Below are 112911 nucleotides of genomic sequence, written 5' to 3' on the forward strand. Positions count from 1 at the left end.
ACAGGGGTCGGTTAGGCCCCCTGTCTGCTCGGGAGCCGCTAGCGGCAGAGCTTCAGAATGAAGAGCTCGGCTTCGAGCACGGCCGATGCGAGCTGGTCGCAGAGCGAGGCTTCGGCCGGATTGTGTTCGATCGCGCCGGCAACGTTTGCAACGTCGACGGCACCAACAGCAAGGGCTGCGCCCTTTAGCCGGTGGGCTGCCTGGGCACGGGGCGTGCCCTCGCCTTCGGCGATTTCCTTCAAGACCTGGCGCGCCTGGCGCGCAAAGAGTTGCAGCACTTCGATTTCGAGCGCCTTGTCACCCATCGTCTGGACGGCGAGGTGAGCAAAGTCGATCGGCTTTTTGCCTGACGCAGAAGAGTTTCCCGGACTATCCGGGGCTTCAAAGGCAATCCTGAGGGCCGCCATGAGCCAATTTCCCTATTGTTTGTTTGATGTTGGCCTGTTTCCGGCATCGCTTCATCGGGAGCGGTGCCGCCGCCCGCACTGTTCAGACTTCCATCTTCGGCGGGCTCCGGCACCTATTGGCTCAAATCCGGGCGCAATATAGGCAGTATTTTGGGAAAATGGTTAACGTCCGTTAAACTCTCTGATTTCCTTATCTTTTCCGGCTTTTAGACCTGCATTGCATTAAGATTTCATTAGGATTTTAATCAACCCCAAGCGCTCTTAATTGTAAGAACCCAGCTAATGTGTCACTACGATACGCTTAGGAACGGACCCGCGTACGAAAATGGCAACCGTTCCGGTGGATAAGCTCGACGCGTGGTCCCATTCGGCCACAAATGCGACTATCCGTCGAGGCAATGCAGTGGGTGATCAGTAGGGTATTGCGTAGATCCGATGCGCGTATCTTGCCGTCACCGCCCATGAGGAAGAGACCCTGCCCGCTAACGGGCCAGAGGCGCTTTCCGTTCTGGGCAAAAGGTAATGAGGCGTATCCCTATGGCGACGAAAAAGAGCAATGAGTCGATCGACGAAAAGGCGTTCCAGGCTCTGGAAGCTGCCCTGAAGATTGATTTCGACGAGCTTGCATCGAGCCCGAATGACAAGACTTCCTTGGATGATCCGGAGGAAAATGTGTCTCAGCCCACCAATCAGGCGGCGACGCCCGATCAGAATAAGAAAGCACGGCCCCAGCCGGAACAGTCCCGCGGGGCGCGTGCTGCAGAAGCGGCCAAGACGCTCGCTCCGGAACCTGCGCCCAAGTCCCCGTCCCTTTCCGCCGCCAACGACGATGGTCGCCGTTCGCCGGCTGCGATGCTGCGTGCGCTCGACGTGCGCTCCAATCGCGCCGCGATCCGCGTTGCTGCGCTGGTGTCCGTCATCTGGGCGGTTGCCGGCCTCGGTGTCGCCAACCTTCTTTACGGGCCGCAGATCTGGCAGATCCGTTCGCTGAGCGACCTTGCCGCCACCCCTGGCGCCGTCGGCGTCGCGATCGGCATCGTGCTGCCGATCATGCTCTTCTTCTCCTTTGCCATCATGATCGCCCGCGCGCAGGAACTGCGCAACGCAGCGCGCTCGATGGCGGAAGTCGCCCTGCGCCTTGCCGAGCCGGAAACGGCTGCTGCCGATCGCGTCATGACGGTCGGCCAGGCCGTCCGTCGCGAAGTCTCGGCGATGAACGAAGGCATCGAACGCACGATTGCCCGCGCCACCGAACTCGAAACGCTGGTTCATTCCGAGGTCAACGCGCTCGAACGCAGCTACAGCGAAAACGAACTGCGCGTGCGCACCCTGGTGCAGGAACTCGGGCTTGAGCGCGAAGCCATCATCGGCCATTCGGAGCGTATCCGTTCGGCCATCTCCGGTGCGCATGGCAAGCTGAAGGACGACCTGGAACAGGCGAGCGAAGACATCGCTTCGCGCATTGCAATTTCGGGCGAAGCCTTTGCCTCGCTGATCGACACCCGCGCGGCTGCCCTCAGCGAGAAATCGGACGGCGCCTTGCAGTCGATCGGCAGCATGCTGACGACCCGCACCGATGCGCTGCTTTCGGGCCTGACCGCTGCCGGCCTCGGTCTCAGCACTGAATTTGACACCCGGCTTGACCAGCTCAGCGACACGCTGACGAAGCGCGGCGAAGACCTGCTCAGCCAGTTCGAAACGCGCGCCTCCTCGCTTGACGCCAGCACCGAGAAGCTGAATGCGGCGCTCAACGAACGCGCCCGCCAGCTCAACGAAACACTGATCGCCCGCACCCGCGACCTCAACGAAAGCCTGAGTGTTGGCCAGCACGCCATCACCGGTGGCCTCGACCACGTGCTCGCCTCGCTCAACGCCACGCTCGACGAAAAGGGCGCGAGCTTCCGCCAGAGCCTGCGCTCCAGCGCCGACGACGCGATCATGGACCTCGACCTTCGCGGCGGTTTCTTTGAAGAGAAGCTGCAGACGACCGTCGGCCAGCTCGCAACCGCCTTCGACGAGCGGTTCCACGAGTTTGCCTCCGCCTTCGACAAGCGTGCGAGCCTGCTCGACACCAAGCTCATGGAAAGCCTGCACCGCATCAACGAGACCGTCTCCGGCGGTTCGGAAGCGATCGGCGGCGCACTCGACAGCAGCATCGAGAAGATCGGCTCGGCCCTTTCCGACCAGTCGCTGACGCTTGCGACCACGCTCGGCGCGACCCAGGACTTCATCGAAGAGACGATTGCGAGCCGTACCACGGAACTCGGCAACATGATCGGCGATGCGCACACCCGCATCGACCGCGTGCTCTCCGAAAAGACCAGCGGCCTTATGGGTGCCCTCACCCAGGCACAGGACCGCATCGAAAACGGCTTCGGCCAGCGTGCGGACGCACTTTCGAGCGCACTGACGACGAGCGAACAGCGCCTGACCGAAGGTCTCGACAGCCGTACCGCTGCCTTCGTCGACGGCCTGCAGGCCGCGCACGCCCGCATCGAGCAGACCCTGCACGGCTCGACCGACGAGATCACCAGCGCGATCGCTGCCAGCCAGCACCGCCTCGACAACACCCTGTCGGAACGGACGCTCGCGCTGTCGACGATCCTCTCCATGGGCGCGGACTCGATCGACACCGCCGTCAGCGGCACGGCCGACCGGCTGGAGCGCGTTCTTTCCGAACGCGGCGAAGCGATCTCCGACGCGCTCACCAACCAGACGACGGCGCTTGACGGCGTACTCGCCGAGCGCGCCGCAGCCATCACCTCGACGATGTCGTCGCGTGCCAACGAGATGGCCAATACGCTGAGCCGTCACGCCGAAGACGTGGCCGACAGCCTGACCTTCCGGGCAACCGCCGTCGCCGAAACCATGACCGACCGTGTCGGTGATATCGAGCAGAAGCTCTCCGAGAGCGTCAACACGATCGCAGAAAACCTCGGCGGCCGCGTCAGCCTGATCTCCGATACGCTCACCCAGACGAGTGCCCGCATCGCCGAGGATCTGAGCGGCCGTGTCAGCAAGATCTCCGATACGCTGACCGAGACCAGCGCGCACATCGCCGATGCGCTGACGGCGCGCACCACCGAAGCGACCGCGTCGCTTGCCGGCAAGGCAGCGGAAATCGAGGAGACGCTGAGCGGCCGCGCCGAGCACCTGCGCGATACGCTCTCGTCCACGCACGAACAGATCCGCGTCACGCTCGACGACCGCATCAACGCCATCAACCTTGCCGTCGGCCAGGGCCGCGAGCAGCTCGAAGGCATGCTTGCCGACCAGTCGACCGCGATCGCCACGACGCTCGCCACCAGCGCCGGCATGCTGGAAATGTCGCTCGAAGAGCGCCAGTCGGCACTCGCCGGCGCCATCGACCGCAGCGGCGAAGTGCTCGACAGCCGTATGCGCTCGACCACGGGCCATATTGCCGAGCGCCTGGCCGAAACCGCCAACCAGATCAGCCTGGCGGCCGACAGCCTCACCAACCGCGTTGACCTGTCGATCAACGGCCTCAACGATCGCCTTGACGATACCGGCATGCGCATCGAAACCAGCCTCGGCGCACTCGAAGAGCGCATGCGCGAGAGCGCCGGCAACATCAGCTCGATCGTCGATGAAACCGGCATGCATCTCGAGACCCGCGTTGGCGTCCTCGAAGACCGTATTCGTGGCACCGTCGGCAACGTCGGCGCCGTGGTCGACGACACCGGCGCACGGATCGAAAGCAATCTCGGTGCCCTCGAAAACCGCATTCGCGGCAGCGTCACCAATGTCGGCTCCGTCGTTGATGATGCGGCGGCCCGTGTCGAAGGTGGCCTCAGTGCGCTCGAAGACCGTATCCGTGGCAGCGTCAGCGGCGTCAACGCGATCGTCGGCGAGACCGGTGCACTGATCGAAAACAGCCTCGGCGTCCTTCAGGACCGCATCCGCGGCAGCGTCAACGACGTCAACACTCTGGTCGACGATACCGGCCTGCGCCTGGAAGTCAGCCTCAGCTCGCTGGAAGATCGGGTCCGCGACAGCGTCGGCAGCGTCAACCAGATCGTCGACGGCGCCGGACAGCGCATCGCCGACAGCCTTGGTGACCGCGCTGGCGACATCGACCGCATGAGCGAAGTTGCGGCAACCCGGATCACCGGCGCCATCGAGTCCGGTGCGGAACGCATCGCCGAACGCCTCGGCACCATGGATCGTGCCCTCAACATCGGCCTTGATAACGTCAACCGCACGATCGAGGGCAAGGCGGCCGTTCTGGTCACCAGCCTGCGCGGCGCCGTTCACGAGGCGACGCAGGATATCGACGCTGAAGCCAATCGCCTGGAAGGCAAGACGTCCGACATTGTCGCCAATCTGCGCAGCGCAGTCGGCGGCGTGGCTGAGGACTTCGATGCCGAAGCCGTGCGCCTGGAAGACAAGGCAGCCGGTCTCGCAAACACGCTCCGCAGCGCCGTTGGCGATGTCGCGCAGGAACTCGACGCAGAAACGCTGCGCATGGAAGACAAGGCTGCCGGCCTCGTCAACACGCTTCGCAGCGCCGTTGGCGACGTCGCCCAGGAACTCGACGCAGAGGCACTGCGCATGGAAGACAAGGCCGCCGGCCTTGTGAACAGCCTGCGCGGCGCCATCAGCGGTGCAGCTCAGGAAATCGACGCGGAAGCTGTCCGCTCGGCCGGGCTGCTGTCGAAGGCAGGCGACGATTTCGCCTCCGCACTTGCCGCTCGCCAGGCAGACTTCGCCAACACGATCGACCAGACGGCAGCCGCCACCGCCGCGCGCCACGCCGAGCTTGCCAACTCGATCGAGCAGAAGGCGGCAGCGACCGCTGCACGTCATGCCGAGCTTGCCCGCTCGATCGCCGACGCGGCCGACACCGCAAGCGCACGGCTGGCCGCAACGCACAGCCAGATCGCCAACCACGCCGACAACATCCACCAGGGCCTCAGCAATACGGAGAAGGCGCTGGAAGCCCGTGGCGAAGCAATCCGCACCACGCTCGACGAGCGCACCCGCGAACTCAACTCGATGCTCGCCGGCCGCTCGATGGAGCTGTCGCGCCTGATCGACGAGCAGGCACGCCCTGTCATCGACCAGTATGCCGCCACCGGCCGCGAGGCAGCCGAGCGCATCGCTGCCGTGACACAGGAAAGCGCCGACCGCCTGCGTGCGGAAAACGCCGCCCTCGTCAACGCCATCGCCGAGCGCACGGGCGAGACGCTGAACGCGATCTCCTACCGCGCCGAAGAGACGGCAAAGGCGATGAAGATGGTCGAAAACCGTCTGCAGTCGACCGCCCTTGGCCTGATCGACCAGCTCGCCAACAACAATGCGGCCATTGCCACGGTCATCGACCAGGCGAGCAGCAACCTCGGCGAAATGGACCAGCGTCTGGAATCGACGATCGCCCGCGTGTCGGAATCGACCCGTCAGGCCTCCGACATGCTGTCGACCTCCACCCGCCTCATCGAAGGCAAGGTCGACAAGCTCTCCGATATCTCCGCCTCGACCTTGTCGCAGATCGGCGGCATTGTCGGCCGGTTCGAAGACCACTCGCGCGTTCTCGGCCAGGCCTCCGACCTGCTCGGCGCGGCCCAGTCGAACCTCGTCAGCACGCTCGAGGAACGCCAGGATGCGCTTCGCACCCTGTCGGTCGGCCTCGTCCAGCGCTCGGAAGAGATCGAACGCACGATGCGTGCGCTCGAAGGCTTCGTCGACGGCGCCTTCCAGCGGGCCGAAGAACGCTCGGGCCACGTTGCCGGAAACCTGCGCAGCGGCATCCAGCAGTCCTTCGCCGATGTCGGTCGCCTGCTGACGAGCGCCGAACAGCGCGCGGCGGAAGCTGCTGAATCGATGCGCAACACGCTCGCCCAGGCCGGTGACGAAGCCGGCGCCTCGGTCGAGCAGGTCTTCAGCCGTGCCGAAGAGCGTTCGCGCCAGATCGCCAACACGCTTCGCTCGGGCGTCGAGACCTCGTTTGCCGACGTCAACAAGACGCTCTCCTCCGTCGAAGGCCGTGCGCTCGGCGCATCGGAAGCCCTTCGCCAGGCGATCGCCAAGGTCGGTGAAGATGCCGGTGCCTCGATCGAGGGTGCCTTTGCCAATGCCGAGGAGCGCTCCAAGGAAGTCGCCTCGCGTCTGCGCGGCAGCGTTGCGGCCTCGGTGTCCGACATCGAGCGCATGCTTGCCGAAAGCGGCAAGAAGTCCGATGGCGTCGCAGACCAGCTGCGTGACGCCGTTCGCGTCGCAATCGACGAGGCGATCGGCCGCTTCAGCGGCGCGACTGACGAAATCCGTCGCTCGGCTGGCGAGATCCGCAAGGAACTCGACATGACCCGCGAAGAGCTGAAGCGCGGCGCCTTCGACCTGCCGGAAGAAGCCAAGGAAAATGCGGCCGTCATGCGTCGTGCCGTCGGCGAGCAGATCAAGGCGCTGCAGGAATTGTCCGACATCATCGGCAAGTCCTCGACGCAGCTCGAAGTGGCCCAGCCGCTGCGCCAGCAGCCGGCCGCCGCTCCGGTCGCCCGTCCGGTGCAGCAGCAGGCAGCCCCGCAGCCGCAACCGGTCGCACAGCCGCAGCCCCAGCCAGTGGCACAGCAGCCGGTGGCACAGCAGCCGGTAGCGCAGCAACCCGTCATCGAGCAGCCGCGCCGTCAGGAACCGGCGCCGGCGCTGCGCGGCAGCCTCGGTATCGAGCAGCCCGCCGTTCGCCAGCCGGCGCCGACGCAGGCTGTGAGCAACGAGGTCGCCGAAGGTGGTGGCTGGATGCGTGACCTGCTCCGTGCGGCGTCCCGTGAAGAGGCACCCTCGCCCGCGCCGCAGCGTCCGGCCGAGGCTCAGCCGACGGCACGGGCCGGCGACAGCCGCAACCCGCGCCACGTGGTTGAATCGCTGAACTCGCTTTCGGTCGATATCGCCCGCGCCATCGATCATGATGCGTCGGTCGATCTGTGGCGCCGCTACCAGCGTGGCGAGCGCGACGTCTTTACGCGTCGCCTCTACACGCTGAAGGGCCAGCAGACCTTCGACGAGATCAAGCGCAAGTACGACCGCGAGCCGGAATTCCGCACGGCTGTCGACCGCTACATCGCAGATTTCGAAAAGCTGCTCGCCGATGTCGCCCGCAACGACCCGGACAAGCGCATCACCCAGACCTACCTGACGTCGGATACCGGCAAGGTCTATACGATGCTCGCCCACGCCGCCGGTCGCTTCAGCTAAGCGAGCCCGGATAGAAACAATCAAAACGGCCCCGTCTTGCGACGGGGCCGTTTTCGTTTGCAGGGATATCAGAGAAGAAAAGCGACGGATCACTTCCGCTAAGATACTGGCGATCCCTTATGATGCAGAGCGCTCCTTAAGGCGCTCCCGGCACGCGTACGACCGGACTCTGCCCCTTGTCGCAAGTTCGAGCCACTACCCGCTAATCACGGCTGCGCGAACGGGATTTGGGTTCGTAGGCGGGTGTCGTGAACAACGGGCTGTCGACATGCTTTAGCCGCGCCTGGCGACGCGTGCTGACTGGACCGGCTCAACGCAGTGGCGAACAGCCGCCGACATCGGCGGGCTTGACCCGGCCCGCCTGCAGATCCTTCAGGTAAGGCTTGTTCGGGTCCGGTCCGCCGAGCGCGCCGTCGTAGGTCGCACGGTCGATCTTGAGCATGCGGCCGCTTGCGGTGAAGCTCACCATCTCCTTCTTGTTGACATAGGCAGAAGCGACGTTCAGCCGGCAAAAGAACGTCTTCTCTCCGTTGCCGACCACCCAGCCCCAGGCGCCGGACTTGCCCCTGGAGAGCTTGCCGGTGGCGTAGCCTTGCTTGGTGAGCGTCGCGTAACTCTCGGCCTGTGCAATACCGGGAACAAAGGCAAGGGCTACCGCCGCGACCGCCGCCAGGCGCTTGAAAGAAATAGACATCGAGATTCAACCCCCTTGAAGAAACAATAACGCAGCCTTCTAGGCGGGCGCCAACGGTCGATGCAACCATAACATGCGGTCGTCCTTAACGTGCATCCGGACGGCCAGACACTCAGCCAGCCAGACAGGTGGCAGTCGCAGGAATGGATGTTGACATCATCGCGCTCTGCATCTGAAGTTCGTCCGATGGATAGGGAACTGCCTTGCACGACACAGCCGATTGAAATCTGCGATTGGTCCTCCGATTGGGCGGAGCGGTTTGCCACCAAGGCGAAGACGATCCGCCAGGTTTTGGGCGATCATGCCTTGCGTATCGCGCCATATCGGCTCCACCGCAATCCGTGGTCTGGCTGCCAAGCCGATCATCGATGTTCAGATTTCCGTTGCCGATCTGGAGTCCCTCGACGTGCTGGCGGAAAAAATGGCGGTGATCGGCTACCTGTGGCGGCCGCAGAATACCGATCTGACGAAACGCTACTTTCGTGAGCGCCCTGGCGACGAACGCACACACATCCACGTGCGCCGAGCGGGAAGCTGGCAGGAACAATGTTCGCTGCTGTTTCGCGACTACATGCGTGCCCATGCCGAGGAACACGGCCCATACGTCGAGCTGAAGCGGGCATTGGCAAGCCGACATCGCCACGACCGGGCAGCCTATACCGAGGGCAAGTCGGAACACTTGTGGCAGGTCATTCGACGCGCGGATCGGTGGGCTGCGGCAAGCGGCTGGAGACCAGGTCCTTCCGATGCGTAGGAGCTGCGGATCGACAGGCCGGTCTTCCGCTGCCCCGGCACAGCCTTAATCCGAGATCGGTGCGGTGGCCAATGATCGGCCGAATACGGTAGCGGCTGTCTGCATCGCAAGCCTGTCCTGCGAGCGACTGGTCTTTAGCCGCCTGCCCTTCGCCAAAGGAATGCGTGAAGCATCGCGAACTTGCTGCAGGTCCGGCCAAATTCCTCGCCCAAGGTCAACGGTGTCGGGATGCACGGTGGCAAACGAAAAAGGCCCCGGACGAACCGGGGCCTTTTTCGTTGGGTCTTGGTCGTACCGGCCTGAGCCGGAGCCGATCAATGTTCCTTGTTGGCGTAGACCGACTTCTTGGTGAGGTACACCAGGCCGGTGAAGATCAGCAGGAACACCATGACCATGAAGCCGGTGCGCTTGCGCTCTTCGAGGTGCGGCTCGGCGGCCCACATCAGGAACGCCGAAACGTCCTTAGCGTACTGGTCGACCGTCTGCGGCGTGCCATCGTCATAGGTGACCTGGTCGGCGGAGATCGGCTGAGCCATCGCCAGCGCGGCAGCGTTGGCGAAGTACGGGTTGTAGTGCGTGCCTTCAGCCACTTCGACGCCCTGCGGCGGATCCTGGTAGCCGGTCAGCAGCGCGTGGATGTAGTCCGGGCCGCCTTCCTGGTAGGGCCAGAACATGTCGAAGATGAACTGCGGGAAGCCGCGCTCGATGCCGCGAGCCTTGGCGATCAGCGAGAAGTCCGGCGGAGCTGCACCGTTGTTCGATGCGGCAGCCGCTTCCTTGTTCGCGTAAGGCGACGGGAAGTGGTCGGAGGCGACAGCCTTGCGGGTGAACATCTCGCCGTCGGCGTTCGGGCCGTCCTGAACTTCGTAGTTCGCCGCAAAGGCCTTTACCTGGCCTTCCGAATAGCCCAGGCCTTCCAGCGTGCGGAAGGACACCAGGTTCATCGAGTGGCAGGCAGAACAGACTTCGGCGTAGACCTTCAGGCCGCGCTGAAGCTGACCCTTGTCGTAGTGACCGAAGGGACCGGCAAAGCTCCAGTCCTGCTGTTCCGGCTTGTGGATCGGATAGTGGGGCGTACCGCCGCCATGCTCCTCGCCGCCCTTCGCCTCTTCGGCAACAGCCGTACCGAGACCGAGACCAGCGACGACAGCGAGTGACAGAATGCCTGTAACAAGCTTTTTCATTGTTGTGGGTTCCTTATCAATCGCTGTTCTGATCAGGCGCGCGCGGCAGCCGGCTGCGCCTTGGCATTCTGCTTTTCCAGCACCGCTTCGGTGATGGAGTTCGGAATGCGCTTCGGCGTCTCGATCAGACCGAGGACCGGCAAGATGACGAGGAAGAAGCCGAAGTAGTACAGCGTGCCGATCTGCGACATCACGACGTACAGGCCTTCCGCCGGACGCGAGCCGAGCCAGCCGAGCAGGATGGCGTTGGCCACGAAGACCCAGAAGAACAGCTTGTACCACGGACGGTAGACGGCCGAGCGGACCTTGGACGTGTCGAGCCAGGGCAGGAAGAACAGGATGATGATCGAGCCGAACATCACCAGAACGCCGCCGAGCTTGGAGTCGATCGGGCCGACATTGAAGGTGATGGCGCGCAGCATCGCGTAGAACGGCAGGTAGTACCATTCCGGAACGATGTGAGCGGGCGTCTTCAGCGCGTCAGCCGGAATGTAGTTGTCCGGGTGGCCGAGGAAGTTCGGCTGGTAGAAGACGAACCAGGCATAGATGATCAGGAAGACGGAAACGCCGAGTGCATCCTTCAGCGTCGCATAGGGCGTGAAGGGCACGGTATCGGTCTTGGACTTGACTTCAACGCCGGTCGGGTTGGTCTGACCTGTTACGTGCAGGGCCCAGATGTGCAGGACGACGACGCCGGCGATCATGAAGGGCAGCAGGTAGTGCAGCGAGAAGAAGCGGTTCAGCGTCGGCTGATCAACGGCGAAGCCGCCGAGCAGGAACTGCTGGATCCACTCACCCACCAGCGGGAAGGCGGTGAAGAAGCCGGTGATAACGGTCGCGCCCCAGAAGGACATCTGACCCCAGGGCAGAACGTAGCCCATGAAGCCGGTCGCCATCATCAGGAGGTAGATGACCACGCCGAGGATCCAGAGGATTTCGCGCGGAGCCTTGTACGAGCCGTAGTAGAGACCACGGGCGATGTGCAGGTAGACGGCGATGAAGAAGAAGGATGCGCCGTTGGCGTGCATGTAGCGCAGCAGCCAGCCGTGATTGACGTCGCGCATGATCTTCTCGACCGAGTTGAAGGCGACGGTCGTTTCAGCGGCGTAGTGCATGGCCAGCACGATACCGGTCAGGATCTGGACGATCAGCATGACCGAGAGCATGGCACCGAAGGTGTAGGCGTAGTTCAGGTTCCGGGGAACCGGGTAGCTGATGAAGCTATCGTGAACGAGACGCGGCAACGGCAGACGGGAATCAACCCATTTCTCAATGCCAGTCGTCGGCGTGTAGGTTGAATGTTCAGCACTCATTATCAGTAGTCCCCTCAACCGATCTTGATAACTGTGTCGGATACGAACGAGAAGGTCGGCACGTGAAGGTTCTCCGGCGCCGGACCCTTACGGATGCGGCCGGCCGTATCGTAGTGCGAACCGTGGCAGGGACAGAACCAGCCACCGAAATCACCGGCCTGGCCAAGCGGCACGCAACCGAGATGGGTGCAGGAACCGATCATGACGATCCAGTTTTCCTTGCCTTCGCCGGCGGAACGATCGAGGTCGCTCGCGGAAGCGTCGGCCGGAAGGTTGGCGTTGCGCGCAACCTGGTCCTTAAGCTCGTCCAGCTTGACGGCCTTTGCCTCCTCGACTTCCTTCTCCGTACGGTTGCGGATGAAGATCGGCTTGCCGCGCCATTTCGCCGTCAGCGACATACCGGGCTGAAGGCTCGATACGTCAACCTCGATCGAGGCGAGCGCGAGCGTCGATGCGTCCGGACGCATCTGGTCGATGAACGGCCAGGCGACGGCACCAGCGCCGACGACGCCTGCCATACCGGTAGCCAGATAAAGGAAGTCGCGGCGAGTGGGCTCGCCCAAGGCCTCGCTTGAAGTGTCGTGTTCGCTCACGGCTAAACCATCCTCTCACGCAATATTGCGGAAACCGCATCCGCCCCCGGCGAAATTCCTGCCCCTTGCGGTTTGATCCAGGTCAAGGAACCACGCCCTATTCATAGTGCTGTCGCCCCATCGCCTTGCAGTTGCAAATGCGACATCGGCACAGAATCCGAAAAGAATCGGCGCGCGCACAGCACGCAGAATCCCCGTCAATCCGGCGCGTTCTATGCTTGATCGCAAATTATGTCCAGCCTTGACAAGGGCATGTGGGCAGATTGTCGCGGGGAAAAGCGCGGCCAATTGGCACAAGGACTTGACGGCCATCAGTTGGGCGGAATTTGCGCCCGCCGGATGGGCTTGAAGGCGTCCGTAAAGCGCCCTACTCCGCCGCCTCTTCCCGGGCGAGAAATCCGCCGGACTGGCGTGACCAGAGCCCGGCGTAAAGCCCGCCGCGGGCGACAAGTTCGGCGTGCGTTCCCTGTTCGACGATCCGCCCCTTGTCCATCACCACCAGCCGGTCGAGCGCGGCGATCGTCGACAGCCGATGCGCGATCGCGAGCACCGTCTTGCCCTGCATCAGGCGGTCGAGATTGGACTGGATCGCCGCTTCGACTTCGGAATCGAGCGCCGAGGTCGCCTCGTCGAGCACGAGGATCGGCGCATCCTTCAGCATCACCCGGGCGATCGCGATGCGCTGCCGCTGTCCGCCCGAAAGCTTGACGCCGCGCTCGCCCACATGGGCGTCGAGCCCCTTGTGGCCGCGCTGGTCCTGAAGGTCGGCGATAAAGTCGTAGGCTTCGGCTTTCCGCGCCGCAGCGATCAGTTGCTCCTCGTTCGCGTCGGGACGGCCAAAGAGGATGTTGTCGCGGATCGAGCGGTGCAGAAGTGAAGTATCCTGGCTGACCATGCCGACCTGGGCGCGCAGCGACTCTTGCCTGACGGATGCGATATCCTGGCCGTCGATCAGGATGCGCCCGCTCTCAAGATCGTAGAAGCGCAACAGGAGATTGACGAGCGTCGACTTGCCGGCGCCCGAGCGACCGACGATGCCCACCTTCTCGCCTGGACGGACGACCAGCGAGAAATCGTCGATGACGCGGTCGCCCTTGCCGTAGTGGAAGCGGACGTGCTCGAAGCGGATTTCCGGCTTGCTCACGGCCAGTTCCGTCGCATCGGGCCGATCGACGAGACCGATCGGCTGAGAGACCAGTTCGGCCGAGTTCTGGATCGTGCCGATGTTGCGCATGATCGAGTTGAACTGCGTCATCATGCGGCCAAGCAGCATGTTGAGCCGGAGCACCAGTGCCAGCGTGAAGGCGACCGCGCCGGAACTGATCGAGCCTGCGAGCCAGAGATGGATGGCGTAGACCGCGATCGCCGTGATCATCAAGCCGGAAAGCAGTGCCAGCGAGGCGCGCACGGCCGTCAAGAGCCGCGTGAACGGGATGACCGCGCGCTGGAACCGGTCGAAGCCGCCGCGGATATAGCGGTCGTTCTCCTCGTCGCGCCCGAAGAGCTTCAATGTCTGGATGTTGGAATAGGCATCGACCATGCGACCGTTCAGCATCGACGCCATTTCGGCGGTATCGCGGGCGTGCTTGCGGATGCGTGGAACGAAAAAGCGCGCCAGCACCAGGAAGACGACGATCCAGAAGCCGACCATCGCGGCCAGACGCCAGTCGAGCTGCGCCACCAGCGCCATGGTGGACGCCGTGTAGATGACGATGAACCAGACGACCTGCAGCAGCGAGACGAGCAGGTCGCTCGTTGCCTGCGCGCCGGCCCAGACCTTGGTGACGATGCGGCCGGAAAAGTCGTTCTGAAAGAAGGTCAGCGACTGCCTGGCGACGTGCACGTAGGATTGCCAACGCACCAGGTTCAAAAAGCCTGTCGTGATCGCCTGTTCTTCGACGAGCGCCGCCAACGACACCGCGATGAAACGGAAGACCATGACTGTCAGGAGCATGAACAGAAGCTCCGGGCCATTGGCGGCGATCAACCCGCTCCAGCCAGCTTCCGGCTTCACGGTGTCGAGCAGATCGACGAGCCGCCCGACGAAGTAGAAAAGACCCGCCTCCAGCATGGCGACGAGGCCGCCCAAGACGGCCATAGCGATGAACGGTCCCTTGGCCTGTCTGGCGTAGAACCAGGCAAACCCCCAGAGCGATTTCGGCGGCTGCAGGCGCTCGCGCGGTGCGAAGGGCTTGATCCAGTTCTCGAAGAGGCTGACGATGGCGCTGAGCATGGTTCCGATATAGGCGGTTCGGCGGGAACAGCAATCGGTTTCGACACAATTGCAGATTACAAATGCGTAACGTCTAACAAAGAGGCCCGCCGCTCTTTCGAACGGCGGGCCTCAGGTTGCTTACTCTGCGGCCTCTTCCTTCTCGACGTCGTCGGCGATGAAGCCGCCCGACTGGCGAGACCAGAGGTCGGCGTAGAGACCGCCATGGGCAACGAGCTCGGCATGCGAGCCGGTCTCGACGATGCGGCCGGCCTCGAGGATCACCAACCGGTCCATCTCCGTCAGCGTCGACAGGCGGTGGGCGATCGCGATCACCGTCTTGCCGGCCATCAGCGCGAACAGGTTCTCCTGGATCGCCTGTTCGACTTCGGAATCGAGCGCCGAGGTCGCCTCGTCGAGGATCAGGATCGGCGCGTCCTTCAAGAACACGCGCGCGATCGCGATACGCTGGCGCTGGCCGCCGGAGAGCTTGACGCCGCGTTCGCCGACCTGGGCGTCCAGGCCCTTGCGGCCCTGGTTGTCCTCGAGCCCCTGGACGAAGTCCCAGGCGTTCGCCTTCTTGGCCGCCGCAATGATCGCCTCGTCGTCCGCTTCCGGATGGCCATAGGCGATGTTGTCGCGAATGGAGCGGTGCAAGAGCGAGGTGTCTTGCGTCACGACGCCGATCTGCGAGCGCAGGCTGTCCTGCGTGACGGTGGAGATATCCTTGCCGTCGATCCGGATCGCACCGTCCTCCAGGTCGTAGAAGCGCAACAGCAGGTTCATCAGCGTCGTCTTGCCCGCACCCGAGCGACCGACGAGGCCGATCTTCTCACCCGGCTTGATGTCGAGCGACAGGTGATCGATGACGCCCTTGGCCTTGCCGTAGTGGAAGCGGATGTTGTCGAAGGCAATCGCCCCCTTGTTCGCTGTCAGCGCCTTGGCGTCCGGCTCGTCGACGATGTCGTGCGCCTTGGTCATCATGCCGATGCCGTCATAGACCGTGCCGATATTCTCGAACAGCGCCGAGACTTCCCACATGATCCACTGCGACATGCCGTTGATGCGCATCGCAAGGCCGACGGCGATCGCGATCGCGCCGACGGAGATCGCACTTGTCAGCCACAGATGGATGCCAAGCGCTGCGATCGCAAAGAGCGCGATACTATTGTTGGCATAGACCAGCACGTGGAACAGCGTCACCTTGCGCATCTGGCGATGCACGGTGTCGAGGAAGCCGTCCATGCCGTCGCGCGCATAGCCTTCCTCGCGGCCGGCATGCGAGAACAGCTTGACCGTACCGATATTGGTGTAGCTGTCGACGATCCGGCCGGTCATCATCGAGCGCGCGTCCGCCTGCTCCTTGGAGATCTTCTGCAGCCGCGGCACAAAATAGCTGACGATGCAGATGTAGATCGCCAGCCAGATGCCGAGCGGGATCACCAGCCGCCAGTCGGCGGTGGCGACGACGGCAAGCATCGTGACGAAGTAGCTGACGACATAGACGAAGACGTCGAGGATCTTCATCACGGTTTCGCGCACGGCTAGCGACGTCTGCATGACTTTCGTTGCCACGCGTCCGGCGAACTCGTTGGCAAAGAAGGTCATGCTCTGACGCAGCAGGTAGCGGTGCATCTGCCAGCGGGCGATCATCGGATAGTTGCCGAGCAGCACCTGATGCATGATCAGCGAATCGATCGCCACGAGGCCCGGCAGGCCGATGAGGACGAGCGCACCCATCCAGAACAGCCGTCCGCCTTCGGCGGCGAGGAAGCTCTCGCGGTCGGCGCTCGACAGCCAGTCCACCATGTTGCCGAGGAACTGGAACAGCGCCACTTCGCCAATGGCGATCAGCGCCGTACAGACGGACATGATGATGAGCCACGGCGCAGCCGGCTTGGAGTAGTGCCAGCAGAAGCCGAACAGAGTCTTCGGCGGAACCGTCGGCTCCTCCGGCGGATAGGGATTGAGGCGGGATTCAAACCAGCCAAACATAACATTGCTCCTTCAGAGTATTTTGAAGGAAAGCGGGATTTCGCCCCGCATTCTTATGATGAAAAAGTCAGTCCGGAAATGCAGCCCGCAAAGGCCTTCGTCTTCCGGAGTCCCGGAAGCGCGTCGATCTCGGTTAAAAGATAGGTCGCGGAACCGGTCAGGCCAAACGGTGGCCCACTACTCCAGGAAGGCGTGTCAACATCAATACATTCATGTTTGCCTCCGTCGGTTCGCGTTGAAGAGGTCCGATCTCTACCCTTATTCGCGCTCGCATGCCAGATTGTCGCAGGCACTTTCTTGCCCAATTTTTCATCGCTCCGACCGCTGTTGCCGTTTCGGCACAGATTAGCGCAGGCAATATGAGCGACGTCAAAAGCAAGCAGCGCCGGACGCTTCGCAGCGGAGAACAAGGATGATCGCTTCATCGGACACGCCTCCTGACCTTCAAGGTGTCGGCTTTCTCCTGCGGCGCCCCCGCGAGGGTGACGCTGACGCGCGCCTGAGGCTCGGCCGCCATCCGGATATCTACCGGATGTTCGGTGCGGGCAGGTCGTTTCCCGGCCTCTTCGGCCACGGTGAAGCGGCCGCCTGGGTAACGCGCATCGCCGAACATCCGGCCGCCTGGATCATCGATCAGGACGGCCTCGTCGGCGAAGTGCGGCTCGACAACATCAACCGCGCCGATCGCCGCGCGAACTTCGCCATCGGCATTTTCGATCCGGATCGCCTTGGCAAGGGTCTTGGCACGGCGGTCATCAAGCGGGTATTGGCCTATGCCTTCGACGAACTTGCCCTTCATCGGGTCTCGCTGAGGGTCCTCGCCTTCAACGAGCGGGCGATTACGGCCTATCTCAAGTCCGGTTTCTCGATCGAGGGCCGCGAACGCGAATCGGCGTTGATCGACGGTGAGTGGCACGACGACATCATGATGGGCATCCTGGCTGCGGATTTCGATACGCGGCGCAACGCCCCCGGAAACGAGTAACCTGACGTGAGCAATCTGCGCATCGCCCTCTACCAGCCCGATATTCCCGGCAATACCGGCACGATCCTGCGCATGGCCGCCTGTCTCGGGCTTTCGGTCGATGTGATCGAGCCGGCCGGCTTCGACCTCTCCGACCGAAACCTGAAGCGCGCCGGCATGGACTACATCGCGTCGGTGGCGCTCACTCGTCACGTCAACTGGGAGCGCTTCGAAGAGTGGCGCTCGGCGAGCGGACGTCGGCTGGTGCTCGCCTCCACCAAGGCTGCCCTGCCCTATACGCGCTATGCTTTCCGCCCAGACGACATCCTGCTTTTCGGGCGGGAAAGCGCCGGCGTGCCCGATCACGTGCACGAGCGCGCCGATGGCCGCATCCTCATTCCGATGGCCGACGGCCAGCGCTCGCTGAACATCGCGATCTCCGCCGCGATGATTGCGGGCGAAGCGATCCGGCAGGTTTCGCCGATTTGATACCGCCTCCATAGCCGTCTCCTTGGCGGCAGGCCGAGCTCTTTGAGAGCCCGGCCGAGAGCCCTCGTTTCCAACGTTACGCCGCGACTTCGTTGTAAGGTTTGCTCTTGCGCGCCTGCTTCAGCACCCGCGCCCACCAGGTCAGGCGATCCATCATCAAAAACAGCGGCGCGCGGAGCTCCTCCGGTTTATAGAGGTTGCCGGCAGCATCGAACTTCGACCACGCCTTCGGGAAGGCCACGCCGTCGCGCAGTGTCACCGTGTGCAACTCTCCAAACACCTGGCGCAATTGCTCGACCGCGCGAATGCCGCCCGAGGCGCCGCCGTAAGAGACGAAGGCGACCGGCTTTGCGTGCCAGGGCTCGTAGACAGAGTCGATCAGTTCCTTCAGCGCCGCCGGGTAGCCGTGGTTGTATTCGGGCGTAACGACGATGAAGGCATCCGCCTCGGCGATCTTGCGCTCCAGCCATTCGCCGGGATTGACCGCCGCGCCAAGGCCGCGCGACGTTCTGAGCCGCGCCGGGTCGATGATCGTCAGCGAGAAGGTGTCGGAAGCCGATAGTTCCCGGATCAGCCAATTGGCGACCGTGTCGCAGAAGCGACCCTGCCGCGCGCTGCCATAGATCACGGCGAGGGTCATTTTCTCAGTCATGGGGATCAAGCTCCTGTTGTCTCAGTCATGGAGCCAATGCTATAAAACCTCAAGATTAGTTGAGGTCAATAGCCGTTATGACGATTGTGAAACAAAGCGAATTGCGCCGCGAACTGACCGTGGGCGAAGTGGCGGAGCGCAGCGGCGTCGCCGTCTCCACCCTGCATTTCTACGAGGCCAAGGGCCTGATCCGCAGCAATCGCACCCGCGGCAACCAGCGCCGCTATCCGCGCGGCGTGCTCAGGCGCGTCGCCGTCATCAAGGTGGCGCAGCGCACCGGCATTCCATTGTCGGAGATCCAGGACGCTTTGTCGGTTTTGCCGGACGATCGTCCGCTGACGGTCGAGGATTGGGGCAGATTGTCCGAAAACTGGCGCGAACAGCTGAACGAACGCATCGCCAGCCTGATGGCGTTGCGCGACCATCTGACGAGCTGCATCGGCTGCGGCTGCCTGTCGCTGCGCGAATGTCCTCTGCGCAATCCGCACGACGTGCTGTCGATGGAAGGCGCCGGCCCAAGGCTCATGGATGAAGACAGCCACCCTTGAGCGGCCGCCACGACCAAAGGTGCCTACACATGGTCATTGTGCGGAAAAGAAGATGAAGTCAGAACTAAGAGGTCGAGTTGCGATAGTCCTTCCTCTTCTCGCTCTCATCCTGTTCTCATGGTTCTATTATCTTGACGATCGCGCATGCGCCGCAGGGGATCAGCAATGCGTCGTCAATACATTCCTGGCGCTTGCCCTGGGGACCTTGATACTCGGGCTTGTAGCCATCATTAATCTATTGATTCTTCTCGGAAAAACTCTGATTTATATTCAGGATCGAAATCGAGGTTGAGCGCTGTGCTACCTTGGCTCGCAGGGAATCTGGCGCGTTTGTTGACGTGACCGGTGATCTCTGAAAAAGCGGCAGGGGCGATGGATCAATCCGCGGTCGGCAGGCGGCGCATCGTAAACTCGATCTCGTCGCCCTCGAGCTGGCGCCAGCTTTCCACCTCGGTCCAGTAGGCGGCCTTCGGCCAGGTGTCGAACCATTCCCGCGCTTTTGCACGGGCAGCACTGCGATCGAGCCGAAAGGTTTCCCGCACGAAAAGGCCGTCGCCTCGTGTCGGATTTTCCCGGCGATGCCGGGCGATCTGCCGCCGCAATCCATCGAGCGGCGGGCCTGCAGGTATTCTTGCCATGGGCTATACCTCTGGATTGTAAGATAGTGAGGCAAGCCTGCCTTTGCCAGAGCTTTGTGTAGGCGGGTTTCGCCGGGGCCAAGGACACGCCGCGACCGAGTGGCCGAAGCGCTGGACCGCCGTTGCCATCAGCGCCAAAGTGTGAACTGTGGCGACTTCAATCGAATCGGCGGCATCTCATCGGGAAATCCCGCCAACAGGACGTAATTTCATGGAACGACCGCAGCTACCCCAGGGGCTCCCCGCAGACATCGAAGATAAGAAGGCGGAGGCGCGTGCATGGTTCGAAGGGCTGCGCGACACCATCTGCGCCGCCTTCGAGGCGGTGGAGGATGAGCTGACCGGGCCGCTATCTGACCGCGCCCCCGGCCGCTTCGTTGCCAAGGACTGGAGCCGTGAGGATGGCAAGGGCGGCGGTGGCCGCATGTCGATGATGGAAGGCCGCGTCTTCGAAAAGGTCGGCGTGCACACCTCGACCGTCTACGGCGAGTTCTCGCCCGAATTCCGCAGCCAGATCCCGGGTGCAGCCGAAGATCCCCGTTTCTGGGCTTCGGGCATTTCGCTGATCGCCCATCCGGTCAATCCCAACGTGCCGGCCGTTCACATGAACACCCGCATGGTGGTGACGACCAGCAACTGGTTCGGCGGCGGCGCCGACCTCACTCCGGTGCTCGATCGCCGTCGCGTCATGACGGATCCCGACACGCAGCTCTTCCACCGCGCGATGGAGATCACTTGCGGGCGCCATGCGGTCGCCGACCATGCCAAGTTCAAGAAGTGGTGTGACGACTACTTCTTCCTGCCCCATCGCAATGAGGCGCGCGGAACCGGTGGCATCTTCTACGACTGGCTGCATTCCTCGGAAGAGCAAGGCGGCTGGGACGCCGATTTCGCCTTCACCCGTGATGTCGGCAAGGCGTTCGCCATCGTCTATCCGAAGATCGTGCGCACCAATTTCAATGCGCCCTGGACCGAAAACGACCGCGACGAACAGCTGGTGCGCCGCGGCCGCTATGTCGAGTTCAACCTGCTCTACGATCGCGGCACCATCTTCGGCCTGAAGACCGGCGGCAATGTCGAGTCGATCCTGTCGTCCCTGCCCCCGGTGGTCCGCTGGCCGTAATCTCGCCGGCAGTCCACAAAATGAGAGAAGCGCTCCACCGCGCAGACGCGCTTCTCTCCGGACCATTCACAGCGTGTCCGAACCTATGAGTGGCTCACTGACCACGGTCGTTCCGAACGAAGATCTTTGGACCTTCCCTGACGTCACTTGCAGATCCGCACCTTCTTCCAGAAGACCTTACCGTCGGCGCCATAAGCCCGTTCGGTTTTGACGACGCAGCTCGGTTTGCAGCCGTAGCTATAGTTCGCGGCCTTCGCCGGCATGGCCAAGGCAAGTGCCATCGTCGTCGCCAGAGCCATGGCGAAGCAAGAACTGCGCATTTTGTATATCCCCGTGTAATCCGACCGCGACGGAGCCGCCCGTCGCCTGAAACGAGCCATCGCACGGATCAGTCCCACCCGCTGTTTCGAATGAAACAGGCGAACAAAGCCCGCTATCAGGCGTTTCACCTTCGTCGAGCGAGGTGAAAACAATGATCTTCAAGAAACGGACATTTTACGGAGATGAACCGGAGCGGCAGGTGGCCGATCACCCGGCCGAACTGGAGCGCCGCGTCGCCCATCTCCTGGCGGTCACGCCCGGCCTCGATGCAGCCGATGTCACTGTTACCGCCAAAGGCAACACCATTGTGCTTGCCGGTTTCGTGGCGACCGAAGGCGAAGTTTTCCGCGCCGAAGAGGCGGCAAAACAGGTGCAAGGCGTCGCGGAAGTGATCAACCGGATCGAGACGGTCACCGCAAGATAGAAGCGTCCTCGGCTCCTCAGATGGAGCCGAGCGTCCAGCTGACGATTTCTGCCGAAACATTGGCGAAGGCCTGATCCATGGCCTTGATGAAGGCCGTGTTGCCCGTGCCCCTGACCGCGGCCGTGGCGCGAAACGCCTTTTGCGCCAGCACCGTGCCGTTGCGATCGTTGAGGATCTTGGCGAAGATTTCGACATTGGCCGTGTCGGCGCCCTCGGTCGAAATCTCGAAGGCGCGGATTTCGGTGATGACCTGGTAGTCGATCGCCAGGCCCTGGCCGGGCTTGCCGACGCCGCCGATCTTGCCTGTGTCCTCGAAGGCCTGCACGAGCTTCGCCTGTACCAGCTTCGGCAGGCGGTCGCTCCACTGAGCCTTGGCGAGATATTGCAGTTCCGCGCCGGAGAGGCGGATGACGACCTGATCGCTGTCGAGTGCCTTCAGAGCCGTCGGCTCCGGCACGAGGATCTGCTTGCCGGTCGATGCGCGACCTTCGACGGCTGGCCTCGCCGAAAGACTGTAGGTGTCGTTGGCCGCTTTGGTACCGCAGCCAGCAAGTCCTGCTGCCAGCATGATCATCAGGGCGGAGCGCCACGCTCCCGCTACTCGCACGCCCACCAGCCCTGGAAAACTCATACTGCCGTTACCTTTGTCCCACACAACTTCGGCGCATTCCGGATCGAAACACACCACCCGGCCCCACGCCGGCTGTGCCCACCGACTCAGCGTCGGGTGCGGCCATCATATTGCTTTACCGTCTCGCCGCCAAAGAGAAGGCGTTGCGGATCCTTGTCGAACGTCGAGATCGTGTTCTCGAGGCTCTGCACCGTGCGGCGCGTATCTGTGACGAGCGCCTCGACGTCGCGCAGCCCCGAATTCGAGAAGCGCTTGAGGTTCTCCGCAATCGGGCCGATCTGGGCGTTCAGATTGTCCGCCATCTTGCGGAACGAGGCGAGCGTCGCGCGGGCGTCAGCCGAAAGCGACGGCGCGTCCGCATCGCCGAGGAAACCGTCGACCTTGACGAGAATGCTGTCGACCCGGTTGGCCGAAGCGTTCAACTTGCTTGCCAGCTGCGTGACGTCGGTGATCGTGCGGTCGATGTCCTGCTGGCGCGCCGTGATCTTGTCGGCGAACTGCGAGATGTTGGCCACCGTCTTGCGGGCGTCCGCCGTCGCCGCTGTGATGTCGTTGACGACGAGCTCCACCTTCTGCTTGTCGACCGAGGCGACCAGCGTATCGACCCGCTCCAGCGTTTTCTGGGCGTTCTTGCCGAATTGCTCGTAGGTTTCGACCGTGCGCCGGAAGGCAGCGATGGTTTCGGAAACGCCGCCCGAGGCAGCCTTCAGGTCGGTGCTGATCTGCTCGACGTTCGAGACGATCTGATCGATCTTCTTCGGATCCACCGATTTCACCAGAGTTTCGGCAGATTCCAGAGTCGAATCGAGCTTCTTGGACGCAGCACTCACCGAACCGGAGAGTTCCGTCACGCTCTTCAGGAAGTCATCGATCGCGCCGGAATTGTTCGCGAGCGCATTCGAAAACGTCTCGGCATTGCCGATCGTCTTGGTCAGCGGACCGCGCACGTCGGTGACGAAGCCCTGGATGTCGGTGATGGCGCTGTTGGCGCGGTCCATAATCTGGTCGGCCGTCGCGAGCAGGCTGGTGACGCTCGACTGGTCCGCAAGGATACGCGCCTGCGTACCCTTCTCGATCGCGGTCTTCAGGATGTTTTCGTCGCCCTTGTGGCCACCGCTGAGTTCGATATAGGCCGCACCGGTCAGGCCTTGCACTTCCAGCGTCGCCTTGGTTGACTTGAGCACCGGCGCGTCGACCGAAACCTCGGTCAGCGCGATCGAATAACGCGGATCGTTGGCATCGATCGCGAGGTTGCGAACCGTGCCGACGGGAATGCCGTTGAAGCGCACCGGAGAGCCGACCGAAAGGCCGTTGGCCGACCCCGGAATGTTGACCACCAGCTCGATCATCTCGCCGCTACGGCCATACTGCGACATCCAGTAGACGAAGCCGAATGCGGCTGCGACCACGAACACCGTGAAGAAACCGACAATGGCGTAGTTCGCTTTCGTTTCCATTCGTACCGACTACCTTCGTGGCCGCTTCACCGGCTCTACCTCCGATCTCGACGCCTGGGCATCAAAATCGGCTTCTCAAGATTCATTGATCGTTCCGCACGATCGATCGTGCCCGCTTGCCACGGAAATAGGACTGCACCCACGGATCGTCGCAGGCCAGCATGTCTTCCACCGTGCCTTCGACCAGGACCTTCTTCTTGCCGAGAACCGCGATGCGGTCGCAGACCGAAAAGAGGCTGTCGAGGTCGTGAGTCACCATATACACGGTCAATCCCAGCGTGTCGCGCAGCTTGGCGATCAACTCGTCGAACTCCGCCGCCCCGATCGGATCGAGCCCCGAGGTCGGCTCGTCGAGGAAGACCAGGTCCGGATCGAGCGCCAGCGCGCGCGCAAGTGCGGCGCGCTTGATCATGCCGCCCGAAAGCTCCGACGGGTACTTTTCCGCCGCCTCCGGCGCAAGGCCGACCAGCTCGATCTTCACCCGCGCCAGCTCGTCCATGAGGCTCTGCGGCAGGTCGAGATATTCGCGCATGGGCACCTGGATGTTCTCGCGCACCGTCAGCGCCGAAAACAGCGCTCCGTGCTGGAAGAGAACGCCAAGACGCATGTCGAGCGCGATGCGTTCGCCCTCGGTGATGTTGTCGTAGTCCGCGCCGAGGATTTCGATCTTGCCGGACCGCTTCGCAAGCAACCTCAGAACCGTGCGCATCAGCACCGACTTTCCGGTGCCGGACGCTCCGACGAAGCCGAGGATTTCGCCGCGGTAGATCTCGAGGTTCAGCTTGTCGAGCACGATGTTGGAGCCGAAACCGACCGTCAGGTCGCGAACGGAAAGCACGGCCTCGCGCCCGTTCGCCTCGGTCGGCTGGTACCCCTCGTGACTCTTTTCGATTGGGTTCACGCTGTTCTCCGCATCAGAAATCAATGGCCGCGTAGAACATGGCGAAGAGCCCGTCGATCAGGATCACGACGAAGATCGACTTGACCACTGAAGACGTCACGTGGCGGCCGAGCGACTCCGCGCTGCCGCCAACCTTCAAGCCCTCGACGGCTGCCACGACCCCGATGATGAGCGCCATGAACGGCGCCTTGATCATGCCGGCGGCGATCGACGAAAAATCGATGGCTTCCTGCAATCGGGCGAGGAAGGTTGGGATCGTGATGCCGGAATAGCCCCAGGCAACGAGCGCCGCGCCGACGAGCGCCGCGAAGTTTGCGATGATCGTCAAGAGCGGCAGCGCGACGGTCAGCGCCACGAGGCGCGGAAATACGAGTACGCCGACCGGGCTCAGCCCCATCACCTTCAGCGCATCCACCTCTTCACGCATCTTCATCGAGCCGATTTCGGCGGTGATCGCGCTGCCGGAGCGGCCAGCGATCATGATCGCGGTCAGCAGCACCCCGATTTCACGGAGCTGCAGGATGCCGACGAGATCGACGACGAAGACCTCGGCGCCGAAATAGCGCAGCTGGAACGCGCCCTGCTGGGCAATGATGGCGCCGATCAGGAAGGACATCAGTGTGATGATCGGCACGGCCTTCACGCCCATGCGGTCGATCTGGTGAACGATCGCCGCCGGCGAGACGCCGCTGTGCCGTCCAAGCTTAAGCTGGGCGCCGCGCACCGCGGACCCCAGGATGTACATCGCAGCGACGATATCTTCCCACGTCGCCGCCATGACCTCGCCGACCGGGGCGAAGATGCGCTGAAACAGCGGCAACCGTTCGCCGTTCTTTTCCGGCGAGCGCAGTTCAGCCGGCAGGGCGTCGATCAGCTCGACATAGCGCTGTCCGCCTTCGGCGAAATGAACGTTGTCGCGCGACGGGCCGACGACACGGGTCATGAAGCGGCGGATGATCCAGGCGCCTGCGGTATCCATCGCCGTCACGCCGGACAGATCGAACTGCGCGGCCCCGTCGCCCTTGCGCGCAAGGCCGTCGAGCTTTGCCGCCATCGCTTCGGCCGTCTCGTGCCGCCAGGTGCCGGTGAAGACATAGCTTCGCCCGCCGCCACTCTCGGACAGCGCGACATCGGCGGTCATCTTGCGGGCGGCTTGCGACACGTGTCTTCTGTTATCCCGATTTGCCTCTGCAAAACTCGTCCAATCTCGATAGATTTGAGGACAAGATTGTGCAGCAGACCTAAAGTGTTACCACGACTGTTGCGCGTCCGACCGGAGGCAACGACTGTGTAAAGATTCGTAAATCCTTCCACCGTCATAACGGCTCGTACCTTTGCTGTCACCCGAACGTTGCGGCGCTATGACGCCGGGCCAACAGATTACCTGCCGGAGACGCTTTCATGTCACTTTCCCTCGATGCCACCGTGGAACATTTCCCGATTGCGGGCACGTTTACGATCTCGCGCGGCTCCAAGACGACGGCAAGCGTCGTCACTTGCCGCATCGCAGACGATGTCCATACGGGCTCCGGCGAATGCGTTCCCTACGGCCGCTACGGCGAGACGATCGACGCGGTGCTCGCCGAAATCGCCGCCATCCGCCACCACATCGAGGCTGGGCTCAGCCGCGTCGACCTGCAGCGCGCGATGAAGCCGGGGGCTGCCCGCAACGCCGTCGATTGCGCGCTGTGGGATCTGGAAGCAAAGCAGAAAAACAAGTCGGCCCATGTTCTTGCCGGCATTTCTTCACCGGAAGCATTGACCACGGCCTATACGCTTTCGCTTGCCGAGCCCGACGCGATGCGCGAGCAGGCCGCCAAATATGCCCACCGCGCGCTCCTCAAGGTCAAGGTCGGCACGTCGAATGATGCTGCCCGCATCCGTGCGGTGCGCGCCGGCGCACCGGAAAGCCGCATCATCCTCGACGCCAACGAGGGCTGGACGCCCGAAACGCTTGCCTATCACTTTGCGATCTGCGCCGAGGAACGGATCGACCTGATCGAGCAGCCGCTTCCCGCCGGCTGCGACGAGGCGTTGGCAGCGATCGCCCGTCCCGTTCCGATCTGCGCTGATGAAAGCGTGCACGCGACCGGCGACCTCGCCGCTCTCGTCGGGCGTTACGACGCCGTCAACATCAAGCTCGACAAGACCGGCGGCCTGACCGAGGCACTGCGCATGCGCGATGAGGCGGTCTCGCTCGGGCTCAAGGTCATGGTCGGCTGCATGGTCGGCAGTTCGCTCGCGATGGCGCCGGCGATCCTGGTGGCTCAAGGCGCGGATTTCGTCGATCTCGACGGGCCGCTGCTGCTGGCGCAGGATCGCGAGCCCGGCCTGCGCTACGAGGCGTCGCTTGTCTTCCCGCCGGAGCCGCGCCTCTGGGGTTGAAGATACCAGGCAGTGACGGCAAAGCAGCAGCCGGCAAAGGCGACGACCGACATTGAATAGAAGCCGTTCACCCCGTACCAGGCGTAGAAATAGCCGGACAGGAACGTGAAGATCGCGGTGAAGATGCCGGTATAGAAGAAGTAGAGCCCCTGCGCCGACGCTTCCTGTGATTCCACCACCCGCTCGACCAGCTTGTGCTGCATGCCGGTGTGCATGATCGCATAGGTGAAGGCGTGGAAGCACTGCAGGATGAAATAGCCGCTGAAGCCGAGATCCATCGGGAAGATGATCCAGCGCACCACGGCGAGAAAGCAGCCGGACAGGATCATCACCCAGACGCTGAAACGGCGGCTGATCGCCTTGGCGAAGATGAACATCGTCACTTCCGCCGCGACGCCCGCGCTCCAGAGCAGGCCGATCTCGGTGCCGCTGTAGCCGATGTGCTGCCAATAGATCGCCGAGAAGGCAAAGAGCATCGCGTGGCTGGCGTTGACCAGCGTCACCCCGATCAGCAGCAGCTGCAGGTCGAGCTGCCGCAGCGACTTCGGCGGCGGCTCCGTCAATGCCGTGATCGGTGACGGCCGCCGCGGCTTGCCGACCCGTGGCGCGGCATAGGCCATGATGATCGTCAGGCCGAAGCCGATCGCCATCGCCGGCAGCACCATGTCGCTGCCGAAGATGCCCACCATCCAGCCGCCGAGCATCGTCGCGCCGATGAAGGCGACCGAGCCCCAGAGCCGCATATGGGCGTAGTCGAAGCCCCAGCGCCGCACGCCTGAAAGCGCGATCGCCTCGACGATCGGCACATAGGGAGAATAGACGGCCGACTGCAGCGTATAGATCAGCAGCACCGGCCAGAATTCGCGGAAATAGAACAGAACCACGGCCGTTGCGAGCGACAGGAAACCGGACCAGATCAGGACGATCGCCCGCTCGCCGAGCCTATCGGCAATGACGCCGGCGATCGGCGCCGTGATGACGCGCACGAACATCGGCAACGCCAGAACGACGCCGATCTCGAAGTCGCTCATCGACAGCGTGCTCAGCCACATCGGGAAATATGGCATCGCGAAGCCGTTGACGATCAGCGGCGCACAGAAGAGCAAAGCAATGCGAAGCGCAAAATGGCGCGGCGGAGGGCCCACATAGGCGGGCGCTTGGAAGGGAATCATCGTCTGACCTGATGGCTGTGCCCGATCTCTAGCACGAGCCGGGCGCCCCTCGCCATAACCTAGTTTTCGCGACAGGAATATCGCTGCGCCGCGAAGGTCAGGCCGCGCGCTGGGTCAGCAGTTGGGCGAGCAGTTTGTCCGCTTCGCCAGAGGCTTCGCCTTCGCTGGCGCCACCGCGCATCTGGTGCCAGGTGATCAGTTCCATCGTGCCGTCGTGGTGCTCGGCAATCGCCGTGCAGCTTTCCACCCAGTCGCCGGTGTTGATGTAGCGGATGTCGCCGATCTCCTCGATGACAGCATGGTGGATATGACCACAGATCACGCCCTGCGCATCGTGACGGCGCGCCTCCTCGGCGACCACCTTCTGGAACTCGCCGATGAAGTTGACGGCGTGCTTGACCTGAAGCTTCGCCCAGGACGAGAACGACCAATAGGGCATGCCGAGACGTCGGCGGACCGCAGCAAGCCCGATATTGATGGCGATCGCCGTGTCGTAGGCCCAATCGCCGAGATAGGCGAGCACGCGGGCGTTGCGCACGACGACGTCGAATTCGTCGCCGTGCAGCACGAGATATTTACGGCCGTCGGCCCCCTCGTGCATGTAGCGTTGCGCCACCTCGATGCCGCCGAAATGCACGCCCGGAAAGTCGCGCAGGAATTCATCGTGATTACCGGGGATGTAAACGATGCGGGCGCCCTTGCGCGCCTTGCGCAGGAGCTTTTGCACCACGTCGTTGCAGTTCTGCGGCCAGTACCAGCTGCGCTTCAGCCGCCATCCGTCGACGATGTCGCCGACCAGAACGATCGTTTCCGCTTCATGATGCCGCAGGAAGTCGAGCAGGTAGTCGGTCTTGGCGGCCTTCGAGCCGAGATGGACGTCCGAGATGAACAACGTCCTGAGCTTTCGTGCGGAGTTGTCTTGCTGCGCCGCCATCATGCGAGCCTCGTCTTCAGGTTATGCTTTCTGCCTTCGTGAAACCAGACTCGTGTTTCAGGAAGATGACATCAACATTGCGTCACCGGTCCCCCCGCTGAAATCAGCACTGCAAAACTGTACCTCGCTTCGAATTCATGCCAAAAGGCACGACCACGAATGAGGAATGTGAGAGCATGAATACGGGCGACAAGACGAAATCCCATACCGGTCCGGCCAGCGGCGACATCGACCAGCAGGCCCTTTTCTTCCACCGTTACCCACGCCCGGGAAAGCTCGAAATCCAGCCCACCAAGCCGCTTGGCAACCAGCGCGACCTGGCTCTTGCCTATTCGCCAGGGGTTGCAGCCCCCTGTATCGCCATTCGTGACAATCCGGAAACAGCCGCCGATTACACAGCGCGCGCCAACCTGGTCGCGGTCATCTCCAACGGCACGGCCGTCCTCGGTCTCGGCAATATCGGTCCGCTGGCTTCCAAGCCCGTCATGGAGGGCAAGGCCGTCCTCTTCAAGAAGTTTGCCGGCATCGACGTCTTCGACATCGAAATCGACGCGTCGAGCATCGAGCGCATGGTCGACGTAATCTCGGCGCTCGAGCCGACCTTCGGCGGCATCAACCTTGAAGACATCAAGGCGCCCGAATGTTTCGAGGTGGAGCGGCGCCTGCGTGAAAAGATGCAGATCCCGGTCTTCCACGACGACCAGCACGGAACCGCGATCATCGTCGCCGCCGCCATCCTCAACGGCCTCGAACTCGCCGGCAAGGACATCGCGACCGCCAAGATCGTCACCTCGGGCGCAGGTGCCGCCGCACTCGCCTGTCTCAACCTTCTCGTGACGCTCGGCGCCAAGCGCGAAAACATCTGGGTCCATGACCTCGAAGGCCTCGTCTACAAGGGCCGCGAGGTGCTGATGGACGAATGGAAGTCCGTCTACGAGCAGGATAGCAGCAACCGCGTGCTTGCCGACAGCATCGGCGGCGCTGACGTCTTCCTCGGCCTTTCGGCCGCCGGCGTCCTGAAGCCGGAACTGCTGGCGCAGATGGCCGAAAAGCCGCTGATCATGGCGCTCGCCAATCCGACGCCGGAAATCATGCCGGAAGCCGCCCGCCAAGCCCGTCCGGACGCGATGATCTGCACCGGCCGCTCGGACTTCCCGAACCAGGTCAACAACGTTCTCTGCTTCCCGCATATCTTCCGCGGCGCGCTCGACTGCGGCGCAAGCACGATCAACGAAGAAATGAAGATGGCGGCCGTACGCGCCATCGCCGGTCTTGCCCGCGAAGAGCCTTCCGATGTTGCCGCCCGCGCCTATTCCGGCGAGACCCCGGTCTTCGGCCCGGACTACCTGATCCCCTCGCCGTTCGATCAGCGCCTTATCCTGCGCATCGCGCCGGCGGTTGCGAAGGCAGCCGAGGAAAGCGGCGTCGCCACCCGTCCGATCCAGGACTATGACGCCTATCTCGACAAGCTGAACCGCTTCGTCTTCCGCTCGGGCTTCATCATGAAGCCGGTCTTTGCCGCCGCCAAGAACGCCCAGAAGAACCGGGTTATCTTTGCCGAAGGCGAAGACGAACGCGTGCTGCGCGCCGCCCAGGTGTTGCTCGAAGAAGGCACGGCCCGCCCGATCCTGATCGGCCGTCCGCAGATCATCGAGACGCGCCTGCGTCGCTATGGCCTGCGCATCCGTCCGGATGTCGATTTCGAGGTGGTCAACCCCGAAGGCGATCCGCGCTACCGCGACTATGTCGAGGACTATTTTGCCCTCGTCGGCCGTCTCGGCGTCATCCCGGAAGCCGCGCGCACGATCGTGCGCACCAACACGACCGTCATCGGCGCGCTCTCGGTCAAGCGCGGCGAAGCCGATGCTTTGATCTGCGGCGTCGAAGGACGCTACAGCAAGCACCTGCGCGACGTATCGCAGATCATCGGCAAGCGCGACGGCGTGCTCGATTTCTCGGCCTTGAGCCTGCTGATCTCGCAGCGCGGCGCAACTTTCTTCACCGACACCTATGTGAGCTACTGCCCGAGCGCCGAAGAGATCGCCCAGACGACGGTCATGGCGGCACAGGAAATCCGCCGCTTCGGCATCACCCCACGCGCCGCCCTCGTCTCGCATTCGAACTTCGGTTCGCGCGATTCGGAGAGCGCCACCAAGATGCGCACGGCGCTGCAGCTCGTGCGGGAACTCGCGCCCGATCTCGAGGTCGACGGCGAAATGCACGGCGATGCGGCGATCTCGGAAGCGTTGCGCCAGCGCGTCATGCCGGACAGCAGCCTGTCGAGCGAAGCCAACCTGCTGGTCTTCCCCAATCTCGATGCCGCCAACATCACGCTCGGTGTCGTCAAGACCATGACCGACAGCCTGCATGTCGGCCCGATCCTGCTCGGCTCGGCGCTTCCCGCCCATATCCTGTCGCCGTCCGTCACCTCACGCGGCGTCGTCAACATGGCGGCTCTGGCGGTGGTCGAAGCCAGCCATCCGGGTTGAGATGGCAACGCGGAGATCGCCACCGGTCTTCGCTGCATTCGGGCGCCATGCCGGCGCCGGCAAAACCGTATCCGGATGTCGCGCCTGCTTCAGGCGCGGCATCGCTGGTTTTGCAGATCACCCGCGAATCAGCCCCTGTCACGCGGCCGATCGACGACTACAATCAAGGCGTGCGCAATTGGTCTTATACACCAATCGGGAAAGTTTGCGCTGGACAAAAGGTGAACCTCTAACCATGCTGGGGCCTCGGACGAGATTCGGTGTTGTGGCATGACTGAGCAGCAGGCTGTCCTCGACATGCTGGAAATCCTGGAATGTGGCGGCTGCGTCGAGCCCGCTCATTTCTTCACATTGATGCGTCGAACCTTCCGCATTGCCCATCTTCTCTATCTCGAAGCGGAGCCCTATGCGGACGAGCTCAAGGTTTGCCGGCTGCATCACACCTTCGGCGCCTACGCTGCCGAGATCTACCATGCCCGCAGCCTTCACCGGATCGATCCGATCCTGAAGCTGGCGCTTGGCGGCGTGCGGCCGGTGGAATGGACGATGGCGCGGCATCGCTTCCCGGAATGCGAACCGTTGTTCCAGGCAGCCCAGGAAATCGGCATATCCACTGAGGGCGTCGCCTTGCCATTGCCCTCGCCCGCCGGGCGCATGGCGTTGCTCGCAATCAACGTCAACATGACAGCCGGCGAATGGACGACCTATCGCCGCCATCACCTGCGCGATTTCCAGCTGGCCGCCAATCTCTTCCATGCCGCCATGCTGGAGCACGGCGCCATGGCCGGCAGCATTTCGACCCGAGAGATGCGGTTGACCGGCCGCGAGACCGAGGTCCTGACCTGGGCCGCCGCCGGCAAGAGCTATTGGGAAATCGCCACGATCCTCGGCATTTCCGAGCGCACCGTGCGCTTCTTCATGACCAATGCGCGACGCAAGCTGAATGTCGTTTCCAACACTCAGGCTGTGGCACAGGCCGTACGACACGCTCTGATACCCTCCGTTTGACACCCGACAATACGCCTCCACCGAAACCCCTCGAAATCTAGTGGCAAATATCGCGCATTTGAACTGTCGCTAGCGACAGTTACGCAACCGCCGCGAGCCTGACAGCATCGCCCCATCCCCAAACTCGGATGGAGAAAACGATGATCAGGATCCTGAACGGAAAGACCCGCGCACAACACCCGGCGGCCGTCGACGACATGTTCCGGTTGCGCAAGCGCGTCTTCCACGACTTCCTGAAATGGGACGTGCAGACCGAAGGCGACTGGGAAATCGACAACTACGACCAGGCAAACCCGCTCTACGTCCTGTCCTATGCGCCCGATACCGGCCGGCTGCGCGGCGCGCTTCGCCTCCTGCCGACACTCGGCCCAAACATGCTGGACGATACCTTCCCGATCCTGCTCGGCGATAATCCGGAAATCCGCAGCGCTTCGGTCTGGGAATCCAGCCGCTTCTGCATCGAGCCCGAGATCTCGCAGGACCGCGCCTCGAACCAGGTGACGGTCGCGGCCGCCGAACTGATGTGCGGCGTCGGCGAGCTGGGCCTTGCTTCCGGCATCAGCCACATCGTCACGGTGACGGATGTGTTCCTGGAGCGCATGTTCCGGCGCATGGGATGCCCGGGCGAGCGTATCGCCGAACCGCATCGCATCGGCTCCGTTTTCGCGGTTGCCGTCGCTTGGGAAGTAACGCCGGATCTGCTCACGCGGATGAAGGCGGTCGCTGCCATCGAAGGTACCGTGCTCGAACGTCCGATGTCGCTGGAAACCGCCCGCGCCGCCTAAGCGCGTCAGTCGATCTGCGCTGTTAACGCAAACCGTCGCTTGTCGTTGCACGATCACCGACAAGCTCTATGATGGAGGCGAAACAGGAATGCCGCTGGCAGCAACCCGCAGAAGGTCGGCGCCGACCTGGCAACAGGAAGAGACTTTCGCCCGTGTTCACGCGCATGAAACACGTCGCTGCGGCCCTTGTGCCTCTGGTTCTGATCGGTGCCGGTCCGTCACTGGCATCGACGGCCTGCGACCGACTGAACGCGCGGCTCGCGCAACTGCCTGACTACGTCGCCAGCAATGCCGATGCGCGCGACTACGCAAGCGCGATCTCGCGGCAGAATATCGAGCTGCGGCGGGCAAAGAACGACCGCCGCCGCGCGGGTTGCAGTGGCGGCAACGCCATTGGCTTCGACGGCGGCGACCCCGACACTTGCTACGGCCTCAACAGCCTGATCGCCGAGATGGAAGACAATCTGCGCATGCTGAAGTCCGAGCGCGAGCAGATCGTCGCCGGCGGCAGCGACGACAGCCGGCGCCGCATCCTTGCCGCGCTGGAGATCAACGGTTGCTATGGCGACCGCGAGGAGTTCGCAAGCGTGGAACCGGACGTGCCGGAAAGCCACCGCAACATCGTTGCCGACCTGCCGCCGGAAGACGCCTACGGCCCGATGCTCGGCCGAGGCGAAGACGGCTACGCGCCGCAGGAGCGCTACTATAGCGGCACGCTCAGAACCATGTGCGTGCGCACCTGCGACGGCGCCTTTTTCCCGGTTTCTTCAGATGCGACGCCGGCCGATTTCCCGCGCGACGAGCAGGCCTGTCGGGCGCGCTGCCCGGGGGCTGAGACCGAGCTCTATTTTCACGACCTCAACACGGAAGAGAGCGACAAGATGGTCTCGGCCGTGACCGGCCGTCCCTATACCGAAATGCCCAACGCCTTTGCCTATCGCACCCGCGCTGTCGGAAAACCCGGCCAGTGCGGCTGCCAGATACCCCAGACCGCCTCGACCACACCGAAGGCAAACGGAACGAAGATCGGTGACGACCAGTCGTCGATCATCGTCATCGAGACCAAGAAGCCGGAAGCGGCGAGCAATACCGCCAAGGCGCCGGCCGAAGAGCGGCCTTACGATCCGTCGAAGAACAAGGTTCGCGTCGTCGGCCCGACCTACCTGCCGCAGGAAGAAACCGCCATCGACCTCAAGCATCCGAAGGGACCGGCCTATCAGCCGGTCCAGAATTGATCGGACGAGGCCTTACGCCTTCTCCTTGCTGCGTCCCCATCCGTCTTCGAAAACCAGCTCGTCGAGCGGCAGGCGCTGGCGCCAGCCCTTCACGGCGAGTTCCGGCTGCTGATAGAGGCGATCGACATAGCCGAGGCAGAGCCAGGCAACGATCTCGATATGATCTGGGATGCCGAGAATCGCCTTGATCTCGGCCTCGTGGAAAATGCTCACCCAGCCGACGCCCACCCCTTCGGCCCGCGCCGCAAGCCAGAGGTTTTGCACGGCGCAGACGGTGGAATAGACGTCCATCTGCGGATTGTGGGTGCGCCCGAGTACGACGGCACCGCCGCGCGTGCGGTCGCAGGTGACACAGATGCTGAGCGGCGCCTTGCGGATGCCTTCCAGCTTCAGCGCACGGTACTTGGCCTGTTGTTCCGCCTCGAACATCAGCGCGGCCTCGTCATTGGCGCGGCGAAACGCATGCCAGACGCGCTCACGCGTTTCTTCCGCCCGCACCAGCACGAAGTTCCACGGCTGCATGAAGCCCACGGACGGGGCGCTGTGCGCAGCGGCCAGCAGGCGCAAGATCAGATCATCCGGCAATGGCGCGGGCAGGAATTCATCGCGCACGTCGCGACGTGTCTCGATGGCACGGTAGACGGCCTCCCGCTCTGGCAACGAAAAGGCGCCGGCAGCCGCAAGGCCGCCCTTCGGTTCAGTCAGCATCGTTCGATCCCCAACAATGCGAAAACCTCCCGCCGTCCACGCGGGGTTCGGTCTATCTCGCCAGGCCGGTCTTCTGACTTCGGTTCAACCGATCACCTCGCCTTCCCAGATCGCTTGAAGATCCAGTGGCAAAACCTTGAATCAATTCAAGGCTCTCTTAGAGGCGATCGTCCCCGTCACAGCGTTGGGCACGTTCCGGAATGACACCGGATTCCCGATTCTCCCGCTTTCGCGGGCACCTGACGACGGCACTAAGTGCACAGCCGTTTGAGAAAGACAAGCGGCGCCAACCCGGCCGGGACATGGCACGCCACTTTCCGCCGGCTACTGTCGAGCTTAGTCGTTTACCTCCACCTCAAAGCGGAGCGACCGGATGTGGCGAACCGTCATAGGCGCCCCAGACCGACTGATCGAAGCAAATCACCGATCCGGTCATCAGCCCGGACTCGGCCGACGACAGATAGGCGCAGGCCCGCGCCACTTCGGCCGGATCGACGAGCCGACCGAAAGGCTGGCCGGCCGCCGCCTTTTCGAGCCAATCGGCCGCCGCGCCATGAAACTCGCGCTGGATGCGGTCTTCGCCTTCGGACGCCATCCAGCCGATATTCAGCCCGTTGACGCGAATGCGGTTGCGAAGAAGCGCATAAGCCGTGTTTTTGGTCAGCGTTTCGAGGGCGCCTTTCGACGAACAATAGGCGGCAATGAACGGCTGGCCGGCCATCGCCGACATAGAGCCGATGTTGACGATCGTGCCCTCGGTCTTCTCCCGCCGCATGATCTTCACCGCCTCCTGCATCAGGAAGAACGGCGCGCGCACATTGATCGCGAACATGCGGTCGAAGAGTTCGGGCGTGGTGTCGAGGATCGTGCCACGGTCGGTGATAGCTGCGGCGTTGACCAGCGCATCGACCCGGCCGAATTCCGCGTCGCAAGCGGCGACCACCTTGCGGGCGTCCTCTACTTTTTCAAGATCGGCCTCGACATAGACAACTTTCGCACCGCTTGACTTGCCGATCTGCTCGGCCTTCGCCCGCCCCTTGGCGGCGTTGCGGCCGCAGATGACGATGCCTTCAGCGCCGCGCTCGGCGAAAAGGCCAGCAATCGTCGCGCCCAGTCCCTGCGTACCACCGGTGACGATGGCGATCTTGCCTTGCAATTGTCCACTCATCGAATTCCTCCCTCGGAAATGATCGTTTGAAACGGCTGCGGCTCCCGGCTAAAACACACCGGGAGCCTGTCAAATTGTAACTCGCTCGTCAGCTCAGCTTGCGCTTCGCCTGCGCCTCCAGCACCGAGAGAAACTCTTGTTCGCCCGTCCCCGCAGTGAGCGCCTCGCGCATCAACTGCGCCTGCGTCTTCGGCGCCAACCCGCCGAGTGGCGGATCCCGGTCGAGATTGGTGGGGAACGAATAGCCTTCGGCACAGGAGGAGATCGCGTTGGCCGCTTCCGCCTGCGTCAGCGTCCCGCCCGCCAGCAAGGCCCGCAAGGCCGGATAGAGCGTCGCGCTCATGGTCAGTCGGTCAACGGTTTCCATTGCGCGACCGAAGGCCGAAGACACCTGCAGCAGGTTGGCCACGCGGCGGATATCCCGGGAGCGGTTGGTGCCGGCGGCATGGAAGAGCGCCGGGTTGAAGAAGACAACGTCGCCCTTTTCGAGCGGAAGCTGCACGTGGTGTGCGTCGAAATAGGCGCGGAATTCCGGCCGGTTGAGCGCCAGATAGCCCGGCACATAGGTTTGGCTATAGGGCAAGAACAGCGTCGGTCCGCTTTCGAGCGGCATGTCGCAATGGGCAACCGCCCCCTGCAGCGTCAGCACCGGTGAAAGCCTGTGCACATGCGCCGGATACTGCTCGATCACGGCCGCAGTCTGGAAGCCGAGGTGATAATCGCGGTGCGCCGATTGCGCCGCACCGCCAGGATTGACGCGATTGACCTGCGCCGTCATCTGGTAGTTCGGCCCGAGCCAAGCCTCGCTGACGAGCGCTATGACGGCATTGCCGTAATAGGAGGCGAAATTCTCCGGCGCGTTCAGGCAGTGCTTTTCCAGCGAGTTCCAGATGCGGTCATTGGCGCCGGGTTTGGCGAAGTGATCGCCGCCGCCGCTGTTGCTGCGATGTTGCTCTTCGATGATGGCGCCAAAGACCCCGCTTGCGACGTCGATTGCTGTCGTATCGGCAAAGGCGCGCTTGAAAACCGCCACGCCAGGCCCGGTCGCCAGTACCTCGCAGATCTCCGCCAAAACAGAACGCCGCGCCTCGGCATCGCCGCACGCCGCAATCAGCGCGGCGCTGTCATAGATCAGGATATTCTTTTCGCAGCCGGCAGCATGGGGGTAGTCGGACAGACTGGTTTGGCGTTCGACTTCCGCCCGGAACGATTCGAGATCGCAAGCCTCTTCGGTGAGCCAGACGCGGTCGATCCGTTGGCGCGCTTTGTTGTCGGTCTTCATCGCGTTTCCTCCTCTGGAACATCCTGATGAACACGACTATAGGCGGCGGCAAAACATGATATAGAGCAAGAATCCATCAAAAATCCATCAGGAGAGCAAGGCGATGGCCCATCCGTTTCTGGTCAAGGACATCGCCTTTCAGGCCGGGCTCAGCACCGCGACCGTCGATCGCGTGCTCAACGAGCGGCCGGGCGTGCGCCGCCAGACGGAGGCCCGGGTTCGCGCAGCCATCGAGGAATTGGAGAAGCAGCAGGCCGGCCTCGACATCCAGGGGTGCAAGTTTGCGATCGATATCGTCATGGAGTCGCCACAACGCTTCACCGATGCGGTGCGTCGCGCCTTCGAGAGCGAGGCGATGACCTTCGCGCCCACCGTCTTTCGCTGCCGGTTCCACTTCGCCGAGACGATGCGCCCACAGGAGATCGTGCAACTGCTCGACCGAATCCGGCTGCGCGGGACCGACGGCCTGGTGTTGAAGGCGCCGGACGTGCCCGAGATCGTCGCCGCAGTCGCCCGTTTCGAGATGGGCGGCACGCCCGTCGTGACGCTGGTAACCGACCTGCCCCATTCCCAGCGGACGGCCTATGCCGGCGCCGACAACCGGGCGGCGGGCGAAACGGCCGCCTACCTCCTCGGGGAGCGCTTTTCCGGCGCGCCGGCAACTGTGCTGGTGACCCTTTCGAGCGGCCGCTTTCGTGGTGAGGAGGAACGCGAGATCGGCTTTCGCCGGGTGTTGCGCGAGCGCTATCCGGCAATCCGGATCGTCGAGATCAGCGAAGGCCACGGCCGCGACAGCGAAACCGGCCGCCTGGCTCACGCGGCGCTCTCGGCCAATCCCGATATCAACGCGGCCTATTCGATCGGTGGCGGCAATCGCTCCGTCCTTGCAGCCTTCGAGCGTCTCGAACGTCACTGCGCGCTCTACATCGCCCATGATCTCGACGAGGACAATCTGGCGCTGTTGCGGGAACGGCGCATTCACTTCGTGCTGCATCACGACCTCAGGACCGATGCGCGCACCGCCTTTCGCACGATGATGCTGCGGCCCGGCGCCCAGGCGCCGGCAATCGGCCCGCAGCTCTCCGCCGTGGTGGTGATCACGCCCTACAATGTTCCGGAGTAACGCTGCTGCCGATCCGCGGGTAGCGTTCAGGCCGCCGACTGGCCGTCGTTCTTCTCGGCCGGCAACACCATGTCGTCCGCCGTTTCGAAGCGGTTGCGACCGCGCCGCTTGGCCAGATAGAGCGCTTCGTCCGCAGCCAGCAGCAACTGGCGCGCCGTCAGGCCATGCCGCGGCGCAAAGGCGATGCCGGCGCTGCCGCCGACGACGAGCATTTGGCCCTCGAAAGCGACCGGCGTCTGCGCGTCGGCGATCAGGCCGGCCGTCAGGCTGCGGGCGTCGGCCTCGCTGCAATCGCCGAGAATGACCGCGAATTCGTCACCCCCAAGCCGCGCGACCGTGCCCTTCGGGCCAGCCCGGTTGCGAAAGCGTTCGGCCATGGCCACCAGCACGGCATCGCCGGCGGCGTGGCCGTGGCGGTCGTTGACCTCCTTGAATTCATCGAGGTCGGCATAGACGAGCGTGAACGGATGCGTCGATGCCCGCAACAGGGCCGCCGCCAGCATGTCGTCGAAGCCGCTGCGGTTCATCAGCCCCGTCAGGCGATCGTGCTTGGCAAGGTGCCGGTTCAGCGCCTCGCTCTGCTGCAGGGCGGCAAAGAGCGTCGAGAACCGCAGCGCCACGAAGGCCATCAGCAGTGCTGCGACGATCGCCATGATAATGACGCTCGGCAACAGCTCCGCGCGGACGAACCCACCGGGCGATTTCGGCACCCAGGCTGCCACGAGACAGGACGAATCGGAGCAGCGCCCGACAGACGCATAGGCACTGCCTGCAGGCCGCTCGTTGAGCGGAACAAAGGCCAGCCCGCGAATACCCAGCCGTGCCGCGATCTCGCGCGTCATTTTCGGCGTGACCGGCCGAACGGCGACCATCAGCACCGGATCGCGCCGTCCCGCCGGAACCACCAATGTCTCGGGGATGACCGCCTGCACCACGGCAACGCTCATCCGCCCACCGATCTCGCGCAGGTCCACCGCGTGGATGCCGGGCACGGCCGGCATCACGGACTGCGCATCCGGCGTCGTGACATCGAGATTGTAGGTGCCGTCGTTGTTCCTGAGCGCATTGTCGTAGCGGCGCTTGGCTTCGTCTACGAGATCGTCGACCTCGTCGAGCGGCACGCGGGCCACCTCTGCCGGAACCGATGCGCCGTCCTTGAGCGCCGTCGAAACGGTGCGGGCCGGATCCGTGAAGATGATCCAGGAGAAGCCGTAGTCTTCCCAAAGCCAGCCCGAAAGCTCGTCGGCGACGAAACTCTCGCTGACATGCCCCGTCGCCAGCTCCTCGTAGGTCTTGTCCCAGAAGGACACCTGCGCCTGGAACTGAACGACCGCATCCATCTGGTGGCGCAGCTCGTTTGCGACAAGCCGACGCTCGGCCGAAAGGCCGAAGCGATCGGCCTCGGTGACGGACCGGTCGAGGACATAGATGAGGCTTGCAATGATCAGGACCGCGACCAAGGTACAGGCGGCATGGATCGCCCAGACCGTCTTGTCCCGCTTTGCCTGCCGCAACGCCTTTTCCACCACGCCAGTCCCCCTCGTCCGTACCGGCCCTGCCGGGCATACTAGCACTTGTGGAGGTGCGATGCGCAACGATGGCAGCCGATACTGCCGGCACCCTAGCGACCAAAATCGAAGTTTGGCTTAAATAAGCTGGTGATAAAATACTTAACGATTTCAACCGGCTGAATCGCCCGACAATCAGCGGTCGCAGCGGGGATCAGGAGAACGCGGGCGACTGCCCGCGCCTCCCTCTGCGCATCCTATTGCGGCGCGGCCGCCGAAGCGCGCAGCAAGGCGACGATCTCGGCATTGCCTTGCTCCAGGGCAAGATCGCGTATCGACGGGCCGGCAGCGCCATCGCGCACGCGTGCATTCGCGCCCCTTTCGAGAAGCAGCCGCACCGTTCCTGCCTGCCCGTTGATCACGGCAAAGGCAAGCGGCGTCATCCAGTCGTGCTGTGGCTCCGGCCTGCCGCGCCCGCGAAACGTGCCGAACGGCGTTTCGATCAGATCCGGCTGCCGGTCGAGGATGTCGGCGAGGCGCGCGGCCACGCCAAAGGACGCAGCTGCGAAGATGTCGAGCGGCTGATCCTTCAGGAAAGTGACCATCGCGTCCTTGCCGTTGTATTTGGCCCAGCCGATCGGCGGTGCATGATGGTAGGGGTCGCGGGCCAAGGGATCGGCGCCGTGATCGAGCAGGCGCCTCGCCATCGCGACATGCCCATGCAGCGCCGCCTCGTGCAACGGCGTGCGCGAGGTCATGCGGTTGACGTCGAAGCCGAGCGAGAGCATCAGCGCCACAGCGTCATGCCGGTCCTCACCCGCCGCCTCGTGCAGAATGGCGGGGTGTGCAGCCTGGGTTCGAGCGACAAGTGTCGGATCCCTATCGACAAGTTCCCTCGCCTCGTCGGCCTTCACTTCCCCAACGGCACGGGCCAGCCGGTCGACATCCTCCAGCGGCGCTTCGGTCGCGCCGCGCGACACGAGGTATTGTGCCAGTGCCGGATCGCCGCCGAGCTCCGCCCATTGATAGGGCGTGCGCCCCTTGATCGGGCGATTGACGTCGGCGCCGTGCGCAACAAGCAGCCGGACGCGATCGGACATGCGTCTTTCCAGTGCCCAGGCAAGCTGATAGTCGAAGACGCGTTCGCCATTTTCGACCAGGCCGCCATCGTTGCGCACCAGCCAGTTGTTGCGGTCGTCGGCATTGAGGCCATGGTCGAGAAGCAGCTGGAGGCAGGAATTGTCCGGTTCGAACATCCGGTTGTAGAGCGCCTGGCTGTCATTGGCTCGGGCACCGGCATTAAGCAGCAGCCGCGCAAAGACAAGGCAATCCGGGTGCGGTGGCTGCCGCTCCGGCCCCGCCTCGCCCTCGCCGAAGACGCCGGTCAAAGCCGTGAAACGATACTGGCCGTCGTCGAGCCAGTAAGCGTTCGGATTGGCCCCGCGCGCAATCAGGCGGGCGCCCGCCGGCAGCGACGAGCGGCCGGGAACGCGGGCATATGCGGCGTAGAGCAACGGCTCCCAGTCGAACGGACCGCCGCGCTTCTCTGCGAGTTTCGGGTCGCGATCGAGAAAGCGGTCGATCGCCGCGGCGTCGCCGAGCGCAGCGGCCACGTGAATGTTGTCCCCGGCAATCTCAGGATGGTCCTTGAGAAGGTCGAGTGCCTGAGCGAACCGCTCGGGATCGGCAGCGACGTCGCCGAAATAGGAGACTGTCGCCAGAGCGAGAAAGCGGTTTGCGACCTGTTCGGTCGACGGCGTGCCGGTCTCGGCTTTCTCCAGATGCCGCTTCAGCCGCGTCCAGCTGGCAAAGCCGAATTCGCGGGCAAGCACCAGCTGGGCATCCTGAAGGCCCATTGCGGTCGGTTCGGAGAAATAGGGAAGCGCCCGCTGTCTTGCGCTGGCATCGCCAGCCTTGACGGCCTTCAAAAAGGCCTTGGCCTGCTTGCGGATCGTATCGAGGGTAATGTTCGCGGAAAGATCACGCGTGATCATGAAAGACCTCCTTTCATTCACGTCCGGTATCCGCGCCCACAGACTGAAAAGAGGTGTGGCAACCAAGTTCAGTGAAACAGGTGGGCCTTGCCCTTCCCGCGGATCGGATGCGCCCTGCGAACGACCCCATCGCTAGCATGGCCTCGATATACTTGTCCAGCGCGGTCAGCTTTCCCGTTCGTAGCGGACGAAGGCGAAACGATCGCCCGTAGGCGCCCAGTTGGGAACGTTGATCGTTCCCTGCCCGCCGAAGAGCTCGAACAGGATGCAGGCATTGCCGCCGTCCAGGTCCATCAGCCGCAACCGGACATCGAGATCCCTCGGATGATCGAAGACGTCGCCGTCATAGGAAAGCACAAGCAGATGCTTACCGTCAGGCGACGGATGCGGAAACCAGTCGCCATAGGGGCTGTCGGTGATGCGCGTGACGTCGCTACCGTCCGGGCGGATCCGCCAGATCTGCATCTGGCCGGTACGGCTCGAGTTGAAATAGATCCATTCGCCGTCTGCCGACCAATCGGGCCCGTCGTTGCGGCCCTCCCCATAGGTGAGCCGCCGCTCCTCGCCGCCGTCGACGGAGATCGTGTAAATGTCGAAGACCTGGTCGCGGATGCCGCAATAGGTCACCGTGTTCCCGTCGGGCGACCAGCCGTGCCAATAGGAGGGCAGGTTGCGGGTGACGAGCCGCGGCGTGCCGCCTTCGGCCGGCAGCAGGTAGATCGCCGATTTCCCGAACTCGGTCTTGTCGCTGATCGCGATCGTCGTGCCATCCGGGGAGAGGCCGTGGTCGTTGTTGCAGAGCGTCGCAAAACCGGTATCGATCTCCACCGGTTCGAAACCATCAAGGCCAAGCCGATAGAGCCTGCCGTCACCGTTTATGATCAGATGTGAGCCGTCCCGCGACCAGTTCGGTGCCTCGACCAGCCGGTCCGTCTGCCAGACAACCCGCGTTTCACCTGTTGCGATGTCATGGATTTCGACGGAACTGCGCATGCTCTTCTCTCCCGAACGAGGCCGCTATTTCTTGTCTTCACCCGCCGGCAGGGTCGCCAGAACCTTGGAACAGACCGATTGCATCAGAACGGAATCGCGTCGGTCCCGCCAGGTGGTGACCAGACCCCAGGCCAGCAGGAGCAGGATACAGATGAAGGCAACGCCGACGACGGTGAGGCTTCCGGCCGCAAGGCCATAGACCCCAAAGATCGCAGGCGTCGCGAAATAGCCGATCTGCGCCGAAAGCTGCCGGCCGGCGGAAACGTCGCTTGCCGACCACAGTCGCAGGAGCCGGATTTCCTCGTCCGTAAAATCTGGACGGCCCTGTCGGCCGTCCGTCTCTTCGGAGAGGATATCCATCGCCTAGCCCCGGTCGCGGAAGCGGTTGGTGATCGGGTAGCGGCGGTCGCGTCCGAAGTTCTTCTTGGTGATCTTGACGCCCGGCGCCGATTGCCGGCGCTTGTATTCGGCGATGTAGAGCAGATGCTCGACCCGGTGAACGGTCACCTCGTCATGGCCGCGGGCGACGATCTCGTCCGTCCCCATTTCCTTTTCCACCAGGCATTCGAGAATGTCGTCGAGCACCGGATAGGGCGGCAGCGAATCCTGGTCCGTCTGGTTGGGACGAAGCTCGGCCGAAGGCGCCTTGTCGATAATGTTCTGCGGAATGACGATGCCGGAAGGACCAAGCGCGCCCGGAGGAACCGTGGTATTGCGCCAGCTCGAGATGGCATAGACCTGCATCTTGTAGAGGTCCTTGATCGGGTTGAAGCCGCCGTTCATGTCGCCATAGAGCGTGGCATAGCCAACCGACATCTCCGACTTGTTGCCCGTGGTCACCACCATCGAGCCGAACTTGTTGGAGATCGCCATCAGGATCGTGCCGCGGGTGCGGCTCTGCAGGTTCTCCTCGGTGATGCCGGATTCCGTGCCTTCGAACGTATCGGAGAGTGCGCTGAGGAACCCTTCGACCGGCTCGGAGATCGGCACGATGTCGTAACGGCAGCCGAGGGCCTCGGCGCATTCCTTGGCGTCCTTCAGCGATTCCTGCGAGGTGTAGCGGTAGGGCAGCATGACCGTGCGCACCCGCTCCTCGCCGAGCGCATCGACGGCGAGCGCTGCGCAGATGGCGGAATCGATACCGCCGGAGAGGCCAAGCACGACATTCTTGAAGCCGTTCTTGTTCACATAATCGCGGAAGCCGAGCATGCAGGCGCGGTAATCCGCCTCCTCCCGCTCCGGCAGGCGCGACTTCAGGCCGTGCTCGCAATGCCAGCCGCTCTCGCCCTTCTTCCACTCCACGATCGAGATCGCCTCTTCGAACTGGCTCATCTGGAAGGCGAGCGACTTGTCGGTGTTGAAGGCGAAGCTGGCGCCGTCGAAGACCAGTTCGTCCTGGCCGCCGAGCTGGTTGGCATAGATCATCGGCAGGCCGGTCTCGATCACCTGCTTCAGCACGACCTGATGGCGCACGTCGACCTTGCCGCGATAATAGGGCGAACCATTCGGCGACAGCAGGATTTCAGCACCGCTTTCGGCCAGCGTCTCGCAGACGCCGAGATCGCCCCAGATGTCCTCGCAGATCGGAATGCCGATGCGCACACCGCGGAAATTGACCGGTCCCGGCATCTCGCCCGGATCGAAGACGCGCTTCTCGTCGAACTCGCCGTAGTTCGGCAGATCGACCTTGTCGCGGATCGCGATCACCTTGCCATCGTCGAGTACTGCCACGGCGTTATGTCGGCCGGTCTTCGACAGGCGCGGGAAGCCGATGATGACGCCCGGGCCGCCATCGGCCGTCTCGGCGGCCAGCTTTTCGACGGCCTGGAGGCAGGCCTTGAGAAAGGCCGGCTTCAGAACAAGGTCTTCCGGCGGATAGCCCGAAATGAACAGCTCCGTCAAAAGCAGGAGATCGGCGCCCTGTCGCGCCGCATCGGCGCGCGCCTCACGCGCCTTGGCCAGGTTTCCGGCGATGTCGCCCACGGTCGGATTGAGCTGGGCAACGGCGATACGAAGGAGCGAGGGGGCGTTTTTATGGGCGGTCATGAGCGGGCCTGTCGGTCTGTCCTGAACGATTGCATCTGACTTTCGCAATGTTCTTTAGCGCAATCTGCGGAAAAATACCCACAGCCAATCGCAGCCACGCGAAAAAAACCGAAAACTTCTGTTTTTCCCGGTCCTTATACTGGGCCGTTCGTGCGGCTTCACGCCACGAAAAGCCACCCTCCATTCCCGTTAAGAAACCATTCATCCCCTGTTCAAAATGACGGGCGTATGACAGTTACACGACGCATTTATGAAATTGGAGAATATGTTGGCCAGTATCGATTCCGCTGTCGCGCGAGGCTCACGTGTCTATGCCGACCGACCCGGCTTCGCCGCACGGCACGCCAAGACGCTCGCTTCCACGCGCAGCGCCCTGTTCTCCCTGTTCGTTGCAACTGCCCTTGTCTTCGCCGTTGAACTGATCGTCCGTCAGTCGCTGACCGATACCCTATCCTATGTCCTCGACCCGACGCGCCCGGCGCTGACGACCATCGGCATATTCTTTCTCATTCTGCTCGCTGTCGACGGTATTTTCGGCCGCGAGCACAAGTCCGCCGTGGTGATCGCGCCGCTGGCACTTCTGCCGGCCGTCATCTGCCAGCAGAAGCAGGTGTTCCTGTCCGATCCGCTCTATCCGACCGACTTCCTGTTCGGCCGCCAGATCATGGAGCTGATGCCCGTGCTGGTAAAGGACCGTCCGTGGACGGCGGTCGGCATCGCGGTCGGCCTGGTTGCCACCGTCGTCGCCATCGCCCTCCTGTTGCGCTTTGCCTGGCGGACCTTCCCGAAGCTGACGACCCGCGAGCGTGTCGCCCGCCTCGCCTTCGCGCTGCCGCTGCTCGTCGCCTTCTGGAACATCATGGATTACAACCAGTTTTCCTGGATCCGTGATCGCCTGAAGGTCATCCCGATCATGTGGGACCAGACCGAGAACTATAAGCACAACGGCTTTGCGCTCGCCTTTGCGATCAACCTGCCGATGGCCAATGTCAGCGCGCCCGCCGGCTACATGGCCGACGCGATCGACCGCATTCCGGTGAAGCCGCTTCCCGCCGGCACCTCGCACCGCGGCAAGCCCGACGTCATCGTGCTGATGAGCGAATCCTTCTGGGATCCGACCCGCCTGCCGAACGTCAAGCTGTCGCCCGACCCGATGCCGACGATCCGCGAAATGCAGTCGGGCAACGTCTTCTCGCCGGAGTTCGGCGGCATGACCGCCAACGTCGAGTTCGAGGCGCTGACCGGCTTCTCCAACGCGTTCCTGCCTTACGGCAGCATCCCGTACCAGCAGTACATCCGCAATCCGATCCCGTCGCTTGCCACCTTCTTCCGTGGCGAAGGTTACGTCTCGCGCGCCATCCATCCGTTCCAGAGCTGGTTCTGGAACCGCACCGCCGTCTACAAGGCCTTCGGTTTCGACATGTTCAAGTCGGAAGAGAACATGCCACCGATGCAGAAGCGCGGCATCTTCGCCTCGGACGACTCGCTGACCAACGAGATCATCCGCCAGGCCGACGCGATGGACGACCCGTTCTTCTTCTTCGCCGTCACACTCCAGGGCCATGGCCCCTATGAGGCCAACCGCTACGCCAACAACACCATCAAGGTCGAAGGCGACCTGCCCGAGGCCGACCGCCAGGTGCTTGCCACCTACGCGCAGGGCATCAAGGAGGCTGACGACAGCCTGAAGAAGCTGATGGACTGGGCCAAGAACCGCGATCGCGAAACGGTTATCGTGCTTTTTGGCGACCATCTGCCGCCGCTTAACACCGTCTATACCAGCACCGGTTTCATGAAGGGTGTGACGGCGGAGCGCAAAGGTTCGAAGGAGCAGATGAAGGCGCAGCATGAAACGCCGCTCGTCGTCTGGTCGAACAAGACTGGCCCGAAGAAGAACGTCGGCACCATCAGCCCGGCCTTCCTCTCCTACCAGATCCTCAAGCAGTCCGGTTACGAGCATCCCTACTACACCGGCTTCCTCGGCAAGGTGTATGACCAGTACCGCGTCGTCGACCGCTACATGCTGATCCGCAAGAATGGCAAGGAAGTCGCCGAGTGGTCGCGCCAGCCGAAGGTGCCGGCACTCCTGCGTGACTACCGCTTCCTGCAACACGACATGATGTTCGGCGACCGCTTCTCGACCGACCGGTTCTTCAAGTCACACGCTGATCTCTTCGCCAGCGTCGAGACCCACTGATCGAAGACCGGAGCGGCCAGCAACCGCTCCGGTCCTTGCAGCATTTTCGCGTACCGCCTGATTTCCTTGCGGCGCTGACGCGCTAGATTGTCTCCGGCCAACTCCGGAGATCGCCATGCCGCACTTCAATGACATATCGAAACAGCTTTTCGGCAAGCCGCTCAGCGAGCTCGGAGAGATCGAGCGCCGCATTCTTACCCATGCCCGGGACCGACGCACGCTCGCCACCGATTCACATGCCGCCTTCACGGCACGGCTCTCCTTCGGCGACAGGCTCGCAGACAACATCGCCCGCGTCGGCGGCTCCTGGAGCTTCATCATCGGCTTCTGCGGCTTTCTCGTCTTCTGGGTTTTGCTGAACACCATTCTGCTCGCCACCGGCGCCTTCGATCCCTACCCCTATATCTTCCTCAACCTGATGCTTTCGATGCTCGCCGCGCTGCAGGCTCCGGTCATCATGATGTCGCAGAACCGTCAGGCGGAGCGCGACCGCTTCGCTGCCTCGAAGGATTACGAAGTCAATCTCAAGTCGGAAGTCGAACTGATCGCGCTGCATCACAAGGTCGACGACGTGTTGCTGCGCGAGATCTCCGAATTGCGCGCGGACCTGGCGACGCTCAACCGGCAGCTCGAACGCTATCGCACGCCCCCCGGACAGGAGTGACCGGACCCCGGCCGAACCGGGACGATGCGCTGGCGATACGCAAGCCTGCCCTCGCGCGGATTCGGCGCCCGGACGCGGGCGCGCGCAGCCGCCGCGACAGGCGAAAACTAGCTCATTTTCATAAATACTAATTCAACTGTGAATACACATTTTGCAACATTCGCGAAATGAATTGGGATTCAACAACTTATCAGAGTATGAAAAAATTAATATTTGAGGATCACGTTATGGGTGCAGGGACATTCGAGAAATACAGCAACGTGGGTACGCGGAGATGCTGCAATGTCCAACTTCAAGCGCCTGTTAGGCGGCCGGGACGGGGCCGCTGCGATCGAATTTGCAATAATAGCACCACTCTTCTTCATGTGCGTGCTGACCCTGATCGCCTATGGCGTCTATCTCAGTGCCGCCCATTCCATCCAGCAGATTGCTGCCGATGCCGCCCGCACAGCCATCGCCGGCCTCTCCCAAACCGAGCGTGAACGGCTCGCGACCGACTATATCCGTCGCACGACGATGGATCAGGCCTTCATCAAGTCGTCGCGCATGACCGTCACCGTCAGGGACGACGCCAACAACGCAAACCAGTTCACCGTCCGGATCAAATACGACGCCGGCGACCTGCCGATCTTCAACCTGTTCACATTCGCCATGCCGAGCGAACAGATCGAGCGCTTCGCAACTATTCGCATCGGAGGGGTCTGATATGCTGTGGAAACCCATGCGCTCCCTCGCCCGAGCCCGTAACGGCAATATCGGTATCTCGGCCGCCCTGGCCATGCCGTTGGTGATCACGTCCATGGCCCTTGCGATCGACTACGGCTACCTGACCGTCCAGAAGCGTGAAATGCAGTCTTCGGTCGATCTCGCTGCGATCGCGGCAGCGGCCAACGTCTCCGCCGCCGAGAAGGCCGTGCTCAATCACTTCGCCAACAATGGCCTGAACTACGGCGTATCGACGCCGAACGGTTTGTTGACCATCGACGGCAAGACCCTGCCGCCCGGTGACATCAGCACCGCCAAGCTTGATGGCGTCGCGACCGTAACGCGCGGGCGCTACGTCCCCGATCCGTCGGTCGATGCCGGCCAGCGCTTCATCAAGGACGCCACGCCCACGGACGCCGTGCAGGTGATGCTCGAAAGGAAGGGTGACATCTTCCTCGCCTCGATCTTCAGCGCCCCGCCGGACCTCAGCGTCTACGGCACGGCGGCGAGTTCGAAGATCGCGGCCTTCTCCGTAGGCTCCCGTCTTGCAAGCCTCAATGATGGGCTGCTCAACTCCATCCTCGGGCAGATGCTCGGAACGACGATCTCGCTCAAGGTCATGGATTACCAGGCGCTCATCGACGCCGACATCGATATCCAGCCGTTCCTGAAGATCATTGCGACCAGGCTCAACCTGACGGCGGCGTCCTATGAAGACGTACTCAAGGCAAACCTGACGATGCCGCAGCTGCTTGCCTCCATGCGGCTCGTCCAGGGCCTGTCCGGAACGGTCACGGCCGCACTCAAGAGCATCGAGCTTTCGACCTCGAACGACAAGCGCACCTTCACCTTGGCGCAAATCCTCAACCTCGATCCGAAGAAGAGCCTGCAGGTCGACGCCGGCTCCGATTGGGCGATGCGCGTGAGCGCGCTGCAGATCGTGTCGGCGGCTGCAGCCATCGCCAATGGCGAAAACCAGATCGCCCTCAATGCCGTGGCCGGCCTTCCGGGGATCGCATCTGCCAAGGTCAAGCTTGCGATCGGCGAGCCGCCCGTCGAAACGCCAAGCCACCGCCTCGGCACGCCCGGCGCAGCAATACGCACCGCCCAGACCCGCCTTGCCGTCGAAGTCAACGTCGATGGCCTGGCCGCCCTTGCCGGCATTCGCATCCGACTGCCGATCTATGTCGAACTCGCCTATGCGGAAGCCAAGCTCGCCGACATCAGGTGCTATGGCGGCACGCCCGAAAATGCTTCGGTCAGCGTCGATGCCGTGCCCGGCATTGCCGAAATCGCCATCGGCGACGTCGATCCGGCGGTCCTGTCCAACTTCTCGTCAGACGCGCGGGTTCAAAGAGCCAAACTCGTGGACGCCCTGGTGGTCAAGATCGATGCGCTGGCCCATGTCGAGGCGCAAAACCTCAAGCCGACGCGCCTGAGCTTCAGCCCGTCCGAGGTCGCGGCCCGGTCGATCAAGACGGTCTCGACCAAGGACATCCTGACCTCGACGACGCAAACGCTCCTCAACAATCTCGACCTGAACATACAGGTCCTGTTCCTGACGCTCGGCAGCCCGACCATCGTGCAGCAGGCATTGGCCCAAACGCTTGGAGCCGTCACCAAGCCGGTCGACGATCTGCTCTACAACCTTCTGCTGCTCGTCGGCGTACGGGTCGGCGAGGCCGATGTCCGCGTCACCGGCGTCAAGTGCCAGTCGCCGGTCCTGGTGCAGTAGACCCGTTCGAACGGGGCGTTCGACGGCCACCGTCAACGCCCCGTTGAACAAATTCGGTTGCTGACACGTTATGCACAAGGTAGCCCTAGTAAAAGGAATGCAGCTGAGCGCGGCTGGCCGGCGGGGCACCGAGAGTGCCTTTCACTTGGCGGGCCGCGCAAGCATTGGGGGTGTGCGCAGCAGATGCATGTGATGGCAGAGCAGGAAGGCGCTGCGCGGGATGGCTCGCTCGCCTTCACCGCGGAAGGTTTTCTTTGTCATCCGGAGTTACGCAACGTGCTCCAGGCGAGCGCGCGCGATCTGATGGCGGCCTACGACATGTTTCCCCGCATCGCTCGCCTTGTCGCCTCCCACCAGAAATGGACGCTCAGCCAGGCCGTCTACGCCCTGCACCTCGAGCGTGAGCCCGGCAACCCCGAAACGGGAGTTACGACCGCCCGCCTTCTCAAGTTCATCCATGAGACCGGCGGCGCCAGCCGCAATACCGCCGCTGCCTTCATCGCCGAACTGCTGACCTACAAGCTTTTGCGCGACGCGGAGGGCGGCAGGGGTCGCAAGAAGATCCGCCCGCTAGAGCCGACTGAAATCAGCGAAGGCGCCATGCTGCGCTGGTTCATGAGCCAGATGGGAACGCTCGATCGCTTCGACGGCCAAGGCCGTGTCGCCCGCGTCGAAGCCGACCGCACGGTTTTCGAGCGGGCTCAGCCGATCGCCGCCCGCCTGCTGCTTTCGGATCGCCGGTGGACCCAGCCGCCGGAAGGTGTCGCGGCTTTCGTCTGGACCGAGTGCGGTGGCCTCCTGCTCGACGATCTCATGGCGCGGCCGAAGAACCTTGAGCCTGTGGACGGCAAAGTCTGGCTGGAGGCGAACCTCTCGGATCTCGCCACGCATTACATGATCTCGAACACCCATATCCGGCGGATCTTCACGCGGGCCCAGGATCTCGGCTTGCTTGGAAGAGCCGATGAGGGGCAGCGCGGCCTGTTCTGGTTGAGTGAGCGGCTGATCGAGGAATATTGCCAATGGCAGGCAGTTAAGCTTGCCGGCCTTGCCAACGGCTTCGAGCAGGCCGAGCGACAGGCGGCAAACCCGCCGGCCTGAACCTCAGACGCGGCCGGCTGCGAATTTCGGCAGGTCGTCCTTGATCTCGTAGAAATCGCCCTGATCTTCGCAGAAGATATGGTAGCCCGGCTTCAGCACCGTCGGCTTGTCAAAGGCGCCCGCGAGGATCGAGGTGTAATCCGAACCGTCCGCCTTCCAGAACAGCGCTGACCCGCATTGACGGCAAAAGCCCCGGCTGGCGCTGTCACTGGCCCTGTACCAGGTTACGTTTTCCGCGCCCTTCAGCTCGAAGTCCTGGTCCTGCACGTTGGTGGCGGCGTAATAGAGCCCGGTCTGCTTCCGGCATTGGCTGCAGTGGCAGAAGATCAGCTCGCGCAACTCGCCGCGCGCTTTGAAGCGAATGGTGCCACAAAGGCAGCCCCCGTGATGAATGTCCTGCATTGCCCCTCCCCAAGTTCATGACCCCTCGATCCTGCCATGGAGCGTGCCGACGCAAGCCACAGCCCGCGCCGCGCCCTGCTCCAGACACGAAAATGCCGGGCCAGCTTCCAGAGCCGGCCCGGCATTGTCAAATTCAAAGCATCCAAGCGACGTTCAGAAAACCTGAACAATGCCAGAGATTTAGATCAGCCGTTGACGACCATCTTCTTCTCGTCGCGGCCGCCCTTCATGCGTTCGGCGAGCAGGAAGGCGAGTTCCAGCGCCTGGTCCGCGTTGAGGCGCGGATCGCAATGGGTGTGGTAACGGTCGGCGAGATCGTCGCCCGAAAGCGCACGCGCACCGCCGGTGCATTCCGTCACGTCGTTGCCGGTCATCTCGATATGGATGCCGCCCGGGTGCGAACCCTCGGCGCGGTGGATCTGGAAGAAGCTCTCCACTTCCGACAGGATCCGCTCGAACGGACGGGTCTTGTAGTTGTTGAGCGTAATCGTGTTGCCGTGCATCGGGTCGCAGGACCAGACCACCTTCTTGCCTTCGCGCTCGACCGCACGGATGAGGCGCGGCAGATGCTCGGCCACCTTGTCATGGCCGAAACGGCAGATGAGCGTCAGGCGGCCGGCTTCGTTGGCCGGGTTCAGAAGGTCGATCAGCTCCAGCAGGCCATCGGCCGTCAGCGACGGGCCGCACTTGAGGCCGAGCGGGTTCTTGATGCCGCGGCAGTATTCGATATGCGCATGGTCGGGCTGGCGGGTACGGTCGCCGATCCAGATCATGTGGCCGGACGTGGCGTACCAGTCGCCCGAGGTCGAGTCGACGCGCGTCAACGCCTGCTCGTAGCCGAGCAGCAGCGCCTCATGGCTGGTGAAGAAATCGGTCTCGCGCAGGCTCGGGTGGTTTTCCGAGGTGATGCCGATCGCCTTCATGAAGTCCATGGTCTCGGAGATGCGGTCCGCAAGCTTGCGGTAGCGTTCCGCCTGCGGGCTGTCCTTGACGAAGCCGAGCATCCACTGGTGCACGTTGTCGAGGTTGGCATAGCCGCCCATCGCAAACGCGCGCAGAAGGTTCAGCGTCGCAGCCGACTGGCGGTAAGCCATGATCTGGCGTTCCGGGTTCGGAATGCGCGCTTCCTCGGTGAACTCGATGCCGTTGATGATGTCGCCGCGGTAGGACGGAAGCGTCACGTCACCCTGCTTCTCGATACCCGAGGAGCGGGGCTTGGCGAACTGGCCGGCGATACGGCCGACCTTGACCACCGGCTGCTGTGCACCGAACGTCAGAACGACGGCCATCTGCAGGAAGGCGCGGAAAAAGTCGCGGATCGTGTCAGCGCCGTGCTCGGCAAAGCTCTCGGCGCAGTCGCCGCCCTGCAGCAGGAAGCCGCGGCCTTCAGCGACATTGGCGAGGGCACTCTTCAGACGACGGGCTTCGCCCGCAAACACCAGCGGCGGATACTTCGCGAGGCGCGCTTCGGTCGCCTCAAGCGCTGCCAGGTCCGGATATTCCGGCACCTGCTGGATGGGTTTCTGCCGCCAGCTGTTTGGAGTCCAAGTCTGTGCCATTTCGATCACCTGTTGTCTGCCGCGGATCCAACCGCGCGGGTCACGCCCTGACGGCCAATGGCGGCCGCCCGGTATTCTGAAATTTCACTCAACATCCGCTCGCCCTGCCCCGGTCACTTGGCCAAGCCTCGTGCCCGCCCAGCCGGAAACGCCGCGGAATGCGGGCTTATAGACGTTAAGGAAACGCTTGGAAAGCCATCCTACCAGAATTCATTGCTTTGCAGGGCGCCCGGGGCGCAACGATATTTCCGCGGAGCGCACGATCCCGAAAGTCCTGCTCCCTATATCGAAAGAACGATGCGCAGTTTCAATGGGATAGTGGCATCCCTGATGCTACAGCCGCCGCCAAGATAGGCGACAGATTGTTCAGCGATCGTGCCCGGCGGCTTGCGGCCGGCAATGGCTGGCCCTCACGTCCCAGCGCGCGCCTGTGCGTTCGGTGAGTGGCGCATCGGAACGCGTCAAGCGCGCGTCCGATCTGCGCCGGTTAAGCAGAAAAGAGAAGGCCGGCAGCACCCAGTGCAGGCCACGCCACTCCGGTCCGTCGAGCGGATCATCCAAGCCGTTGCGTGACCCGCGGCGACGTTCACGCTGCAGAACCGTCCACATGACCGCCCAATGTTCAAACATGGTCTCGCCTCCTTTGCCTTGAGACAATCGGAGACCTAATGTCTTCGCCGGCAGCGTTGTAGGCGCACCGTTGAAAGACGTCTTTCATCCGCGAACGGAAGTCAGGGCGGACGACCCGCGCTACTACGAGACAATGACCGCCATGGAGTGCTTATGGCCGAGGCAGCCTGGGACGATTTGAAACTGTTTTATCACGTTGCGACCGAGGGTGGCTTGAGCGGGGCTGCCACGCGAACGGGGTTGAGCGCGCCGACCATCGGCCGCCGCATGCTCGCGCTCGAGCGAGCGACCGGCAGGGCACTCTTCATCCGCAGCCAGCAAGGCTATCGCCTCGCCCACGATGGCCAGATCCTGCTCGAACATGTCCGTGCCATGCGGAATGCCGCCGCAAATATCTCCGACTGGCACCGCGACGCCTTCGCCCTGCCGATCGTCTCGGTCGCAAGCGACGCCTGGGTCGCAGGTTTCGTCGCTGATCATTCAACCGATATCCGCGCCACTGGCGACAGTTTTCGCTTCTGCTGCAAGCATGCGCATCGCGGCCTCGACTTGACCTTCAGAGAGGCCGATGTGGCCGTCCTGTACGAACAGCCCGGCTCCGGCAACGTGGCAGTGCGCCGCTCGGTGAACATCGCCTATGCCGTCTATCGCGCCGGCAACATGCCGGAGCGCGAGGACTTTCCCTGGATATCGATTGGCACCGAAGTTGCCAGCTCGCCGGCTGAAAAATGGGTCTTTGAAAACCGCGAGCAGCAGATCCATACGTGGACCGACAGTGCCGCCCTTCTCGTGCGGCTGATCCGCAATGGCGCCGGCCGCGGCGTCCTGCCAGCCTTCGTCGGCGAAGGTGATCCATTCCTGAAGCGCGAAGGCGAATTGATCGAGGGCCTGACGCATCCGTTGTGGATCGCGGCAAACGACGACGACCGGCGCCGTCCGGAAGTCCGGACGGTCATCGATCGCCTCGCCGATCTTTTCAAACGCGAGGAGGCGCGGTTTGCAGGAGCTTCCGCCTGACGCGGCTCAGACCCGCTCGCCCTTGCGGATGCGATAGGACGGCGAATACATCGTTACCAGCTCTTCCGCCGCCGTCGGGTGCACCGCCATCGTCCGATCGAAATCGTCCTTGGTGCAGCCGGCCTTCAGCGAAATACCGAGCAGCTGTGCCATTTCGCCAGCGTCATGGCCAAGGATGTGAGCGCCGAGCACCTTGCGGTCGGCGGCATTGACGATCAGCTTCATGATCATCTTTTCCTTGCGGCCCGAAAGGGTCGCCTTCATCGGCCTGAACTCGGCGCGGTAGACTTCGAGTTCGTCGAACCGGCGCGCCGCTTCCTCTTCGGTCAGACCGACAGTACCGATTTCCGGCTGCGAGAAGACGGCAGTCGCGATCAGATCGTGGTCCGGCGACACCGGATTGTTCTTGTACTCGGTCTCGATGAAGCACATCGCCTCATGGATCGCGACCGGCGTCAGCTGAACGCGGTCCGTCACATCGCCAAGCGCATAGATGCCGGGCGCGCTGGTGCGCGAGAAGGCGTCGACGATGATGGCGCCGCGCTCGTCCGTCTTGACGCCGGCGGCCTCCAGGCCGAGACCTCTGGTGTTCGGCACACGCCCGAGCGCCAGCATCACCTGGTCGGCGACGATGTCGCCGTGTTTCATCGTGTGCGCGACGCGCTTGCCGTCGGCGTCGAGCGCAACGGACTGGATGATGTCCTCGCAAAGGATGCGGATGCCCTTCTCCTCCATCGCGACGTGCAGCCCGCGGCGCAGGTCATGGTCGAACCGCGAGAGAATTTCCTTGCCGCGATAGATCAGCGTCGTCTCGACGCCGAGGCCGTGGAAGACATTGGCGAACTCGACGGCGATGTAGCCGCCGCCGGCGATCAGGATCGACTTCGGCAGTTCCGCAAGGTCGAAGGCTTCGTTGGAGGAAATGCAGTGCTCGTGGCCCGGCAGCGCGTCATGCGGGGTCGGATGACCTCCGACGGCAATGACGATGCGTTCGGCCGTTACCGTCTTGCCGCTGTCGAGCAGGCGAACCGTGTTCGGGCCGACGAGCTCGGCGCGCGTATGCAGGATTTCGGCGCCCGCATTGTTGAGGCCCTTCTGGTAGAGCCCTTCGAGCCGGGTGATTTCCTGCTCCTTGGCGGCGACCAGCTTCTTCCAGTCGAACGTGCTTTCGCCGACCGTCCAGCCGAAGCCCGCTGCATCTTCGAAGTGCTCGGAAAACTGCGACGCGTAGACATAAAGCTTCTTCGGAACGCAGCCGCGGATAACGCAGGTGCCGCCATAGCGAAACTCTTCCGCGATCGCGACCTTCTTGCCGAGGCTTGCCGCCAGGCGCCCGCTGCGCACGCCGCCCGAACCGCCGCCGATTACGAAAAGGTCATAGTCGAAAGCGGGCATGGGCAGTCTCCTGAAAGCAAGCGGGCCGAAATGGCGATCTGAAAAGCGCGCCGAACGATCCTGGGCCGACACGCAACCGGGCGCAGCCGATGGCCGCGTCGCAGGCACATATAGTGGAGCCTCCGGGCAAAAGAAAAGCCCGGATCGCTCCGGGCTCCTCGAAACGTGATGAAGGCGCTCGGCGCCGCAGCTTATTGTGCCGGCGCCTGAACTGCACCTTCGGCTGCTGCCGGCTGGGTGGAGCCGACCTTCTCGTCGAGCGACTTGGTCGCTTCCTGGGTCAGGTCGCGCGATACGCCCGATGCCCAGATGTCTGCGGCCTTCAGGAGTTCGCGGGATGCGATCGGGCCGTCGTTCAGGAGCTTCTTGCCGGCGGCCGAGTTGTAGAACTCGGTGATCGCGTTCAGCTCTTCGAGCGAAAAGGTCTTGGCGTAGATCGTCGCGGCTTCGTTCTCGAGATCGGCGCGGCGGGCGGCAAGGCTCAGCGCCTTGTCGTCGACGGTCGCGGTGATCAGTTCCTGATGGTTCGGCGATGCCTGGATCAGCGTGTTCTTCAGACGCTCGGCAAGGTTCGGCAGAATGTTGTCGAAGCTGTTGGTTACGCCGAGAGCAGCGATCGTCGCGCGCGCCGCCTTGATCTGGTCTTCGGAGACGTCTTGGGCCTTAACCGCCGGAACGGACGCGGACAGCAGAACCGCGGTGGCAGCGAAAGTGCGGACAAGACCTGCGAGTTTGTTCATTTTTACCCTTGCTCCTGTGTTTGTCGCATGCTGCCCGGGCGATTGCCGCCGCCAGGCCCGCATGTATGGAAACCTGTTGTCTTCACCGCTCCTGCCCCTGACGGGGCAGCGAAGCCGGCTCACGACGCAGTCAGCGTGCGTGCCCCTTGCGGCCCGGCAATGATTGCCAGCGAAGCGATACCGATGAAAAGCCCGTGCTCGACGACGCCGGGAATGGCATTCAGCTCCCCGGCGAGCGCATCTGCATCAGGAATACGGCCAAAAGATGCATCGAGAATGAGGTGCCCGCCGTCCGTCAGGAAGGCGCCGTCATGGGACTGGCGCACAGTGATATCGCCGGAAAGTCCGAGGCGCGAGGCAACCTTTTCGATCGCGATCCGGGTTGCCACCTGACCGAAAGGATTGACCTCGATCGGAAGCTTGAAGGCGCCGAGAACGTCGACCACTTTCGTCTCGTCGGCAATCACGATCATGCGCTTGGACGCAGCCGCAACGATCTTTTCGCGCAGCAGCGCGCCGCCGCCGCCCTTAATCAGACGCAGCTGACCATCGACCTCGTCGGCGCCGTCGATCGTCAGGTCCAGTTCGGGCAGCTCGTCGAGCGACTTCAGCGAAACACCGAGTTCGAGGCAGAGCCGCGCCGTGCGCTCCGAGGTGGGAACGCCTTCGATGCGAAAGCCCGCTGCAACCTTCTCGGCCAGGAGCCGCACAAACTCCTCGGCCGTGGAACCCGTGCCGATGCCGAGACGCATGCCGTCTTCGACATATTCGAGCGCCGCGGCCGCGGCTTTGATCTTCATTTCACGGGCGTCCATGCGCCGGTCGCTCCCTTGTGATTCGCACGGGCAGCAGGCCGCAATCAGCGAACGGCCGCCCGTTTTCCGCTGTGACACTTACACGCCCGACGACGCAAACAAAAGTCAAAATGAAATCGGCACTCAGGATTCCGTGTGCTTGCCGGCGTCGCTTGCCATTGCAATCGCCGATGAGTTCGCCTACCCGATCAACAACGGTTTTCAGCGCCAAGAGGTTTTCTCCTTGTCTTCTCCCATTGTCGTCTTCGATCTCGACGGAACGCTCGTCGACACGGCGCCAGACCTGGTCGCCAGCCTCAACCATGCGGTGACCCAGGCCGGCGTCGAGCCGGTCACCTACGGCGACCTCACCCATCTCGTCGGCCACGGTGCCCGCGCCATGATCGAGCGCACCTTTGCGATGCGGCAAAAGCCGCTGGCCGAAGACATGCTGGAATGGCAGCTGAAGGAATTCGTCGATTTCTACCACGGCTCGATGCCGGGCGATTCGCTGCCCTATCCGGGGCTGGTCGACGCGCTCGACCGCCTATCCGGCGCCGGCTTCAAGCTCGCGGTCTGCACCAACAAGCCGGAAAAGCTCGCCACGCGTCTGCTCGAACGGCTCGGCCTGATCGAGCGCTTCGCCGCGATATCGGGTGGCGATACCTTCGAAGTGCGCAAACCGGATGCCGCCCACCTGCTGCGCACGGTCTCCAATGCCGGGGGCCTGGCAACCCGCGCCGTGATGGTCGGCGACAGCCTCAACGACTTCCTCGTCGCCCGCAATGCTCAGGTGCCCTCGATCGCCGTTCCCTTCGGCTATTCCGATGTGCCGGTCGAAAGCCTCGACCCCACCGTTGTCATCAGCCACTTCGACGAACTGACCCCGGATCTGGTCTCGGGCCTGTTTTCCAAATAACAGACAGGAAAAAGGCCGCTCGAAGCGGCCTTTTTCTTGCTTATCCTTCCGCCCGGCGTGCGCCGCGCGTCGCCTCGAAGGCCCGGTTCATATACATGTCGCGCTCATAGACGTCGTTGAAGTACTCGACCACGCCGTCCTTGTTCGGCCAAGCCGTGAAGTAGGCGACGTAGACGGGAACCTTCACCGGGACCTGCAGCGCCTTGTTGCGGCCGCCGGCGATCTCCTTGCCGACATCGTCGACGCTGGTGCCGAGCACGGCCGCCGCCATCAGGCGCGGATCGGCAAGCCGCACGCAGCCATGGCTGAGCGCGCGATTGTCACGCTTGAAGAAGCTCTTCGACGGCGTGTCGTGCATGTAGATCGCGTGACTGTTGGGGAACAGGATCTTCAACTCGCCAAGCGCATTGTCGCTGCTCGGCGGCTGACGCACGGCAACCGATGCGGTCGAGCCGTTCCAGTTAACCGATGCGGACGGGACCGGGCGACCGCCGACCTCGACCTGGTAGCCCATGCGGTCGAGATAGTTCGGGTCGCTCCTGAGCTTCGGCAGCATCTCGTTGACGATGATCGACTGCGGCACGCCCCAGTAGGGGTTGACCTCGACCGTCTGGATCTCGTCCTGGAAGAAGTAGGTCTGGTTCGCCTTGGACCCGACGACGACGCGCATGGAGAACTGCTCGGCGCCCTTGTCGGCGTAGGTGGCGGTAAAGGCCGGCTGGTTGATGAAGACGTAGCGGTCGCCGAGACCATCCGGCAGCCAGCGCGCCTGCTCCATGGCGATTTCGAGCTTGTTGATCTTGGAGGCGACCGTGTCGCCGCCCGTCAGGATGCGAAGCGACGCCTGGCCGACGACACCGTCGGCCTTGAGCCCGTGCTCCTGCTGGAAGGCCTCCACCACAGTAACCAGCTCCGGCGTGTATTCCGGCGTGCCCTGGTAGGCGGCAAGAACCGTGGCATGATCGGCCTTCAGCTTCTCCGAGCCCTTGAGGCGGATAGCTGCGATGATGTTGGCCAGCTCGGGATTGCTCTGACCCGGCTTCAGCAGCGTGCCGGGCGCGATTTCGACGCGCTGCTCAACGCTCTGCTCGGAGCGCAGCTTCACCAGTTCGGCAGAGAGAGCGGCAAATTGCGCGCTCTTCGGGTTCTGCTCATTGAGAAGCGCGGTCATGTCCCTGCTTGCCGACATCTTGTCGAGAAGCGGCAGCAGATCCACCGTCTTGCGCTTGAAGTCGTGATAGCCGGAGATCTTGTTCGGGTCGATGCGACCGCGCACCGTGTCCTGCACGTAGCTGAGCGTCGCTGCCGAAAGCGCGATCTCGAACTGCACAAGCTCTTTCTCGCGGGCGATCATGTCGCCGCGATCGAACGTATCGGAGGGCACGCTGACGGCATAATCCTGCGGATCGAGGCCGACCTTGGCGGCGTCGGCAAGAACGGCAACCGCCGCCTTTGCCTTGGCGTTGACGCCTTCGGCGCCAATCCAGATGTAATCCATGCGGGCGCCGTAATGGGCTTCGACCGCCTTTGCGACGTCACCCGAGGCGCGCACATTGATGCCGGGAAGGAACTGCCGCGCGTCAGCCAGCGGCATGCGCAGCACCGGCGGCAGCGCGTCGTTGCGCACGGAGCCGGTGACCAAGGGATCGAGCAGCTTGTCGGTTGCGATCCGACGCAGCGGCTCCGCCTTGTAGGTATAGTATTTCGGGCCGGTGATCTTCGGCAGCGGCTTGGCCGCCTGCTGCGGGTCAGCCATCGTGCCGACGCCGGGGAGCGGCTGGGTCGGTTGCACCTGCTGCGCCTCGGGCTTTTTTCTGCCTGCCCGAATGAAATCGCCGAACGTGAAGGCCGAAGCCGGCCGCGCGTCCATGGTCGCGATCGCACAGCCGCTCATGAGCGCCACGATCGCTGCCGTCTTAAGAACTCTCATATGAAACTACGTCCCCGTATCGCGTTGTCGCCGAATTCGGCTGAAGCCAGATTCTCGCCACGCCCTCGTGCGCTAAAAGTTATAGAAAAGGATGGTGAATGAAAAGGAAACGCGCCGATAACGATCGTCCTCGAACCTCCGTTTAGAATCTCCCCAACACCTCATTTGCAGGACGTTCAGCGAGCGATAAAAATTTGATCCCACTGGATTTTATTTCGGTGCGCGCGTTGGCACGGGCGGCGGCCGGCGATCGGCGCTGGAAAAGAAGATGGCGTCTGTGACCGAAACATCACAACGCCGCCAAACGCCCGGCAAGGACCGAATCACGGTGACGCGGCATGCACCCGCCACGCCCAAGGGGTTTCAAACGATTGTAGCATGGCCAGCCATGGACCGCCCCTTTACAAGCTCCAGCCGTCGGGGCAGAGAGAGGCCCGGCACCCTGGAGAGATCGGCCACACGGCCCCTCGCCCAGGCTTGATGAACCGCATGATCAAGGCAGGTATCACGATGACATCGACGCGCACGGAAACAGATACGTTCGGCCCCATCGAAGTGGCAAACGACCGCTATTGGGGCGCCCAGGCCCAGCGTTCGCTCGGCAACTTCAAGATCGGCTGGGAAAAACAGCCGGCCTCGATCGTCCGGGCGCTCGGCATCGTCAAGCAGGCGGCCGCCCGCACGAACCAGGCGCTCGGCCGGCTGGATTCGACCGTCGCCGATGCCATCGTCAAGGCTTCCCAGGAAGTGATCGACGGTAAGCTCAACGACCATTTCCCGCTCGTCGTCTGGCAGACCGGCTCCGGCACGCAGTCGAACATGAACGCCAACGAGGTGATCTCGAACCGTGCCATCGAACTGCTCGGCGGCGTCATGGGCTCGAAGAAGCCGGTGCATCCGAACGACCACGTCAATATGAGCCAGTCGTCGAACGACACCTATCCGACGGCCATGCACATCGCCTGCGCCGAGCGCGTCATCCATGACCTGCTGCCGGCGCTGAAGCACCTGCACAAGGCGCTCGAAGCCAAGGTCAAGGCGTTCGACCACATCATCAAGATCGGCCGCACCCACACCCAGGACGCAACGCCGCTGACGCTCGGCCAGGAGTTCTCCGGCTACGCGGCGCAGGTCGCCTCCTCGATCAAGCGCATCGAAATGACGCTGCCGGGCCTTTGCGAGCTCGCCCAGGGCGGCACGGCCGTCGGTACCGGCCTCAACGCGCCTGTCGGCTTTGCCGAAAAGGTCGCCGAAGAAATCGCCAAGATCACCGGGATCGCGTTCACCTCGGCGCCGAACAAGTTCGAAGCGCTCGCCGCGCACGATTCCATGGTCTTCAGCCATGGCGCGATCAATGCGACAGCCGCCGCCCTCTTCAAGATCGCCAACGACATCCGCTTCCTCGGCTCCGGCCCGCGCTCGGGTCTTGGCGAACTGTCGCTGCCCGAAAACGAGCCTGGCTCGTCGATCATGCCCGGCAAGGTCAACCCGACCCAGTGCGAAGCCCTGACCCAGGTCTGCGTCCAGGTGTTCGGCAACCACGCCGCACTCACCTTCGCCGGCAGCCAGGGCCATTTCGAGCTCAACGTCTTCAACCCGCTGATGGCATACAACTTCCTGCAATCGGTGCAGCTGCTGGCCGATGCGGCCGTATCCTTCACCGACAATTGCGTCGTCGGCATCGAGGCACGCGAAGACAACATCAAGGCGGCACTCGACCGCTCGCTGATGCTGGTGACGGCGCTTGCTCCGAAGATCGGCTACGACAACGCCGCCAAGATCGCCAAGACCGCCCACAAGAACGGCACGACGCTGCGCGAAGAAGCAGTCGGCGGCGGCTATGTGACGAACGAAGAGTTCGACGCGGTCGTTCGTCCGGAAACAATGATCAGCCCGGCCTGATCCATTTTGATACACCACGGCGCCTCCAAGGCGCCGTGGCTTTGATGTCGCGAACGCACTGTCGATCGGCAAAATCTGCCGTGATCGGTCATGATGCGGCGGCGCGACGGCGGCAAATATTAAGACTTCGCAAATCATTTGCCCCTAAAAATAATAACCGATAAGCAGCGTTTCATATTAGGGGGTTTGCAGATGCAAACGGCAAGCTCGGGCAAGGCTCAGACGCCCGATATCGCAGCGCAGGTAACCCATGCGATGCGCATGATGGGCGTGGCGCCCATCCCCCGCAACTACGAGCTCTATTACGAAGCCTATCTCGGCTCCAACCCGCAATTGTCGAAGGAGCTGGCAGCGCTCGGCAGCCGCGCGACCCAGGAAGAACTGGATGCAATCGGCGCGCAGTATTTCAGCCACATCCATCGCTCCAACGGCATCGAGCGCGCCCACACCACGCTCGCGGCCAAGCTTGCCGAACTCGTCACCCTGTTGCGCGACGAGCAGTACGCGCTCGAGAACTACAACAAGGTTCTCGACGAGGCCTATGTCAACATCGTCAGCAAGAGCGCGTCGAGCGCCGATATCCTGCGCAACGCAATCGGCATCCTGACCGACGCCACGGCCGAGACGATGAGCCAGGGCAAGGAACGCGTCGAGACCGTTGTGCAGAAGTCCTTCGAGATGGAGGTCATTCGGCAGGAACTCGACGAGTACAAGCGTATCGCCAACACCGACTCGCTGACGCGGCTCGCCAACCGCCGTGCCTTCGACGACAATCTGGCGGCCGTCTACAACAACGAGCACCTGCGAAACTTCACCGGCCTGCTCGTTGCCGACATCGACCATTTCAAGAAGGTCAACGACACCTTCGGCCATCCGGTCGGCGACAAGATCCTTGCGACCGTCGGCGGCGTACTGCGTGCCAACCTGCGCCGCGAAGCCTTCGTCGCGCGCACCGGCGGCGAGGAGTTCGCCATCATCCTCGGCGACAGCAGCCAGGAAGAATGCCTACAGATCGCCGACCGCATCCGCACCGTGCTGGCCGCAACGCCCTTCCGCAACTCCAAGACCGGCGTCAATTACGGCCCGATCACGCTGTCCGTCGGCGTTTGCATGGCGACGGCCGCCGAAGACCCGGTCGACCTCTACAACAAGGCTGACATCGCGCTCTACTCGGCCAAGAACGCCGGCCGCAACAAGACGGTTCTCTTCGAAGACGGCATGCGCAAGGAATCCGGCCGCAACTGGCTGATCTACCGCCGCTGAGACAGCAGCGCCTACCTGAAATGAAACCGACAACGGGCGCCTTCACGGGCGCCTTTTGCGTTTCATGGGCAACGAGCCCGCTTTCCGCTCAAATGCGTTACCGGCGGCAGGAATCGGCGCCTGCGGCGCGAGCGATTGCGGTGATCTCCGGCCGGTACTCGAAGTGCATCGTGTCGAAGTGATACCAGCGGCCGCCCCAGATGAAGCCGTGTTTCTCGAAGGCTTGGACGATGTCCAGCGGATAGCGGTTGCGATAGCCGCCCCTGGCTTTTCCCGCCCAACGCCAATAGTCGGCAAAGCGCGTGTTGATATCGATGGCCGCACCGAAGCTGTGGACCGACAGCGTCGCAGCGCCGGCAATTGGCCGCCAGTTGAAGGTACCGGCACTCGGGCTGAGATAGCGCTTGAGTTCGGCTTGCCGCGAAAGGTCGGCAGCAACAGCCTTCAGCGCCGCCGCCATCCCGTGCTTCCTCGTCACTTGCAGCCGTTCGCCGAACCAGTCCACGCTCACGAGATCCCGCCGGACGGCTGCAGCGCTGCCGCCATAGAGCCGTTTCAGCAGCGCTTCGCTGCGGATGCGCCCCGGGTCGAAATCGACCGCCGGTGGCGTCGCACAGGCGCCGAGCGGATAGATCTGCGACAGGCTGTCCTCGACGTCTCCTGCCGCGAGTTTCTCGGCATGGCTTTTCGCTCGGCCGTCGTCGATGATGATCGGCGGTCCGCCATCCCTGAGGACCAGGGCATTATTCTCGATGCGCTCGATGGCAACAGGGTAGCGGGCTGCCAGCAGCCTGAGCTTCTCCGACAGCAACGGCTCGGTGGCAGACGCCTTGCCGATTAGGAGAGCGAGCAGGAGTGCACCTGTCATAGCTTGCCGCAGCACCCTCGCCTCCAGCCTCTGTGCTTGGCCAATCGTGCCGATCAGCCGGGACGCAGCCTACCACATGGTCTTGGCGGCGCGCTCCGGCCATTCTCGGTCATAGGTGTCACGGTCGAAATCCGCCTTGGCGGCCTTCAGAAGCGTGCCAGGCGTCGGCAGCGATGCCGGATCGAGGAAGCGGTCTGGGTTCCAGAGCTGGGCGCGCATGACGGCGCGGGCGCATTGGAAATAGACCTCACCGATCGTCACGACGATAACGCTGCGCGGATGTTTGCCGTCGACCTCGAAGCTTTCCGTCAAGCCAGGATCGACACTGAGGACCGCCGTGCCGTTGATTCGCATCGTCGTGTTCGAGCCGGGGATCAGGAACATCAGCGCCACGCGCGGATCGCGCACGATATTGGCGAGCGAATCGACGCGGTTGTTGCCGCGCCAGTCCGGAATCAGCACCGTCCTGTCATCGGCGATCCGCACGACGCAATCATCGTCCCCGCGCGGCGAGCAATCCAGGCCCTCCGGACCGACGGTCGCGAGCGCGCAGAAAGGCGATGCCTCGATCATCAGCCGGTATTCAGCCGTCAGCGTCTTGGTGACCTTGGCCACCGATGCTTCGCTGACGCCGCCGTAGAGCGCGTTGAGTTCCTCGACCGAGGCGATGATCGACATACCGTCCTCCAATGCTGCCAGATTTCCCCCGGGAACGATCAGGGCGCTGATTTGCGCGCCGAATCCCGGGCCAGTGACCCTTCGGCCGATAGCATGACAGACTGATGACGAGGTCAACGAAAAATAGTCAGGCGGCGGCTTTTTGATCTTCCGCGTGTATGAAGGCGTTGATCCGCGCAATCACCGGTGCGGCCGAAACAATGCGCCTGTGGCCAAAACCGTTTGCCCAGTGCATCTCGACATTCGGCCCGGCCGCCGCATAACAGCGCGCATGGTCGGCGGAGACTTCCTTGTCGTCTTCCGCATGGATGATGAGCGTCGGCACGGCACGCGCCTGGATCACCCGCGCGGCATCGAAATCATCAAGGCGCCGTCCGGACAGACGCTCGACCACGCCTTCGAAAGCCGCCTGCGCCTTTGGCGACAGGCGAAGGATTTTTCCGAACCCTTTGAAAAGCCAGGTCATCTCGCTCGGCGCGCCGATCAGCACCAGCTTTCTCGGCATATGGCTGTGCACGTCGCAGACGATGCCGCCGGCCGCACAGGCCAGGCTGCCGCCGCCGAAGGAATGGCCGACACAGACGTCGAAATTGCCGAAATGCCGCCAGGCCGCGTCGATCGCTCGAACCGCCGCCGGCATCGTCAGCGTGCGCCCCGGCGAAGCGCCGTGCCCTGGCCAATCGAGCGTCACCACCTCGGCGCCGCCCTTGACCAGGCCGTCGATCATCGCCGCCAGATAGTCGCTGCGCGATCCCCAGCCGTGCACGAGGAGAATGCGCTTGGTGTTGGCAGCCTCGCGCGGTGCGGCGAACTTGCGCGCCAGCACCCAGCCGCCGGCATAGGAGAGCGTCACCGGCTGCCCCCTGGCGATCACCGGGGCTGCAGCCGCAAGCGCCGCCCTTTCCTTGGCATTCTTCGGTCTTCTGCCGGGCGTGAGGGTGAACAGCCTGAAAGCGAGCCGCCCGGCCGCCTCGGGTGAAAACGCGTCGACGCCTTTCAGCGCGTTGCGGATGACCTTGATCGCAAAGGATGCCATAGTGAGAATCTCTAAAAATGTTCAATGCTGAACATAATTGTACAACGATGAACAAAAATCAAGTGACCACAGAACATCATTTTCCCTGGGACCACCCCCGCTTCCGCAGCTGGATCGCGGTTGCCCGTGCCTGCCAATTGATGCAGCAGACGGTAACCCGCGAGATCGCCCATCTCGATATCAAGCCCCCGCATCTCGACATCCTGATCAATCTCTACCGGTTCGACGGCATCTCGCAGCAGGAACTGGCGCGCAAGCTCCTGGTCGGCCGCTCCAACATGAGCATGCTGCTGCCGCATCTGGAAAAACGCGGCCTGATCCTGCGTCGCGGTGACGAGAAGGACAAACGGGTGCTCAGGCTATCGCTGACGCCCGAGGGCCGCACGCTGACGGAGGCCGCGATGGAGATCCACACGGCGCTGATCGAAAGATTGCTCGACGATGAGTCGATCGATGACTGCCTGGTGGTCACCCGCTCAATGGAGCGGCTGATCGGCCTGCTCTTGCGGGAGGAAGGCGAATTGGCCTGAGGTGGGCGCCACGCGGCCGTAGCGCCCCTCAAACCACACGCGGGGGCACGGTCGTCGTCAGCGCGGCTTCTCGGCCTTGTCCCGTGACATGCCCTTCTCCACGAGCTCCTGCTCGTAGCCGGCAAACAGTTCCGCACCCTTTTCGCCGAGTTCGCGCAGGTAGTTCCAGGTGAAGATGCCGGTGTCGTGGAAGTCGTCAAAGCCGATGCGCACCGCATAGTTGCCGGTCGGCTGCACCGAAATGATCTGCACGTTGCGCTTGCCGGGCACGGTCACCCGCTGACCGGGACCATGGCCCTGCACTTCGGCCGACGGCGAAAGCACCCGCAGCATCTCGGCCGAGAGATCGAAGGAGGCTCCGTCGTTGAACGTCACCACAAGCCGGTGGCGATCCTTCGACACTCGCAATTCCGTCGGCCAGACTTCGCTCATTTCGCTGCTTCCTTTCGCGTACGACAAACCGGATGCCGGCCATTCGCCGTAATCTGCGTCCCCCGATGCGGCATTGCTCTGAAGGACAACAATGCACTAGCGCAGAAATCGGCGCGCGAGAATTACCCGTCTCTTCCGATCAACACTTTGCGACAGTATGCGCCTTGACGCGACGATCTTCGACGACGACATTGAAGGGGCTGGGAGAAAGACGCTTGAACACAGCAACGATAGACAGATCTGGCGCTCTGCCGCTGGAGCAGAAGACAGCCCCGATGATCGACCCCTTCGGCCGGGCGATCACCTATCTGCGCGTGTCCGTTACCGACCGCTGCGATTTCCGCTGCACCTATTGCATGGCCGAGCACATGACCTTCCTGCCGAAGAAGGATCTGCTGACGCTCGAAGAATTGCAGCGTCTCTGTTCCGCCTTCATCGAGAAGGGTGTCCGCAAGCTCAGGCTCACCGGCGGCGAGCCGCTGGTGCGCAAGAACATCATGTTTCTGGTGCGCGAACTCGGTCGCGAGATCGAGGCCGGCCGGCTCGACGAGCTGACGCTGACGACCAACGGCTCGCAGCTTGCGAAATATGCCGCCGAGCTTGCAGACTGCGGCGTCAAGCGCATCAACGTCTCGCTCGACACGCTCGACCCGGCAAAATTTCATCAGATCACCCGCTGGGGCGATCTCTCCAAGGTCCTGGAAGGCATCGACGCAGCCCAGGCCGCCGGCCTGAAGATCAAGATCAATGCCGTGGCGTTGAAAGGCTTCAACGACGCAGAGATTCCCGATCTCATGCGCTGGGCCCATGGCCGCGGCATGGACCTGACCTTGATCGAGACCATGCCGATGGGCGAGATCGAAGAAGACCGGACCGACCACTACATGCCGCTGTCGGAAATGCGCCGGCAACTGGAAGAGCAGTTCACCTTCTCGGAGATTTCCTATCGCACCGGCGGCCCTGCCCGTTACCTCGAGGTGGCGGAAACCGGCGGAAGGCTTGGCCTGATCACGCCGATGACGCATAATTTCTGCGAGAGCTGCAACCGCGTCCGTCTCACCTGCACCGGCACGCTCTATATGTGCCTCGGCCAGAACGACGCGGCCGACCTGCGTACAGCGCTGCGCGCTTCCGAAGACGATGCCTATCTCAGCCAGGTGATCGACGAGGCGATCGGCCGCAAGCCGAAGGGCCACGACTTCATCATCGACCGCGAGCACAACCGCCCGGCGGTTGCCCGCCACATGAGCGTCACCGGCGGCTGATCTTTCATCAGGATACCAATTTGGAAGAACAACCGGCAGGCGGCCCCTCAACCGCCTGCCGGCACCTTCTCCGCGCAGGTGGGGAGAAGGGAATGTGGGGCACACCTTCGTGTCCCCACGTATTCCGCGTGTAAGTGGATAGCGCCTGTATGGGCGCGCTTGACCGTCCGGCACGTTCCCTCGCCCCGCCTGCGGGGAGAGGGTTGGTCAGCGGGTGCCCAAGCCGCCCGCCCGGACACTCAAGCCGCGTAGCTTCGATGCCCCTGTCCGCGGGCGCCGATACCGTCCGTCCCGGTACGGAAGCGTTCGATCTTGTCGTTGAGCGCTTCCACCTGCCGGCGCAGGCCATGGATCTCGGCGGTGTTTTCCTCGACCATCGCGGCGTTCTGCTGGGTGATCATCTCGACCTGATGCACCGCCGAGTTCACCTCGTTGAGACCGGTGTACTGGTCGGCGGCCGAAGCCTCGATGTTGCTGACGAGATCGTGGATCGTGCCGATGTGGTTGTTGATCACTGTCAGCGCGTCGCCGGTTTCCTGGACGAGAGCGACGCCGCTTCTCACCTGTGCCGAGCTTTCGGAAATCAGCCCCTTGATCTCGCGGGCAGCCCCGGCACAGCGCTGGGCGAGTTCGCGCACCTCCTGCGCCACCACCGCAAAGCCGCGGCCCGCCTCGCCTGCCCGCGCCGCCTCGACGCCGGCGTTGAGCGCAAGCAGGTTGGTCTGGAAGGCGATTTCATCGATGACGCCGATGATCGTGCTGATCTTCTCCGAGGAGCGGTTGATCTCGGCCATGGCATCGATCGCCTTGGCGACCACTTCGCCGGAATGCTTGGCGTAGGAGTTGGTCTCGCCGACCGAAACCGTTGTCTTGCGGGCGCTTTCGGCCGTCGCGCGGACGATATCGGTCAATTGACGCAAGGCCCGCGAGCTTTCCTCGAGGGCTGCCGCCTGCTGCTCGGTCCGGCGCGCCAGATCGTCAGCCGACGCGGCGAGATTGCCGGTGCCGCCGGTGATCTCGCCGGTGACAACGCGCACGTCGGCGAGGGTCGCCCGCAGCGCCTCGACCGCATTGTTGTAGGTGCGGGCCATGATCACGTAATCGGCGGGCAGATCCTCGGACATGCCCTCTTCGAGATCGCCATCGGCAAGTGCTGCGAGCACGTCGGAGAGCGCGTTCAGCGCCTGCATCTGCTCGGCCTCGATGCGGGCGCGCTCAGCAGCCCGGCGCGTTTCCTCTTCTGCAGAAAGCGCGCGCGCGGCCTCGGCCTCACGACCAAGCCGGACATTCTCGACCGCATTGTCGCGGAAGACGGCAACCGAGCGCACCATGTCGCCGATCTCGTCGCCGCGGTTGCGGCCTTCGATGGCAACGTCGAGGTCACCATTGGCAAGCCGCGTCATCGTTTCGGTCACGCGCTTCAGCGGACCGCGCAGCGTCTCGACCAGCATCAGGCCACCGATGATGGCGAGCAGCGTGCCGGCGATCATCGCCACGATCGAAACGTCGGCCGAACGCTGGCTGTCGACCTTGCCGGCCTCCTGGGCGCTGCTGACGAAGCTTTCGAGCGTCGTGCTGGCAGCTGCGACCATCGTCGCCGCTTCGCTCTTTGCCGTTTGCCAGCGGCCGCCGACGTCGATCAATGCAGCGGTGTCCTTGTCGATGTTGTCGAGCGACGGGCCGAGCTTACCCGGAAGGTCGCGAAGGGCAGCGTTCTTGCCGCCGAGTTCGCCGAGCTTGGCTGAGGTTTCGCGAACCGCCAGGATGTCGGCCATGACCGGCTCGCGGCCGGCGGCATCGAGCTTGCGATGCAGCTCGCTGATGTGCAGCCGCGTGCTGTCGAGGCCCTTGAAGGTGTCGCCCATCAGCGCGATCAGGGTCTTCAGCTGCGAGATCTCGGCATCCATGCCGACGAAGCGTTTGGCGGCCGTGTCGGAATTCTTCGCGGCCTCCTTGGCAAAGTCCGCTTCGTATTTCGAGAACTTGCTGAGGATCGGCACCAGCGCGTTCTTCTTCGCCTCGTTGTCATCGCCGCCGGCAAGGGTCGCCTGCACCTTCGTTGCCTGATCCTTCAGTTCGGCAATCGGCGCCTGCACCTTTTCCGAGGCGATCTTTTCCGCTTCTTCGATCTGCTTCATGAGATGCGGCAGAAGCTTGTTCGCCTGGTCGATCTTGGCGTCGGGGTTGACGGCCATGGTTACCGGCAGGCGGAATTTCTTGATGCGCTCCGCAAGGCCCTGATAGGCGGCGGCATCGAACAGCAACGCCTTGGCAAAGGCCTCCTTCTCACCCGATTCCTTGCGGATGATATCGATCTGCTTGTAGGCGCCATTGCCCTGTTCGGTCATGTCGGCAAGAGCCTTGTCGAGCGACGCCGTCACCTGGTCGCGCTCGAGCTTGGTCGCCCAGAGCTTGTCCGTCTGGCTGCGCATGGCTTGACCAAGCGTAAGCACCGAAGCGATTTCGGCCTTGTCCTCGGCACGGGTCAACAGGCCGTCGAGCGTCTTCACGCCGCTTTCCTGTTCGTCGATCTGGGCCGACAGTGCCGTGCGCGTCTCCTCACTCGGCGCATCAGCAAAAGCCTGCAGCGCGCCGCGCAGCGCCTGGAAATCCGAGAGATTGTTGATGGTTTCCCGCGTCACGGTCATATGGCCGTTGAGCGTGCGGGCAGTGAAGAAGCCGATGAGACCAATGCCGGCGATAAGCGCCACGAGCGGAACCACGAAAAGCAGCACCTTGGTGACGATACGCAGCCGTTGCAGCAAGCGATCGATGAAAGACATTGCGCACCCCTGATTATTCTTATGGGAAGCAGGCCCGCGCGGCGGTTTTTCTTGGTGGAAACACCGATGGGCCATCGGCCGGAGGCTCTCCCAAGCCTCAAGCAAACGTCCCTGGAATGGCCACCCTGCAAGGTTTATTGCGGCGCCACCCCGCCGATCGCGTCATGCGAATGGATGCGGAATTGTGGCGACGATAGGCAGCGAAACTTAAGATTCCGCGAATAAGCTTATGTTCGAACACACCGGCTTTACCGGCATGCGACAGTCTTTCCGGCAATGGTTCTCCCTCGAAGGGCAATCCTTCTACTTGTCGGACAAGAAAAGTCGGGGCGGCATGCGATCCCGTTTGCACAACCCGGCAGCCAATGCTTAAACATTAGGCGATCCATTCACGGATTCGCCTCCCCATCCGCCGGCAGCGCAGGCCGCTTGCCCGGCGTCGCAGGACAGCCAGCATGCAAGCCTCCACCAATTTCCGCGGCATTCTTTTCATGTGCCTGGCGATGGTCACGTTCTCGTGCAACGACGCGCTCGTCAAATCCGTCACCGGCGCAATGAATGTGGGGCAGATCATCTTCGTGCGCGGTTTGCTGACGACGCTGATGGTCGTGCTCGCCGCCTGGCATTTTCGCGCCTTCCGGCCGATCGGAACGCTGATGCGGCCGGTGATCCTGCTGCGAATAGCCATGGAGGCGCTGGCCTCGGTCACCTATATCTCGGCCCTCGGCCAGATCCCGCTCGCCAACGCCTCGGCAATCATGCAGGCGCTTCCCCTGGCCGTCACGCTCGGCGCCGCGCTCTTCCTCGGCGAACCGGTCGGCTGGCGCCGCTGGACCGCGATCATCGCCGGCTTCATCGGCGTGCTGATCGTGCTCCGGCCGGGCCCCGAGGGCTTCACGCCGGCGGCGCTGACCGTGGTTGGGTGCGTCTTCGTCACCGCCACCCGCGACCTCTGTACCCGCCGCATCGGCCACGACGTGCCGGCGCTCTACATCACCGTATCGACTTCGCTCGTCACCACCCTCGTCGGCGCCTTGCTCATCCAGCCGTTGGGCGGCTGGCAGCCGATGTCGACGACGACCTTCAGCCATATCGCTGCGGCAAGCGTTCTGCTGATGCTCGGCTACCAGACGATCGTGCTGGCGATGCGGGCCGGCGACATTTCGGTGATCGCCCCCTTCCGCTACACCAGCCTGATCTGGTCGATTGCGATCGGCATCTTCTTCTTTGCCGAGGTGCCGGATCACTGGATGCTGGTCGGCGTCGCGATCATCATCGGTTCGGGTCTCTACACCTTCTATCGCGAGACGCTGCGCGGTCGCAAAGCCGTCGCCCAGCGCTCGCTGACCGGCCCACTGGAATAGGAGCCGACAATGCCCGGAAGCCGTCCCTCGCCCCTGATCAGCGCATCCCTGCCCGCCGTCGTCCTTGGCGGCGGATTGTCGCGCCGTATGGGCAGCCCGAAGTTCGGCCTTCAGCTGGGCGGTCAGACGATGTTGACGCGCATCGTCGCCCGGCTCCGGCCTCAGGTGACGAGCGTCGCCGTCAACCTCAACGTCGATCCGGCTGGCGCCATCGACAGAGGCGTGCTCGTCATCGCCGACACAGTCCCCGGTTTTCTCGGCCCGCTTGCCGGCGTGCTGACAGCCATGCGCCATGTCGCGGCGACCAATCCGACGGCAAGCCACGTCGTCGTTGTTCCGACCGATACGCCGTTCTTTCCGGATGATCTCGTCACCCGAATGGTTGCCGGCCTGACAGAGCACCAGCAGATTGCCGTTGCGGCATCCAACGGGCAGATGCATCCGTTGTTCGGGCTCTGGCCGGTCGCCCTTGCGGACGAGCTTGAGACCTTTCTGACCAGTGACCCGAAGCGCCGCGTCCGCGCCTTCATCGAACGCCACCCTTCGGTAACGGTCGATTTTCCGCTTATCGCGACGGCAGAAGGCGCATTCGATCCGTTCTTCAACGTCAACACGCCCGAGGATCTGACCGACGCGGCGCAATGGTTGCGTTTCTTCGAGGATGACAAAACATGAGCGCCATGAAGATCTTCGGCATCGCCGGCTGGAAGAATTCGGGCAAGACCGGCCTGATGGTACGGCTCGTCACCGAGCTAACGCGGCGCGGCTACATCGTCTCCACCGTCAAGCACGCCCACCACGACTTCGATATCGACAAGGTCGGGGCCGACAGCTACCGTCACCGCGAGGCCGGCGCCCATGAGGTGACGATCGTCTCCGGCACGCGATTTGCCATCATGCACGAATTGCGCGGCGCCCCGGAGCCAAGCTTCAAGGAGATCCTGGCGCGGCTCGCGCCTTGCGATCTCGTCCTCATCGAAGGCTACAAGCGCGAACCGATCCCGAAGGTCGAGGCTCGCCGTCTGGAGTCAGCGAACCGCGAGCCGCTGGCGCCCACCGACCCCCACATCTGCGCAATCGCTGCCGATCATCCGGTAGAAGGCTCCGATCTGCCAGTGTTCGAGCTCGACGACACGGCGGCAATTGCCGATTTCGTCGAGAAGGTCACAGGGCTACAGCGTAAAGGCGTCTGAAATGCGCGAAGGCGCTGCAGGCTCAACGCTGTGAGGCACGGCGATACTCTTCAGGCAGCTTCGCCAGCAACTCCTGCGCTTTCTGCATCCCTTGCGCGGCCGCCTTGGCATACCACTCGGCCGCGGCTGAAAGATCCTGCTCCACCCCATCGCCTCTCGCATAGGCGATACCGAGAAAGAATTGGGCGTCCGCATTTCCTTGCTCCGCCGCCTTGCGGAACCACCTGACGGCAGCCGGAGCGTCAATCTCCACGCCGATGCCATTGAGATAGGCGATGGCGAGATTGAACTGCGCCAAGGCATAACCCTGGTCAGCCGAAAGCTTGTAGAGCCGCGCCGCCTCCTTCGCGTTCTTATCGATACCTTGGCCATTCGCATACATGACCGCCAGGTTGAATTGCCCTTTGGGATCTCCGCGATCGGCAAGCATCAGGAACCAGCGGTGCGCCTCGGCGTAGTTTTCATCGACGCCGGCACCCGTCAGGTACATGGCGCCGACATTCATCTGCGCTTGCGGGTTTCCCTGTTCTGCCGCTTTCAGGAACAGCTCGAATGCCTGAGCCTCATCCTTCGCGACACCGCGACCCAACATGTAGAAGATTGCCAGATCCACCTGCGCCGAGACCATGCCCCGGTCCGCCGCTATGCGGCACCACTTCACCGCCTCCCGATCGTCACGCCCGACGCCGAAGGCGCGCGCGTAGATCGTGCAGAGGAGATTCTGTGCCTGCCCGTTTCCGGCATTCGCAGCAAGCCGCAGCCAGCGATCACCCTCCTTGGTATCGACCCGCCCCGCCTCGCTGTTGAAATAGAGCCTGCCGGCATTCACCTGCCCTTCGATGTTTCCCTGCTCGGCTGCTCGCACATACCAGTTGAGCGCCTCGGGAACGCTGCGTTCGACACCGGTGCCTCTCTCATACATAACGCCGAGATTGTACTGGGCGCGGGGTTCCCCGCCGATCGCGGCGCGCGACTCCCAGCGGTAGGCCTCCGCGTCATTCCTCAGCGTGCCGTTGCCCTGCAAGTAGGCGACGGCAAGATTGTGCATGGCCGCAACCAGCCCTTGGTCCGCAGCCTTCCGATACCATTCGAAGGCCGCGGCCGGATCGCGCGTAGTTCCGCGCCCCTCCTGAAGCATGTAGCCGAGGTTGTATTGGGCCGCGGCATACCCCTGCTCCGCCGCCAACCGGTAGTAGGCAACGGCCTGCGCGTCATCCTTGGCGACACCCAATCCCTGTTCGTAGTGAACGCCGATATTGTACTGGGCGGCCGGCGTCCTCTGATCGGCTGAGAGCCGAAACCAGCGAAGCGCTTCGACATAGTTCTGCTTCACACCTTCGGCACCGTTGAAGTAGATCGAGCCGAGCAGGAACTGGGCTTTCGCGTTGCCCTTCGCTGCGGCCCTCCCGTACCAACCGATGGCTTTCATGACATCGTGGGCAACACCTTCGCCGGTCTGATAGCGCATGCCGAGATCGACCTCGGCCTCAACGTCACCGGCCTCGGCGCGCTCCAGCACCTGCTCGAATGGTGGCAGAGCCGTGCCTGCGCCATAGGCACGCGTAGGCAAGGAAGCCTCCACGAGCAGTGCGATAACGAGCCCGAAGACGACACGTTTCATCCCACCCCTCCAGAACCAGTCGCATAGGGAGAGAAGCCTAGGGGGACGAACCGGCAACGGAAAACGGATTTCGACGGACCGCTACTTTGCGTCGAGCAGCGGCCTCGTGGCCGACGAGACATGAACCGCCGCGGAGGCCGCGCCGCATTCACGGCCCACACTTGCGGCTTACGCCAACGGCCTCGGCGTGCGGATATTTTCCGGTATCAGCCGTTGCTGGCGGTCAGTTCGTCGCGCCGACGGTCATTTCGTCCGGAATGTCGTTCAGTCGGACGAAGCTGTAGCCCTTCGCCTTGAGGTCGAGGATGCCGCGGGCAACGCCGGCGCCGGCGGAATGGGTCGGTTGGTTGATATGGGCGATGATGACGTCACCGTCCTTGGCGGCGCGAATGCGCTTCTCCGCCATCGCCGCACCCAGCAGCGAGCCACCATCACCGTTCACCGAGTAGCCGGCGATGCGGTAGCCCATGGCGCGGATCTGGCTCATCGACGAATGGGTGTATTTGGCCGTCGCGCCGCGAAACCACTTCGGCGCCGGCAGGCCATGCGCCTTGATTGCGACAGCACCGCCATCGACTTCGGCGGTGACTGCCGCCTCGGAGCCGGCTGCCGCGATGCCATAGACGGAAATCTTCACGTCGATCGGCGGCACGTGCATGGCGCCGTGATCCTCGATCTCGAATAGATCCGGATGCGCCTTCATCACCTCGACGACGAGGCCGTTGCGCTTCAGCCAGCGCGCGGTGACGAAGATCGTCGCGGGGATGCGGTTTTCGATCAGTGTGCCGAGGATGCGCATGTCGGTGGCGCCGCTGCAGGCGTCAAGCGTCAGCGCCACCCGCGGCGCTCCGCCCTTTCCCTCGGGATTGGCGGGCAGACGCAGATCCGGCTCGACGAGCCCGGGCGCGGCGATGGCCGAATGGGCGAGCGTGGTGGCGGCAACAAGCGCGAGGGAAAAGGCTTTCATGGCAATCCGAGGAAGAAAAATCTGGGAAGGAATGTCAAACGACGGAAACCCGCCTTTTGCGAGGCGGGTTTCCTGGTCTTATCCGGGCAGTCCTGCCCGAAGCTTGATCCGCCCAGCGCCAATCATTTTGGCGCTGGGCGCGCCTTGTTAGCGCTGCGCGAAGCCCTGTTAGCGCTGTGCGACCGGGCGAACCAGCGGGGTCACACGGCGAATGGTGACGCGACGGTTCTGCTGCTCGGCGTCCTGGGTGCGAACCTTCAGGAAGCGCTCGCCATAGCCCTGGGTCGCCAGGTTTTCCGGCGGAATGCCGTAGACCTCGGTCAGCAACGAGGCGACCGATTCGGCGCGCTTGTCGGAGAGCACCAGGTTTGAGCGGTCCGAGCCAACGGCATCGGTGTGGCCTTCGATGAAGAAGGTTTCACCCGGGTCCTTGGCGAGGATCTTCTCCATCGCGGCTGCGACCTTGCGCATGGTCTTGGCCTGCGACATCGACACTTCGGCGCTGCCCGTCGGGAAGGTGATCGTGTCGAGGTCGACGCGGCGCACCTTGTCGCGCAGGCGGGCGGAGTGGCGGACTTCGTCCATGGTGTAGACGCGCTCGACACGCTCGACCGGCGGCTCGGCCAGGAACTCGTAGTAGTCGCGATCCGGATCGTCGGAAACGTCGACGATGTAGTCACGAACCGGGATGCGCAGGCGCATCGGCGGCAGTTCGTAGCCGACGTCGATGATCGCCGGACGCGGACCCTCGTCACGCTCGGGCGCATAGATCATCAGGTATTCGTTGCCGTCGCGGTCGACACGCGAGCGCTGCAGGATGTCGCCGTAACGGTTGTAGACGGTGACGATCCGGTAGCCGCCCGGACGCACGATGGTTTCGCGGGTACGACCGCGCGGAAGCTGATCGTAGTAAGTCTCTTCCGCATCGTAACGCAGGCGCGGACGGTCGTCGCCACGCACGAAGATCTGGTCGCCGACACCGAGGATCACCCGGTTGTCGACCTGCTCGACGATCTTTACCTCAGTGATGTTGTTGGTGATGTTGTTGACCGTCGTGTTGTTGTTGATCACCGTGTTGTTGATAACAGTGTTGTTGACGATGTTGGTCGTCTCCGGAACCACGAAGACCGGAGCCTCATCGACGCGCGTACCCTTTTCGTTGAGGTTCGCTTCGATCTTCTGCGGTAGGTCGGCCGGCATCTCGGCAGCGATCGCAGCCTGCGCTGCGGCATCGTCGGCCGGCGGCGGGGCGTCCTCTTCCTTGGCGCGCAGTTCTTCACGCAGCTTCTGGCGCTCTTCGCGCGCCTGGTTGCCGCCGGCATTGTCGGCGTCCTTGTCGCTGTCGAGCACGGCAGCACCGTTTTCGACCGGCAGGACGACGGTTTCGTCGGTCGCGGCCGGATCATCGGCGATCTTCACCTTCTCTTCTTCCGTGCGGGTGTCGACCACTTCCGGAGCCGGCTGCTGCACCTGCGGCTGCTCGGCCGTTACTGGCTGCTCCGTGCCGGGCACGGGCTGACCTTCGCCGGTCTGCGGCTGCTCGGTACCCGGGACCGGCTGTCCCTCGCCCGTCTGCGGCTGTTCTGCACCAGGCACCGGCTGGCCTTCGCCGGTCTGTGGTTGTTCCGCGCCAGGCACAGGCTGGCCCTCGCCAGTCTGCGGCTGCGGCTCGACGGCGGGAGCGGTTTCGCCACCGGCCTTCGGCTCTTCGGCAGCCTTCTGCTCTTCAGCGGCCTTCTGCTCTTCGGCAGCCTTCTGCTCTTCAGCAGCCTTCTGCTCTTCAGCAGCCTTCTGTTCGTCAGCGGTCTTCTGTTCGTCAGCGGCCTTCTGCTCTTCGGCGGCCTTCTGCTCTTCGGCGGCCTTCTGCTCTTCGGCTGCCTTCTGCTCTTCAGCAGCCTTGCGGGCAGCATCTTCCTCAGCAGCCTTCTGCTGCTCGGCAGCCTGACGTGCCGCTTCTTCTTCGGCAGCCTTCTGCTGTTCGGCAGCCTGACGTGCGGCTTCTTCTTCAGCAGCCTTCTGCTGTTCGGCAGCCTGGCGCGCAGCTTCTTCCTCAGCGGCCTTCTGCTGCTCGGCGGCCTGGCGCGCTGCCTCTTCTTCAGCGGCACGCTGCTGCTCGGCGGCCTGACGGGCAGCCTCTTCCTCAGCAGCACGCTGCTGCTCGGCAGCTTGGCGTGCAGCTTCTTCTTCAGCGGCGCGCTGCTGTTCGGCAGCCTGACGCGCGGCTTCTTCTTCCGCCTGGCGCTGCTTCTGCAGCAGCAGTTCCTCGTCGGATTGGCCACCGCCCTCCTGTGCAACCTCGAATGGCTTCATCAGGCTGTCGGCCACCGCGGGCGGAACCGCCACGGACACCGACAGCACCGGCAGCGCGACGGTCGCGAACAGCTTGGATCGAATCGACATTTTGTCTTCCTTCCTCTTCCTGGGAGGTCCTGGCCCGCATCCTCTCGTCAACCTGTGACACGCTGAAGAAGAGAATGCGAACACGAATACTTACGGGGCCTTGACCCAAGGTTTCGGCTTTTTTGTGTTGGCCGCGAGACGCGCGGTCCAATGCAACGCCCAAACCGCGAACCGGTTCCTTGACAAGGGCTAGCGGAGGCAAGATTAACCGCCGCTGAACGCTCCGTTCATGTTTCTCCCACACGGAAAACCACAATCATCGGTCGAAACTTGATTCCCGTTGAGCGCCTTCGCTTTCCTGTTGATTTTTAGTGGAAAAGAGTACGAATATCGCCACAACCGGCGGCAGACGCCCCGGCTGAAATTGGCATCCGCGAAAAACAACAATGCCGGATGTCGACCAACAGAGAGGACTATCATGCGTATTTCCAAGCGGCTGGCAGCCGCCGCATCGGCTGCCGTTTTCGTGCTCATGGCAGGCTCGGCCATGGCCGACGGCGAAAAGGTCGTGATCGGCACGGAAGGCGCTTACCCGCCCTTCAACAACCTGGAAGCGGACGGCACGCTGACGGGCTTCGACATCGACATCGCCAAGGCGCTGTGCGTGGAAATGAAGGCCGAGTGCACTTTCGTGACGCAGGACTGGGACGGCATCATTCCGGCGCTCATCGCCAAGAAGTTCGACGCCATCATCGCGTCCATGTCGATCACCGCCGAGCGCAAGGAAAAGGTCGACTTCACCAACAAGTACTACAACACCCCGCCGGCAATCGTCGTGCCGAAGGATTCGCCGATCACCGAGGCAACCGCAGCCGCCCTTCAGGGCAAGGCGCTCGGCGCGCAAGGCTCGACCACCCATTCCAACTATGCCGAAGCGCATATGAAGGGTGCCGAAATCAAGCTCTATCCGACGGCTGATGAGTACAAGCTCGACATCGCCAACGGCCGTATCGACGCAGTCATCGACGACGTCGTCGTGCTCTCGGAATGGCTGAAGACCGCTGACGGCGCCTGCTGCAAGCTGCTCGGCACCCTGCCGATCGACCCCGTTATCAACGGCGACGGCGCCGGTATCGCGGTCCGCAAGGGCGACGATGCGCTGCGCGAGAAGTTCAACAAGGCGATCGAGGCGATCCGCGCCAACGGCAAGTACAAGGAAATCAACGAAAAGTACTTCCCATTCGACGTTTATGGCAGCTGATTGACGGTTTCCGGTGCGAATCCATAGTGAATCATGCCGGAAAAACGTCGGTTGATGCGAAAATTGCAACGGCGGATGGCTTGCCCTTCCGCCGTTTTTGTTTGACAAGTGCCTAAAACAAAGCGCGATCGATACGCATAAAAACAGCGCAAAAGGGGAAATCTCTGACATGAGCGGGTTGTTTGCCGGCTTCTATTCCATCCTCTCCTGGATCGGATCGATCGTCGATCCATTCTGCGGCCCGGTCGGGGTCTTTACCTGGCTCGCACCTGGCACGCTTCTCGCCTGCGGTGACACCGGATGGGGCGACGATATCGCCCACGGCTTCGTCATTACCGCGAGCCTTGCCATCGCAACGCTGCCCGTCGGCCTGTTGATCGGCTTCTTCATCGCGCTGGGCAAGCAGTCCGAAGAGCGCACGGTTCGGCTCGCGTCGAACATTTACACGACGATCTTCCGCGGCCTGCCCGAACTGCTGACGCTCTTCATCGTCTATTACGGCTTGCAGATCCTCGTTCAACAACTGCTGGCATCGCTCGGCTACGACGGTCCGGTCGAGATCAATGCCTTCTTCGCCGGCATGATCGCACTCGGCGTCGTCTTCTCCGCCTATTGCTCGGAGGTGCTGCTGTCGGCTTTCAAGGCCATCCCGCATGGACAATACGAAGCCGGTGACGCCCTTGGCTTGCATCGCGGCCGCACCATGCGCCTCATCATCCTGCCGCAGCTCGTGCGCATCGCCCTGCCCGGTCTCGGCAATCTCTGGATGGCGCTGCTCAAGGACACCGCCCTCGTCTCGGTCGTCGGCCTGACCGACATCCTGCGCCAGACCGGCATTGCCGCCCGCGTGACCAAGCAGGCCTTCGAATTCTACGGTGTTGCCTGCGTGCTCTTCCTGATCCTCGCGATGATTTCCTCGATCGTCTTCTCCTACATTGAACGGCGAACCAAACGTGCGGAGATGGGCCGATGAGTGTCGTTGCAACGATGATCCCGCCGCAGGCGCCGCCGCCGGTTCCGCCGAAGCCCTACACGCTCACCCGCTTCGTCGGCAGCGTTGCGCTCGGCATCTGGCTGGCACTCGGCGTCGGTATCTTCCTGACCGTGGTCGGCGGCTGGGATCCGGACAAGTTTGCCAAATACGGCCCGCGCTTCATCAACGGCCTCGGCGTCACGTTGATGCTGGTCGGCCTTTCGATCGTCATGGGCGCCATCCTGTCGCTGCCGATCGCCTTTGCCCGCATGTCGAAGAACAAGGTCCTGTCGTGGTTCGCCTACGGATACGTCTACTTCTTCCGCGGCACGCCGCTGCTGGCACAGCTCTTCCTCATCTACTACGGCCTCGGCAGCTTTCGCCCGCAGCTGGAAGCGGTCGGCCTGTGGTGGTTCTTCCGCGACGCGTGGAACTGCGCGATCTTCGCTTTCACGCTCAACACTGCGGCCTACCAGGCGGAAATCCTGCGCGGCGCGATCGAGAGCGTGCCGCGCGGCCAGCGCGAAGGCGCTGACGCGCTTGGCCTTCCCCAGCGCGTCGCCTTCTGGAAGATCATCCTGCCGCAGGCAATGATCGTGGCGCTGCGCCCCTACGGCAACGAGATCATCCTGATGATCAAGGGCTCGGCGATCGTCGCGATCGTCACCGTCTTCGATCTCATGGGCGAAACCCGCTATGCCTTCTCGCGTACCTTCGACTTCCAGATGTATATCTGGGCAGCCATTCTCTACCTCATCATGGTCGAGATCCTGCGCAACATCTGGAGCCTGCTGGAAGCGCGGCTGACCCGCCATCTGAAGCGATAGGCTTTCTACGTCGGTTTCGAACAAAGCTTGGCAGCACTCCCTAAGAGAGGCTGCCAAGCTTTTGTTATTTCACGAGAAAGTTTCACTTCGGGACAAATATTAGCCCTTGATTAACAAATCAGGCGTTTCATCATAGGGACCAACCTTTGCGAGAAGTGAGGTCCACATGACGAACGAGATGGAACTTCAGCTCAAGGGCTACGGACTGACGACGGCGCAGATCCTCTACCACCTGCCCGACCATCCGGCCTTCCTGCAAACCTATATCTGGCAGCACTACGACATTGCGCCGGACTTCCCCGAAATGCGCAGCTTCCTGAAATTCTGGGAAGAGAAACTGGACGGGCCGCTGCATTCGGTGCGCTACGTGCACCGCAAGCTGATCTCGGCCACCGAATGGCGCGCACTGAAGGGCGAGCTCATTCTGCACTGAGAGCCGCCGACGGCGACCGCTCTCTGTCACCAGGAACCCTGGATCGGCGAGGCGTGACGCCCGGCGCCCTCAGACATGCACCTCCCCATGCGCGAGTTCGCCTTCGCGCGGCTCCTTGTGCAGCGAGCCGTAGAGCACCAGCCCGTAAAACACGATGACACCAACAATCACCGGCCAGCCGGGCAAGGGACCGAGGGCCGCATTCTGGGCGACGTCCATCCAGGAGCGCACGTGGCCGAAGGGCTCGCCATTGGTGGAGATCTTCGGCGAGGAAATCTTCAGCGCCCAGGCAAGCAGCAGGATCAGATACATCCAGCAGTAATTGCGCTGCAGCCGGCGGCAAAGCGCCTCGCGGTAGCTCATCAGGAAAGCGGGCTTGCGCAGGCTCTTGGCGATCGACGCCGCCCAATTGAGGTTCGGCGTGCCATCGGGCGCCAGGATCTGGGCGAAGTAGCCGCGCTCCAATTGCCGTACCCGGGCGCGATAGACGTCGAAGAAGCGATAGCGCCGGGCTTCGATCAGGAGCAAGAGCGTAATCAGCAGCATGGCGAAGAGCAGCACGCCATGATGCGACGACGGTGTCGACAGCGAGACCGAGAGCAGCGCCGCAACGACGGTGATTGCCCAGTTGGAGGTCCGGTCGATGCGGTCGCGCCAGCCGGCCATGCGCCCCATTTCGCCGCGATAATAGTGTACCACCGCGTTGATCTGCTCCTGCGACGTCTGCGGCAAGGGCGGGCCTTTCGGCTCCTTCGTTTCGGCGCTCAAGATCAGCGGCCCAAGCTCGGCGGACATCGGCATTCCTCCCGTCTTTTCTTATGCTTGCGATGATGACTCCTTTCCTGTTGCCGATAAATCCCGATGGCGCCGCATGGCGACGTTTTTCGTCCGGAAGGCCAAGGAAATCCTGCCACTGACCTCCAAAACGCCAGATCCACGCCCGCAAACCTTTCGCCGACGGCGATTGCCAAAAACCGGCTGCGGACGTAAGAAGCGCCCATGACCCAGAAAAGCACGAAAATCGACGAGGAAGCGCTGGCCGAGGCCTATAACCGCGCCCTCTCCCTGGAAAAGTCCGGCAAGTTCGATGCCGCGGCGCAAGCCTATGCCGAAGTGCTGGCGCTCGATCCGGAAGACCACGGCGGCGCTGCCGTGCGACTGGCCTCGATGGGACGCGGCGAAACGCCGGTGAAGGCGCCCGATGCCTATGTCGCCACGCTCTTCGACCAGCATGCCGAAGTCTTCGACAACGTGCTCGTCGACCAGCTCGGCTACTGCGTGCCGCTCCTCGTCCGCCAGCGCCTGCAGGCGCTTGAACTCGGCCCCTTCGACCGCGTGCTGGATCTCGGCTGTGGCACGGGCCTGACCGGCGGCGCGCTCCGCGACATGGCCGAAGACATCACCGGCGTCGACCTCTCCGAAAACATGGTCGAGATCGCCCACGAAAAAGACCTCTACGAGACGCTTTACGTTGCAGAGGCGGTCGACTTTCTCGACGACAACGACGACGAGCCCTTCGACCTGATCGTCGCCACCGACGTGCTTCCCTATATGGGCGCGCTCGAAGCGCTGTTTTTCGGCGCGGTCGACAACCTCGTCCCGGGCGGCCTGCTGATCTTCTCCAGCGAAACCCTGCCCGCAGAGACCTTCGCCGGCCGCAATTTCATGGTCGGCCCGCACCAGCGCTTTGCCCATGCCGAGAGCTACCTGCGCGACCGTCTCGCCGCCACCGGCTTCGAGATCGTCGAAGTCGGCGACATCACGGTGCGCCTGGAAGAAGGTGAGCCGATCGCCGGACATCTGGTGGTCGCGCGCTTCAAGCCCTGATCGGGCCATGACAGCATCATGAGAAGGGAGCATCGCACGATACCCCTTCTCTCTTTTCCGCACCCGCGCCATCGGCTACACCAAGGCGAAAGCAATGGGAGTATTCGGAAAATGGCAAAGGTTGCATTCATCGGTCTCGGCGTCATGGGCTACCCCATGGCCGGTCACCTCAAGGTCCGCGGCGGTCACGAGCTGACGGTCTATAACCGCACCTTCGCCAAGGCCGAAAAGTGGGCGGCCGAGTTCGGTGGTCGCGCGGCGCGTACCCCGGCAGAGGCCGCCGATGGCGCCGATTTCGTCTTCTGCTGCGTCGGCAACGACGACGACCTGCGCTCTGTAACGACGGCCAAGGACGGCGCCTTCGAAAAGCTGAAGGCCAACGCCGTCTTCATCGACAACACCACGGCCTCCGCTGAGGTCGCCCGCGAACTCTACGAAGCGGCCAAGGCCCGCAATGCCCACTTCGTCGATGCCCCGGTCTCCGGCGGCCAGGCAGGCGCCGAAAACGGCGTTCTGACGGTGATGTGCGGCGGCGACGAAGCCGCCTTCGATCGCGCCAAGCCGGTCATCGAAGCCTTTGCCCGCATGGTCGGCCTGATGGGTCCGGCCGGTGCCGGCCAGATCACCAAGATGATCAACCAGATCTGCATTGCCGGCCTCGTCCAGGGGCTCGCCGAAGGCATCCACTTCGGCAAAAAGGCGGGTCTCGACATCGAGAAGGTCGTCGACGTCATCTCCAAGGGGGCAGCCGGCTCCTGGCAGATGGAAAACCGTCACAAGACGATGAATGCCGGCAAGTACGACTTCGGCTTCGCCGTCGACTGGATGCGCAAGGACCTCGACATCGTGCTCGCCGAAGCCCGCCGCAACGGCGCCAAGCTGCCGGTGACCGCGCTGGTCGACCAGTTCTACGGCGATGTGCAGGAAATGGGCGGCAACCGTTGGGATACGTCCTCGCTGCTCGCCCGCCTCGAAAAGTGAGCCTTAGCCCGTCCTCGACCGCGGGCGAGATCATCGCTCACCTGCGGTCTCTCGGCTCTGAAGACAATCTCGCCGGCATGGCACGTTTCGGTATCGTCACCGACACTGCCATCGGGCTTTCCAATATCGAGCTGCACAAGATCACCCGGCTGGTGAAGACCGATCACCGCCGGGCGCTGGAGCTCTGGCAATCCGGCATTCGCGAGGCGCGCATCCTGGCCGCCTTCACCGCCGATCCGAGAGTACTGACGCTCGCCGAGGCGCGCCGTTGGGCGGAAGATTGCAATTCCTGGGAAGTGGTCGATACCGTCGCCGACCTTTTTATTGCCGCGCGCTTCGAGCGCGAACTGATCCCGGAATTTTCAGCCGACGAACGGGAATTCGTCCGCCGCATCGCCTTTGCGATGATCGCGACGGCTGCAGTTCACCTGAAGAAAGAACCGGACGCAGCGCTTCTCGCCTGGCTGCCGTTGATCGAGCAGCATTCCGGCGACGAGCGCAACTTCGTGAAGAAAGCGGTCAACTGGGCGCTCCGGCAGATCGGCAAGCGCAACGCCGCCTGCCACGGCCCGGCCCTCGCGCTTGCAAAGCGACTGGCGGAAAGCTCGAACCGCGCCGCCCGCTGGACGGGCAAGGACGCGGTTCGCGAACTGTCGAACGACAAGATCCTGGCAAGGCTTGGCCTCGCCTGAGTCTGCTAGCTGAGGTCAGTCCTCGCTGGACTTCGCCTGGTCGATCATCATGTAGTCGAGCGGCAGCTCGGTCGTATACTTGATCTGCTCCATGGCGAAGACGGAGGAAACGTCGCGGATCTCGATCTTGGCGATCATGCGCTTGTAGAAGGCGTCATAAGCGGCGATGTCAGGCACGACGACACGCAGCAGATAGTCCACGTCGCCACTCATGCGGTAGAACTCGACGACTTCCGGAAATTCGGACACGACCTCGGAGAAGCGGCGCAACCACTCCATCGAATGGGAGTTCGTACGGATCGACACGAAGACCGTGACCTTGGTGTTGATCTTCACCGGATCGAGCAGCGCGACGCGGCGGCGGATGACGCCGTCCTCTTCCATCTTCTGGATACGCCGCCAGCACGGCGTGGTCGAAAGCCCGACCTTCTTGGCGAGGTCGGCAACGGCCAGCGTGGAATCCTCCTGCAGCAGGCGCAGGATTTTGCGGTCTAGGCGATCCATAAAAGTCCCTCTCGAATTATTTTTCCCTCTATAGCGCGAAATTGATGAAGATAAAGAAAATTGTTTCAGTTCGTGAGAACGAAAACACGTTCGCGCAAGAAGGGCAGCACGTCCGCTTCGAACCAGGGATTTCGCTTCAGCCAGCCGGTGTTGCGCCAGCTCGGATGTGGCAACGGCAGGATCGCCGGCACGGCGTTGCGCATCGCGTAGCGCCGCCAGTTCTTCACCGTCTCGGTCATCGATTTCGGACAGTCCGGGCCGATATGCCAGCGTTGCGCATAGTGGCCGATCGCCAGCACCAGCTCCACCTGCGGCATCTGCTCCATCACCCGGTGGCGCCAAAGCGGCGCGCATTCGCGCCGCGGAGGCAAGTCGCTGCCATGGGCGTCATAGCCCGGAAAGCAAAAACCCATCGGCACGATCGCGAATTTCTCCGGATCGTAGAAGCTCTCGCGATCGACAGCCAGCCATTGCCGCAGCCGATCGCCGGACGCATCGTTGAACGGCAGACCGCTGTCATGCACGCGCAGTCCGGGCGCCTGCCCGGCGATCAGGATGCGCGCCGCAGTGGAGATCACCGCCACCGGCCGCGGCTCGTGCGGCAGCCGGTCGGCCTCGCCGCGCAGCGGGCTGTCGCGACAGATGCGACAGGCCGAAATTTCCGCCCGCAACCGATCGAGTTGAGCAATGCGGTCGTCAGGCATCGGCGATACCGGAAAAAAGTGCGGTCAGGCGTTCGAGCAGCCAGCTGCGGATCGCCGCAAGCCAGCCGTCGATGAGGTGCGGCCCCTCGTCGGGATGACCGTTCGTCCGGCGCCACTCCTGCGGTTTCACGAACTCGCCGGCCCAGAGCCCGCGCTGCTCCCGTTCTGCCCTTGCCTCCTCAGCCTCATAGCGCCCGTAGCTCACCGCATAGCCCGAAAGCACCATCTCGCGCCCGACATCGCGGTTGGCCGCATCGCAAACACCGAGCTCGCGGCCGTATTTGTCGCGGCCGTGAAACCGACAGCGCACATCACCCGCCGAGACGAGCGCCCGCAATCGGTCGCGCGCCTCGCGGCCGCAGTCCCAGGCGACGCCATCGCGCCTGCAGGTCTGGTCGAGCTCCGGCGCGTCGATGCCCTCGATGCGGACGCGTTTACCGTCGATCCGCAGGCTGTCGCCGTCGCTCGCAATCGCCGCGCCCCGTGCCGAACCGGTCGCAGATCGCTCTCCGACGGGCAGCCTGTCGGCGACAAAGGCGCCGATCGCCAAGAGGATGAGAATGATCCATCCGCCGGCCATGCCGCCACGTCCGCCGGACGGCGCATGACCGCGGGACCTGCCGCGGCCCTTGGGAAACCGATATGTCGTCCGTCCGAATTTCACGCCTGCCCTAACCTCGATTGCCGCGGGACTGCCTCGCAGACCAGCGCGTCATAAACATGGTCGATTCCAAAAGATTAGAGAAGGAACCTCACATGCAGCGCGATCCATCACGACCTGAACACGGCTGCGCCACAATGGTTGTCGAATCCTTCACGCACCGCAGCAACTTCTTAAGGATTGCTCACTAGACTGAAACGCAATCGCAACCGTCGCATATGAGCATGAGTATCGCTGCCAGCACATCGACCGATAAGATTATCGTCGACAAATCGCGTAGCCATCGAAACAAGGCCGTTTCGAGGACGGTCCGCGCGACGCGTGAGCGGCTGCAGACAGGCTCGTCGGTGCCCTCGGGCTTCGAGCGCGAGATGCTCAATCTCTACATCGACAGTGCTCTGCATGGCGCGATCGCCATTCCGGTGCTTGTTACGCTGATTGCGGCGGTCGGTATCTATCTCTCCGGCAATCTCGGTTTCGTCCTCTGGGCGGTCATGACGCTCTCGGCCCATGCCGTCACGCTCTTCTTTGCGCGCAAGGCACGCCGGGAAGACATCAGCGCCGAGAAGGTTCCGGTCTGGCGCCGCCGCTTCCTGCTCGGCCAGGTGCTGATGGGCCTCTGCTGGGCGACCTTCGTCGCACAGGATTGCGCGAGCTGCGGCAACGTGCGCTTCGGCTTCTTCGAGGGCACGGTGCTGCTGGTCGCGCTTGCTGCGACCGCTATGGGCACGTTCCTGCTGCGCAATGCGCTCCTTTACACTTTCGCCCCGGTCGTGGCAGCCCTCGCCTTTGCATCGCTCACGACCGGCGACGTGATCTATATGGGGCTCACCGGCGTCATCTCGCTGTCGCTGCTCTTTCTGGTGCTGATGACGGACCGCATGAACCGCGCAAGCGTGCACATCCTCTCCGTTCAATCGGAAAAGGACGACCTGATCGCGGAACTCGAAGTTGCAAAGTCGATGTCCGACGAAGCCCGCCGGCGTGCCGAAGAAGCAAACCTCGCCAAGTCGCGCTTCCTCGCATCCATGTCGCACGAGCTGCGCACGCCGCTGAACGCCATTCTCGGCTTCTCCGAGGTGATGTCGACAGAGGTTCTGGGCCCGCTCAGCAACCCGACCTACAAGGAATACACCAACGACATCCACCGCTCTGGCGAGCACCTGCTGAACCTCATCAACGAGATCCTCGACCTGTCGCGCATCGAGGCCGGCCGCTACGACCTCAACGAGGATTCGGTCAGCCTGGTCGATATCGCCGAGGATTGCATAGGCATGGTGCAACTGAAGGCGCGCGCCAAGAACATCGCCATCCACCAGCAGTTCGAACACGGCATGCCCTCGGTCTGGATCGACGAAAAGTCGATGCGCCAGGTCATTCTCAATCTGCTGTCGAATGCCGTGAAGTTCACCAATACCGGCGGCGAAGTCACCTTCAAGGTCGGCTGGACCGCGGGCGGCGGCCAGTATCTCTCGATCAAGGACAACGGCCCCGGCATTCCCGAGGAAGAAATCCCGATCGTGCTCTCGGCCTTCGGCCAGGGCTCGATCGCCATCAAGAGCGCCGAACAGGGCACGGGTCTCGGCCTGCCGATCGTCCAGGCCATCCTCGCCAAGCACAATGGCGAATTCATCCTGCGCTCGAAGCTGCGCGAAGGAACAGAGGCGATCGCCATCCTGCCGGCGCGCCGCGTGCTCGAAAGCCTGCCGGCGATCGAGGATGTCGCAGCCCCGGTTCGCCGCCGCAAGAGCTTCGCCTGATCCATGCACATCGAAACGCAGCGCCTCAGGCTTCGGCCCTGGGAAGAACGCGATATCGCGCCTTTCGCGCTTGCCAATGCCGATCCCGAAGTCCGGCGCTACTACTATCCGGCCATTCTGACGCGCGACGAAACGGCAACGATGATTGCCGACTGCGCCCGCCATCTCGCCGACCGCGGCTTCGGCTTCCTCGCCGTTGAACGCAAATCCGATGGTGCGCTGATCGGCGGTCTCGGCCTTTCTGAGGCTGGAGACGAAATCCCCGGCGGACCGCATGTCGAAATCGGCTGGATCCTTGCCCGCCCCTACTGGCGGCAAGGATACGCGCTGGAAGCGGCGAGCGCCTGCCTGGACCATGCATGGCGCACACTCGGCCTTGCCGAGGTTATCGGCTATACCTCGCGCATCAACCAGCCTTCGCGGGCACTGATGGAAAGATTGGGTATGCGCTCGGATCCGGCCGATGATTTCGACGACGTCACGGTGCCCGGGGGCAACCCGCTGCGTCCGCATGTGCTTTATCGGGTGAAGGCGCCGGCCCGCTAGCCGGTCAGTTCATAAAGCCGTCGAAGATCACGACATAGGCGGCATAGACACCGTTGGCGACAATCAGGCAGAGGCAGGCGAAGGAGCCGAGATCCTTGGCGTTCTTACCCATTTCCGAGATTTCGGGAGAAACGCGATCGACAATTTCCTCGATTGCCGTGTTGATCGCCTCGAAGGCCATCATCAGCAGGAACAGGATCGCCATCGCCACATATTGGAAGAAGGTTGCGCCGACGATGATGAAAGCGATCATCGCGGCGGCAAAGGCGATCAGCTCGTGGCGAAAGGCAGCCTCGCCGATCAGCCGCTTGGCGCCGCCGAGCGAATAGCTCGCAGCGGCAAAGAGATGCCGAATGCCGGTCTGCTTCTCGACAGGACCCGTCTGTCCAATGCGGTGCGTGGTGTTCTTGGCGTCCATTTCGTCTCGACAGGGCTTGAAACTGTGCTTGCTTCGACATCGTGATTGAGGCGAATGCAAGGCGGTCTCGGTTGCAGGCACCCAAGACTATAGCTAGGGCGCGCATTTGCGCTTTGGATAGGCGAGAAGGACGCATCCATCAAGGCCCGGCACGCGACAGCTTCGCGCCCGTGACAGGCCTTGGACAGAAACCGGCCGGCCTTCCTGCAAAGCCCGGCCGGAACTTCACTATTCCTTGTTGCTGACGCCGGCCTGGGCAAAGGTCGCCATGCCGCTGTGGCAAGCAGCCGCCGCCTTGACGATACCGGCGGCAAGGGCCGCGCCCGTGCCTTCGCCAAGCCGCATGCCGAGTGCCAGGAGCGGCGTCTTGCCGAGCTTCTCGATCGCGCGCAGATGCCCCGGTTCGCCCGAAACATGGCCGATCAGGCAATGGTCGAGGGCCGACGGGTTGGCCGCCTTCAGGATCGAAGCCGCAGCGGTCGCCACGTAGCCGTCAATGATGACAGGTACCTTCTGGACGCGGGCGGCCAGGATGGCGCCAGCCATGGCCGCGATCTCACGACCGCCGAGGCGACGCATCAGTTCGAGCGGATCGGACAGGTGATCGCGATGCAGCGCCACGGCCTTTTCGACCGCGGCGATCTTGCGCTTCAGCACCTCGCCTTCGGAGCCGGTACCCGGACCGACCCATTCTTCGGCCGTGCCACCATAAAGGCCGAGATTGATCGCGGCCGCGATCGTGGTGTTGCCGATGCCCATTTCCCCGATGCACAGAAGATCCGTGCCGCCGGCAATCGCCTCCATGCCAAAGGCCATGGTCGCGGCGCAATCGCGCTCGGACAGCGCGGCTTCCTCGGTGATGTCACCGGTCGGGTATTCGAGTGCGAGGTCGAAGACCTTCAGCCCGAGGTCGTGGCTGACACAGATCTGGTTGATCGCAGCGCCACCGGCGGCAAAATTCTCGACCATCTGTGCGGTGACGGATGACGGGAACGGGGTCACGCCCTGGCGGGTGACGCCGTGGTTGCCGGCAAAGATCGCCACCAGCGGCCGGTTGACCACCGGCGCCTTGCCCGTCCAGGCGGCGAGCCAGAAGGCGATTTCCTCGAGGCGGCCGAGCGCACCCGGCGGCTTCGTCAGCTGGGCGTCCCGCTCCCGCGCGGCAACAAGGGCTGCCGCATCCGGGCCCGGCAGGTTGCGCAACAATTCGCGAAAATCATCAAACGGCAGGCCGCTAGCACTCATGGGAGGAATCCTTGCATCATCGTGAAGCTCTATCTACGCCCCTCATAGAGGGCGCCGAAAATTCGGGCAACGACATTTGCGCCAATCGGCGTCGCCGTCTCGATCCGCGAGCGGTCGCAGACGGCCTATGAAAGGTCTGGGAAAAGTGTGCGCGGCCCTCGCGGGTGCGCCCGTCCGGCTTGCGAGACTCGCCGCAGTCGGCGAGTTTGGCAGCGGCCGGGTCAATGGCCGCAACCTTGGAGGAGCCATGGGCTTCGTTGGCGATTTCTGTGACGATGTGGCGCGGTCGATCGGCTTTCTCAGCCGCATCCCGATGCCTGCGCGCCATTTCGAAGGTTATGACGGGCGCTTGAGCCGTGCCGTGCGCGCCTTCCCGCTCGCCGGCCTGGCGATCGCACTGCCATCGGCGGCCGTCGCCATGGCCCTCATGGCGCTGCAGGTGAGCTCGCTCTTTGCCGCCTTTGTCGTCGTCGCCATCCAGGCGCTTGTCACCGGCGCACTGCACGAAGACGGGCTTGGCGACACGGCCGATGGCTTTGGCGGCGGTCGCGACCGCGAAGCGGCGCTCGCGATCATGAAGGACAGCCGCATCGGCACCTATGCGGCCGTCGCCCTCATCCTCTCCTTCGGCCTGCGCGTCTCGGCGCTCGCCTCGATCCTGCCGCTCTTTTCGCCGCTGGGCGCCGCCATGGCGATCCTTGGCGCAGCGTGCCTCAGCCGCGCCGCCATGGTTTGGCACTGGTCGTCGCTTCCGCCGGCGCGCAGCGGCGGCGTCGCGGCCTCGGCTGGCGAGCCGGAACCGGCGGCCACGCGCTTCGCGCTTGCCTTCGGACTTCTTGTCGCAATGCTGTTCTTCTATCTCGCGCAGGTCCCGGCGCTCGGCGTCATCGCGGCGCTCGTCGCATTCCTTGCCACGGTCAAGGGCTTCGCTCGGCTGGCGATGCGCAAGATCGGCGGACAAACGGGCGACACGATCGGGGCGACGCAGCAACTGACCGAAATCGCCGTGCTCGGTGCCCTTGCGCTGACGGTTTGAAACATCGATATATCAAGGGAAAACTGAGCACGCCCATGGAATCTCCCTGCATTCTCGTCTGTTCGATCGATGACAAGACCGGCTACTGTTTCGGCTGCGGCCGTACCCGCGACGAAGTCGGACGCTGGACGCTCTATACCGATGCCGAACGCCGCGCGATCATGAGCGCGTTGCCTGCGCGGCTTGAGACCGTCGAACGCAAGCCGCGGCGCGAAACCCGACGCACGCGCATGGCGAGGGAACGCGGCGAAGCATGACCCGTCTTGCCATCCTGCTCTCGATCCTGGCCATCGGCCTCATCCTGCTGATCATCAACCACGACACCGGCCGCACCATGGGGCTTGCCAATGACCAGTTCGGGCAACTGGTCTCGCTCGGCGCCATCGCCACGCTGATCGGCGCCGGCATCCTGCAGAGCCGCCACCGCTTCGGCGAAGGCCTGCGTCAGATCGCCATCTGGCTCTTCGTCGTTCTGGCGCTGGTCTCGGCCTATGTCTACCGCTTCGAGTTGGAGGGCTTCGGCAACCGCCTGCTCGCCGGCCTCATCCCCGGCCGCGCCACCATCATCACTGACAGCGAGGGACAGCAGGAAGTGGTGCTGCAGAAGATGCTGAACGGTCATTTCGAGACCACTGCGACGGTCGACGGCAAGGACATCAGCATGCTGGTCGATACCGGCGCCAGCAACATCGCGCTCACCTATGAAGATGCGGAAAAGATCGGCCTCGACCCGGCCAACCTCAACTATATCGTCACGGTCATGACAGCCAATGGCCGGGCCCAGGCAGCCCCCGTGATGCTTCAGGAGATCTCGATCGGCCCGATCACCCGCCGCAACATCGGCGCAACGGTCGCAGCCAAGGGCAAGCTCGATCAGAGCCTGCTCGGCATGAGCTTCCTGTCGACGCTGGAGATGCTGCAGATGCGTACCGACGAGCTGCGTCTGCGCGACTGATCGGCATCGGCCCCGGCGCGCGGTCGTGCCACGCATAGAAGCAAGGGGAGCACGGCATGGATTTCATGCGACTGCTGAAGTCGATCGAGGAACTGCTCTATGAGCTCGTCTGCTGGCTGCTGTTTTATCCGCTCACCCTGTGGCGCACGCTGCGCCACCCGCAGGCGATGATGCGCTATGCCGACGTCGAGCTCGGCGACGACCTGCCGGAGCAGTACTCGGATGCGCTGAGCCCGCCGCTTTTTCTGCTGATCACGCTGCTCTTGGCGCATGGGCTGGAGCTCGGTCTCGTCAGCCGCGCAGTTCCCTGGGCGCCGACGTCGCTGCTTGCCTCCGACTCCAACCTGCTGATGTTTCGGGCTGTCGCCTTCAGCATTCTGCCTCTGCTGATGGCCGTGAAGCTCTTGCGCAACAAGGGTGCCAAGCTGACACGCGAGACGCTGCGTCCGCCCTTCTTCAGCCAGTGCTACGTCACGGCACCCTTCGCTTTTGCCATCAGCCTCGGTGGCCAATTGCTCTTGGCCGGGCACAACGCCTTCACCACTGTCGGCGCCGCCTTCGTGGTCGCTTCGATCGTCTGGTACATCGTTGCCGAAACGCGCTGGTTCATGGCCGACCTCGGGCTCTCCGCCGTGCGGTCGCTCCTCCACGTCGTGGTCACGATTCTTCAGGCGCTGCTCGCGATGGCCGTCGCCAGCACGATCATCGCCTATGCCAGTGGAGCCGTACCGGCGCTAGCACCCTGACCAGACCGACGGAAGTCAGTTACGCAGGCGGTAGCCGGTGCGGAAGATCCAGGCGAGCACCGACATGCAGACAGTCAGGAAGGCAATGATGATCACCGCGCTGAAGATCGGGTTGACGTCCGACACCTCGAAGAAGCTCCAGCGGAAACCGCTGATGAGGTACAGCACCGGGTTGAAATGGCTGACGGCCTGCCAGAAGGGCGGCAGCATCTTCACCGAATAGAAGCTGCCGCCGAGGAAGACGAGCGGCGGGATCACCAGCATGGGGATCAGGTTCAGTTGCTCGAAATCCTTGGCCCAGATGCCGATGATGAAGCCGAACAGGCTGAAGGAAATCGCGGTCAGCACGAAGAAGAAGACCATGACGAAGGGATGAGCGATCGTCAGGTCGACGAAGAGCGATGCCGTCAGGAGAATGATCGTGCCGATCATCATCCCCTTGGTCGCCGCGGCGCCGACATAGCCGAGCACGATCTCGACCATCGAGACCGGCGAGGAAAGCACCTCGTAGATCGTGCCGGTGAATTTCGGGAAATAGATGCCGAAGGACCCGTTACCGATGCACTGGGTCAGAAGCGTCAGCATCATCAGGCCGGGCGTGATGAAGGCGCCATAGGAAACGCCGTCGATCTCCTGGATGCGGCCGCCGATCGCCGCGCCGAAGACGATGAAATAGAGCGACGTGGAGATAACGGGCGACACCACGCTCTGCAGAAGTGTGCGGCGGGTGCGGGCCATCTCGAAGAAATAGATCGACTTGATCGCTTCGATGTTCATCGCCCTGCCCCCACGATTTCGACGAAAATGTCTTCCAGCGAGCTCTGTCGCGTGGAAATGTCCTTGAGCCTGATGCCGGCTTCGGCCAAGGCGGCGAGCAAGGTGGTAATCCCGGTCCGCTCGGCGCTGGTGTCATAATCGTAGATCAGACAATGGCCGTCGCCTTCGAGCGTCAGGTTGTAACCCGAGAGCACGTCAGGCACGCCATCCAGCGGATGGGCGAGATCGACGCGCAACTGCTTGCGCCCGAGCTTCGACATCAGCGCCGCCTTGTCCTCGACCAGCAGGATCTCGCCGCCGTTGATGACGCCGATGCGGTCGGCGATTTCTTCCGCCTCTTCGATGTAGTGTGTCGTCAGGATGATCGTCACGCCCGAGGCGCGCAGCCGCTCGACCACGTCCCACATGCTTTTGCGCAGGTTGACGTCGACGCCGGCCGTCGGCTCGTCGAGGAAGAGGACCCGCGGCTCATGCGACAGCGCCTTGGCGATCAGCACGCGCCGCTTCATGCCGCCCGAAAGCTCGCGCAGCATGTTGTCCTTCTTGTCCCAGAGCGACAGGTCCTTCAGCACCTTTTCGATATGGGCGGGGTTCGGCTTCTTGCCGTGCAGCCCGCGGGAGAAGGTGACCGTATTCCAGACGGTTTCGAAAGCGTCGGTGGTCAGCTCCTGCGGCACGAGCCCGATCATCGCGCGGGTCTCGCGGAAATCGCGCACAACGTCGTGCCCCCCGACCATCACCGTTCCGCCGCTCGGATTGACGATACCGCAGATGATCGAGATCAGCGTCGTCTTGCCGGCGCCGTTCGGCCCGAGCAACGCCAGGATCTCGCCTTCCTCGATATCGAGGCTGACGCCCTTCAGCGCCTTGAAGCCGGAGGCATAAGTCTTCGACAGATTGGAAACGGAAACGATTGGCGCCATGAAAACTGATCCGGAAGGAGGGGCAGAGTCTTGAGGTCCCGCCCTATATGGGACAATTCATTCCGATTTGCAGCCGGCTGGAATGAAAAAACAAGATGACTGTGCGTCAACGCGGCTGAGACAGTCCCGTATCGGCGCCCGCTCCGGCCGATGTCTGCCTCGGGAGCTTGCGGTCAACCAGCCGGTCATGGACCAGCATCCCGGCCAGCATTGCCACCACGAAGAGGACCGTGGCCGGCAAGCCAAGCGACAGCGAGGCGAGCGCCGGGCCCGGGCAAAGCCCGACCAGCCCCCAGCCGACGCCGAAGATCGCCGAGCCGACGATCAGTCGCCGGTCGATGACCTGATTGTTGGGCAGATGAAAGGTCCCGTCGAACAGCGGATGTTCCAACCGGCGCGTCACCAGAACTCCGAGCGCCGAAACGAAGACAGCGCCGCCGAGCACGAAGGCAAGGCTTGGGTTCCAGTTGCCGGTTATGTCAAGAAAAGCCCGCACGCGGGCCGGATCGAGCATTCCCGACAGCGAAAGACCGAACCCGAATACGACGCCGGAGACGAGCGTCGCGGCAAGGCGGAGCAAGGCGCTGTTCATGCGAAGAAACCCGCAACGAAGACCGTGACGATCGCCGCTCCCATGAACGTGGCGACCGCGGCGATCGAGCGGCGCGACAGCCTTGCAAGCCCGACAACGCCATGACCGCTGGTGCAGCCCGAGCCCATGCGCGAGCCGAAGCCCACCAGCAGGCCCCCAACCACGAGAAGCGGCCAGGAGGCCGTCACAGTCACCGACGGCCAGGCATCGAAAGTGAGGCGGTACAACGCCGGTCCGGCAATCAGCCCCAGTACGAACAATGCGCCCGACGAAGCCTGTACGCCCTGCAGCAGCCGCCCTGCGATGCCACTGATGCCGGCCACCCGGCCAGTGGCCACCATCAGGATCGCCGCCGACAGGCCAATCAACAGCCCGCCTACCAGCGCATTCCCGTATTCATTCATGCTTTTGAACCATCTCGACAGAAGATCTGATAGAGCGAGCCGACGAGGCGCGCCACCTTGTCGTGGCTGAGCCGATAGAAAACCTGCTTGGCCTGCCGACGGGTCGCGACAATGCCGGCATCCCGCAACACCGTCAATTGCTGTGAAAGCGTGGGCTGGCGAATGCCCAGCATTTCCTCGAGCGCCGCGACAGAATGCTCGCCTTCGAGCAGCGCGCTCACGATCAGCAACCTGTTGCGGTTGGCAAGTGTCCTGAGGATTTTAGAAACTTCGGCGGCATGCACAGCCATATCGCTGCGCATCCCCGGAAATTGCATGACCGTTCCCATTTCGTCCTCCTGTGGCGTCAAGGAGTGAGTAGGGCCCCCAATGCTTGCAGCGGCCAACCAGACACTATCCAAGATTGTTATACGAAATAATATAATATCGTATTACTTATTACAAAACCAGACGAAACGGAGAGATCGGCACGGCCTCGCCAACCCGAGGTTTTCTCATCTGCAGAAAAACATATAGAAAATTCAGTCTGTTACAATTGGATCCGAAAATGCCGGGAATCGCCATATTTGGGGCAACCGATCGGAACGCGACCCGGACGAGTAAAACCTAAAGTATAATACTACTTATTTAGGGAATCAGGTCGATTCGCAGATCTTCGCCGACAGCCGGCCAGGAACGCACTCGAACGAAAGCCGGCGCAAGATTTGCTCGGCCGACCACAGCAATCACGCCCAACTGTCACGAAACCGTGACGCTCTTCGATCAGTTTGCAACGCGCGGGCCGCAACATCGCCCTTTGATTTGCGCTCGTGATTTGCAGGCCGGAGCCTCCCCCTTTTGCTCCGGTCGTTGGGCCGGCCTCCCCGCCGGCCTCTTTTTTTTGCCGGCTTCCGAGCTTCGATAGCCGGCAGCTGGAAACCACTGGTGCCAACCGGCTGAACACCTAATCGCAGTGCCGATAACCGGTCTTGCGCGTCCTCAGGTCGAAGTGGAAATGGTCCTTGTGGAACGGGTCGCTGCCCGGGCCGAGCACGGTGTTGAAGTACTTGCAGCTGTCGGAACGCACGGCCTTCAGCAATGCCTTCTCGCGGAAGGCGAAGAAGCCCTTCTTGCGCACGTCGATTTCCTTGCCGTTCTTCAGCACGAACTTGCCGACATCGATGGCGTTGCCGCGCGCGTGTTCCGACATCGGATTGCCGCGACGCGAATTCATCGTACGGCAGGAGTAGCCGCCAAGCGGTTTGATCGTCTTGATGCCGGACCAGTAGCGGTAGCGTGACGACGGGGCGAGTTCGTACTTCACCCACTTCGCGAAAGCCTCGGTCACCTCGCAATTGAGCTTGACCGCCGGCTTCACACCGATGCCGCCGGACAGCCCGCTGAGTTCGATCGGATAGTCGATGCCGCAGGACGGACCGTTGCTGATGCGCGGAATGTCGCGGAAGGTGACGCCGAGCTTTTTCAGGCGCTGGCGGCAAGCAATCTCGGAACCGGGCATCGCGCCGGTATATTCGGGCGTCGACATCGGATTGTTGGCGCGCGGCAGGAAGGCGACCTGCTGCGGCTCCTGCGTGCGCTGAAGGCGCTGCTGTTCCATGGCGCGGGCGAGCTGCGCCTGTTCGGCGGCCATCTTGTCCGGCGACAGCGGCGGCAGATCCGGGTCATAGCCAAGGTTCGCTTCGGCCGGCGCGGCGCTGTTTGCACCGCCGAGTTGGCGCACATTCTCGTCACCAATGCCGCCGACCACCGGCTGGCTGGCATTGCCCTCGGCAATGTCGTTGCTCTGCTCTTCCGCAAGCCCCACCACCGGCTGCTCCACGCCGAGCATCGCATCCATGTTGACGCCCTCTTGGGGAATAGCGCTCGAGCCGGCGCTTGCCGGCTGCGCGCCCGTCGCCACCGCCTCGTCGCTATCGAGCATCGGAAGCGCGCGGCGCGTCTGCTGAGGCGCCGCGTGCTGCGGATTGGTCTGGAAGGTCGAGGGCTGCGTGGCGGCCGGATAGGCGGCCACCTCCTCTGCCGGCACGGCATCGACAGGAACCGGCCCGATCGACCCGACCCGCGCCCCGCCATCGATGCGGCCGGGCGGCGAAAGCGCGTCATCGGTCGAGCAGGTGACGAGCGAAAACGAAAGAACGAGCGCCGTCAGCGGGCGATGGAGACGAGTAACATAGGCCATACCGAACTGCGCCTTCCTCCAGGCGGCCCGAAAAAGACCACCGTCATCGCCCCGCTGCCCCTGCCGCCGCCACCGCGTTCAATTGGCACGCAATGGTTGCTACAGCACCTGCAATTGCTGCCTTTTGCCTGTGTCGCAAACCGGGCACAGCGGACATAAAGCCTGATTTGCCTGGCATTTTATTCAAATACGGTAAACGAAGGCTTGCGCGCCAACCGCTGGAAATGGGGTGTCCGCGCTGCGAATGGTCCATCCATACCGACAAAAAAGAGCCCGCGTCCTCGTCGGACGCGGGCTCGCATGCTGAAGGCGTGATCGCTTAGGCCTTAGCGGCACTCGCCGCGATGGACGATCTGGAAACCGGCACCGCCCGCCTCGCAGGCGTTGGAGAAGGTTTCGATGCGGCTGCCACGCTGGCCGCAGACCGGGGCATATTCGCGGGTGCAGAACTGGCCCTCGGATGGACGGTCGTCCTCCCTGCGGCATTCGCCGCGGCCGATCACCTGGAAGCCCTCGGAACGCGCCTGGCAGGCGTTCGAGAAGGTCTGCGTGCGGCGGCCGCGCTGGCCACACACCGGATTGTATTCCATCGTGCAGGCCTGCGGCTCGCGATCCGGCGGGCGATAGTCCGGACGGCACTCGCCGCGGTGGATGACGTTGAAGCCGTCGGCGCGCGCCTGGCAGGAGTTCGGGAAGCTGCGCATACGATTGCCGCGCTCGCCACAAACCGGCGCATATTCCATCGTGCAGGCCTGCGGGCGCGTGGGCCTCGGCCCCGGCCGCGGCTCGTCGACGACGACGGTACAGGCGGAAAGAAACCCGAGCGCCAGCATCATGAGCGCGATCGGCCGGGTCAGAAGTAGTTTGAGAAGTGCCATGGTGTCCCCTCTGGTGCAGCGGCCGGCAACCGGAGCGACGCCCCGTCGAACACCTCCCGCTTCTCGCGTATCTATCCCCGGCGGTGCTGAGGTCAAGACGGAGAATGTCTCCGTGCACGACAACCGGTGTGACGATGGCGGCACCTAAACGCGTATCCTTGCGACAGCATTGCGGCCGACCCCCAATGAAAAACCCGCGCGGCGTAGCGCGCGGGTCGCAATCGACAAACCTGTGGCGTCAGGCGGCGCGGCCGTAACCCGCGTGCGAGCCTGAAGGCTGCAGCCGGAACTTCGTCAGCAGCGACTTCAGCTCGCGGCTTTCGGCCGCCAGCGTCTGGCTCGCCGCCGTCGTTTCCTCCACCATCGCCGCGTTCTGCTGGGTCATCTGGTCCATGCTGTTGACGGCGACATTGACCTCCTGCAGCCCGGTCGCCTGCTCGCGCGCAGCCGTGGCGATCGAGGCCACCTGCTCGTTGACCCGGTTGACCTGCGCCTCGATCTCCGAGAGCGCCTCGCCTGTGGAGCGAACCAGATCGACGCCGGCGCCGACCTCGCGCACCGAGGCGCCGATCAGTTCCTTGATCTCCTTGGCGGCTCCGGCCGAACGCTGCGCCAACTCGCGCACTTCCTGTGCGACGACGGCAAAGCCGCGGCCCGCCTCGCCGGCGCGCGCTGCCTCGACCCCGGCGTTGAGCGCCAGCAGATTCGTCTGGAAGGCGATCTCGTCGATGACGCCGATGATCTGGCCGATGCGGCCGGACGAGCTTTCGATCCGCCCCATGGCGTCGATGGCATTGCGCACGATGCCGCCGGACTTTGCGGCGCTGGTCCTGGTCCGGTCGACCATCTCACGCGCTTCGTTTGCCCGTTCGGAGGCATGGCGAACCGTCGAGGTGATTTCGTCCAGTGCCGCGGCCGTCTCTTCAAGGGCGGCTGCCTGCTGTTCCGTCCGGCGGGAAAGATTGTTTGCCGCTTCGGAAATATCGCCGGCGCTGGCTGTGACGATCTCGGTCGAATGCGAGATCGAGCCGATGACATCACGAAGGGCTGCGACGGCGGTGTTGAAGTCGTCCCGCAGCTTGCCGTATTCCGGCGCGATATGGCCGATCTCGGCGGTGAGGTCGCCGCTCGCCAGGAGTTCGAGCGCCGCACCAACGGTTTCCATCGTCTCGGCCTGCGCCTCAGCCGTCGCCCGCTGGCGCTGCTCGTTGCCGCGCCGCTCGGAACTCAGTCGCTCCTGCTGTTCTGCCTCACGCGAGCGCAACTCCAGCCGTTCGCGCACCGAGTCACGCAGGACAACGAGGACCTTGGCCATCTGGCCGATCTCGTCGCCACGGTCGGTTTCCGGCACCTCCGAAGACAGATCTTCGTCGGCGATCGCCCGCATCGAGGCCTTCAGCTTTTCGACCGGCTTGACGACGCTGCGCACGATCGCCAGTGCCGCCATCAGGATGGCAAGAGCGGCGGCGGCAAGAATGCCGGCAACCTGCCAGGCGCGGTCGCGGAACATCGCCGCCAGGTCGTCGGCATAGACGCCGGTCCCGACCACCCAGCCCCAGGGCTTGAAGCCGGCAACGTGCGAATACTTCAGCACCGGCGCGTCGGCACCGGGCTTCGGCCAGTAGTAGTCGACGAAACCCTGGCCGCTCTTTTCGACGGTCTTTACGAACTCGACGAAGAGCTGCTTGCCGTTGGGATCCTTGTTTTCGGTGAGGTCCTTGCCGTCGAGCTCCGGCTTGATCGGATGCATGATCATGGTCGGATGCATGTCGTTGACCCAGAAATAGCCGCTGCCCTGGTAGCGCATCGCCTTGATCGCTTCTAGCGCGCGCTTCTGCGCCTCCTCGCGCGGCAGCGTGCCGGCCACTTCCAGCTTGTGATAGGCGTCGAACACGGCGATCGCGTTCTCGTCCATCGCCGCAAGCATCGCCTTTCGTTCGCCGACGAGCTTTTCCTGCGCCTGGAACAGACCGAAGGTCAGCGCCGCCGCCATGGTCAAAAGCGCAAATGCCACCAGCGCGTAGAGACGCGCCGAAATCCTGAATTTCTTCATTGCCAATCCCCTGCCCCTCGGCGCTCCCCGCGCCGCCCCAAATCCTGGCTGCCGCGGCATAGCCGGCAGGCACTCTCAGAGCCTGCAGGTTAGGATGAGGTCTTTGCAAAGCTCCTAACGAGGAACCCCTAAATTTGGCATTCCTCATTCACCCCCTTCGAAAGTATAACGAGCCGGCACCTCAAGGACGTTGCCGGCATTTGTGCGGCAGCGGGGTCTTCCCTCCACAAGTGCGCTCGGGTTACATCTTGTCTCCAACAGGGAGACAGGCTGCATGACCGAACAGACGAGACCGACCGGCGAACTCACCTTGCGCACGCTCGCCATGCCGGGCGATGCCAATGCGGCGGGCGACATCTTCGGCGGCTGGGTGATGGCGCAGATGGACCTGTCCTGCGGCATCCGCGCGGCAGAACGCGCCCGCGGCCGCGTCGTGACGGCGGCTGTCAAGGAAATGGCCTTCGCGCTGCCCGTCAAGATCGGCGACACGCTCTGCATCTATACGGACGTGGTCAAGGTTGGCCGCACCTCGATGACGCTCAAGGTCGAAGCCTGGGCGCAGCGTTATCTCTCGCATCTGATGGAAAAGGTGACGGACGCGATCTTCGTGATGGTCGCGCTCGACGAGAACGGCAAACCGAAGCCGGTGCCGGCGGAAGAATAGGAGCGCGGCGTATGGAGCCTGCCCATACCGACCCGGAGATCTTCTCGCATATCCGCGTCGTCATGGGCATGATCGTCAGCCTGAGCCTCGCTCGGCTCTTGAGCGGCATTGCACTCTTCGTCCAGCATCCCGGCAAGACGCGCGTCTACTGGATCCACCTCGGCTGGGTCCTGTTTATGTTCGTCTTCCTCGTGCACTTCTGGTGGTGGGAGTTCCACCTGCATTCGCTGGCGGTGATCGATGTCAGCGTCTACCTCTTCGTCGTCCTCTATTGCTGCGTCTTCTTCTTTCTCTGCGTCATGCTGTTTCCAACGACGCTCGACGACTACAGCGACTACGAACACTATTTCATGTCGCGCCGGGCCTGGTTCTTTGGTGCCCTGGCGCTTGCCTTTGCCGTCGATCTCGTCGACACCGCGTTGAAGGGAAAGGCCTATTTCGCGTCCTACGGCTTTGAGTACCCGGCGCGCAACACCGCCTACATCCTGCTCTGCATTGCCGCCGCCTGGACCCCGAACCGCCGCTTTCACGCGGTCTTCGTCGTCGCAGCCGTCGCCTACCAGCTCGTCTGGATGTACCGGGCTTTCGATCTTCTCGATTGAGACGCGGCAGGGCCGTCGTTGAGGATTTCCGTCCAGTGGTCTTGATCCAGCGGCACGGCAGTGCTTTATCCGTTAGTCATATCTATATCTCGCATATGCAGGTCGGGGGACTGTTGCATCATGGAAATCTTTACCGCTGCCGGCCTGGCGGCGCTTCTTCAAGTCATCGTCATTGACCTCGTTCTCGCCGGCGACAACGCCGTCGTGATTGGTCTTGCCGCCGCTGGCCTGCCGACGGACCAACGCAAGAAGGTCATTCTCGTCGGCATCATCGCCGCCACGGTGCTGCGCATCGCGCTCGCCAGCGTCACGGTGCAACTGCTCGAAATCATCGGCCTGCTGCTCGCCGGCGGCATCCTGCTGCTTTGGGTCTGCTGGAAGATGTGGCGCGAAATTCGCGAACAGCAGGCAGCAAACGCTGCGGGCGAAAGCGGACAAGGCTCCGAGGCGCCCAGGAAAACCTTCATGCAGGCGGCCATCCAGATCGTCGTCGCCGACGTCTCGATGTCGCTCGACAACGTGCTCGCTGTTGCCGGCGCTGCCCGCGAACATCCGACGATCCTGGTAATCGGCCTTGCGCTCTCGATCGCCATGATGGGCATCGCCGCCGGCTTTATCGCCCGGCTGCTCAACCGCTATCACTGGATCGCCTATATCGGTCTCGTGATCATCCTCTATGTCGCGCTCGACATGATCTATCGCGGCGCAGTCGAGGTCTGGCCGCATCTGGCCCCGGCCGTGGCGGCGGTGATGTAGTTACCGCAACGCCGACGACAAACCGCTTTTCGCTGAAAAGGCAGGGTTTACGCCCTGCCTTTTTCTTTGTGTCCGTTGGGGGTGCGTCAGCCCTTGAAGATGAAGGAAGCACCGGCCGCGATCAACGCGAAGCCGACCAGATGGTTCCAGCCGATCGACTCCTTCAGCCAGAAGACGGAGAAGGCTGCAAAGACGATCAGCGTGATCACCTCCTGCATCGTCTTCAACTGGGCCGCCGAATAGACCTGGTGGCCGATGCGGTTTGCCGGCACCGCCAGGCAATATTCGAAGAAGGCAATGCCCCAGCTGGCGACGATCGCCATGTAAAGCGGCGACGACGTGTACTTCAGGTGCCCGTACCAGGCAAAGGTCATGAAGACGTTGGAGATCAGGAGCAGAAGAACGGGCCAGAGATAGGCCGGAGAAAGGGTGAACGACATGAAGAACCTCGGCGTGCGAATCACGCTGAGACGATGCGCCGCCGCCCCGTAGGCGCGCAAGTGCCGCCGCTTCTCCGGCGTAAAGACCTGCCTTGGAAGGCACCGACCCACTATTTTTTTGATGTCTGACGCGGCGAATCGCCGTTTCGCATCAGCTATTTCGGCGATTAGCAATCCCTGCCCTAATATTTTACGGGTTTTGCCACAATTTTGCACCGGCGCATGGTGAATGAAGCTTTGCTGCCCGACGGGGCAGACAGGGGAATACCACACTTCGAAACGGCAGTTGCCGTGAAGCTGGCTCCGCGTTTTGCCGCGGTTCGCCGACGTGCCCGATGCGGCGTTTTTCAACGCCTGCACGCGCGCGTCCGCTGATATCTCCCCGCCCAACATTGGAAACCGTTGAGCAACCGGGTGCCATGCCGGCGATTGCCAGGCCGCCCCGACCGTTCGCACCAAGCAACTTGTCAAGGAGACCTGACCATGAAGGTCCTGGCGTTTCTTGCGGCTGCCTATGTCGCGCTACTGACACCTGATTTCGCCAATGCGGGCATGCTTGCCCAGGCGCAGCAATACAAGGGCCTGCACGAGGTCAAGAACAACAAGACCCTTCGTGCAGCGCTCGGCATCAACCCGGCCCGCACCCCCTGGTGCGGCCATTTCATGGGCATGGTCGCCCGCAAGGCCGGGCGCAGTCCGCCGCAGAGCTTCGGCATCGCCCGTTCCTGGCTGCGTTTTGGCGCGCCCGTGAAGCTCTCCTATGCCCGTCCCGGCGACGTCGTCGTCGTGCGCACCGGCCGCGGCTATCACGTCGGCATCCTGTCCATGCTGTCGAAATCGACGGCCCAGCTGATCGGCGGCAACCAGTCCGGCGGCGTCAGGGTATCGCAGTTCGCACGCGGCCAGGTGGTCGCCATCAGACGGTAGCGCGGCCACAACCGCGCCCGAGCGAGCTTCTTTCAGCGCCGGCTTTCCGGAATGCTGGCTTGCGCCCTCAAGCGAGCTTCAGCCGCATGGCACAGCGCCGCTCTGCCGGCAGCCCGTGCGCAGCCTCGTTGGCAAGGATTTCGGCAAGACGCGGATCGAGTTCGCCCGCATCGAGCGTCACAAAGCCGAGCTTGCGATAGAAGTGCTCGTTCCAGGCAAGATCGCGGAACGTCGTCAGCGTGACGGCGGCGCATGACGTCACGCGCGCATGCGCGATTGCCGCCAGCATCAGCGTGCGCCCAAGCCCCTGCCCCTGACGTTCCGCCTCGACGGCAAGCTGCCAGATGTGCATGGCATCGTCAGCAACCGTAGCGCAAAGAAAAGCGATCGGCCGATCGGAGGCGTCGACCATTACCACCGATAGTCCGGTGCGCAGGAATTCGCGATGAGCTTCTGCCGATTGCACGTCGTCATCGGCAATCCAGGCAAGCTCGGGGACGGTGCGGAACACCTCGCCGGAGGAGCGCTCGATGGCGGGCAGAAGAGAAAGGTCGCTTTCGCGTGTGGGTCGAATCAGCGGCATGGTGGCGCCATCCTACCGCTGCACAGCGCCGCGTCGACCCCGCTGCGTGTTCCCTGGCTGACCGCCACGCCGCTTAAAGCGACAACGCCATCAACATCTCGTCGAAATAGGCATCGTCGACCCGCAGCGCGCGCTGTTCCAGGCCGTATTCGACAAATCCCGCCTTCCGGTAGAGGCTGAGGGCAGCGGCGTTCGACGAGACGACTGTCAGCAACAGCCGCTCCACCTTGCCCCGCGCTTCGGCGATAATCCCGTCGACGAGCAAACGCGATAGCCCGGTTCCTCGTGCCTCCGGCAAGACGTACATGCCCCAGAGGGTCCCCTTGTGCTTTGCCTTTGTCGCCGTCTGGATCGCGAGGCCAGCAACACCCATGAGCTTTTCATCGCTATCGAAGGCGCCGAGGACGAAGCCGCTATCAAGCCGTTCCGCTGTGACCTCGATCGGCCGGCTGGCCTCATCCTCGTAAGATGAACCGAAGGCTTCAGGATGCTTCAGCAGGCCGTCTAGCCGAACTGCCCGATAGGCCTCGGCATCACTGGAGGTGAGCCGGCGAATGGAAAAAGGCGCCATCACTGTTGATCCCGAGCGCGATAGAGGTTGCCGGCCTGAACCAAGCGCGGCGGCATGAAGGCCGCGAACCTTGCACAATCGGCCGCCCCGCGGAAGCACCGGCGAGTACAATCTCGCGTAGAAGCCGCGTGGAGCATTTTTACGCATTGAGCAGCGTCTTCAGGCCCGATCAGGGCGATTTACGCTTCTCGGACTTTCTAATTTAAGTTACGCTTAATTTCCTTCTGACCAGATGCCGCAGGAGGGGCCCGCCGCCTTGGAACGGAAGCTCGCCGTGATCCTTGCTGCCGATGTCGCTGGTTACAGTCGCCTTGTCGCGACCGACGAGGAAGGCACGCTTGCGACCCTGGCCACCTACTGCGAGACGATTTCCGGCCTTGCTGCGGAGCACGGGGGCCGCGTCTTCGGCGCGGCCGGCGACAGCCTGGTCGCGGAATTCCAGAGCGCCGTGCAGGCCGTGCGGGCGGCGGTCGCCATCCAGCGAACCCTTCAGCGCCGCAATGCCGACCTACCGCCAGAAAGGCGCATGGAGTTCCGCATCGGTCTCAATCTTGGCGACGTGGTTGTCGACGGCGGCAATCTGCTCGGCGACGGGGTCAATGTCGCCGCCCGGCTCCAGCAGGTGGCGCAGCCGAACGACATCTGCATTTCCGGCGCGCTCCACGACCAGATCGAAGGCAAGCTCGAGTTTCCGATGCAGCGCCTCGGCGAGCGCGCGCTGAAGAACATACCGCGTCCGGTCCTGGTCCACCGCGTCGAGTGGCGCGAGAACCCGGCGGGCGGCGACTTGCCCGGCATGCCGCTTTCCCTGCCCGACAAGCCATCGATTGCGGTGCTGCCTTTCGTCAACATGTCCGGCGATCCCGAGCAGGATTTCTTCGCCGACGGACTGACTGAGGACATCATCACCGCACTGTCGCTTTACCGCTGGTTCTTCGTCATCGCGCGCAACTCCTCCTTCGCCTACAAGGGCCGCGCCGTCGACGTCAAACAGATCGGCCGGGATCTCGGCGTGCGCTACATCGTCGAAGGCAGCGTGCGCCGGTCCGGCTCGCGGGTGCGCGTCACCGGCCAGCTGATCGAGGCCGAGACCGGCAACCACCTCTGGGCACAGCGCTACGAGCGTGAATTCGCCGACCTCTTCGCCATTCAGGACGAAATCACCCAGCATGTGGTCGCGGCAATCGAGCCGGAGATCCTGATCGGCGAAAACCGGCGCGCGCAATTGCGGGGCACCGACAATCTCGGCGCCTATGAATGCCACATGCGCGGCACCCTGCTGCACAACGCGCAGGATTCCGCCGCGCATTTCGACGAGGCGATCGAATGGCAGCGCCGCGCCATCGCCCTCGATCAGGAATTCGGCCGCGCGCACATGATGCTCGCCCGCTCGCTCTTTGCCCGCTGCTTCTTCGGCTTCAGCAAGGACATCGACCGCGACAGCGCCGAGCTGCAGGCGGAGGCCGCGCGCGCGGTGGTGATCGACGATCACGACCCCTATTGTCACTATGTCATGTGTCTCGCCAACTTCGCGGCCCAGCGGCCGCACGCCGCGGTCGAGGAAGCGCAACAGGCGATCGACATCAACTCCAACTTCGCGCTCGCCCACATGGCGCTCGGCTGGGCGCGCATCTATATCGGCCGCTTCGCCGAGGCGCTGGACCCGCTGCACAAGGCGCTGCGGCTGAGCCCGCACGATCCGCTCACCTATCTCTTCCTCAACCGCATGGCGCTCGCCCACTACCATCTCGGCAACTACGACGAAGCCCTGCGCTGCGCCGAACGGGCGCTGCTCTTGCGCCGCACCTATTTCAACCTGGTGATGCTGATCACCTGTCTCGGCCAGCTCGACCGCATCGATGAGGCGCGCAAGCTTCTTCCGGAAGCGATCGCCAACGCACCGAACGACGTGCCGCGCTACTGGCGCTTCTTTACCGCCTATGTCGATCCTGCCGACCACGCGCATTTCAACGACGGGCTCGTCAAGGCGGGCCTGCCCATGGTTCCGTAGGCCGCCATGACACGATCGCAACTGTTCGGGGTTCTGATCGGCATGACGGTGGTGGCGTTCTTCACCATTCTGCGCGCCCAGGATCCGCAGTTGCTGCGCCAGGCGCGCGACGTCACCTTCGACGAATACCAGCGCATTGCGCCGCGCCGCTTCGAGCCCATGCCGGTCAAGATTATCGACATCGACGAGGCGTCGCTGCGCGAGCTCGGCCAATGGCCCTGGCCGCGCGATCGGCTGGCGAAGCTGACCGACCGCTTGAGCGAGATGGGTGCGGCCGCGATCGCCTTCGACGTGCTCTTTGCCGAGCCGGACAGATTGTCGCCGCGCACCGTGGTGCGCGATGTCGGCGGTGTCGATCCGTCCTTCCTTGCCGCCCTGCCGGACAATGACGAGATCTTCGCCGAGGCGATCCGCGACAAGCCCGTGGTTCTCGGCTTCGGCCTGACCAACGAGGGCAGCTACCTGCCGCCGGTCAAGGCCGGCTTTGCCCTGACCGGCGAAAGCGCCAACGAAGCGCCGCCGCGCCTGCGGGCCGCGACGCCGCTCAGGCCGCAGCTCGAGGCCAATGCCGCCGGCCTCGGCCACATCAGCCTCAATCCCGGCTCGTCCTCGGCGGTGGTGCGCACCGCCCCGCTATTCCTCAGCGACGGCCAGCAGTTCTATCCGAGCCTGGCCATGGAGGCCCTGCGGGTGGCCCAGGGCGCTTCGACTTATGTGCTGGCGGCTGCACCCGACGTCGCCAACACGCTGACCGCCGTCAAGATCGGCGACTTCGTCGTACCGCTGATGTCGACCGGCGAGGTCTGGCTCTATGTCACGCCGGACACGACGGAACGCTATATCTCGGCGCGCCGCATTCTCGCCGACGGCGAGCCTTCGCCGGATATCCGCGCCGGCATCGAAGGCAGCATCGTCTTTATCGGCACTTCGGCGGCCGGACTGCAGGATGTGCGCACCACCGCGCTCGGCCAGAACGTGCCCGGTGTTTCGATCCACGCGCAGATCGTCGAGCAGATCCTGTCGGGTCACTATCTTTCGCGCCCGGATTGGGCGAACGGGCTCGAAATCCTCTCGATCGCGCTCGCCGGAACGCTGCTGGTGCTGCTCACTACCTTCGTCAGCCCCGTGGTCGCACTCGTCTGCGGCATGGCAGTGACGGCGCTGGCGCTCGTCGCCTCCTGGATCGCCTTCTACTATGGCGGACGGCTTTTCGATCCGCTGGCGCCGATCCTCGCCGCCTCGATCACCCATTTCGCGGCCACCGCCTACCGCTTCCTGGTGACCGATCGCGAACGCCGCGAGGTGCGGCAGGCCTTCGGCCGCTATCTCTCGCCGTCGCTGCTCTACCGCATCGAGCATACGCGCAATGCCCTCAGCCTCGGCGGCGACGATCGCGAGCTCACCGTGATGTTCGTCGACGTGCGCAGCTTCACCGAAATGAGCGAGCGCATGACGCCGACCGAGGTCGTCGCCTTTCTCAACACGCTGCTCGATGCGCTGAGCCGGCATGTGCTGGCCAACGAGGGCACGCTCGACAAGTTCATCGGCGATTCGATCATGGCCTTCTGGAATGCGCCGGTCGACGTCGCCAACCATCCGCAAAAGGCAGTGCGTGCAGCGCTTGGCATGCGCGAGACGCTGGCGCGGCTGAACGCCGACAATGCCTTCGGCTTCGGCGCCGATCAGGAAGTGCGCATCGGCATCGGCATCCACACCGGGCTTGCCTGCGTCGGCAACATGGGCGCCGAGACGCGGTTCAACTATTCCGCCGTCGGCGACACCGTGAACATCGCCGCGCGCATCGAAGCGGCCTGCAAGGACGTCAACATCGACATTCTAGTGTCCGAGGCGACCGCCCAGGCTCTGCCGGACCATGCCATGCTCGACGCCGGCTCCCTCGGGCTCAAGGGCAAGACGACGCGAACGCGGGTCTATGCCGTCGCCGGCGACGAAAACCTCGCTGCCTCGCCCGCCTTCGCGGATCTGCGCGGCCTGCACGATCGGCTGGTCGCCGCACTTGGCGCTCGGACGCAGACCAGCCGCAGCATCATCAACGCCGCCAAGCTGAAGGCAGCGGCGCTGACGCCGGCACTCGCCGGTTTCTACGCCCGGATCGGCCGCCGCGCCGACCATTTCGCCCAGACGACCGACGAGAATACCAAGCGTCCTGCCGAATGAGCTTGCCAACGGCAGTCGAAAGCCACCTCACGGAGCACATGCGGAAACGACCGCAGCCTTCTGATTCAGAGCATTTTTCAAGAAACACGGCTCGCCAGAGGAAGGCGGCGAGGCGCACCGGTTCGGCTTTGAGATCAGGCGTGCGCCAGCAAAGCCTTCGCCGCCCCTTCAATCGTGGCTTGGGGCCTGATCCTGCGTCCCCTGATCTTGGCTGGGTTGATCGCCGCCACCGCCGTCTCGCGGTCCTGGGTCGCCGGGGTTGTTCGGCTGCGGCCCGGGATCACCCGGGTTTTGCGGCTGCGGCCCGGGATCACCCGGGTTTTGCGGCTGCGGGCCGGGATCGCCCGGGTTCTGGGGCTGCGGTCCGGGATCGCCGGGGTTCTCCGGCTGCGGGCCCGGATCCCGGGGCTTTTCTTCCGGCGGCGGCTTCTCTTCACGCGGCTTTTCTTCAACGCGAGCCGGTTGCTCTGGGATGGTACGGGTGGTGCCCTCGAACTGCGCCGCGCGCAGCCCGCAACCGCCGCCCACCCAGCCGATCGCTCCGGACAGGCGTTGACCTCCGGAGAGGAACGGCAGCGCCTGGGCATTGCCCAGGGATTTCAACGTCGTGCGGCTGACCCGTTTCGGTTCGGTGGCCCTCCGGCCAGGCTTGGCGACAACGCAATCGCAGCGCTGCGTCAGCTGCCGGCAGCCGCCTGGACCGCAGAAATCCGCCGCGCCGCTGAGCAACACCACCGCGGTGGTGCCATCCGGGCCGACAAAGAAGTCGAAGGCGGTGCCGCGCACCCCGATGGTGCCGGCCGGCGTGACGATTTCATAGGCGGAATGGCCGGATTTGCCGCTGATCCAGCGGAACGTGCCCTTGGCGGCCATGATGGTCAGCTTCTTCACCGACTTCTTGTCGTCATAGACGAACTTGTCGATGACGACGGAAGACCCCCAGCCGACGGCAAGCTTGGTGCCGTCCTCGAAGACGAACTGCCCGAGCCCGGACTTCGATGTCGATATCCGTTCGTTCTTGTAGACAGGGTCTCTGACCGCAATCGCACCCCGCGCACCATTGACCGCTGTCCGGATCTCCACTGCCTTGCCGACCGGTTCGGCGGCAAACGGGGACATCGGACCAAGGACCACGGCACAAAGCCCAAGTGCGGCACCACGCAAGCAGAACATGGCACCCTCCAAAGAACTATTGTTATCACGCGGCAGGCTTGGCTGTCTTCTCGCCCAATCGGGGTAACGCAGCGTCAGGCCCGCAACCGTAAGGGTTACAATGCGACAGGAATCCGACCCGTCTCGGTTGAAGCCCGAGATTCAAGGCGCAAACGGCGCCGGAATCGACTTCGGCAACCGGGGCGAAATGTTGCCCTTTTGTACTCCCTCGCCTCTTCACTTTCCGCCGGACTCTCTCCATATTCCCCGCCATGACCAAAGC

At 63.2% G+C, this 112911-nt stretch carries 106 protein-coding genes and 1 riboswitch (1 of these 107 cut by a window edge); of the genes, 48 read left to right on the top strand and 58 right to left on the bottom strand.

The genetic code is table 11. The features are described from left to right. Positions 1 to 38 precede the first annotated feature (38 nt). Positions 39 to 407 (bottom strand): Hpt domain-containing protein, encoded by a 369-nt coding sequence (locus tag IB263_RS07205; protein WP_192438107.1) that lies wholly within the window; start codon positions 405 to 407, stop codon positions 39 to 41. Positions 408 to 944: 537 nt separating this feature from the next. On the opposite strand from IB263_RS07205, the gene IB263_RS07210 reads away from it, so the two are divergent. After that, positions 945 to 7616 (top strand): kinesin, encoded by a 6672-nt coding sequence (locus IB263_RS07210; RefSeq protein WP_192438109.1) that lies wholly within the window; start codon positions 945 to 947, stop codon positions 7614 to 7616. A gap of 310 nt (positions 7617 to 7926) precedes the next feature. On the opposite strand, the gene IB263_RS07215 is transcribed toward IB263_RS07210, so the two are convergent. After that, positions 7927 to 8310, bottom strand: a complete 384-nt coding sequence (locus IB263_RS07215; RefSeq protein ID WP_060520716.1) for a hypothetical protein — start codon at positions 8308 to 8310, stop codon at positions 7927 to 7929. A gap of 301 nt (positions 8311 to 8611) precedes the next feature. Between IB263_RS07215 and IB263_RS07220 the strand changes: the two genes are divergently transcribed. Then, positions 8612 to 9064, top strand: coding sequence for a GrpB family protein (locus IB263_RS07220; RefSeq protein WP_210338225.1), 453 nt, complete (start codon positions 8612 to 8614; stop codon positions 9062 to 9064). A gap of 314 nt (positions 9065 to 9378) precedes the next feature. Here IB263_RS07220 and IB263_RS07225 read toward each other — a convergent pair whose 3' ends face one another. The 5 genes from IB263_RS07225 to IB263_RS07245 form a co-directional block, all read right to left on the bottom strand. Beyond that, positions 9379 to 10248, bottom strand: a complete 870-nt coding sequence (locus IB263_RS07225) for a cytochrome c1 (RefSeq protein WP_034794986.1) — start codon at positions 10246 to 10248, stop codon at positions 9379 to 9381. 32 nt (positions 10249 to 10280) lie between these two features. Further along, entirely contained in the window at positions 10281 to 11561 is a 1281-nt protein-coding gene (locus IB263_RS07230; protein ID WP_034794990.1) for a cytochrome b N-terminal domain-containing protein, read from the bottom strand. Positions 11562 to 11575: 14 nt separating this feature from the next. Further along, on the bottom strand, positions 11576 to 12154 hold the full coding sequence (petA, locus tag IB263_RS07235; RefSeq protein ID WP_034794992.1) for a ubiquinol-cytochrome c reductase iron-sulfur subunit: 579 nt from the start codon (positions 12152 to 12154) through the stop codon (positions 11576 to 11578). A gap of 367 nt (positions 12155 to 12521) precedes the next feature. Continuing rightward, entirely contained in the window at positions 12522 to 14387 is a 1866-nt protein-coding gene (locus IB263_RS07240) for an ABC transporter ATP-binding protein (RefSeq protein ID WP_034794995.1), read from the bottom strand. Positions 14388 to 14507: 120 nt separating this feature from the next. Next, on the bottom strand, positions 14508 to 16361 hold the full coding sequence (locus tag IB263_RS07245; protein WP_192438112.1) for an ABC transporter ATP-binding protein: 1854 nt from the start codon (positions 16359 to 16361) through the stop codon (positions 14508 to 14510). Between the two features lie 412 nt (positions 16362 to 16773). Here IB263_RS07245 and IB263_RS07250 point away from each other — a divergent pair, with 412 nt between their 5' ends. Together IB263_RS07250 and IB263_RS07255 are read left to right on the top strand one after the other, a co-directional pair. Then, the gene (locus IB263_RS07250; RefSeq protein ID WP_060600801.1) at positions 16774 to 17346 is read left to right on the top strand and encodes a GNAT family N-acetyltransferase; all 573 of its coding nucleotides are present in this window, start codon (positions 16774 to 16776) and stop codon (positions 17344 to 17346) included. 6 nt (positions 17347 to 17352) lie between these two features. Continuing rightward, entirely contained in the window at positions 17353 to 17814 is a 462-nt protein-coding gene (locus tag IB263_RS07255; RefSeq protein ID WP_192438114.1) for a tRNA (cytidine(34)-2'-O)-methyltransferase, read from the top strand. A gap of 76 nt (positions 17815 to 17890) precedes the next feature. Here the strand turns inward: IB263_RS07255 and IB263_RS07260 are convergent, their stop codons facing one another. Further along, complete coding sequence (locus IB263_RS07260; RefSeq protein WP_034795007.1) at positions 17891 to 18466, bottom strand: NADPH-dependent FMN reductase; 576 nt, start codon at positions 18464 to 18466, stop codon at positions 17891 to 17893. A 77-nt stretch (positions 18467 to 18543) separates the two neighbouring features. Between IB263_RS07260 and soxR the strand changes: the two genes are divergently transcribed. Together soxR and IB263_RS07270 are read left to right on the top strand one after the other, a co-directional pair. Then, a complete protein-coding gene (gene soxR / locus IB263_RS07265) occupies positions 18544 to 19014 on the top strand; it encodes a redox-sensitive transcriptional activator SoxR (RefSeq protein WP_034795010.1) in 471 nt (156 codons plus the stop codon). Between the two features lie 52 nt (positions 19015 to 19066). Beyond that, on the top strand, positions 19067 to 19306 hold the full coding sequence (locus IB263_RS07270) for a hypothetical protein (RefSeq protein ID WP_192438116.1): 240 nt from the start codon (positions 19067 to 19069) through the stop codon (positions 19304 to 19306). Positions 19307 to 19391: 85 nt separating this feature from the next. Here IB263_RS07270 and IB263_RS07275 read toward each other — a convergent pair whose 3' ends face one another. Next, entirely contained in the window at positions 19392 to 19652 is a 261-nt protein-coding gene (locus IB263_RS07275; RefSeq protein WP_034795016.1) for a hypothetical protein, read from the bottom strand. A gap of 211 nt (positions 19653 to 19863) precedes the next feature. Here IB263_RS07275 and hemF point away from each other — a divergent pair, with 211 nt between their 5' ends. Next, a complete protein-coding gene (gene hemF / locus IB263_RS07280; RefSeq protein WP_060585032.1) occupies positions 19864 to 20775 on the top strand; it encodes an oxygen-dependent coproporphyrinogen oxidase in 912 nt (303 codons plus the stop codon). A 143-nt stretch (positions 20776 to 20918) separates the two neighbouring features. Here hemF and IB263_RS07285 read toward each other — a convergent pair whose 3' ends face one another. Then, positions 20919 to 21095 carry a hypothetical protein gene (locus IB263_RS07285; protein WP_156400740.1) on the bottom strand — a complete coding sequence of 59 codons (177 nt, stop codon included), beginning with the start codon at positions 21093 to 21095 and terminating at the stop codon, positions 20919 to 20921. A gap of 152 nt (positions 21096 to 21247) precedes the next feature. Here IB263_RS07285 and IB263_RS07290 point away from each other — a divergent pair, with 152 nt between their 5' ends. Beyond that, complete coding sequence (locus IB263_RS07290) at positions 21248 to 21520, top strand: BON domain-containing protein (protein WP_060585030.1); 273 nt, start codon at positions 21248 to 21250, stop codon at positions 21518 to 21520. 16 nt (positions 21521 to 21536) lie between these two features. Here IB263_RS07290 and IB263_RS07295 read toward each other — a convergent pair whose 3' ends face one another. The 4 genes from IB263_RS07295 to IB263_RS07310 form a co-directional block, all read right to left on the bottom strand. Next, positions 21537 to 22151 (bottom strand): ABC-type transport auxiliary lipoprotein family protein, encoded by a 615-nt coding sequence (locus IB263_RS07295; protein ID WP_192438118.1) that lies wholly within the window; start codon positions 22149 to 22151, stop codon positions 21537 to 21539. Between the two features lie 86 nt (positions 22152 to 22237). Next, a complete protein-coding gene (locus IB263_RS07300; RefSeq protein WP_034795040.1) occupies positions 22238 to 23608 on the bottom strand; it encodes an MlaD family protein in 1371 nt (456 codons plus the stop codon). An 82-nt stretch (positions 23609 to 23690) separates the two neighbouring features. Beyond that, positions 23691 to 24500 carry an ABC transporter ATP-binding protein gene (locus IB263_RS07305; RefSeq protein WP_060520788.1) on the bottom strand — a complete coding sequence of 270 codons (810 nt, stop codon included), beginning with the start codon at positions 24498 to 24500 and terminating at the stop codon, positions 23691 to 23693. 22 nt (positions 24501 to 24522) lie between these two features. Further along, positions 24523 to 25650, bottom strand: a complete 1128-nt coding sequence (locus IB263_RS07310) for an ABC transporter permease (RefSeq protein ID WP_051659332.1) — start codon at positions 25648 to 25650, stop codon at positions 24523 to 24525. 260 nt (positions 25651 to 25910) lie between these two features. On the opposite strand from IB263_RS07310, the gene dgcA reads away from it, so the two are divergent. Next, a complete protein-coding gene (dgcA, locus tag IB263_RS07315; protein WP_192438120.1) occupies positions 25911 to 26894 on the top strand; it encodes an N-acetyl-D-Glu racemase DgcA in 984 nt (327 codons plus the stop codon). On the opposite strand, the gene IB263_RS07320 is transcribed toward dgcA, so the two are convergent. Together IB263_RS07320 and IB263_RS07325 are read right to left on the bottom strand one after the other, a co-directional pair. Beyond that, entirely contained in the window at positions 26846 to 28066 is a 1221-nt protein-coding gene (locus tag IB263_RS07320; RefSeq protein WP_060585027.1) for an MFS transporter, read from the bottom strand. The two genes, dgcA and IB263_RS07320, sit on opposite strands and share 49 nt — an antisense overlap. 97 nt (positions 28067 to 28163) lie before the next feature. Continuing rightward, complete coding sequence (locus tag IB263_RS07325) at positions 28164 to 29003, bottom strand: UDP-2,3-diacylglucosamine diphosphatase (protein WP_060585025.1); 840 nt, start codon at positions 29001 to 29003, stop codon at positions 28164 to 28166. Between the two features lie 173 nt (positions 29004 to 29176). Here IB263_RS07325 and IB263_RS07330 point away from each other — a divergent pair, with 173 nt between their 5' ends. From IB263_RS07330 to IB263_RS07345, 4 genes are all read left to right on the top strand, one after another. After that, the gene (locus IB263_RS07330; protein ID WP_034795048.1) at positions 29177 to 31489 is read left to right on the top strand and encodes an NADP-dependent malic enzyme; all 2313 of its coding nucleotides are present in this window, start codon (positions 29177 to 29179) and stop codon (positions 31487 to 31489) included. A 270-nt stretch (positions 31490 to 31759) separates the two neighbouring features. Further along, entirely contained in the window at positions 31760 to 32497 is a 738-nt protein-coding gene (locus IB263_RS07335; protein WP_034795050.1) for a LuxR family transcriptional regulator, read from the top strand. 140 nt (positions 32498 to 32637) lie between these two features. Next, positions 32638 to 33282, top strand: coding sequence for an acyl-homoserine-lactone synthase (locus IB263_RS07340; protein ID WP_034795052.1), 645 nt, complete (start codon positions 32638 to 32640; stop codon positions 33280 to 33282). A gap of 164 nt (positions 33283 to 33446) precedes the next feature. Further along, positions 33447 to 34517, top strand: a complete 1071-nt coding sequence (locus tag IB263_RS07345) for a DUF2865 domain-containing protein (RefSeq protein ID WP_060520703.1) — start codon at positions 33447 to 33449, stop codon at positions 34515 to 34517. Positions 34518 to 34529: 12 nt separating this feature from the next. On the opposite strand, the gene bluB is transcribed toward IB263_RS07345, so the two are convergent. The 3 genes from bluB to IB263_RS07360 form a co-directional block, all read right to left on the bottom strand. Next, entirely contained in the window at positions 34530 to 35225 is a 696-nt protein-coding gene (gene bluB, locus IB263_RS07350) for a 5,6-dimethylbenzimidazole synthase (RefSeq protein WP_060520702.1), read from the bottom strand. Positions 35226 to 35270: 45 nt separating this feature from the next. Further along, a riboswitch (cobalamin riboswitch) is annotated at positions 35271 to 35483 on the bottom strand. Positions 35484 to 35580: 97 nt separating this feature from the next. Next, entirely contained in the window at positions 35581 to 36393 is an 813-nt protein-coding gene (locus tag IB263_RS07355; protein WP_112770871.1) for an SDR family oxidoreductase, read from the bottom strand. A gap of 88 nt (positions 36394 to 36481) precedes the next feature. Further along, positions 36482 to 37675 carry a phytanoyl-CoA dioxygenase family protein gene (locus IB263_RS07360; RefSeq protein WP_060520700.1) on the bottom strand — a complete coding sequence of 398 codons (1194 nt, stop codon included), beginning with the start codon at positions 37673 to 37675 and terminating at the stop codon, positions 36482 to 36484. A 103-nt stretch (positions 37676 to 37778) separates the two neighbouring features. On the opposite strand from IB263_RS07360, the gene IB263_RS07365 reads away from it, so the two are divergent. Beyond that, the gene (locus tag IB263_RS07365; protein ID WP_060520699.1) at positions 37779 to 38798 is read left to right on the top strand and encodes a LacI family DNA-binding transcriptional regulator; all 1020 of its coding nucleotides are present in this window, start codon (positions 37779 to 37781) and stop codon (positions 38796 to 38798) included. A gap of 26 nt (positions 38799 to 38824) precedes the next feature. On the opposite strand, the gene IB263_RS07370 is transcribed toward IB263_RS07365, so the two are convergent. The 5 genes from IB263_RS07370 to IB263_RS07390 form a co-directional block, all read right to left on the bottom strand. Then, positions 38825 to 40324, bottom strand: coding sequence for a diguanylate cyclase domain-containing protein (locus tag IB263_RS07370; protein ID WP_192438122.1), 1500 nt, complete (start codon positions 40322 to 40324; stop codon positions 38825 to 38827). 239 nt (positions 40325 to 40563) lie between these two features. After that, complete coding sequence (locus IB263_RS07375; protein ID WP_192438124.1) at positions 40564 to 42300, bottom strand: ankyrin repeat domain-containing protein; 1737 nt, start codon at positions 42298 to 42300, stop codon at positions 40564 to 40566. A gap of 165 nt (positions 42301 to 42465) precedes the next feature. After that, positions 42466 to 43293 (bottom strand): TolB family protein, encoded by an 828-nt coding sequence (locus IB263_RS07380; protein ID WP_113188733.1) that lies wholly within the window; start codon positions 43291 to 43293, stop codon positions 42466 to 42468. Between the two features lie 24 nt (positions 43294 to 43317). Beyond that, positions 43318 to 43653 carry a hypothetical protein gene (locus tag IB263_RS07385; RefSeq protein ID WP_113080107.1) on the bottom strand — a complete coding sequence of 112 codons (336 nt, stop codon included), beginning with the start codon at positions 43651 to 43653 and terminating at the stop codon, positions 43318 to 43320. 3 nt (positions 43654 to 43656) lie between these two features. Further along, the gene (locus tag IB263_RS07390) at positions 43657 to 45339 is read right to left on the bottom strand and encodes an NAD+ synthase (protein WP_034795073.1); all 1683 of its coding nucleotides are present in this window, start codon (positions 45337 to 45339) and stop codon (positions 43657 to 43659) included. A gap of 268 nt (positions 45340 to 45607) precedes the next feature. Here IB263_RS07390 and IB263_RS07395 point away from each other — a divergent pair, with 268 nt between their 5' ends. The 5 genes from IB263_RS07395 to IB263_RS07415 all read left to right on the top strand — a co-directional run bounded on the left by IB263_RS07395 (position 45608) and on the right by IB263_RS07415 (position 51741). Continuing rightward, positions 45608 to 47536 (top strand): LTA synthase family protein, encoded by a 1929-nt coding sequence (locus tag IB263_RS07395; RefSeq protein WP_082572785.1) that lies wholly within the window; start codon positions 45608 to 45610, stop codon positions 47534 to 47536. 115 nt (positions 47537 to 47651) lie between these two features. Continuing rightward, the gene (locus IB263_RS07400) at positions 47652 to 48200 is read left to right on the top strand and encodes a DUF1003 domain-containing protein (RefSeq protein ID WP_034795080.1); all 549 of its coding nucleotides are present in this window, start codon (positions 47652 to 47654) and stop codon (positions 48198 to 48200) included. Between the two features lie 282 nt (positions 48201 to 48482). Continuing rightward, a complete protein-coding gene (locus IB263_RS07405) occupies positions 48483 to 48905 on the top strand; it encodes a TadE/TadG family type IV pilus assembly protein (RefSeq protein ID WP_034795083.1) in 423 nt (140 codons plus the stop codon). Position 48906: 1 nt separating this feature from the next. Next, a complete protein-coding gene (locus tag IB263_RS07410) occupies positions 48907 to 50640 on the top strand; it encodes a TadG family pilus assembly protein (RefSeq protein WP_246810979.1) in 1734 nt (577 codons plus the stop codon). 183 nt (positions 50641 to 50823) lie between these two features. Next, the gene (locus IB263_RS07415) at positions 50824 to 51741 is read left to right on the top strand and encodes a hypothetical protein (protein WP_192438126.1); all 918 of its coding nucleotides are present in this window, start codon (positions 50824 to 50826) and stop codon (positions 51739 to 51741) included. A gap of 3 nt (positions 51742 to 51744) precedes the next feature. On the opposite strand, the gene IB263_RS07420 is transcribed toward IB263_RS07415, so the two are convergent. The 3 genes from IB263_RS07420 to IB263_RS07430 all read right to left on the bottom strand — a co-directional run bounded on the left by IB263_RS07420 (position 51745) and on the right by IB263_RS07430 (position 54332). After that, entirely contained in the window at positions 51745 to 52143 is a 399-nt protein-coding gene (locus tag IB263_RS07420; protein WP_060520690.1) for a GFA family protein, read from the bottom strand. 185 nt (positions 52144 to 52328) lie between these two features. Next, positions 52329 to 53702 carry a class II 3-deoxy-7-phosphoheptulonate synthase gene (locus IB263_RS07425; protein WP_034795289.1) on the bottom strand — a complete coding sequence of 458 codons (1374 nt, stop codon included), beginning with the start codon at positions 53700 to 53702 and terminating at the stop codon, positions 52329 to 52331. A 366-nt stretch (positions 53703 to 54068) separates the two neighbouring features. Further along, complete coding sequence (locus IB263_RS07430; protein ID WP_060585013.1) at positions 54069 to 54332, bottom strand: hypothetical protein; 264 nt, start codon at positions 54330 to 54332, stop codon at positions 54069 to 54071. A gap of 153 nt (positions 54333 to 54485) precedes the next feature. Here IB263_RS07430 and IB263_RS07435 point away from each other — a divergent pair, with 153 nt between their 5' ends. Further along, entirely contained in the window at positions 54486 to 55349 is an 864-nt protein-coding gene (locus IB263_RS07435; RefSeq protein WP_113294054.1) for a LysR family transcriptional regulator, read from the top strand. A gap of 6 nt (positions 55350 to 55355) precedes the next feature. On the opposite strand, the gene gor is transcribed toward IB263_RS07435, so the two are convergent. The 4 genes from gor to IB263_RS07455 form a co-directional block, all read right to left on the bottom strand. Continuing rightward, a complete protein-coding gene (gene gor / locus IB263_RS07440) occupies positions 55356 to 56744 on the bottom strand; it encodes a glutathione-disulfide reductase (protein WP_060600835.1) in 1389 nt (462 codons plus the stop codon). Positions 56745 to 56935: 191 nt separating this feature from the next. Then, entirely contained in the window at positions 56936 to 57484 is a 549-nt protein-coding gene (locus IB263_RS07445; protein WP_034795099.1) for a DUF2059 domain-containing protein, read from the bottom strand. 119 nt (positions 57485 to 57603) lie between these two features. Further along, a complete protein-coding gene (rpiA, locus tag IB263_RS07450) occupies positions 57604 to 58299 on the bottom strand; it encodes a ribose-5-phosphate isomerase RpiA (protein ID WP_034795102.1) in 696 nt (231 codons plus the stop codon). Continuing rightward, on the bottom strand, positions 58286 to 58510 hold the full coding sequence (locus tag IB263_RS07455) for a hypothetical protein (protein WP_192438594.1): 225 nt from the start codon (positions 58508 to 58510) through the stop codon (positions 58286 to 58288). Before IB263_RS07455 ends, rpiA begins: the two co-directional genes overlap by 14 nt. Before the next feature lie 12 nt (positions 58511 to 58522). Between IB263_RS07455 and IB263_RS07460 the strand changes: the two genes are divergently transcribed. Next, positions 58523 to 59197 carry an HAD family hydrolase gene (locus tag IB263_RS07460; protein WP_034795292.1) on the top strand — a complete coding sequence of 225 codons (675 nt, stop codon included), beginning with the start codon at positions 58523 to 58525 and terminating at the stop codon, positions 59195 to 59197. A 40-nt stretch (positions 59198 to 59237) separates the two neighbouring features. Here IB263_RS07460 and IB263_RS07465 read toward each other — a convergent pair whose 3' ends face one another. Beyond that, positions 59238 to 61127, bottom strand: coding sequence for a murein L,D-transpeptidase (locus tag IB263_RS07465; protein ID WP_192438128.1), 1890 nt, complete (start codon positions 61125 to 61127; stop codon positions 59238 to 59240). A 510-nt stretch (positions 61128 to 61637) separates the two neighbouring features. Here IB263_RS07465 and fumC point away from each other — a divergent pair. After that, complete coding sequence (fumC, locus tag IB263_RS07470; RefSeq protein ID WP_034795294.1) at positions 61638 to 63029, top strand: class II fumarate hydratase; 1392 nt, start codon at positions 61638 to 61640, stop codon at positions 63027 to 63029. A 192-nt stretch (positions 63030 to 63221) separates the two neighbouring features. Then, entirely contained in the window at positions 63222 to 64292 is a 1071-nt protein-coding gene (locus tag IB263_RS07475; RefSeq protein ID WP_060520683.1) for a GGDEF domain-containing protein, read from the top strand. A gap of 97 nt (positions 64293 to 64389) precedes the next feature. Here IB263_RS07475 and IB263_RS07480 read toward each other — a convergent pair whose 3' ends face one another. From IB263_RS07480 to IB263_RS07490, 3 genes are all read right to left on the bottom strand, one after another. Continuing rightward, positions 64390 to 65160 carry a M15 family metallopeptidase gene (locus tag IB263_RS07480; protein WP_192438130.1) on the bottom strand — a complete coding sequence of 257 codons (771 nt, stop codon included), beginning with the start codon at positions 65158 to 65160 and terminating at the stop codon, positions 64390 to 64392. Positions 65161 to 65229: 69 nt separating this feature from the next. After that, on the bottom strand, positions 65230 to 65838 hold the full coding sequence (locus tag IB263_RS07485) for a pyridoxamine 5'-phosphate oxidase family protein (RefSeq protein WP_034795114.1): 609 nt from the start codon (positions 65836 to 65838) through the stop codon (positions 65230 to 65232). 127 nt (positions 65839 to 65965) lie between these two features. Continuing rightward, entirely contained in the window at positions 65966 to 66874 is a 909-nt protein-coding gene (locus tag IB263_RS07490; RefSeq protein ID WP_192438133.1) for an alpha/beta fold hydrolase, read from the bottom strand. Positions 66875 to 66921: 47 nt separating this feature from the next. On the opposite strand from IB263_RS07490, the gene IB263_RS07495 reads away from it, so the two are divergent. Beyond that, positions 66922 to 67404 (top strand): MarR family winged helix-turn-helix transcriptional regulator, encoded by a 483-nt coding sequence (locus tag IB263_RS07495; RefSeq protein ID WP_034795119.1) that lies wholly within the window; start codon positions 66922 to 66924, stop codon positions 67402 to 67404. Positions 67405 to 67461: 57 nt separating this feature from the next. Here the strand turns inward: IB263_RS07495 and IB263_RS07500 are convergent, their stop codons facing one another. Then, the gene (locus tag IB263_RS07500; RefSeq protein ID WP_034795121.1) at positions 67462 to 67836 is read right to left on the bottom strand and encodes a gamma-butyrobetaine hydroxylase-like domain-containing protein; all 375 of its coding nucleotides are present in this window, start codon (positions 67834 to 67836) and stop codon (positions 67462 to 67464) included. Positions 67837 to 68051: 215 nt separating this feature from the next. Here IB263_RS07500 and moaA point away from each other — a divergent pair, with 215 nt between their 5' ends. Then, positions 68052 to 69101: a GTP 3',8-cyclase MoaA gene (gene moaA / locus IB263_RS07505; protein ID WP_134887762.1), complete on the top strand. Its 1050-nt coding sequence runs from the start codon at positions 68052 to 68054 to the stop codon at positions 69099 to 69101. Positions 69102 to 69340: 239 nt separating this feature from the next. On the opposite strand, the gene IB263_RS07510 is transcribed toward moaA, so the two are convergent. Further along, positions 69341 to 71884, bottom strand: a complete 2544-nt coding sequence (locus IB263_RS07510; RefSeq protein WP_192438135.1) for a methyl-accepting chemotaxis protein — start codon at positions 71882 to 71884, stop codon at positions 69341 to 69343. A 455-nt stretch (positions 71885 to 72339) separates the two neighbouring features. On the opposite strand from IB263_RS07510, the gene IB263_RS07515 reads away from it, so the two are divergent. Genes IB263_RS07515 through mobB form a run of 3 tightly spaced genes read left to right on the top strand, consistent with a single transcriptional unit; the run spans position 72340 to position 74441 of the window. Next, positions 72340 to 73248, top strand: a complete 909-nt coding sequence (locus IB263_RS07515) for a DMT family transporter (protein ID WP_113294050.1) — start codon at positions 72340 to 72342, stop codon at positions 73246 to 73248. A gap of 9 nt (positions 73249 to 73257) precedes the next feature. After that, positions 73258 to 73923 carry a molybdenum cofactor guanylyltransferase MobA gene (gene mobA, locus IB263_RS07520; protein WP_060585002.1) on the top strand — a complete coding sequence of 222 codons (666 nt, stop codon included), beginning with the start codon at positions 73258 to 73260 and terminating at the stop codon, positions 73921 to 73923. Continuing rightward, positions 73920 to 74441 (top strand): molybdopterin-guanine dinucleotide biosynthesis protein B, encoded by a 522-nt coding sequence (mobB, locus tag IB263_RS07525; RefSeq protein ID WP_034795131.1) that lies wholly within the window; start codon positions 73920 to 73922, stop codon positions 74439 to 74441. Before mobA ends, mobB begins: the two co-directional genes overlap by 4 nt. Before the next feature lie 22 nt (positions 74442 to 74463). Here mobB and IB263_RS07530 read toward each other — a convergent pair whose 3' ends face one another. The 3 genes from IB263_RS07530 to IB263_RS07540 all read right to left on the bottom strand — a co-directional run bounded on the left by IB263_RS07530 (position 74464) and on the right by IB263_RS07540 (position 79429). Then, positions 74464 to 76062 carry a tetratricopeptide repeat protein gene (locus tag IB263_RS07530; RefSeq protein ID WP_192438137.1) on the bottom strand — a complete coding sequence of 533 codons (1599 nt, stop codon included), beginning with the start codon at positions 76060 to 76062 and terminating at the stop codon, positions 74464 to 74466. Positions 76063 to 76285: 223 nt separating this feature from the next. Beyond that, positions 76286 to 77029 carry a polysaccharide deacetylase family protein gene (locus tag IB263_RS07535; protein WP_134887764.1) on the bottom strand — a complete coding sequence of 248 codons (744 nt, stop codon included), beginning with the start codon at positions 77027 to 77029 and terminating at the stop codon, positions 76286 to 76288. 168 nt (positions 77030 to 77197) lie between these two features. Beyond that, complete coding sequence (locus tag IB263_RS07540; RefSeq protein WP_192438139.1) at positions 77198 to 79429, bottom strand: OmpA family protein; 2232 nt, start codon at positions 79427 to 79429, stop codon at positions 77198 to 77200. A 418-nt stretch (positions 79430 to 79847) separates the two neighbouring features. Between IB263_RS07540 and IB263_RS07545 the strand changes: the two genes are divergently transcribed. The 4 genes from IB263_RS07545 (at position 79848) to IB263_RS07560 (ending at position 82863) form a co-directional block, all read left to right on the top strand. Continuing rightward, positions 79848 to 80630 carry an ABC transporter substrate-binding protein gene (locus IB263_RS07545; RefSeq protein ID WP_034795139.1) on the top strand — a complete coding sequence of 261 codons (783 nt, stop codon included), beginning with the start codon at positions 79848 to 79850 and terminating at the stop codon, positions 80628 to 80630. A gap of 169 nt (positions 80631 to 80799) precedes the next feature. Then, positions 80800 to 81603 (top strand): ABC transporter permease, encoded by an 804-nt coding sequence (locus IB263_RS07550; protein WP_034795142.1) that lies wholly within the window; start codon positions 80800 to 80802, stop codon positions 81601 to 81603. Next, positions 81600 to 82430 carry an ABC transporter permease gene (locus IB263_RS07555; protein WP_060520672.1) on the top strand — a complete coding sequence of 277 codons (831 nt, stop codon included), beginning with the start codon at positions 81600 to 81602 and terminating at the stop codon, positions 82428 to 82430. The genes IB263_RS07550 and IB263_RS07555 overlap by 4 nt, the downstream gene beginning before the upstream one ends. A 166-nt stretch (positions 82431 to 82596) precedes the next feature. Further along, entirely contained in the window at positions 82597 to 82863 is a 267-nt protein-coding gene (locus IB263_RS07560; protein WP_034795148.1) for an usg protein, read from the top strand. A 69-nt stretch (positions 82864 to 82932) separates the two neighbouring features. On the opposite strand, the gene IB263_RS07565 is transcribed toward IB263_RS07560, so the two are convergent. Next, the gene (locus IB263_RS07565; RefSeq protein WP_034795151.1) at positions 82933 to 83658 is read right to left on the bottom strand and encodes a DUF2270 domain-containing protein; all 726 of its coding nucleotides are present in this window, start codon (positions 83656 to 83658) and stop codon (positions 82933 to 82935) included. Between the two features lie 204 nt (positions 83659 to 83862). Between IB263_RS07565 and IB263_RS07570 the strand changes: the two genes are divergently transcribed. The 3 genes from IB263_RS07570 to IB263_RS07580 all read left to right on the top strand — a co-directional run bounded on the left by IB263_RS07570 (position 83863) and on the right by IB263_RS07580 (position 86363). Continuing rightward, positions 83863 to 84690, top strand: coding sequence for a class I SAM-dependent methyltransferase (locus IB263_RS07570; protein WP_034795154.1), 828 nt, complete (start codon positions 83863 to 83865; stop codon positions 84688 to 84690). Between the two features lie 111 nt (positions 84691 to 84801). Continuing rightward, positions 84802 to 85671 (top strand): NAD(P)-dependent oxidoreductase, encoded by an 870-nt coding sequence (locus tag IB263_RS07575; protein WP_192438142.1) that lies wholly within the window; start codon positions 84802 to 84804, stop codon positions 85669 to 85671. Then, complete coding sequence (locus tag IB263_RS07580) at positions 85668 to 86363, top strand: DNA alkylation repair protein (RefSeq protein ID WP_192438144.1); 696 nt, start codon at positions 85668 to 85670, stop codon at positions 86361 to 86363. Before IB263_RS07575 ends, IB263_RS07580 begins: the two co-directional genes overlap by 4 nt. Before the next feature lie 15 nt (positions 86364 to 86378). Here the strand turns inward: IB263_RS07580 and IB263_RS07585 are convergent, their stop codons facing one another. The 3 genes from IB263_RS07585 to IB263_RS07595 all read right to left on the bottom strand — a co-directional run bounded on the left by IB263_RS07585 (position 86379) and on the right by IB263_RS07595 (position 88151). Beyond that, the gene (locus IB263_RS07585) at positions 86379 to 86867 is read right to left on the bottom strand and encodes an Lrp/AsnC family transcriptional regulator (protein ID WP_034795162.1); all 489 of its coding nucleotides are present in this window, start codon (positions 86865 to 86867) and stop codon (positions 86379 to 86381) included. Between the two features lie 65 nt (positions 86868 to 86932). Further along, complete coding sequence (locus IB263_RS07590; protein WP_089044151.1) at positions 86933 to 87571, bottom strand: uracil-DNA glycosylase family protein; 639 nt, start codon at positions 87569 to 87571, stop codon at positions 86933 to 86935. Then, the gene (locus tag IB263_RS07595) at positions 87564 to 88151 is read right to left on the bottom strand and encodes a thermonuclease family protein (RefSeq protein ID WP_060600883.1); all 588 of its coding nucleotides are present in this window, start codon (positions 88149 to 88151) and stop codon (positions 87564 to 87566) included. The genes IB263_RS07590 and IB263_RS07595 overlap by 8 nt, the downstream gene beginning before the upstream one ends. A gap of 305 nt (positions 88152 to 88456) precedes the next feature. Here IB263_RS07595 and IB263_RS07600 point away from each other — a divergent pair, with 305 nt between their 5' ends. Both IB263_RS07600 and IB263_RS07605 read left to right on the top strand, forming a co-directional pair. After that, entirely contained in the window at positions 88457 to 89992 is a 1536-nt protein-coding gene (locus tag IB263_RS07600; protein ID WP_060585245.1) for a HAMP domain-containing sensor histidine kinase, read from the top strand. 3 nt (positions 89993 to 89995) lie between these two features. Further along, a complete protein-coding gene (locus IB263_RS07605) occupies positions 89996 to 90538 on the top strand; it encodes a GNAT family N-acetyltransferase (RefSeq protein WP_112770891.1) in 543 nt (180 codons plus the stop codon). Positions 90539 to 90542: 4 nt separating this feature from the next. Here the strand turns inward: IB263_RS07605 and IB263_RS07610 are convergent, their stop codons facing one another. Beyond that, positions 90543 to 90956, bottom strand: a complete 414-nt coding sequence (locus IB263_RS07610) for a diacylglycerol kinase (RefSeq protein ID WP_034795175.1) — start codon at positions 90954 to 90956, stop codon at positions 90543 to 90545. Between the two features lie 228 nt (positions 90957 to 91184). Beyond that, a complete protein-coding gene (cobT, locus tag IB263_RS07615; protein WP_034795180.1) occupies positions 91185 to 92201 on the bottom strand; it encodes a nicotinate-nucleotide--dimethylbenzimidazole phosphoribosyltransferase in 1017 nt (338 codons plus the stop codon). Between the two features lie 247 nt (positions 92202 to 92448). On the opposite strand from cobT, the gene IB263_RS07620 reads away from it, so the two are divergent. From IB263_RS07620 to IB263_RS07635, 4 genes are read left to right on the top strand one after another with little or no spacing between them, the layout of a single operon-like run. Continuing rightward, on the top strand, positions 92449 to 93237 hold the full coding sequence (locus IB263_RS07620) for an adenosylcobinamide-GDP ribazoletransferase (RefSeq protein WP_192438146.1): 789 nt from the start codon (positions 92449 to 92451) through the stop codon (positions 93235 to 93237). 35 nt (positions 93238 to 93272) lie between these two features. Continuing rightward, positions 93273 to 93494 (top strand): DUF1289 domain-containing protein, encoded by a 222-nt coding sequence (locus tag IB263_RS07625; RefSeq protein WP_034795186.1) that lies wholly within the window; start codon positions 93273 to 93275, stop codon positions 93492 to 93494. Beyond that, positions 93491 to 94192: a TIGR02281 family clan AA aspartic protease gene (locus IB263_RS07630; RefSeq protein ID WP_060520665.1), complete on the top strand. Its 702-nt coding sequence runs from the start codon at positions 93491 to 93493 to the stop codon at positions 94190 to 94192. Before IB263_RS07625 ends, IB263_RS07630 begins: the two co-directional genes overlap by 4 nt. 56 nt (positions 94193 to 94248) lie before the next feature. Next, positions 94249 to 94938 (top strand): hypothetical protein, encoded by a 690-nt coding sequence (locus tag IB263_RS07635; protein WP_060584982.1) that lies wholly within the window; start codon positions 94249 to 94251, stop codon positions 94936 to 94938. A gap of 15 nt (positions 94939 to 94953) precedes the next feature. Here the strand turns inward: IB263_RS07635 and IB263_RS07640 are convergent, their stop codons facing one another. The 8 genes from IB263_RS07640 to IB263_RS07675 form a co-directional block, all read right to left on the bottom strand. Then, entirely contained in the window at positions 94954 to 95715 is a 762-nt protein-coding gene (locus IB263_RS07640) for an ABC transporter permease (protein ID WP_034795209.1), read from the bottom strand. Continuing rightward, the gene (locus IB263_RS07645) at positions 95712 to 96638 is read right to left on the bottom strand and encodes an ABC transporter ATP-binding protein (RefSeq protein ID WP_034795212.1); all 927 of its coding nucleotides are present in this window, start codon (positions 96636 to 96638) and stop codon (positions 95712 to 95714) included. The genes IB263_RS07640 and IB263_RS07645 overlap by 4 nt, the downstream gene beginning before the upstream one ends. 106 nt (positions 96639 to 96744) lie before the next feature. Beyond that, positions 96745 to 97230 (bottom strand): YeeE/YedE family protein, encoded by a 486-nt coding sequence (locus IB263_RS07650; RefSeq protein WP_192438148.1) that lies wholly within the window; start codon positions 97228 to 97230, stop codon positions 96745 to 96747. After that, complete coding sequence (locus tag IB263_RS07655; RefSeq protein ID WP_192438150.1) at positions 97227 to 97634, bottom strand: YeeE/YedE family protein; 408 nt, start codon at positions 97632 to 97634, stop codon at positions 97227 to 97229. The genes IB263_RS07650 and IB263_RS07655 overlap by 4 nt, the downstream gene beginning before the upstream one ends. After that, positions 97631 to 97963, bottom strand: coding sequence for a metalloregulator ArsR/SmtB family transcription factor (locus IB263_RS07660; RefSeq protein WP_034795232.1), 333 nt, complete (start codon positions 97961 to 97963; stop codon positions 97631 to 97633). The genes IB263_RS07655 and IB263_RS07660 overlap by 4 nt, the downstream gene beginning before the upstream one ends. Positions 97964 to 98577: 614 nt before the next feature. Then, on the bottom strand, positions 98578 to 99813 hold the full coding sequence (locus IB263_RS07665) for an extensin family protein (protein WP_192438152.1): 1236 nt from the start codon (positions 99811 to 99813) through the stop codon (positions 98578 to 98580). Positions 99814 to 100139: 326 nt separating this feature from the next. Next, positions 100140 to 100691, bottom strand: a complete 552-nt coding sequence (locus tag IB263_RS07670) for a Kazal-type serine protease inhibitor domain-containing protein (protein WP_034795236.1) — start codon at positions 100689 to 100691, stop codon at positions 100140 to 100142. 238 nt (positions 100692 to 100929) lie between these two features. Next, on the bottom strand, positions 100930 to 102744 hold the full coding sequence (locus IB263_RS07675) for a methyl-accepting chemotaxis protein (RefSeq protein ID WP_089044157.1): 1815 nt from the start codon (positions 102742 to 102744) through the stop codon (positions 100930 to 100932). A 274-nt stretch (positions 102745 to 103018) separates the two neighbouring features. Here IB263_RS07675 and IB263_RS07680 point away from each other — a divergent pair, with 274 nt between their 5' ends. The 3 genes from IB263_RS07680 (at position 103019) to IB263_RS07690 (ending at position 104766) form a co-directional block, all read left to right on the top strand. Next, positions 103019 to 103408: an acyl-CoA thioesterase gene (locus tag IB263_RS07680; protein ID WP_043626011.1), complete on the top strand. Its 390-nt coding sequence runs from the start codon at positions 103019 to 103021 to the stop codon at positions 103406 to 103408. An 11-nt stretch (positions 103409 to 103419) separates the two neighbouring features. Next, the gene (locus IB263_RS07685; RefSeq protein WP_034795242.1) at positions 103420 to 104010 is read left to right on the top strand and encodes a hypothetical protein; all 591 of its coding nucleotides are present in this window, start codon (positions 103420 to 103422) and stop codon (positions 104008 to 104010) included. Positions 104011 to 104130: 120 nt separating this feature from the next. Beyond that, a complete protein-coding gene (locus IB263_RS07690; RefSeq protein ID WP_034795244.1) occupies positions 104131 to 104766 on the top strand; it encodes a TerC family protein in 636 nt (211 codons plus the stop codon). Between the two features lie 86 nt (positions 104767 to 104852). Here the strand turns inward: IB263_RS07690 and IB263_RS07695 are convergent, their stop codons facing one another. After that, a complete protein-coding gene (locus IB263_RS07695) occupies positions 104853 to 105206 on the bottom strand; it encodes a DMT family protein (protein ID WP_034795307.1) in 354 nt (117 codons plus the stop codon). A gap of 483 nt (positions 105207 to 105689) precedes the next feature. On the opposite strand from IB263_RS07695, the gene IB263_RS07700 reads away from it, so the two are divergent. Then, the gene (locus IB263_RS07700) at positions 105690 to 106133 is read left to right on the top strand and encodes a TIGR02594 family protein (RefSeq protein ID WP_034795245.1); all 444 of its coding nucleotides are present in this window, start codon (positions 105690 to 105692) and stop codon (positions 106131 to 106133) included. A 67-nt stretch (positions 106134 to 106200) separates the two neighbouring features. Here the strand turns inward: IB263_RS07700 and IB263_RS07705 are convergent, their stop codons facing one another. Together IB263_RS07705 and IB263_RS07710 are read right to left on the bottom strand one after the other, a co-directional pair. Continuing rightward, positions 106201 to 106716, bottom strand: coding sequence for a GNAT family N-acetyltransferase (locus IB263_RS07705; protein WP_090293937.1), 516 nt, complete (start codon positions 106714 to 106716; stop codon positions 106201 to 106203). 73 nt (positions 106717 to 106789) lie between these two features. Further along, positions 106790 to 107287: a GNAT family N-acetyltransferase gene (locus IB263_RS07710; RefSeq protein WP_112770897.1), complete on the bottom strand. Its 498-nt coding sequence runs from the start codon at positions 107285 to 107287 to the stop codon at positions 106790 to 106792. Positions 107288 to 107543: 256 nt separating this feature from the next. Between IB263_RS07710 and IB263_RS07715 the strand changes: the two genes are divergently transcribed. Continuing rightward, positions 107544 to 109298 (top strand): adenylate/guanylate cyclase domain-containing protein, encoded by a 1755-nt coding sequence (locus tag IB263_RS07715; RefSeq protein ID WP_192438154.1) that lies wholly within the window; start codon positions 107544 to 107546, stop codon positions 109296 to 109298. A gap of 6 nt (positions 109299 to 109304) precedes the next feature. Then, a complete protein-coding gene (locus IB263_RS07720) occupies positions 109305 to 111476 on the top strand; it encodes a CHASE2 domain-containing protein (RefSeq protein WP_192438157.1) in 2172 nt (723 codons plus the stop codon). A gap of 168 nt (positions 111477 to 111644) precedes the next feature. Here the strand turns inward: IB263_RS07720 and IB263_RS07725 are convergent, their stop codons facing one another. After that, positions 111645 to 112649, bottom strand: coding sequence for a FecR domain-containing protein (locus IB263_RS07725; RefSeq protein ID WP_192438159.1), 1005 nt, complete (start codon positions 112647 to 112649; stop codon positions 111645 to 111647). A gap of 251 nt (positions 112650 to 112900) precedes the next feature. On the opposite strand from IB263_RS07725, the gene uvrB reads away from it, so the two are divergent. Beyond that, a protein-coding gene (gene uvrB / locus IB263_RS07730) for an excinuclease ABC subunit UvrB (RefSeq protein ID WP_192438161.1) crosses the window boundary here: on the top strand, positions 112901 to 112911 show its 5' end (the start). Its footprint extends 2971 nt past the window's final position; the window shows 11 of its 2982 coding nt (coding positions 1-11); the start codon lies at positions 112901 to 112903; its stop codon lies off the right edge, out of view.

The organism is Ensifer sp. ENS03, assembly GCF_014852035.1.
Lineage (GTDB): Bacteria > Pseudomonadota > Alphaproteobacteria > Rhizobiales > Rhizobiaceae > Ensifer > Ensifer adhaerens.

Excerpts from the sequence above, each read along its gene's own strand:
- bluB (WP_060520702.1), bottom strand. The coding sequence starts at position 35,225 with ATGCTGACTGAACCGAAGGGCGGCCTTGCGGCTGCCGGCGCCTTTTCG.
- IB263_RS07375 (WP_192438124.1), bottom strand. The coding sequence starts at position 42,300 with ATGATCACGCGTGATCTTTCCGCGAACATTACCCTCGATACGATCCGC.
- IB263_RS07605 (WP_112770891.1), top strand. The coding sequence starts at position 89,996 with ATGCACATCGAAACGCAGCGCCTCAGGCTTCGGCCCTGGGAAGAACGC.
- IB263_RS07215 (WP_060520716.1), bottom strand. The coding sequence starts at position 8,310 with ATGTCTATTTCTTTCAAGCGCCTGGCGGCGGTCGCGGCGGTAGCCCTT.
- IB263_RS07650 (WP_192438148.1), bottom strand. The coding sequence starts at position 97,230 with ATGAACAGCGCCTTGCTCCGCCTTGCCGCGACGCTCGTCTCCGGCGTC.
- mobA (WP_060585002.1), top strand. The coding sequence starts at position 73,258 with ATGCCCGGAAGCCGTCCCTCGCCCCTGATCAGCGCATCCCTGCCCGCC.
- rpiA (WP_034795102.1), bottom strand. The coding sequence starts at position 58,299 with ATGGACGCCCGTGAAATGAAGATCAAAGCCGCGGCCGCGGCGCTCGAA.
- IB263_RS07585 (WP_034795162.1), bottom strand. The coding sequence starts at position 86,867 with ATGGATCGCCTAGACCGCAAAATCCTGCGCCTGCTGCAGGAGGATTCC.
- IB263_RS07595 (WP_060600883.1), bottom strand. The coding sequence starts at position 88,151 with ATGGCCGGCGGATGGATCATTCTCATCCTCTTGGCGATCGGCGCCTTT.
- IB263_RS07410 (WP_246810979.1), top strand. The coding sequence starts at position 48,907 with ATGCTGTGGAAACCCATGCGCTCCCTCGCCCGAGCCCGTAACGGCAAT.
- IB263_RS07540 (WP_192438139.1), bottom strand. The coding sequence starts at position 79,429 with ATGTCGATTCGATCCAAGCTGTTCGCGACCGTCGCGCTGCCGGTGCTG.
- IB263_RS07445 (WP_034795099.1), bottom strand. The coding sequence starts at position 57,484 with ATGAACAAACTCGCAGGTCTTGTCCGCACTTTCGCTGCCACCGCGGTT.
- IB263_RS07300 (WP_034795040.1), bottom strand. The coding sequence starts at position 23,608 with ATGGAAACGAAAGCGAACTACGCCATTGTCGGTTTCTTCACGGTGTTC.
- IB263_RS07565 (WP_034795151.1), bottom strand. The coding sequence starts at position 83,658 with ATGTCCGCCGAGCTTGGGCCGCTGATCTTGAGCGCCGAAACGAAGGAG.
- IB263_RS07490 (WP_192438133.1), bottom strand. The coding sequence starts at position 66,874 with ATGGCATCCTTTGCGATCAAGGTCATCCGCAACGCGCTGAAAGGCGTC.
- IB263_RS07645 (WP_034795212.1), bottom strand. The coding sequence starts at position 96,638 with ATGGCGCCAATCGTTTCCGTTTCCAATCTGTCGAAGACTTATGCCTCC.
- IB263_RS07260 (WP_034795007.1), bottom strand. The coding sequence starts at position 18,466 with ATGACTGAGAAAATGACCCTCGCCGTGATCTATGGCAGCGCGCGGCAG.
- IB263_RS07500 (WP_034795121.1), bottom strand. The coding sequence starts at position 67,836 with ATGAGCGAAGTCTGGCCGACGGAATTGCGAGTGTCGAAGGATCGCCAC.
- soxR (WP_034795010.1), top strand. The coding sequence starts at position 18,544 with ATGACGATTGTGAAACAAAGCGAATTGCGCCGCGAACTGACCGTGGGC.
- gor (WP_060600835.1), bottom strand. The coding sequence starts at position 56,744 with ATGCCCGCTTTCGACTATGACCTTTTCGTAATCGGCGGCGGTTCGGGC.
- IB263_RS07535 (WP_134887764.1), bottom strand. The coding sequence starts at position 77,029 with ATGAAAGCCTTTTCCCTCGCGCTTGTTGCCGCCACCACGCTCGCCCAT.
- IB263_RS07290 (WP_060585030.1), top strand. The coding sequence starts at position 21,248 with ATGATCTTCAAGAAACGGACATTTTACGGAGATGAACCGGAGCGGCAG.
- mobB (WP_034795131.1), top strand. The coding sequence starts at position 73,920 with ATGAGCGCCATGAAGATCTTCGGCATCGCCGGCTGGAAGAATTCGGGC.
- IB263_RS07545 (WP_034795139.1), top strand. The coding sequence starts at position 79,848 with ATGCGTATTTCCAAGCGGCTGGCAGCCGCCGCATCGGCTGCCGTTTTC.
- IB263_RS07435 (WP_113294054.1), top strand. The coding sequence starts at position 54,486 with ATGGCCGAGGCAGCCTGGGACGATTTGAAACTGTTTTATCACGTTGCG.
- IB263_RS07720 (WP_192438157.1), top strand. The coding sequence starts at position 109,305 with ATGACACGATCGCAACTGTTCGGGGTTCTGATCGGCATGACGGTGGTG.
- dgcA (WP_192438120.1), top strand. The coding sequence starts at position 25,911 with ATGTCACTTTCCCTCGATGCCACCGTGGAACATTTCCCGATTGCGGGC.
- IB263_RS07360 (WP_060520700.1), bottom strand. The coding sequence starts at position 37,675 with ATGAAGACCGACAACAAAGCGCGCCAACGGATCGACCGCGTCTGGCTC.
- IB263_RS07725 (WP_192438159.1), bottom strand. The coding sequence starts at position 112,649 with ATGTTCTGCTTGCGTGGTGCCGCACTTGGGCTTTGTGCCGTGGTCCTT.
- IB263_RS07575 (WP_192438142.1), top strand. The coding sequence starts at position 84,802 with ATGGCAAAGGTTGCATTCATCGGTCTCGGCGTCATGGGCTACCCCATG.
- IB263_RS07630 (WP_060520665.1), top strand. The coding sequence starts at position 93,491 with ATGACCCGTCTTGCCATCCTGCTCTCGATCCTGGCCATCGGCCTCATC.
- IB263_RS07335 (WP_034795050.1), top strand. The coding sequence starts at position 31,760 with ATGACTGAGCAGCAGGCTGTCCTCGACATGCTGGAAATCCTGGAATGT.
- IB263_RS07555 (WP_060520672.1), top strand. The coding sequence starts at position 81,600 with ATGAGTGTCGTTGCAACGATGATCCCGCCGCAGGCGCCGCCGCCGGTT.
- IB263_RS07330 (WP_034795048.1), top strand. The coding sequence starts at position 29,177 with ATGAATACGGGCGACAAGACGAAATCCCATACCGGTCCGGCCAGCGGC.
- IB263_RS07480 (WP_192438130.1), bottom strand. The coding sequence starts at position 65,160 with ATGACAGGTGCACTCCTGCTCGCTCTCCTAATCGGCAAGGCGTCTGCC.
- IB263_RS07320 (WP_060585027.1), bottom strand. The coding sequence starts at position 28,066 with ATGATTCCCTTCCAAGCGCCCGCCTATGTGGGCCCTCCGCCGCGCCAT.
- IB263_RS07275 (WP_034795016.1), bottom strand. The coding sequence starts at position 19,652 with ATGGCAAGAATACCTGCAGGCCCGCCGCTCGATGGATTGCGGCGGCAG.
- IB263_RS07570 (WP_034795154.1), top strand. The coding sequence starts at position 83,863 with ATGACCCAGAAAAGCACGAAAATCGACGAGGAAGCGCTGGCCGAGGCC.
- IB263_RS07700 (WP_034795245.1), top strand. The coding sequence starts at position 105,690 with ATGAAGGTCCTGGCGTTTCTTGCGGCTGCCTATGTCGCGCTACTGACA.
- IB263_RS07690 (WP_034795244.1), top strand. The coding sequence starts at position 104,131 with ATGGAAATCTTTACCGCTGCCGGCCTGGCGGCGCTTCTTCAAGTCATC.
- IB263_RS07560 (WP_034795148.1), top strand. The coding sequence starts at position 82,597 with ATGACGAACGAGATGGAACTTCAGCTCAAGGGCTACGGACTGACGACG.
- IB263_RS07240 (WP_034794995.1), bottom strand. The coding sequence starts at position 14,387 with ATGCTCAGCGCCATCGTCAGCCTCTTCGAGAACTGGATCAAGCCCTTC.
- IB263_RS07515 (WP_113294050.1), top strand. The coding sequence starts at position 72,340 with ATGCAAGCCTCCACCAATTTCCGCGGCATTCTTTTCATGTGCCTGGCG.
- IB263_RS07610 (WP_034795175.1), bottom strand. The coding sequence starts at position 90,956 with ATGGACGCCAAGAACACCACGCACCGCATTGGACAGACGGGTCCTGTC.
- IB263_RS07710 (WP_112770897.1), bottom strand. The coding sequence starts at position 107,287 with ATGGCGCCTTTTTCCATTCGCCGGCTCACCTCCAGTGATGCCGAGGCC.
- IB263_RS07390 (WP_034795073.1), bottom strand. The coding sequence starts at position 45,339 with ATGACCGCCCATAAAAACGCCCCCTCGCTCCTTCGTATCGCCGTTGCC.
- IB263_RS07430 (WP_060585013.1), bottom strand. The coding sequence starts at position 54,332 with ATGTTTGAACATTGGGCGGTCATGTGGACGGTTCTGCAGCGTGAACGT.
- IB263_RS07655 (WP_192438150.1), bottom strand. The coding sequence starts at position 97,634 with ATGAATGAATACGGGAATGCGCTGGTAGGCGGGCTGTTGATTGGCCTG.
- IB263_RS07380 (WP_113188733.1), bottom strand. The coding sequence starts at position 43,293 with ATGCGCAGTTCCGTCGAAATCCATGACATCGCAACAGGTGAAACGCGG.
- IB263_RS07695 (WP_034795307.1), bottom strand. The coding sequence starts at position 105,206 with ATGTCGTTCACCCTTTCTCCGGCCTATCTCTGGCCCGTTCTTCTGCTC.
- IB263_RS07285 (WP_156400740.1), bottom strand. The coding sequence starts at position 21,095 with ATGCGCAGTTCTTGCTTCGCCATGGCTCTGGCGACGACGATGGCACTT.
- IB263_RS07685 (WP_034795242.1), top strand. The coding sequence starts at position 103,420 with ATGGAGCCTGCCCATACCGACCCGGAGATCTTCTCGCATATCCGCGTC.
- IB263_RS07250 (WP_060600801.1), top strand. The coding sequence starts at position 16,774 with ATGATCGCTTCATCGGACACGCCTCCTGACCTTCAAGGTGTCGGCTTT.
- IB263_RS07210 (WP_192438109.1), top strand. The coding sequence starts at position 945 with ATGGCGACGAAAAAGAGCAATGAGTCGATCGACGAAAAGGCGTTCCAG.
- IB263_RS07230 (WP_034794990.1), bottom strand. The coding sequence starts at position 11,561 with ATGAGTGCTGAACATTCAACCTACACGCCGACGACTGGCATTGAGAAA.
- IB263_RS07495 (WP_034795119.1), top strand. The coding sequence starts at position 66,922 with ATGAACAAAAATCAAGTGACCACAGAACATCATTTTCCCTGGGACCAC.
- cobT (WP_034795180.1), bottom strand. The coding sequence starts at position 92,201 with ATGAGTGCTAGCGGCCTGCCGTTTGATGATTTTCGCGAATTGTTGCGC.
- IB263_RS07475 (WP_060520683.1), top strand. The coding sequence starts at position 63,222 with ATGCAAACGGCAAGCTCGGGCAAGGCTCAGACGCCCGATATCGCAGCG.
- IB263_RS07415 (WP_192438126.1), top strand. The coding sequence starts at position 50,824 with ATGCATGTGATGGCAGAGCAGGAAGGCGCTGCGCGGGATGGCTCGCTC.
- IB263_RS07310 (WP_051659332.1), bottom strand. The coding sequence starts at position 25,650 with ATGACCGCCGATGTCGCGCTGTCCGAGAGTGGCGGCGGGCGAAGCTAT.
- IB263_RS07635 (WP_060584982.1), top strand. The coding sequence starts at position 94,249 with ATGGATTTCATGCGACTGCTGAAGTCGATCGAGGAACTGCTCTATGAG.
- IB263_RS07225 (WP_034794986.1), bottom strand. The coding sequence starts at position 10,248 with ATGAAAAAGCTTGTTACAGGCATTCTGTCACTCGCTGTCGTCGCTGGT.
- IB263_RS07425 (WP_034795289.1), bottom strand. The coding sequence starts at position 53,702 with ATGGCACAGACTTGGACTCCAAACAGCTGGCGGCAGAAACCCATCCAG.
- IB263_RS07270 (WP_192438116.1), top strand. The coding sequence starts at position 19,067 with ATGAAGTCAGAACTAAGAGGTCGAGTTGCGATAGTCCTTCCTCTTCTC.
- hemF (WP_060585032.1), top strand. The coding sequence starts at position 19,864 with ATGGAACGACCGCAGCTACCCCAGGGGCTCCCCGCAGACATCGAAGAT.
- IB263_RS07660 (WP_034795232.1), bottom strand. The coding sequence starts at position 97,963 with ATGGGAACGGTCATGCAATTTCCGGGGATGCGCAGCGATATGGCTGTG.
- IB263_RS07405 (WP_034795083.1), top strand. The coding sequence starts at position 48,483 with ATGTCCAACTTCAAGCGCCTGTTAGGCGGCCGGGACGGGGCCGCTGCG.
- IB263_RS07665 (WP_192438152.1), bottom strand. The coding sequence starts at position 99,813 with ATGGCCTATGTTACTCGTCTCCATCGCCCGCTGACGGCGCTCGTTCTT.
- IB263_RS07670 (WP_034795236.1), bottom strand. The coding sequence starts at position 100,691 with ATGGCACTTCTCAAACTACTTCTGACCCGGCCGATCGCGCTCATGATG.
- IB263_RS07340 (WP_034795052.1), top strand. The coding sequence starts at position 32,638 with ATGATCAGGATCCTGAACGGAAAGACCCGCGCACAACACCCGGCGGCC.
- IB263_RS07600 (WP_060585245.1), top strand. The coding sequence starts at position 88,457 with ATGAGTATCGCTGCCAGCACATCGACCGATAAGATTATCGTCGACAAA.
- IB263_RS07510 (WP_192438135.1), bottom strand. The coding sequence starts at position 71,884 with ATGTCTTTCATCGATCGCTTGCTGCAACGGCTGCGTATCGTCACCAAG.
- IB263_RS07550 (WP_034795142.1), top strand. The coding sequence starts at position 80,800 with ATGAGCGGGTTGTTTGCCGGCTTCTATTCCATCCTCTCCTGGATCGGA.
- IB263_RS07485 (WP_034795114.1), bottom strand. The coding sequence starts at position 65,838 with ATGTCGATCATCGCCTCGGTCGAGGAACTCAACGCGCTCTACGGCGGC.
- IB263_RS07705 (WP_090293937.1), bottom strand. The coding sequence starts at position 106,716 with ATGCCGCTGATTCGACCCACACGCGAAAGCGACCTTTCTCTTCTGCCC.
- IB263_RS07420 (WP_060520690.1), bottom strand. The coding sequence starts at position 52,143 with ATGCAGGACATTCATCACGGGGGCTGCCTTTGTGGCACCATTCGCTTC.
- IB263_RS07620 (WP_192438146.1), top strand. The coding sequence starts at position 92,449 with ATGGGCTTCGTTGGCGATTTCTGTGACGATGTGGCGCGGTCGATCGGC.
- IB263_RS07400 (WP_034795080.1), top strand. The coding sequence starts at position 47,652 with ATGCCGCACTTCAATGACATATCGAAACAGCTTTTCGGCAAGCCGCTC.
- IB263_RS07385 (WP_113080107.1), bottom strand. The coding sequence starts at position 43,653 with ATGGATATCCTCTCCGAAGAGACGGACGGCCGACAGGGCCGTCCAGAT.
- IB263_RS07205 (WP_192438107.1), bottom strand. The coding sequence starts at position 407 with ATGGCGGCCCTCAGGATTGCCTTTGAAGCCCCGGATAGTCCGGGAAAC.
- IB263_RS07465 (WP_192438128.1), bottom strand. The coding sequence starts at position 61,127 with ATGAGAGTTCTTAAGACGGCAGCGATCGTGGCGCTCATGAGCGGCTGT.
- IB263_RS07220 (WP_210338225.1), top strand. The coding sequence starts at position 8,612 with ATGCCTTGCGTATCGCGCCATATCGGCTCCACCGCAATCCGTGGTCTG.
- IB263_RS07295 (WP_192438118.1), bottom strand. The coding sequence starts at position 22,151 with ATGAGTTTTCCAGGGCTGGTGGGCGTGCGAGTAGCGGGAGCGTGGCGC.
- IB263_RS07355 (WP_112770871.1), bottom strand. The coding sequence starts at position 36,393 with ATGAGTGGACAATTGCAAGGCAAGATCGCCATCGTCACCGGTGGTACG.
- IB263_RS07325 (WP_060585025.1), bottom strand. The coding sequence starts at position 29,003 with ATGATGGCGGCGCAGCAAGACAACTCCGCACGAAAGCTCAGGACGTTG.
- IB263_RS07590 (WP_089044151.1), bottom strand. The coding sequence starts at position 87,571 with ATGCCTGACGACCGCATTGCTCAACTCGATCGGTTGCGGGCGGAAATT.
- IB263_RS07680 (WP_043626011.1), top strand. The coding sequence starts at position 103,019 with ATGACCGAACAGACGAGACCGACCGGCGAACTCACCTTGCGCACGCTC.
- IB263_RS07640 (WP_034795209.1), bottom strand. The coding sequence starts at position 95,715 with ATGAACATCGAAGCGATCAAGTCGATCTATTTCTTCGAGATGGCCCGC.
- IB263_RS07675 (WP_089044157.1), bottom strand. The coding sequence starts at position 102,744 with ATGAAGAAATTCAGGATTTCGGCGCGTCTCTACGCGCTGGTGGCATTT.
- IB263_RS07530 (WP_192438137.1), bottom strand. The coding sequence starts at position 76,062 with ATGAAACGTGTCGTCTTCGGGCTCGTTATCGCACTGCTCGTGGAGGCT.
- IB263_RS07245 (WP_192438112.1), bottom strand. The coding sequence starts at position 16,361 with ATGTTTGGCTGGTTTGAATCCCGCCTCAATCCCTATCCGCCGGAGGAG.
- IB263_RS07625 (WP_034795186.1), top strand. The coding sequence starts at position 93,273 with ATGGAATCTCCCTGCATTCTCGTCTGTTCGATCGATGACAAGACCGGC.
- IB263_RS07345 (WP_060520703.1), top strand. The coding sequence starts at position 33,447 with ATGAAACACGTCGCTGCGGCCCTTGTGCCTCTGGTTCTGATCGGTGCC.
- IB263_RS07365 (WP_060520699.1), top strand. The coding sequence starts at position 37,779 with ATGGCCCATCCGTTTCTGGTCAAGGACATCGCCTTTCAGGCCGGGCTC.
- fumC (WP_034795294.1), top strand. The coding sequence starts at position 61,638 with ATGACATCGACGCGCACGGAAACAGATACGTTCGGCCCCATCGAAGTG.